At 70.4% G+C, this 115,343-nt stretch carries 86 protein-coding genes, 2 tRNA genes and 1 pseudogene (2 of these 89 only partly in view); 33 read left to right on the forward strand and 56 right to left on the reverse strand.

Annotated features, from left to right (window positions below; translation table 11 throughout):
- Window positions 1-353: the 5' portion of a hypothetical protein gene (locus tag RBJ65_RS07410; protein WP_306316457.1), read on the reverse strand. The gene continues 295 nt to the left of window position 1, outside the view; the window shows 353 of its 648 coding nt (coding positions 1-353); its start codon is at window positions 351-353; its stop codon lies off the left edge, out of view.
- A gap of 180 nt (window positions 354-533) precedes the next feature.
- Here RBJ65_RS07410 and RBJ65_RS07415 point away from each other — a divergent pair, with 180 nt between their 5' ends.
- Both RBJ65_RS07415 and RBJ65_RS07420 read left to right on the forward strand, forming a co-directional pair.
- The gene (locus RBJ65_RS07415; protein WP_306316456.1) at window positions 534-2,372 is read left to right on the forward strand and encodes a DUF4357 domain-containing protein; all 1,839 of its coding nucleotides are present in this window, start codon (window positions 534-536) and stop codon (window positions 2,370-2,372) included.
- Window positions 2,369-3,655, forward strand: a complete 1,287-nt coding sequence (locus RBJ65_RS07420; RefSeq protein ID WP_306316455.1) for an McrC family protein — start codon at window positions 2,369-2,371, stop codon at window positions 3,653-3,655. Before RBJ65_RS07415 ends, RBJ65_RS07420 begins: the two co-directional genes overlap by 4 nt.
- Here RBJ65_RS07420 and RBJ65_RS07425 read toward each other — a convergent pair.
- The 5 genes from RBJ65_RS07425 to oxc all read right to left on the reverse strand — a co-directional run bounded on the left by RBJ65_RS07425 (window position 3,620) and on the right by oxc (window position 9,616).
- Window positions 3,620-3,704, reverse strand: a tRNA-Leu gene (locus tag RBJ65_RS07425). The genes RBJ65_RS07420 and RBJ65_RS07425 overlap by 36 nt on opposite strands.
- A gap of 81 nt (window positions 3,705-3,785) precedes the next feature.
- Complete coding sequence (locus RBJ65_RS07430) at window positions 3,786-6,401, reverse strand: ABC transporter permease/substrate binding protein (RefSeq protein ID WP_306316454.1); 2,616 nt, start codon at window positions 6,399-6,401, stop codon at window positions 3,786-3,788.
- Window positions 6,394-7,509 carry a glycine betaine/L-proline ABC transporter ATP-binding protein gene (locus RBJ65_RS07435; protein WP_306316453.1) on the reverse strand — a complete coding sequence of 372 codons (1,116 nt, stop codon included), beginning with the start codon at window positions 7,507-7,509 and terminating at the stop codon, window positions 6,394-6,396. Before RBJ65_RS07435 ends, RBJ65_RS07430 begins: the two co-directional genes overlap by 8 nt.
- Before the next feature lie 147 nt (window positions 7,510-7,656).
- A tRNA-Leu gene (locus tag RBJ65_RS07440) sits at window positions 7,657-7,741 on the reverse strand.
- A 123-nt stretch (window positions 7,742-7,864) separates the two neighbouring features.
- On the reverse strand, window positions 7,865-9,616 hold the full coding sequence (gene oxc, locus RBJ65_RS07445; RefSeq protein ID WP_306316452.1) for an oxalyl-CoA decarboxylase: 1,752 nt from the start codon (window positions 9,614-9,616) through the stop codon (window positions 7,865-7,867).
- A gap of 242 nt (window positions 9,617-9,858) precedes the next feature.
- Here oxc and RBJ65_RS07450 point away from each other — a divergent pair, with 242 nt between their 5' ends.
- The gene (locus tag RBJ65_RS07450; protein ID WP_306316451.1) at window positions 9,859-11,265 is read left to right on the forward strand and encodes an AMP-binding protein; all 1,407 of its coding nucleotides are present in this window, start codon (window positions 9,859-9,861) and stop codon (window positions 11,263-11,265) included.
- Window positions 11,266-11,653: 388 nt separating this feature from the next.
- Here RBJ65_RS07450 and RBJ65_RS07455 read toward each other — a convergent pair whose 3' ends face one another.
- From RBJ65_RS07455 to sucC, 12 genes are all read right to left on the reverse strand, one after another.
- Window positions 11,654-12,595, reverse strand: coding sequence for a LysR family transcriptional regulator (locus tag RBJ65_RS07455; RefSeq protein WP_306316450.1), 942 nt, complete (start codon window positions 12,593-12,595; stop codon window positions 11,654-11,656).
- Between the two features lie 46 nt (window positions 12,596-12,641).
- Window positions 12,642-13,613: a 2-dehydropantoate 2-reductase gene (locus RBJ65_RS07460; protein WP_306316449.1), complete on the reverse strand. Its 972-nt coding sequence runs from the start codon at window positions 13,611-13,613 to the stop codon at window positions 12,642-12,644.
- A 147-nt stretch (window positions 13,614-13,760) separates the two neighbouring features.
- A complete protein-coding gene (locus tag RBJ65_RS07465; RefSeq protein ID WP_306316448.1) occupies window positions 13,761-13,985 on the reverse strand; it encodes a formate dehydrogenase subunit delta in 225 nt (74 codons plus the stop codon).
- 10 nt (window positions 13,986-13,995) lie between these two features.
- Complete coding sequence (gene fdhF, locus RBJ65_RS07470; RefSeq protein ID WP_306316447.1) at window positions 13,996-16,815, reverse strand: formate dehydrogenase subunit alpha; 2,820 nt, start codon at window positions 16,813-16,815, stop codon at window positions 13,996-13,998.
- Window positions 16,812-18,428, reverse strand: coding sequence for a formate dehydrogenase beta subunit (locus RBJ65_RS07475; RefSeq protein WP_372341180.1), 1,617 nt, complete (start codon window positions 18,426-18,428; stop codon window positions 16,812-16,814). The genes fdhF and RBJ65_RS07475 overlap by 4 nt, the downstream gene beginning before the upstream one ends.
- A gap of 42 nt (window positions 18,429-18,470) precedes the next feature.
- Window positions 18,471-18,944, reverse strand: coding sequence for an NAD(P)H-dependent oxidoreductase subunit E (locus RBJ65_RS07480; RefSeq protein ID WP_306316445.1), 474 nt, complete (start codon window positions 18,942-18,944; stop codon window positions 18,471-18,473).
- Between the two features lie 155 nt (window positions 18,945-19,099).
- Window positions 19,100-19,846: an acyl-CoA dehydrogenase family protein gene (locus RBJ65_RS07485; protein WP_306316444.1), complete on the reverse strand. Its 747-nt coding sequence runs from the start codon at window positions 19,844-19,846 to the stop codon at window positions 19,100-19,102.
- On the reverse strand, window positions 19,847-21,076 hold the full coding sequence (frc, locus tag RBJ65_RS07490; protein WP_306316443.1) for a formyl-CoA transferase: 1,230 nt from the start codon (window positions 21,074-21,076) through the stop codon (window positions 19,847-19,849).
- 101 nt (window positions 21,077-21,177) lie between these two features.
- Window positions 21,178-21,852: a GntR family transcriptional regulator gene (locus tag RBJ65_RS07495; protein WP_372341179.1), complete on the reverse strand. Its 675-nt coding sequence runs from the start codon at window positions 21,850-21,852 to the stop codon at window positions 21,178-21,180.
- Window positions 21,853-22,079: 227 nt separating this feature from the next.
- Window positions 22,080-23,666 carry an aldehyde dehydrogenase family protein gene (locus RBJ65_RS07500; protein WP_306316441.1) on the reverse strand — a complete coding sequence of 529 codons (1,587 nt, stop codon included), beginning with the start codon at window positions 23,664-23,666 and terminating at the stop codon, window positions 22,080-22,082.
- Between the two features lie 90 nt (window positions 23,667-23,756).
- Window positions 23,757-24,647, reverse strand: a complete 891-nt coding sequence (sucD, locus tag RBJ65_RS07505) for a succinate--CoA ligase subunit alpha (RefSeq protein WP_306316440.1) — start codon at window positions 24,645-24,647, stop codon at window positions 23,757-23,759.
- An 11-nt stretch (window positions 24,648-24,658) separates the two neighbouring features.
- Window positions 24,659-25,807, reverse strand: coding sequence for an ADP-forming succinate--CoA ligase subunit beta (sucC, locus tag RBJ65_RS07510; RefSeq protein WP_306316439.1), 1,149 nt, complete (start codon window positions 25,805-25,807; stop codon window positions 24,659-24,661).
- Window positions 25,808-25,991: 184 nt separating this feature from the next.
- Here sucC and frc (RBJ65_RS07515) point away from each other — a divergent pair, with 184 nt between their 5' ends.
- The 4 genes from frc (RBJ65_RS07515) to RBJ65_RS07530 all read left to right on the forward strand — a co-directional run bounded on the left by frc (RBJ65_RS07515) (window position 25,992) and on the right by RBJ65_RS07530 (window position 32,269).
- Window positions 25,992-27,221 (forward strand): formyl-CoA transferase, encoded by a 1,230-nt coding sequence (gene frc / locus RBJ65_RS07515; RefSeq protein WP_306316438.1) that lies wholly within the window; start codon window positions 25,992-25,994, stop codon window positions 27,219-27,221.
- A gap of 3 nt (window positions 27,222-27,224) precedes the next feature.
- The gene (locus RBJ65_RS07520) at window positions 27,225-29,384 is read left to right on the forward strand and encodes an acetate--CoA ligase family protein (RefSeq protein ID WP_306316437.1); all 2,160 of its coding nucleotides are present in this window, start codon (window positions 27,225-27,227) and stop codon (window positions 29,382-29,384) included.
- 118 nt (window positions 29,385-29,502) lie between these two features.
- Window positions 29,503-30,888: an OFA family MFS transporter gene (locus RBJ65_RS07525; protein WP_306316436.1), complete on the forward strand. Its 1,386-nt coding sequence runs from the start codon at window positions 29,503-29,505 to the stop codon at window positions 30,886-30,888.
- 1 nt (window position 30,889) lies between these two features.
- A complete protein-coding gene (locus RBJ65_RS07530; RefSeq protein ID WP_306316435.1) occupies window positions 30,890-32,269 on the forward strand; it encodes an OFA family MFS transporter in 1,380 nt (459 codons plus the stop codon).
- Between the two features lie 88 nt (window positions 32,270-32,357).
- Here RBJ65_RS07530 and RBJ65_RS07535 read toward each other — a convergent pair whose 3' ends face one another.
- From RBJ65_RS07535 to RBJ65_RS07610, 16 genes and pseudogenes are all read right to left on the reverse strand, one after another.
- Window positions 32,358-33,485, reverse strand: coding sequence for a sugar phosphate isomerase/epimerase (locus RBJ65_RS07535; RefSeq protein WP_306316712.1), 1,128 nt, complete (start codon window positions 33,483-33,485; stop codon window positions 32,358-32,360).
- A gap of 245 nt (window positions 33,486-33,730) precedes the next feature.
- Window positions 33,731-35,131: pseudogene (locus RBJ65_RS07540) on the reverse strand (alkaline phosphatase family protein); the annotation flags it as partial.
- A 386-nt stretch (window positions 35,132-35,517) separates the two neighbouring features.
- Window positions 35,518-36,696 carry a metabolite traffic protein EboE gene (gene eboE, locus RBJ65_RS07545; RefSeq protein ID WP_306316434.1) on the reverse strand — a complete coding sequence of 393 codons (1,179 nt, stop codon included), beginning with the start codon at window positions 36,694-36,696 and terminating at the stop codon, window positions 35,518-35,520.
- 3 nt (window positions 36,697-36,699) lie between these two features.
- On the reverse strand, window positions 36,700-37,551 hold the full coding sequence (locus RBJ65_RS07550; RefSeq protein ID WP_306316433.1) for a TatD family hydrolase: 852 nt from the start codon (window positions 37,549-37,551) through the stop codon (window positions 36,700-36,702).
- Window positions 37,551-38,243 carry an EboA domain-containing protein gene (locus RBJ65_RS07555; RefSeq protein WP_306316432.1) on the reverse strand — a complete coding sequence of 231 codons (693 nt, stop codon included), beginning with the start codon at window positions 38,241-38,243 and terminating at the stop codon, window positions 37,551-37,553. Before RBJ65_RS07555 ends, RBJ65_RS07550 begins: the two co-directional genes overlap by 1 nt.
- Window positions 38,240-39,151 (reverse strand): sugar phosphate isomerase/epimerase, encoded by a 912-nt coding sequence (locus RBJ65_RS07560; protein ID WP_306316431.1) that lies wholly within the window; start codon window positions 39,149-39,151, stop codon window positions 38,240-38,242. The genes RBJ65_RS07555 and RBJ65_RS07560 overlap by 4 nt, the downstream gene beginning before the upstream one ends.
- On the reverse strand, window positions 39,148-40,221 hold the full coding sequence (locus RBJ65_RS07565; protein ID WP_372341165.1) for an SCO3242 family prenyltransferase: 1,074 nt from the start codon (window positions 40,219-40,221) through the stop codon (window positions 39,148-39,150). Before RBJ65_RS07565 ends, RBJ65_RS07560 begins: the two co-directional genes overlap by 4 nt.
- The gene (locus tag RBJ65_RS07570) at window positions 40,218-41,369 is read right to left on the reverse strand and encodes an inositol-3-phosphate synthase (RefSeq protein ID WP_306316430.1); all 1,152 of its coding nucleotides are present in this window, start codon (window positions 41,367-41,369) and stop codon (window positions 40,218-40,220) included. The genes RBJ65_RS07565 and RBJ65_RS07570 overlap by 4 nt, the downstream gene beginning before the upstream one ends.
- A 172-nt stretch (window positions 41,370-41,541) precedes the next feature.
- A complete protein-coding gene (locus tag RBJ65_RS07575; protein WP_306316429.1) occupies window positions 41,542-42,915 on the reverse strand; it encodes a ThuA domain-containing protein in 1,374 nt (457 codons plus the stop codon).
- Window positions 42,916-42,930: 15 nt separating this feature from the next.
- The gene (locus RBJ65_RS07580) at window positions 42,931-45,375 is read right to left on the reverse strand and encodes a PQQ-dependent sugar dehydrogenase (RefSeq protein ID WP_306316428.1); all 2,445 of its coding nucleotides are present in this window, start codon (window positions 45,373-45,375) and stop codon (window positions 42,931-42,933) included.
- Window positions 45,376-45,501: 126 nt separating this feature from the next.
- A complete protein-coding gene (locus RBJ65_RS07585; RefSeq protein ID WP_306316427.1) occupies window positions 45,502-46,500 on the reverse strand; it encodes a sugar phosphate isomerase/epimerase in 999 nt (332 codons plus the stop codon).
- Between the two features lie 3 nt (window positions 46,501-46,503).
- Complete coding sequence (locus RBJ65_RS07590; RefSeq protein ID WP_306316426.1) at window positions 46,504-47,760, reverse strand: Gfo/Idh/MocA family protein; 1,257 nt, start codon at window positions 47,758-47,760, stop codon at window positions 46,504-46,506.
- A 58-nt stretch (window positions 47,761-47,818) separates the two neighbouring features.
- Entirely contained in the window at window positions 47,819-48,886 is a 1,068-nt protein-coding gene (locus RBJ65_RS07595) for a substrate-binding domain-containing protein (RefSeq protein WP_306316425.1), read from the reverse strand.
- Window positions 48,887-48,907: 21 nt separating this feature from the next.
- Window positions 48,908-49,891: an ABC transporter permease gene (locus RBJ65_RS07600; protein WP_306316710.1), complete on the reverse strand. Its 984-nt coding sequence runs from the start codon at window positions 49,889-49,891 to the stop codon at window positions 48,908-48,910.
- 149 nt (window positions 49,892-50,040) lie between these two features.
- Complete coding sequence (locus RBJ65_RS07605; protein ID WP_306316424.1) at window positions 50,041-51,579, reverse strand: sugar ABC transporter ATP-binding protein; 1,539 nt, start codon at window positions 51,577-51,579, stop codon at window positions 50,041-50,043.
- An 87-nt stretch (window positions 51,580-51,666) separates the two neighbouring features.
- Window positions 51,667-52,848: an ROK family transcriptional regulator gene (locus RBJ65_RS07610; protein WP_306316423.1), complete on the reverse strand. Its 1,182-nt coding sequence runs from the start codon at window positions 52,846-52,848 to the stop codon at window positions 51,667-51,669.
- Window positions 52,849-53,086: 238 nt separating this feature from the next.
- Here RBJ65_RS07610 and RBJ65_RS07615 point away from each other — a divergent pair, with 238 nt between their 5' ends.
- Window positions 53,087-54,253, forward strand: a complete 1,167-nt coding sequence (locus RBJ65_RS07615; RefSeq protein WP_306316422.1) for a low temperature requirement protein A — start codon at window positions 53,087-53,089, stop codon at window positions 54,251-54,253.
- A gap of 10 nt (window positions 54,254-54,263) precedes the next feature.
- Here RBJ65_RS07615 and RBJ65_RS07620 read toward each other — a convergent pair whose 3' ends face one another.
- The 4 genes from RBJ65_RS07620 to RBJ65_RS07635 form a co-directional block, all read right to left on the reverse strand.
- Window positions 54,264-54,947, reverse strand: coding sequence for a GntR family transcriptional regulator (locus RBJ65_RS07620; RefSeq protein WP_306316421.1), 684 nt, complete (start codon window positions 54,945-54,947; stop codon window positions 54,264-54,266).
- 162 nt (window positions 54,948-55,109) lie between these two features.
- Window positions 55,110-56,069: a beta-ketoacyl-ACP synthase III gene (locus RBJ65_RS07625; RefSeq protein ID WP_306316420.1), complete on the reverse strand. Its 960-nt coding sequence runs from the start codon at window positions 56,067-56,069 to the stop codon at window positions 55,110-55,112.
- Between the two features lie 120 nt (window positions 56,070-56,189).
- Window positions 56,190-56,339 carry a hypothetical protein gene (locus RBJ65_RS07630; RefSeq protein WP_306332116.1) on the reverse strand — a complete coding sequence of 50 codons (150 nt, stop codon included), beginning with the start codon at window positions 56,337-56,339 and terminating at the stop codon, window positions 56,190-56,192.
- Complete coding sequence (locus RBJ65_RS07635) at window positions 56,293-57,657, reverse strand: OFA family MFS transporter (RefSeq protein ID WP_306316419.1); 1,365 nt, start codon at window positions 57,655-57,657, stop codon at window positions 56,293-56,295. The genes RBJ65_RS07630 and RBJ65_RS07635 overlap by 47 nt, the downstream gene beginning before the upstream one ends.
- 155 nt (window positions 57,658-57,812) lie before the next feature.
- Between RBJ65_RS07635 and fdhD the strand changes: the two genes are divergently transcribed.
- On the forward strand, window positions 57,813-58,661 hold the full coding sequence (gene fdhD / locus RBJ65_RS07640; RefSeq protein ID WP_306316418.1) for a formate dehydrogenase accessory sulfurtransferase FdhD: 849 nt from the start codon (window positions 57,813-57,815) through the stop codon (window positions 58,659-58,661).
- Here fdhD and RBJ65_RS07645 read toward each other — a convergent pair.
- Window positions 58,644-59,132, reverse strand: a complete 489-nt coding sequence (locus RBJ65_RS07645) for a MarR family winged helix-turn-helix transcriptional regulator (protein WP_306316417.1) — start codon at window positions 59,130-59,132, stop codon at window positions 58,644-58,646. The two genes, fdhD and RBJ65_RS07645, sit on opposite strands and share 18 nt — an antisense overlap.
- 142 nt (window positions 59,133-59,274) lie before the next feature.
- On the opposite strand from RBJ65_RS07645, the gene RBJ65_RS07650 reads away from it, so the two are divergent.
- Together RBJ65_RS07650 and RBJ65_RS07655 are read left to right on the forward strand one after the other, a co-directional pair.
- Complete coding sequence (locus RBJ65_RS07650) at window positions 59,275-60,198, forward strand: zinc-binding dehydrogenase (RefSeq protein WP_306316709.1); 924 nt, start codon at window positions 59,275-59,277, stop codon at window positions 60,196-60,198.
- Window positions 60,199-60,303: 105 nt separating this feature from the next.
- Complete coding sequence (locus RBJ65_RS07655) at window positions 60,304-62,127, forward strand: sialidase family protein (protein WP_306316416.1); 1,824 nt, start codon at window positions 60,304-60,306, stop codon at window positions 62,125-62,127.
- Window positions 62,128-62,158: 31 nt separating this feature from the next.
- Here RBJ65_RS07655 and RBJ65_RS07660 read toward each other — a convergent pair whose 3' ends face one another.
- On the reverse strand, window positions 62,159-63,094 hold the full coding sequence (locus RBJ65_RS07660; protein WP_306316415.1) for a LysR family transcriptional regulator: 936 nt from the start codon (window positions 63,092-63,094) through the stop codon (window positions 62,159-62,161).
- Window positions 63,095-63,178: 84 nt separating this feature from the next.
- On the opposite strand from RBJ65_RS07660, the gene RBJ65_RS07665 reads away from it, so the two are divergent.
- The 3 genes from RBJ65_RS07665 to RBJ65_RS07675 all read left to right on the forward strand — a co-directional run bounded on the left by RBJ65_RS07665 (window position 63,179) and on the right by RBJ65_RS07675 (window position 67,581).
- Complete coding sequence (locus RBJ65_RS07665) at window positions 63,179-64,669, forward strand: aminotransferase class I/II-fold pyridoxal phosphate-dependent enzyme (protein ID WP_306316414.1); 1,491 nt, start codon at window positions 63,179-63,181, stop codon at window positions 64,667-64,669.
- Window positions 64,670-64,755: 86 nt separating this feature from the next.
- Window positions 64,756-66,285, forward strand: a complete 1,530-nt coding sequence (locus RBJ65_RS07670; protein WP_306316413.1) for an APC family permease — start codon at window positions 64,756-64,758, stop codon at window positions 66,283-66,285.
- A 66-nt stretch (window positions 66,286-66,351) separates the two neighbouring features.
- Window positions 66,352-67,581, forward strand: coding sequence for a DUF4185 domain-containing protein (locus tag RBJ65_RS07675; RefSeq protein WP_306316412.1), 1,230 nt, complete (start codon window positions 66,352-66,354; stop codon window positions 67,579-67,581).
- Here the strand turns inward: RBJ65_RS07675 and RBJ65_RS07680 are convergent.
- Window positions 67,511-68,569: a bile acid:sodium symporter family protein gene (locus RBJ65_RS07680; protein WP_306316411.1), complete on the reverse strand. Its 1,059-nt coding sequence runs from the start codon at window positions 68,567-68,569 to the stop codon at window positions 67,511-67,513. The genes RBJ65_RS07675 and RBJ65_RS07680 overlap by 71 nt on opposite strands.
- Window positions 68,570-68,694: 125 nt before the next feature.
- On the opposite strand from RBJ65_RS07680, the gene RBJ65_RS07685 reads away from it, so the two are divergent.
- From RBJ65_RS07685 to RBJ65_RS07715, 7 genes are all read left to right on the forward strand, one after another.
- The gene (locus tag RBJ65_RS07685; protein WP_306316410.1) at window positions 68,695-69,558 is read left to right on the forward strand and encodes a LysR substrate-binding domain-containing protein; all 864 of its coding nucleotides are present in this window, start codon (window positions 68,695-68,697) and stop codon (window positions 69,556-69,558) included.
- A gap of 305 nt (window positions 69,559-69,863) precedes the next feature.
- Entirely contained in the window at window positions 69,864-71,693 is a 1,830-nt protein-coding gene (locus RBJ65_RS07690; RefSeq protein WP_306316409.1) for a long-chain fatty acid--CoA ligase, read from the forward strand.
- A gap of 90 nt (window positions 71,694-71,783) precedes the next feature.
- Complete coding sequence (locus tag RBJ65_RS07695; RefSeq protein WP_306316408.1) at window positions 71,784-73,550, forward strand: DUF2207 domain-containing protein; 1,767 nt, start codon at window positions 71,784-71,786, stop codon at window positions 73,548-73,550.
- A 132-nt stretch (window positions 73,551-73,682) separates the two neighbouring features.
- Window positions 73,683-74,945: an ABC transporter substrate-binding protein gene (locus RBJ65_RS07700; RefSeq protein ID WP_306316407.1), complete on the forward strand. Its 1,263-nt coding sequence runs from the start codon at window positions 73,683-73,685 to the stop codon at window positions 74,943-74,945.
- A gap of 22 nt (window positions 74,946-74,967) precedes the next feature.
- Window positions 74,968-77,637 carry an ATP-binding cassette domain-containing protein gene (locus RBJ65_RS07705; RefSeq protein ID WP_306316406.1) on the forward strand — a complete coding sequence of 890 codons (2,670 nt, stop codon included), beginning with the start codon at window positions 74,968-74,970 and terminating at the stop codon, window positions 77,635-77,637.
- Entirely contained in the window at window positions 77,634-78,368 is a 735-nt protein-coding gene (locus tag RBJ65_RS07710; protein WP_306316405.1) for an ABC transporter ATP-binding protein, read from the forward strand. The genes RBJ65_RS07705 and RBJ65_RS07710 overlap by 4 nt, the downstream gene beginning before the upstream one ends.
- Before the next feature lie 162 nt (window positions 78,369-78,530).
- A complete protein-coding gene (locus RBJ65_RS07715; RefSeq protein ID WP_306316708.1) occupies window positions 78,531-79,322 on the forward strand; it encodes an aldo/keto reductase in 792 nt (263 codons plus the stop codon).
- Between the two features lie 61 nt (window positions 79,323-79,383).
- Here the strand turns inward: RBJ65_RS07715 and RBJ65_RS07720 are convergent, their stop codons facing one another.
- The 3 genes from RBJ65_RS07720 to RBJ65_RS07730 all read right to left on the reverse strand — a co-directional run bounded on the left by RBJ65_RS07720 (window position 79,384) and on the right by RBJ65_RS07730 (window position 83,699).
- Complete coding sequence (locus RBJ65_RS07720; RefSeq protein ID WP_306316404.1) at window positions 79,384-80,319, reverse strand: trans-aconitate 2-methyltransferase; 936 nt, start codon at window positions 80,317-80,319, stop codon at window positions 79,384-79,386.
- 118 nt (window positions 80,320-80,437) lie between these two features.
- Window positions 80,438-82,189: a glycoside hydrolase family 6 protein gene (locus tag RBJ65_RS07725; protein WP_306316403.1), complete on the reverse strand. Its 1,752-nt coding sequence runs from the start codon at window positions 82,187-82,189 to the stop codon at window positions 80,438-80,440.
- 28 nt (window positions 82,190-82,217) lie between these two features.
- A complete protein-coding gene (locus RBJ65_RS07730; protein WP_306316402.1) occupies window positions 82,218-83,699 on the reverse strand; it encodes a cellulase family glycosylhydrolase in 1,482 nt (493 codons plus the stop codon).
- Window positions 83,700-83,942: 243 nt separating this feature from the next.
- Between RBJ65_RS07730 and RBJ65_RS07735 the strand changes: the two genes are divergently transcribed.
- Window positions 83,943-86,843, forward strand: a complete 2,901-nt coding sequence (locus RBJ65_RS07735) for a glycoside hydrolase family 48 protein (RefSeq protein ID WP_306316401.1) — start codon at window positions 83,943-83,945, stop codon at window positions 86,841-86,843.
- Between the two features lie 114 nt (window positions 86,844-86,957).
- The gene (locus RBJ65_RS07740) at window positions 86,958-89,609 is read left to right on the forward strand and encodes a cellulose binding domain-containing protein (RefSeq protein ID WP_306316400.1); all 2,652 of its coding nucleotides are present in this window, start codon (window positions 86,958-86,960) and stop codon (window positions 89,607-89,609) included.
- A 10-nt stretch (window positions 89,610-89,619) separates the two neighbouring features.
- On the opposite strand, the gene RBJ65_RS07745 is transcribed toward RBJ65_RS07740, so the two are convergent.
- Genes RBJ65_RS07745 through RBJ65_RS07755 form a run of 3 tightly spaced genes read right to left on the reverse strand, consistent with a single transcriptional unit; the run spans window position 89,620 to window position 92,936 of the window.
- The gene (locus RBJ65_RS07745; protein WP_306316399.1) at window positions 89,620-89,937 is read right to left on the reverse strand and encodes a hypothetical protein; all 318 of its coding nucleotides are present in this window, start codon (window positions 89,935-89,937) and stop codon (window positions 89,620-89,622) included.
- Between the two features lie 39 nt (window positions 89,938-89,976).
- Window positions 89,977-91,869, reverse strand: coding sequence for a rhamnogalacturonan lyase (locus RBJ65_RS07750; protein WP_306316398.1), 1,893 nt, complete (start codon window positions 91,867-91,869; stop codon window positions 89,977-89,979).
- A 47-nt stretch (window positions 91,870-91,916) separates the two neighbouring features.
- Window positions 91,917-92,936 (reverse strand): YafY family protein, encoded by a 1,020-nt coding sequence (locus RBJ65_RS07755; RefSeq protein ID WP_306316397.1) that lies wholly within the window; start codon window positions 92,934-92,936, stop codon window positions 91,917-91,919.
- Window positions 92,937-93,004: 68 nt separating this feature from the next.
- On the opposite strand from RBJ65_RS07755, the gene RBJ65_RS07760 reads away from it, so the two are divergent.
- A complete protein-coding gene (locus tag RBJ65_RS07760; RefSeq protein ID WP_306316396.1) occupies window positions 93,005-93,529 on the forward strand; it encodes a hypothetical protein in 525 nt (174 codons plus the stop codon).
- Between the two features lie 49 nt (window positions 93,530-93,578).
- Here the strand turns inward: RBJ65_RS07760 and RBJ65_RS07765 are convergent, their stop codons facing one another.
- Window positions 93,579-93,884: a 4a-hydroxytetrahydrobiopterin dehydratase gene (locus RBJ65_RS07765; protein WP_306316395.1), complete on the reverse strand. Its 306-nt coding sequence runs from the start codon at window positions 93,882-93,884 to the stop codon at window positions 93,579-93,581.
- A gap of 39 nt (window positions 93,885-93,923) precedes the next feature.
- Between RBJ65_RS07765 and RBJ65_RS07770 the strand changes: the two genes are divergently transcribed.
- Window positions 93,924-94,739: a helix-turn-helix domain-containing protein gene (locus RBJ65_RS07770; RefSeq protein ID WP_306316394.1), complete on the forward strand. Its 816-nt coding sequence runs from the start codon at window positions 93,924-93,926 to the stop codon at window positions 94,737-94,739.
- On the opposite strand, the gene RBJ65_RS07775 is transcribed toward RBJ65_RS07770, so the two are convergent.
- Window positions 94,729-95,148 (reverse strand): hypothetical protein, encoded by a 420-nt coding sequence (locus tag RBJ65_RS07775; RefSeq protein ID WP_306316393.1) that lies wholly within the window; start codon window positions 95,146-95,148, stop codon window positions 94,729-94,731. The two genes, RBJ65_RS07770 and RBJ65_RS07775, sit on opposite strands and share 11 nt — an antisense overlap.
- A 212-nt stretch (window positions 95,149-95,360) precedes the next feature.
- On the opposite strand from RBJ65_RS07775, the gene RBJ65_RS07780 reads away from it, so the two are divergent.
- The 5 genes from RBJ65_RS07780 to RBJ65_RS07800 are packed head-to-tail and all read left to right on the forward strand — an operon-like array spanning window position 95,361 to window position 102,871.
- Entirely contained in the window at window positions 95,361-99,047 is a 3,687-nt protein-coding gene (locus RBJ65_RS07780) for a nitrate reductase subunit alpha (protein WP_306316392.1), read from the forward strand.
- Window positions 99,047-100,678, forward strand: a complete 1,632-nt coding sequence (gene narH, locus RBJ65_RS07785; RefSeq protein WP_306316391.1) for a nitrate reductase subunit beta — start codon at window positions 99,047-99,049, stop codon at window positions 100,676-100,678. Before RBJ65_RS07780 ends, narH begins: the two co-directional genes overlap by 1 nt.
- On the forward strand, window positions 100,678-101,268 hold the full coding sequence (narJ, locus tag RBJ65_RS07790; protein WP_306316390.1) for a nitrate reductase molybdenum cofactor assembly chaperone: 591 nt from the start codon (window positions 100,678-100,680) through the stop codon (window positions 101,266-101,268). Before narH ends, narJ begins: the two co-directional genes overlap by 1 nt.
- A complete protein-coding gene (narI, locus tag RBJ65_RS07795) occupies window positions 101,265-101,987 on the forward strand; it encodes a respiratory nitrate reductase subunit gamma (RefSeq protein WP_306316389.1) in 723 nt (240 codons plus the stop codon). Before narJ ends, narI begins: the two co-directional genes overlap by 4 nt.
- Window positions 101,988-102,007: 20 nt before the next feature.
- Window positions 102,008-102,871, forward strand: a complete 864-nt coding sequence (locus tag RBJ65_RS07800) for a helix-turn-helix transcriptional regulator (RefSeq protein WP_306316388.1) — start codon at window positions 102,008-102,010, stop codon at window positions 102,869-102,871.
- Between the two features lie 29 nt (window positions 102,872-102,900).
- Here the strand turns inward: RBJ65_RS07800 and dnaK are convergent, their stop codons facing one another.
- Window positions 102,901-104,775 carry a molecular chaperone DnaK gene (gene dnaK / locus RBJ65_RS07805; RefSeq protein WP_306316387.1) on the reverse strand — a complete coding sequence of 625 codons (1,875 nt, stop codon included), beginning with the start codon at window positions 104,773-104,775 and terminating at the stop codon, window positions 102,901-102,903.
- Between the two features lie 106 nt (window positions 104,776-104,881).
- Window positions 104,882-105,310, reverse strand: coding sequence for an OsmC family protein (locus tag RBJ65_RS07810; RefSeq protein ID WP_306316386.1), 429 nt, complete (start codon window positions 105,308-105,310; stop codon window positions 104,882-104,884).
- A gap of 257 nt (window positions 105,311-105,567) precedes the next feature.
- On the opposite strand from RBJ65_RS07810, the gene RBJ65_RS07815 reads away from it, so the two are divergent.
- Window positions 105,568-107,199, forward strand: a complete 1,632-nt coding sequence (locus RBJ65_RS07815) for a DUF6345 domain-containing protein (RefSeq protein ID WP_306316385.1) — start codon at window positions 105,568-105,570, stop codon at window positions 107,197-107,199.
- A gap of 94 nt (window positions 107,200-107,293) precedes the next feature.
- Here the strand turns inward: RBJ65_RS07815 and RBJ65_RS07820 are convergent, their stop codons facing one another.
- From RBJ65_RS07820 to RBJ65_RS07830, 3 genes are all read right to left on the reverse strand, one after another.
- Window positions 107,294-108,688 (reverse strand): amino acid permease, encoded by a 1,395-nt coding sequence (locus tag RBJ65_RS07820; RefSeq protein WP_306316384.1) that lies wholly within the window; start codon window positions 108,686-108,688, stop codon window positions 107,294-107,296.
- Window positions 108,689-108,779: 91 nt separating this feature from the next.
- Window positions 108,780-110,951 (reverse strand): alkaline phosphatase family protein, encoded by a 2,172-nt coding sequence (locus RBJ65_RS07825; RefSeq protein WP_306316383.1) that lies wholly within the window; start codon window positions 110,949-110,951, stop codon window positions 108,780-108,782.
- Window positions 110,952-111,495: 544 nt separating this feature from the next.
- The gene (locus RBJ65_RS07830; protein ID WP_306316382.1) at window positions 111,496-111,921 is read right to left on the reverse strand and encodes a hypothetical protein; all 426 of its coding nucleotides are present in this window, start codon (window positions 111,919-111,921) and stop codon (window positions 111,496-111,498) included.
- A gap of 89 nt (window positions 111,922-112,010) precedes the next feature.
- On the opposite strand from RBJ65_RS07830, the gene RBJ65_RS07835 reads away from it, so the two are divergent.
- Window positions 112,011-112,784 (forward strand): MBL fold metallo-hydrolase, encoded by a 774-nt coding sequence (locus RBJ65_RS07835; protein WP_306316381.1) that lies wholly within the window; start codon window positions 112,011-112,013, stop codon window positions 112,782-112,784.
- A 37-nt stretch (window positions 112,785-112,821) separates the two neighbouring features.
- Window positions 112,822-113,448, forward strand: a complete 627-nt coding sequence (locus RBJ65_RS07840) for a DedA family protein (protein WP_306316707.1) — start codon at window positions 112,822-112,824, stop codon at window positions 113,446-113,448.
- A gap of 71 nt (window positions 113,449-113,519) precedes the next feature.
- On the opposite strand, the gene RBJ65_RS07845 is transcribed toward RBJ65_RS07840, so the two are convergent.
- Both RBJ65_RS07845 and RBJ65_RS07850 read right to left on the reverse strand, forming a co-directional pair.
- Entirely contained in the window at window positions 113,520-114,587 is a 1,068-nt protein-coding gene (locus RBJ65_RS07845; protein ID WP_306316380.1) for an MBL fold metallo-hydrolase, read from the reverse strand.
- A protein-coding gene (locus tag RBJ65_RS07850) for an aminotransferase class I/II-fold pyridoxal phosphate-dependent enzyme (RefSeq protein WP_306316379.1) crosses the window boundary here: on the reverse strand, window positions 114,584-115,343 show its 3' portion. 536 nt of this gene lie beyond the right edge of the window; the window shows 760 of its 1,296 coding nt (coding positions 537-1,296); the start codon falls outside the window, past its right edge; the stop codon is at window positions 114,584-114,586. Before RBJ65_RS07850 ends, RBJ65_RS07845 begins: the two co-directional genes overlap by 4 nt.

A 115,343-nucleotide genomic window follows, 5' to 3' on the forward strand; every position in this document is an offset into this window, starting at 1 on the left:
ACGGGCGCGTGAGGGCGGGCCGCGGTCTCGGCACGACCGAGCGCCTTGTTCATCAGCCGCCGCGGCTCATCGAAACGGCGCACCTCCGCTACCAACAGGTCGAGCTTCGATATCTCGACAGCAACCGAATCCGAGTCCTCAGCGGCGAGGGCTGCCCGCAGCCGGTCCGCCACCTCCCCCGCACGCTCGGCCGCGCTGTCGATCGCTGCATCACACGCGTCGAGTTCAGTGAATACCCGTCCCGCGGTGTCCACAGACAAACGCACCATGCTCAACGCATCACCTTTGAACCCACCTACCACCTTGGTCAGTTGGGAGGTAGTGAGAGATGCGGCCCTCAGAAGATCCTCCACGCTCTCCCCCTTGCCCGTTGAAGGCACCACGCCTGGCCAGAACTCTACGATGCGTCACGCCGACAGTCCTAGTTGCCTCACAATGCCGTTATGACCTCACACGACGCAGATCTCCCGAACATAGTGTGAGAACTGAGACGCCCAGGCGGCGCCCGGATCGCGTACCGAAAGAGGAGAGCAATGGCCGGCGAGTACCCCGAATTCCGTCTGCGGCTCCCCAACAACGGACCCACGGCCGTCGGCCAACTCCTCAAGGAGAAGGGCACGAACGGTAGCCAGAAGTTTGTCGTGTCAGCCGGGTCACCGGTCCGGCCCGAGGTGGTCCCATCGTTCCCCGTGCGCGTGCCGTCCTCGCACAAGCTGCGGAAACAGAAGATCACCGAAAGAGCCATCCGGGAGTCCAAGTCCTGGCCCGGCTGGCTGGAGACCTTCGAGGACATCGAATGCAACTCGCCGTCCGCCGCCGCGGAGATCCTCACGGGACGCGCCTCCAACGGCTGGCTCGCCTGGCGGACCGAGGACGGACACCCCCTCTCCGACTACATCGAGAACGTGTGGCTCGGGCCGAGCCGGGCATGGCTGGTCCGCGGCTCGAACGTCGCCGGGCTCGACCTCGTCGAGCGTATGTGGCTCCCCGAAGAGCGCGTCACGCTCGCCGCGAAGCATCTGCGGCAGGAGTTCGGGCGGACCGCGAGTGTGGACCAAGTGCGGGCCGCCGTCGAGGAGGACTACGAGTCCACGGCGACGTACAACCAGAAGAAGCAGCTCACGGAGGAGTTCCACTCGTTCATCTCCCGGATGCGGCCCGGCGACACTGTGTGCACGCTCTCCAGCGGCCTGCTGTACATAGGGGAGATCACGGGGCCTGTGGAGCAGACAGAATCCGATGACGGGCGGTCGAACCTGCGGCGCGCTGTGCAGTGGCAGAGCGAGGGGTACGCCTATGACGAGCTGCCCGAGGAGCTCCAGCAGCGACTCGAAGCCCAGCACGACGTCGTCGACCTGACCACCGTGAAGGACTTGCTCAACGGTCTGGGCATGAGCGACGCCGAACTGATCGAGGAGGCCGAGGCCGCCGACCTGGATCCGAGCCTCGAGCTGCCGACCCTCACCGCTCGGCGTGACCTCGAACTCCCCATCCCAGACGAAGAGTTGGGTCAAGCGTTGCTCGTCCATGACGTGGGCTGGCTGCGAGAAGTACGGGATCTCCTCTGGGACGACAGGCAGCTCGTGCTGTACGGACCGCCCGGCACCGGCAAGACGTATCTGGCCCTGAAGCTCGCCGAGTTCCTCGGCGGCGGGCCCGAGCAGGTCAAGCTGGTCCAGTTCCATCCCTCGTATTCGTACGAGGACTTCTTCGAGGGGTTCCGGCCGCAGGAAGATCCCGAAACCCACGAGGTCGCCTTCCGGCTCACCGCCGGGCCCCTGCGGGAGCTGGCCGACCTGGCAGCACGCGAAGGCAACCGGCACATCCCGTACTTCCTGGTCATCGACGAGATCAACCGGGCCAACCTCGCGAAGGTCTTCGGCGAGCTGTACTTCCTCCTCGAGTACCGCCGGAAGACGGTACGGCTCACCTATTCCGGGGACGACTTCGCGCTGCCACCCAACCTGTTCATCATCGGCACCATGAACACCGCCGACCGCTCCATCGCGCTCGTCGACGCGGCGATGCGACGACGGTTCGCGTTCGTCGAACTCTCGCCGCGCACCGAACCGACCAAGGGGCTACTGCGGCGGTGGCTGGCCTCGCAGCAGAAGGATTCCGAGCCTGCCGATCTGCTGGAGGCGCTCAACTCCCGTATCGACGACGCCGACTTCTGGATCGGTCCTTCGTATCTGATGAAACCCGGCGTGTACCGGGACGGCGGGCTCGAGCGGACCTGGCGGACCAAGATCCTCCCCCTGCTGGAGGAACACCACTACGGGGAGGGCGTGGACATCACGAGGCGGTACGGGCTCGACGCGCTGCGCGCGGCGCTCCCTGGCCCGGCCACGGACGACGAGACCGACGCATGAGCGACGACACGGTTGTCGAACTCGTCGAGCACGCACGGCCGGTCCGCCGCGCGCTGCCCGACGCTGTCGGCCGCACGCTCGCCGCCTCACGGATCGTCGAGGCCACGCCCGATCCGTACGTGCCCGGGTGGTGGACGCTCAAGGCCAACAGCAAGGTCGGGGCCGTACGCCTGGAAGTGGACGGCGAGGCCGTGTACACATTGCGGATCACTCCGAAGGTCGCCATCGGTCGGCTGTTCTTCCTCCTCGGCTACAGCCTCGACCCGCGAGGCTGGCGCGACAGCGAAGTCGACGTGGCCGAGCATCGGGAGCTGCTGCCCGCCCTCGCGTACGCCTTCGAGCGGCAGGTCGAACAGGCAGTGGGGCGCGGGTTGTTGCAGGGGTATCGCCCCACCGAGGAGTCGTCCCTCGTCGTACGGGGACGGATCCGCGAGGCCGAGCAGATCCGGCGGCGGTTCGGCGCCGCACTGCCCGTCGAGATCGCTTACGACGAATTCACCACCGACATCGCCGAGAACCGGCTGCTGCGCGCTGCCGTCGAACGGCTGCTGCGGATTCCGGACGTGCCCCGGGACGTACGCTCCCGGCTGCTGCACCAGCGAGCTCGCCTCGCGGACGTCACACCGCTGGTCCGCGGCCAGGAACCGCCCCGCTGGCAGGCAACCCGGCTGAACTCCCGCTACCGGCACGCCCTTCACCTCGCACGGGCCATCCTCGAGGGGGCGTCCGCGGAGCACCGGACCGGCGAGCTGCGCATCAATGGGTTCCTCTTCGACATGAACAAGCTCTTCGAAGATTTCGTGTGTGTCGCCCTGCGCGAGGCGCTCCTGCCGTACGGGGGCCACAGCAGCCTTCAGGCCAAGGGCATCCACTTCGACGAGGACGCCGCGATCCGGATGAAGCCCGACTTCGTCTGGTACGGGGACGGCGGGCAGCCTCTGCTCGTCGCCGACGCCAAGTACAAGGCCGGAAAGCCGGACGGGTATCCGAACGCCGACCTGTACCAGATGCTCGCGTACTGCAGCGCTCTCGGCCTCGGCGCCGGGCACCTCGTGTACGCGCAGGGGAACGCCCCGCACAACCGGCACCAGGTGCGGCAGGCCGGAACCGTACTGCACCAGCACGCCCTCGACCTCAACCAAGAACCTGCACGGCTTCTGGCCGAGGTGTCGATGCTTGTGCAGGCCATGGTGCACGAAAAAGTGCCGACCGAGATCTCTCTCGACCGGCACTCCGCGCGTTGCGAGTGTCCGAGGGGGGACTTGAACCCCCACGCCCGATAAAGGGCACTAGCACCTCAAGCTAGCGCGTCTGCCATTCCGCCACCCGGACAAGGTGTGCGCCGCCCGCAGGGCGTTCCCTGCGGCGACGGACACCACCTTATCAAGGTCTCGGACCCCCTTTGACCAGCGCCTATGGCGACGTCATCCGCCGCTCGACCTCCGGGTGCTTCTTCACCCACGCCGCGACGGCCTCGGCCTGATGCCCCTGGCCGTGCTTGTTGATCTCGATCTCCAGGGTGCCGAGCTCGTCCTCGGTCATCCTGAAGTTCTTGAACCACTTCGTCAGCTGCGGGTACTGCTTGGTGAAGGGCTTGCTGGTGACGGTGCGGATGGTGTCGCCCTTGCCGAAGAGGCCCTTGGGGTCCTTCAGCTTGGTCAGGTCGTACTTGCTGTACGCCCAGTGCGGGGTCCACAGGAGCACCGCGATCGGCTTCTTCTTGGCGTACGCGCGCTTCAGCTCGGCGAGCATCGCGGGCGTGGAGCCGTCGACGACCTTGTACTCCTTGTCGAGGCCGTAGCCGGGCACGACGTCCTTCCTGAGGATGTCCATCGTGCCGGTGCCGCCCTCGATGCCGACGATCTTGCCGTCGAACTTCTTGGCCTTGCCCTTGAGGTCCTCGACCGACTTGATGCCCTTCACGTACGACGGGACGGCGATCTCCAGCGAGGTGGGGCCGTACCAGGAGCCGAGGGTCGTGACCTTGTTCTTGTACTTGTCCCAGTAGCTCTTCTGCGTGTAGGGCAGCCAGGCGTCGAAGTTCACGTCGAGGTCGCCGGTGGACAGTCCGGTGTAGACCGGGCCGACGTCCATCTGCTTCAGGTTGAGCTTGTAGCCGCGCTTCTCCAGAACGTTCTTCCAGAGATACGTGACGGCGATGTCCTCGTCCCAGGGGAACCACGCGACGTTCACCGGGCGCTTGGCCTCGGCGGGGGTCGACTCCTTCTTGACCGGGGCCATCTTGTCGACGAGGCCCGCCGGCTGCTGCTTCAGCCACGACTTCACCGCGGCCTGCTGCTCGCCCTTTCCGGCCTTGTTGATCTCCGCCTCAAGGCTCGTGAGCTGCTTCTCGCTCATCTTGAAGTCCTTGAGCCACTTGCCGACCTCGGGGAAGTCGGTGCTGAAGCCCTTGCGGCCGATGGAGTGGATGCCGTCGCCCTTGCCCCAGGCGCCCTTCGGATCCTTGAGCTTGGTGAGCTTGTAGTCGTTGTACGCCCAGTGCGGCGACCAGAGCGTCGTGACGATCGGCTTCTTCGCGGCGTAGGCCTTCTTCAGCTGCGCCAGCATCGCCGGCGTCGAGCTGTCGACGACCTTGTACTCCTTGTCGAGCCCGTACTCCTTGAGCACCTTGCTCTTCAGCAGCTGCATCTCACCGGCGCTCGGCTCAATGCCCGTGATCTTGCCGTCGAACTTGTCGGCCTGTCCCTTCAAGTCCTCCATCGACTTGATGTCCTTCATGTAGGACGGGACGGCCAGCTCCAGGGACGTCGGGCCGTACCAGGAACCCAGGTCCTCCAGGTCCTTGCCGTACTTCTTCCAGTACGGGGCGTGCGTCACCGGCAGCCAGGAGTCCGTCTGGAAGTCGACCGAGCCCTCGGCCAGCGAGGTGTAGAGCGGGCCCGCGTCGAGCTGCTTCATCTCCACCTCGAAGCCGCGCTGCTCCAGGATCTCCTTCCACAGGAATCCGGACGCCACCGCGTCGTCCCACGGCACATAGCCAACGGTGATCTTCTTGCCCTGGCCGACGTTGGTGGACGAGGCGGCCGGGGAGGTGGCTGCGTCGTTCTGGCCGAACATGCCCATGCCGCCCGCGACGAGCGCGAGGACGACGACACCGACCACGGCGACGGCCGGGCGGGGACGGTACGACCAGATCTTCAGGCCGTGCGCGGCACGCAGCTTGGCGAGCGCGCGGCGGCCCAGCGGCGAGACCTGCTGGCCGAGCGAGCTGGTCATGCGGTCGAGGTAGATGGCCAGGATCACGATCGAGATACCGGCCTCGGCGCCGAGGCCGACGTTCAGCTGGCCGATCGCCTCGTTCACCGCGCCACCGAGACCACCCGTACCGACCATGCCCGCGATGGCGGCCATGGACAGGCCCAGCATGATGACCTGGTTCACGCCGGCCATGATGGTCGGCAGGGCCAGCGGCAGCTGCACGCGCCACAGGGTGTTGCGCGGCGTCGTACCGAACGCGTCGGCGGCCTCCACCAGCTCCTTGTCGACCTGCCGGATGCCCAGCTCGGTCATGCGCACGCCGGGCGGCACCGCGAAGATCAGCGTCGCGACGATGCCCGCGGGAGCACCGGAACCGAAGAACAGGATGGCCGGGATCAGGTAGACCATCGCCGGCAGCGTCTGCATCAGGTCGAGGATCGGCCGGAACAGGCCGCTGACCCGGCTCGAACGCGCCGCCCAGATACCCAGCGGCACACCGATGATCAACGCGATCAGCGTCGACACGAGGACGAGCGACAGCGTCATCATCGCCTCGTCCCACAGCTCCAGGTTCTGCACGAACCAGAGCCCGACGAAGGCCAGTACGCCACCGAGCGTGCCACGCAGCCAGAAGGCGATGACGGCGAAGATGCCCGCGAGCAGCAGCGGTTCGGGGGCTTGGAGGAGGTCGGTCAGGCCGTTGTAGACGCCGTTGAAGATGTCCTCGAAGAAGCCGAACAGCCAGTCGAGGTGGGTCAGCATCCACTGGACGATGTCATTGACCCAGTCACCGAAGGGAATCCTAGGCACCGGCGCTCACCTTCTCCGCCGCCTCGCCCTCGACCGTCTCCGCCGCCTCGCCCTCGACCGTCTCCGTCGGCTCGACGTCGACCGTCTTCATCGGCTCACCGAGCACGGCGAGCAGCCGCTGGCGCGGCACCACACCCAGGAGCGCGTCGTCGTCGACGACGGCGACGGGTATCTCGCTCGTCGAGCACGGCGTGAACAGGTCGATGATCGGCGCGTCCTTGTGCACCTTCGCCGGAGCATCGGCCACCCGGTAACCGTCCTCGGGCTCGGCCATGATCGCGCTCGCGCTCAGCACGCGGGAGCGGTCCACGTCCTGCGTGAACGACGCGACGTAGTCATTGGCCGGCGTGACGAGGATGTCCTCGGCCGAACCGATCTGAACGATGCGGCCGTCGCGCATGACGGCGATGTGGTCGCCCAGGCGCATGGCCTCGTTCAGGTCGTGGGTGATGAAGACGATCGTCTTCTTCAGCGTCTTCTGCAGCTCCAGGAGCTGGTCCTGCATGTCGCGGCGGATCAGCGGGTCGAGCGCACTGAACGACTCGTCCATCAGCAGCAGGTCGGCGTCCGTGGCCAGCGCACGGGCCAGGCCCACACGCTGCTGCATACCGCCCGACAGCTCGTCCGGGAAGGACTTCTCCCACCCCTCCAGGCCGGCGAGGCGCAGCGACTCGATCGCCCGCTCCTCGCGCTCGGCGCGCGGCACACCCTGCACCTCCAGGCCGTACGCCGCGTTCTCCATCACGGAGCGGTGCGGGAACAGCGCGAAGTGCTGGAACACCATGCTGATCTTGTGCGAACGCACCTCGCGCAGCTCGCGCGGCGACAGCGTCGTCAGGTCCTGACCGTCGAAACGGACGTGACCCGCCGTGGGCTCCAACAGCCCGTTCAGCATGCGCAGGAGCGTGGACTTACCGGACCCGGACAGGCCCATGACCACGAAGATCTGGCCGGACTCGACCGTGAACGACGCGTCGATCACGGCGGCGGTGGTTCCTTCGGCGCGCAACTCCTCACGGCTCGCGCCGCCGCGGAGCTTCTCCACAGCCTCAGCGGGTCGTCTGCCGAACACCTTGTGCAGATGCTCGGCCACCAGTCTCGATGGCACACGGACCTCTATTCTCTTTGACCTGTGAAAGGTTGAAAAACCATTCACGTGACTTCAGAGCCCGCCTGCCCCCTCCGGACCAGCGCAAACACAAAAAAGTGCCGGTCGAGACGAATCTCGACCGGCACTCTCTGAGCCTCAGCTGAGTGTCCGAGGGGGGACTTGAACCCCCACGCCCGATAAAGGGCACTAGCACCTCAAGCTAGCGCGTCTGCCATTCCGCCACCCGGACAAGGTGTACGTCGCTCGGCGCGGGGCGTTCCCCGCGGCGACACCTCAACAATACCAAGGTTTCGGAGTGGCTTTCACCTGCGTATCGGTGCACTCGCGGACACGGAGGGTTACTACTTCGCGCTCACTTCTTGATGCCGATGCCCTTCGGGTTCAGATGGGCGATGTGGCCGCTCTCCGTGCCGGCCGACGGGTCGATGACGCAGTCGATGAGGGCGGGGCCGCCGGAGGCGATGGCCTCGGTGAGGGCGGCGGTGACCTCGGCGGGGGTGGTGGCGCGGTAGCCCTTGCCGCCGAAGGACTCGATCATGCGGTCGTGGCGGGCCGCGCTCATGAGGGTGGTGGGGGCGGGGGCGCCGCCTATCGTCTCGTCGCCCCGGTAGACGCCGCCGTTGTTCATGACGATCGTGACGACCGGTAGCTGGTAGCGGCAGATCGTCTCCAGTTCCATGCCGCTGAAGCCGAAGGCGCTGTCGCCCTCGATGGCGACGACGGGCGCTCCCCCGCTCTCGACCGCGGCCGCGATCGCGTAGCCCATGCCGATGCCCATGACGCCCCACGTGCCGGAGTCGAGGCGCCGGCGCGGGTGGTGCATGTCGATGACGTTGCGGGCGATGTCGAGGGTGTTGGCGCCCTCGTTCACGATGTACGTCTCCGGGTGCTGGTGGACGACGTCGCGGACCGCCTTGAGCGCGCCCATGAACTGCATGGGGTGCGGGTCGGCCTCCAGGCGCCCCGCCATCTTGGCGACGTTCTGCGCGGAGCGTTCGCCGAGCTCCTCGCGCCAGGCGGTCGGCGCCGTGATCTGGCCGGGCTTGGTGCGGTCGGCGAGCTGGTCGAGGACCGATTCGATGTCGCCGACGAGCGGGGCCGCGATGGGCTGGTTGGAGTCCAGTTCCCGCGACTCGATGTCGACCTGGATGAACTTCGCGTCGGGGTTCCAGCCGCGTTCGCCGTGGTTGAGGAGCCAGTTGAGGCGGGCGCCGACCAGCATGACGACGTCGGCCTTCTTCAGCGCGAGGGAGCGGGCGGTGGCCGCCGACTGCGGGTGGTCGTCGCGCAGCAGTCCCTTCGCCATCGACATCGGTACGTACGGGATGCCCGTGGACTCGACGAACGTACGGATCTTGTCGTCCGCCTGCGCGTAGGCGGCGCCCTTGCCGAGGACGATGAGGGGGCGTTCCGCGTTCTCCAGGAGGTCGATCGCGCGGTCCACGGCCTCGGGGGCCGGGAGCTGGCGCGGGGACGGGTCGACGAGGCGGGACAGGGTGCGCTCCCCGGCCTCCTTGTCCATGACCGCGCCGAGTACCGCCGCCGGGATGTCCAGGTAGACGCCGCCGGGGCGGCCGGAGATCGCGGTGCGCAGGGCGCGGGCGATGCCGCGGCCGATGTCCTCGACGCGGCTGACGCGGTAGGCGGCCTTCACGAAGGGCTGGGCGGCGGCGAGTTGGTCCATCTCCTCGTAGTCGCCCTGCTTGAGGTCGACGAGGTGGCGCTCGCTGGAGCCGGAGATCTGCACCATCGGGAAGCAGTTGGTGGTGGCGTTGGCGAGGGCGACCAGGCCGTTGAGGAAGCCGGGGGCGGAGACGGTCAGGCAGATGCCGGGCTTCTTGGTGAGGTAACCGGCGATCGCGGCGGCATGCCCTGCGTTCGACTCGTGGCGGAAGCCGATGTAGCGGATGCCCTCGGCCTGGGCGAGGCGGGCCAGGTCGGTCACCGGGATGCCCACGAGTCCGTAGACCGTGTCGACGTCGTTCTTCTTCAGGGCGTCGACGACGAGGTGGTAGCCGTCGGTGAGCTCGGAGGGCGCGTCGGCTCCTGCCGCGGCCTCGGCGGTTTGGTCGGCGGTCGAGGTCGACGTCGAGTCTGCGGTCATGATCCGGGTTCCTCCTTGGACGGGGCTCCTGCTCTCACCTTCGGCAGGGTGTGGCGGCTCGTCCAAGACCCATCGGCTTCCAAGCGATAAATGACGTCTATCGAGAGTCAAGGGCGCGCCAAGTCCCCTGGTGAGGCTGGGGTCTGGGGATCGATAAGCGGCCGCTATCGGGTGTTCGGGAGTGCGTATTGGACGTGTGCGGTGGCGGACCGCACGCTCGCTGGAGAGGGGAGGTGGAGGGTGTGGCCACGTCGGTAACGGCCGTCACGGGGCTCGCTGATCTCCTGGATCGGCAGGTGCGCACACGACCGCACGCTCCCGCGCTCACCTTCGGTGACGGGCAACTTCCGCTGTCGTACGAGGAGTTGGATGCGCTCGCGGAGCGGGAGGCGGAGCGGATCGCTGCCGCGGGGGTGCGGGCGGGTGAGGTGCTGGGGCTTGTGGCCGGCAACAGTGCGGAGTTCGTGGGGGCGTTGCTCGGGGCGGGGCGGGCGGGGGTCGTGCCCGCACCCTTGGACCCGGGGCTGTCGGAGTCCGAACTCCGCGCGCGGTGTGTGGTGTTGGGGGCGCGGGGGGTGCTGCACGGGGACATGATCGGCGTGGGGTCGATTCCGGTCCGTCCGCGGGTGCGGCCGGACGACGCGCTCGTGCTGTTCACCGCCGGGGCGACGGGGCGGGCCCGGATGGTGCCGCTCACGCATGGCAACGTCGTCGCGGCTGTCAACACCGTATGTGCCACTTACGCGTTGGGGCCGGAGGACGCGACGGTCGCCGTGATGCCGTTCTTCCATGGGCACGGGTTGTTCGCCTCGTTGTTGGCCACGCTGGCGAGTGGGGGGTGTGTGCTGTTGCCCTCGCGGCCGCCCGTGGGTGGCGGGTTCTCTGCGGAGGCGTTGTGGGGGGATTTGCGGGCGGTGGGGGCGAGTTGGTTCACGGCGGTGCCGGTGATTCACGAGGCTCTGCTCGAGCGGTCGGAGGCCGGCGACATTCCCGTGCCGCCGCCGCTGCGGTTCGTACGGAGTTGTGGGGCGCCGCTCAACGCGGCTACGCAGCGGGCGCTTGAGCGGATGTTCGGGGCGCCGGTGCTTTCGGCGTACGGGATGACGGAGGCCGCGCATCAGATCGCGAGCGAGCCGTTGCCGCGGGACGGGGCGCTGAAGCACGGGACGGTGGGGCGGGCGACGGGGGTGCGGGTGCGGGTGGTCGACCGGGAGGGGCGGGTGTGTGCGGCGGGGGTGCGGGGTGAGGTGTGGGTGCGGGGGCCGGCCGTGGCCGGGGTGGGGGGTGGGTGGTTGCGGACGGGTGATTTGGGGTGGCTGGACGAGGACGGGTATCTGTCGTTGGCGGGGCGTATCGAGAGCCTGATCGTGCGGCGGGGGCGGGTGATTTCGCCGGAGTACGTGGAGGATGTGCTGGCCGGGTGTCCGTCGGTGGTGGAGGCGGCGGTGTTCGCGGTGGGTGGGGAGGGGTTGGGGGCGGCGGTTGTGGTGCGCGGGGAGGAGTGTGTGGGGGTGGATGATGTGTTGCGGTACTGCCGGGGGCGGTTGGCCTCCGTCGCGGTGCCGGATCGGGTCGTGGTGGTGTCCGCCTTGCCGCGGACGGCGCAAGGTGGGTTGGATCGGTCGACCGTCGCGGCCCGGTACGCGTGAGCCAACGCCTCGGGGCTCCGCCCCGGACCCCGCTGCTCAATCGCCGCAGGGGCTGAAAAGACATGGGGCGCTGCCCCATACCCCGCTCCTCAAACGCCGGAGAGGCTTATAGGGCCCTGTCCCTCCCTGCTCACACGCCGAGCAATTTCGAACCCATGGCTCGCGCCTCTCGGACGCCGAACCCCCTCCAACCTCCGACCCGCGCCGATCGAGCGCCGGGCACCGCCCTCAAGCCCCCGCGGCAATTGAGCAGCAGGGTACGGGGCAGGGCCCCGGTCTTTTGAGCACGGGGGCCGCGGCTCTCCAGCGGCCGGCACCACTATCAAGCCCCTGCGGCGATTGAGCAGCGGGGTGCGGGGCGGAGCCCCGGGTTTTGGGGTGGGGGCGGTTACGTGGAGGGGGTGCGGGCAGGCGCCGGGGCCGGTACTCGCGCGAACGCCTCGTCCAGGTTCAAGGTTGTCGCCGCGTTCACGAACGCCCGCGCCGCGACCGACCCCGGCGTACCCGCGTGGATCGCGACGGAGACCTGCGCCCCGGCCTCCGGGTCCACCAGCGGCAGCGCCCTCGCGTGGCCGGCCACCGGCATCGCACGCAGCCAGGTGTGGGGGACGACGCTGGCCCATTCGCCGCCGCCCACATGTGCGTACAGGGAGGCGATGGAGTCGGTCTCGACCTGCGGGGTGACTTCGAGGCCCTGGTTCGCGAAGACCTTGTCGATGAGCTGGCGGATGCGCATGTCGGGGGTGAGGAGGGCGAGCGGAAGGGCGGCCGCGTCGGTCCATGTCACGCTGCCGGTGTGGCAGTTGAACTGGTCGTCCGGGACGAGGAGTACGTAGCGCTCCTGGTAGAGGGGGACGACCTGGAGGCCCTCCTGGTCGTCGGGGTCGAAGTGGGCGATGGCGACGTCGAGTTCGAAGTCGCGGAGCTGACGGTGGAGTTCCTTCGTGGAGAGGCGGGAGCGGACCTGGACCCTGGCCAGGGGGTGTGCGGAGCAGAACGCGCCCACGGGGAGGGCCAGGGTGGTGGAGGCCGTGGGGTCGGTGCCCAGGCGGAGGGTGCCGGTGATGCCGGACTGGACGGCCGCCACCTCCGCCTTGAACGCCTCCTGTTCGGCGAGGATCCGCTTCGCCCACACCACCAGGCGCTCACCCTCGGCGGTGAGGCCCTGGTAGTTGTGGCCGCGGTTGATGAGCGTGACGTTCAGTTCGCGTTCGAGCTTGGCGATCGCCGCGGAGAGCGCGGGCTGGGAGACGTAGCAGGATTCGGCGGCGCGCGCGAAGTGCCGCTCGCGGGCCACCGCCACGAAGTACTCCAACTGCCGGAACAGCATGTACGTCTCCTCTGCCGCGTGATCTTCGCCCGTAGCGTGCAGCGTGCTACGGCAGCACGGTGCGTGCCAATAGGTCGGTCGCCGCGTGGATCGCCCGCAGGGTCGGGGCTTCGGCGCCGGTGATGTCGGCCATTTCGACGACCGCGGTCACGATCGCGTCCAGCTCCAGTTGCTTGTCGGCTTCCAGGTCCTGGAGCATGGATGTCTTGTGGGCGCCCACGCCCTCGGCTCCGCGCAGGCGCTTGTCGATGGAGATGTCGGGGGTGGAGCCGACGCGGGCCGCGATGTCGAGGATCTCCTCCATCACGCGGGCCACCATCGCCCGGGTCAGCGGGTGCCGGCACATGTCGACCATGGTGGCTCGGGTCAGCGCGCTGATGGGGTTGAAGGCGGCGTTGCCCATGAGTTTGATCCAGATGTCGTCGCGCAGGTCGCGTTCGACGGGGCATTTGAGGCCGCCCGCGACCATGGCTTCGCTGAGGTCCGTACAGCGTCCCGAGACACTGCCGTCCGGTTCCCCGATGGAGAAGCGGGTGCCTTCCAAGTGGCGTATGACGCCCGGGGATTCGATGACCGTGGCGGGGTAGACGACGCAGCCGATGGCTCGCTGCGGCGGCAGTACCTTGCTGGTCGCGCCGCCCGGGTCGACGGCCTCGATGCGGCGGCCCTCGTAGGGTCCGGTGAGGCGGTGGAAGTACCACCACGGGATGCCGTTCTGGCCCGCGACCACCGCGGTGTGTTCGCCGAGGAGCGGGGTCACGAGTGACCCGCAGGACGGGTACGAGTGGGCCTTCAGGCCGAGGAACACGTAGTCGACGGGGCCGATCTCGGCCGGGTCGTCGGTGGCGTGCGGGTGGGCGGTGAAGTCGCCGCGCGGGCTGAGCACGCGGACGCCGTCCCGCTGGATCGCGCGCAAGTGGTCCCTGCGGGCGACGAGGTGCACGTCCGCGCCGCCGCGGTGCAGGGCCGCTCCCACGTATGCGCCGATGGCTCCGGCGCCGAGGACTGCGATCTTCATCGTGGTGCCTCCTGTTGTCGAGGGTGTGGAGGTACGCACATGCCACCCGCCGGGTGCCGCACAGCACACGGAGGGGTGGCATGGGACATGGGCGCGGCCGCCGCGCGTGCCCTGTCGCGCGGCGGCCGCCTGAGAGGTGGACCGGGTTCAGCGCATGAGCTTCACGGCCGCGACGACGAGCGGGTCGAGGCCGTCCGCTCCGTCGTCCACGAGCGCGTAGAGCCGCCGCTTCATCCGCGGGTCCCAGAACTTGGTGACATGCCCCGCGATGGCCTCGGCCGCGGCCGCACCCGGCAGGTGGCCCTGGTTCGCGGCGATGTCGTTCGCCATGCGGAGTTCGGAGGGGACGGTGTGCGGCTCCATATCGGCCATATCAGCCATGTCAGCCATGTCGGTCCACCACCGTGACGAGCTGTTCCGAATCCCGGTCCTCTGCACGGGACTTGGGGGCCAGGCCGACCTGCACCGCCGTCACCTTGTACTCCGGGCAGTTGGTCGCCCAGTCGGAGTTCTCGGTCGTCACCACGTTCGCGCCCGTCACCGGGTGGTGGAAGGTGGTGTAGACGACGCCGGGTGGCATCCGGTCGGAGATCTGCGCGTGCAGCGTCGTCGCGCCGACCCGGCTGGAGAGTGTGACCAGGTCGCCGTCGCTGATGCCGCGCTCCTCCGCGTCGTGCGGGTGCACTTCGAGGATGTCCTCGGGGTGCCAGGCGACGTTGCCGGTGCGGCGGGTCTGCGCGCCGACGTTGTACTGGCTGAGGATGCGGCCCGTGGTGAGGACGAGGGGGAAGCGGCGGGTGCTGCGTTCGTTGGTCGGTACGTAGGAGGTGACGACGAACTTGCCCTTGCCGCGGGTGAATTCGTCCACGTGCATGGTCGGGGTGCCCTCGGGAAACTCCTCATTGCACGGCCACTGGATGGAGCCGAGCTTGTCGATGAGGTCGAAGGAGACACCCGCGAAGGTCGGGGTGACGGAGGCGATCTCGTCCATGATCTGCGAGGGGTGGTCGTAGTCCATGGCGTAGCCCATGGCGGTGGCGATCTCGCACACGATCTGCCACTCGTGCCTGCCGGACTTCGGCGGCATGACCGCCCGCACGCGGTTGACGCGCCGCTCGGCGTTGGTGAACGTACCGTCCTTCTCCAGGAAGGAGGCGCCCGGCAGGAAGACGTGCGCGAACTTCGCCGTCTCGTTGAGGAACAGGTCCTGGACGACGACCAGGTCCATGGATTCGAGGGCCGCCGTGACGTGTTGCAGGTTGGGGTCGGACTGGGCGATGTCCTCGCCGTGCACGAACAGGCCGCGGAACTCGCCGTCGATCGCCGCGTCGAACATGTTGGGGATGCGCAGGCCCGGCTCGGGCAGCAGCGCGGAGCCCCACAGGTTCTCGAAGACACCACGTACCGCGTCGTCGGAGATGTGCCGGTAGCCGGGGAGTTCGTGCGGGAAGGAGCCCATGTCGCAGGAGCCCTGCACGTTGTTCTGGCCGCGCAGCGGGTTCACACCCACACCGTCGCGGCCGATGTTTCCGCAGGCCATCGCGAGGTTGGCCATTCCCATGACCATCGTCGAGCCCTGGCTGTGCTCGGTGACACCGAGGCCGTAGTAGATGGCTCCGTTGCCGGCGGTGGCGTACAGGCGTGCCGCGGCGCGCAGTTCGGACGCCGGTACGCCTGTGATGTCCTCGGTCGCCTCGGGGCTGTTCTCGGGGCGGGCCACGAACTCGGCCCACTCCTCGTAGCCCTCGCAGCGCGCCTCGACGAAGTTCTTGTCGGTGAGGCCCTCGGTGACGACGACGTGTGCCATGGCGTTGACGACGGCGACGTTCGTGCTGGGGCGGAGCTGGAGGTGGTGTTGCGCCTCGATGTGCGGGGAGCGGACGAGGTCGATGCGGCGCGGGTCGACGACGATCAGCTTGGCGCCCTCGCGAAGCCGCCGCTTCATCCGGGAGGCGAAGACGGGATGGCCGTCGGTGGGGTTGGCGCCGATGACCACGATGACGTCGGCCTCGGCGACGGAGCGGAAGTCCTGGGTGCCGGCCGATTCGCCGAAGGTCTGCTTCAGCCCGTAACCGGTGGGTGAGTGGCAGACGCGGGCGCAGGTGTCGACGTTGTTGTTGCCGAAGGCGGCGCGGACCATCTTCTGGACGACGTACACCTCTTCGTTCGTGCACCGGGAGGAGGAGATGGCGCCGATGGAGCCGGGGCCGTACGCGCCCTGGATCTCCCGCATCCGCCGGGCCACCGTGCCGATCGCCTCGTCCCACTCGACCTCGCGCCAGGGGTCGGTGATGGTGTCACGGACCATGGGCTTGAGCTTGCGGTCGGGGTGGGTGGCGTAGCCGAAGGCGAAGCGGCCCTTGACGCAGGAGTGGCCTTCGTTGGCGCCGCCGTCCTTGTACGGGACCATGCGGACGAGTTCGTCGCCACGCATCTCTGCCTTGAACGAGCAGCCGACACCGCAGTACGCACATGTCGTGACGACGGACCGGGTCGGCATCCCGAGATCAACTACCGACTTCTCCTGGAGAGTTGAGGTCGGGCACGCCTGTACGCACGCGCCGCAGGACACGCACTCGGAGTCCATGAACGACTCCCCCGCGCCCGCCGACACCTTCGACTCGAAGCCGCGGCCCTCGATGGTGAGCGCGAACGTGCCCTGTGTCTCGTCGCAGGCACGCACACACCGCGAGCAGGCGATGCACTTGGACGGGTCGAAGTCGAAGTAGGGGTTGGAGGTGTCCTTCTCGGCGTCGAGGTGGCCCGCGCCCTCGTAGCCGTAGCGGACCTGGCGCAGGCCCACGACCCCTGCCATGTCCTGGAGTTCGCAGTCTCCGTTGGCGGGGCAGGTGAGGCAGTCGAGGGGGTGGTCGGAGATGTACAGCTCCATGACGCCCTGCCGGAGCTTGGCGACCTTCGGGGTCTGCGTCTTCACCGACATGCCGTCCGTGCACGGTGTCGTACAGGAGGCGGGGGTGCCGCGGCGGCCGTCGATCTCGACGACGCACAGCCGGCAGGAGCCGAACGCCTCCAGGCTGTCGGTGGCGCACAGCTTCGGCACGTCGATGCCGGCTTCGGCGGCGGCCCGCATGACGGAGGTGCCCTCGGGGACCGTCACCGGTTGTCCGTCGATCTCCACCGAGACCGTGGCCGCTCCGGGCCGTGCCGGAGTGCCGAAGTCGGGTTCCTTCATGAGTGTCATGCCTGGCCCTCCGCTCGTGTCTGCCGGGTGCCGGCCGGTCGTACGGGGTGGATCTCCAGGAGCCGACGGTCGCCGCGGTCGACGAAGTCGTCGGCGAAGTGCGCGAGCGCGCTGCGTACGGGCATCGGGGTCAGGCCGCCCATGGCACACAGTGAACCATCGGTCATCAGCTCGCACAGGTCCTCTAGCAGCGCCAGATTCTCGTCGCGGTGCTCACCTGCCACGATCCGGTCGATGACCTCGACGCCACGCACCGAACCGACGCGGCAGGGTGTGCACTTGCCGCAGGACTCCTCGGCGCAGAACTCCATCGCGAAGCGGGCCTGCGCCGCCATGTCGACGGTGTCGTCGAAGACGACGACGCCGCCGTGCCCGAGCATCGCCCCGGCCTCGGCGAGCGCCTCGTAGTCCATTGGCACGTCGAAACCCGACTCCGGGAGGTACGCGCCGAGGGGCCCGCCCACCTGCACGGCGCGCGCGGGACGCCCGCTCAGGGTGCCGCCGCCGTAGTCCTCGATCAGTTCGCGCAGCGTGATGCCGAAGGCGGTCTCGACGATGCCGCCGCGCTTGATGTTCCCGGCGAGCTGGAAGACCTGGGTGCCGCGGGAGCGGCCGACGCCGAGGTCCTGGTAGGCCTTGGCGCCGTCGGCGAGCACGACGGGGACGGTGGTGAGGGTGAGGACGTTGTTGACGACGGTCGGCTTGCCGAAGAGGCCCTCGACTGCGGGGATGGGTGGCTTGGCACGCACCATGCCGCGCTTGCCCTCCAGGCTCTCCAGCATGGAGGTCTCCTCGCCGCAGATGTACGCGCCCGCGCCGACGCGGATGTGCAGGTCGAAGTCGAGGGTCGAGCCGAGGATGCCGGCGCCGAGCCAGCCGTGCGCTCGCGCGATGTCGATGGCGGCGGTCATGGTGGCGATGGCGTCGGGGTACTCGGAGCGGATGTAGAGGTAGCCCTCGCGGGCGCCGACGGCGTGGGCGGCGATCGTCATGCCCTCGATGAGCAGGAACGGGTCGCCCTCCATGACCATGCGGTCGGCGAAGGTGCCGCTGTCGCCCTCGTCGGCGTTGCAGCAGATGAACTTGAGGCCGTCGGGCCCGGGGTCGGTGTCGAGGACCGTCTTCCACTTGATGCCGGCCGGGAAGCCCGCGCCGCCGCGCCCGCGCAGGCCGGAGTCCGTGACCTCCGTGACGACGTCGGCGGGTGTCATCTCCAGGGCGGCGCGCAGCCCTTGGAGCCCGCCGTGCGCCTCGTAGTCCTCGGGCGAGAGCGGGTCGGTGACGCCGACGCGGGCGAAGGTGACGCGGTTCTGCCTGCGCAGCCATGGGAGTTCGTCGACGGGGCCGAGGCGCAGGGGGTGGTCGGCGCCGTCGAGCATGCCGGATGCGAGCAGGTCGGGTACGTCGTCGGGGGTGACGGGGCCGTAGCCGATGCGGCCCTCGGGGGTCACGACCTCGACGAGGGGTTCGAGCCAGAGCAGCCCGCGCGAGCCGTTGCGGACGATGTCGATGCCGATCTCGCTATCGATGGCGGCCAGTTGGATTCGCTGAGCGATCTCGTCGGCGCCGACGGAGCGGGCCGACGCGTCGCGCGGGACGTACACGGTCGTCATGGTCTGGGTCTGGGTCTGCGTCACTTTCGGGGAAGTCACCTCTCACACCGTCCCGTTGAGGATCGCGCCGAGCCGGGCCGGGGTCACGCGGCCGTGCAGCCGCCCGTCGGCCTCCACCGAGGGGCCGAGCGCGCAGTTGCCGAGGCAGAAGACCTGGTCGACGGTGACACCGCCGTCCGCACTGGTCTCGCCGAGCGTCAGGCCCGACTCCCTTACGTAGTTCAACAGGCCCTCGGCACCCAGGGCTTGGCAGGCTTCGGCGCGGCAGATGCGGACGGTGGAGCGGCCCGCGGGCTCGCGCCGGAAGTCGTGGTAGAAGGTCACCACCCCGTGCACATCGGCCCGCGAGAGGTTGAACTCGTCGGCGAGGACGGGGATCGCCTCCTGCGGTACGCACCCCAACTCGGCCTGTACGGCATGGAGTACGGGCAACAGGGCGCCGCGCTCGCCACGGCGCGCGGACGCCGCCCTCCTGACCACGCTCTCGACCGACACGTCCGTCCCGCTGGTCGTCATGATCGCTCCGCCTTCCCTCATGCGGGTCTCCGGCGCGGGTGCGGGAGACCCCAGCACTACCCCATACAGACTTCTGTATACGAAAGCCCGGTGTAAAGAAGCGGGACGAAATCGAGCGGGGTCGATCGCCCGACTTCCGTACACCGGGCGGTCCTTCACGAGGCCACGAGCACCGGCTCGGGCCCTCGTTCCAGCGCGTCCCCCAGTTCGGCCCACCACGGCAGCACGGTGTTCCGCAGCAGCTCATCGCCGCTCCCGTCCACCCCGAGCAGCGCCGACGCGGGTACGCGCACGGGGTCGGCGCAGACCGTCGAGGTGGCGCTGCCACTCGGGCCCGAGCCGGCCGTACGGGCCGGGACGTACAGGTCGGGGGCGTGTGCCGGGACGAGCCACAGGCTCCGCGCGTCGGGCCCGACCCCGGCCCCGCCTTCGTACGGGCGCGTCGACCACACATAGCTGTCGGCCTCCCCCGCCGAGACGACCTGTCGCTTGCGGCCGCGCAGGGCGACGACCTCGCCGGTGCGGCGCGCCGTGGACTCCGGCCCGCCGCCCTCCTCCAGGGCCAGCGAGCACAGGTGCCGCCCGGCGGCGATCTCGGCACGCACCCACGGTCCCCCGTACGCCTCGACGACGGCGACTGCCGCGTAGTGCGAGCGGAGCACGGCGGCGACGGCGGGGCAGACCCGTGCGACCCGCTCGACGACATCGGCGGCCTCGGACAACCCCCGTCCGCCACCGCCGAGTTCGGGCGCGCCGGTGAGCCCGAGCAGGCCCGCGCGGCCGAGCGCGGTGACGCCGGACCGGGGGAACTTCCCCTGCCGGTACGCCGGTTCACCGCCGCTCGCGACGGCGCCGGTCAGGACGTGGGCGAGTGCGGCGCGGTACGGCCCGGCGCCGCCCATTCAGATGACGCCCTGTTCGGCAAGCTGCGCCAACTCGGCTTTGTCCAGGCCGAGTTCATCGGCGTAGATGGCGGTGTTGTGTTCGCCGAGGAGTGGGGAGCCGGAGATGGTGGTCGGCGAGTCGGAGAGCTTGAGCGGGTTGCCGACCGTCGTGTACGAGCCCCGTCCGGGGTGCGGCACTTCGACGACCATGTCATTGGCCACCAGCGACGCGTCCTCGATGATCTCCTTGGTGGAGAGGATCGGGCCGCAGGGGATGTTGTGGGCGTTGAGCCTGTCCAGGACCTCCCACTTGGGGAGCGTCGACGACCACTCCTCGATGAGCTGGAACATCTTGTTCAGCTTCGGCAGGCGCGCCTCGGGTGTCGACCACTCCGGGTCGTCCGCCATCTCCGGCCGCCCGATCAGCTCGGCCAGCGGCTTCCAGCCGACCGGCTGCACGATGACGTACACGTAGTCGTTGGGCCCGCCGAGCGCGCACTTCACGGCCCAGCCGGGCTGGCCGCCGCCGGACGCGTTGCCGGAACGGGGCACCTCGTCGCCGAAGTCCTCGTTCGGATACTCGGCCAACGGGCCGTGGGTGAGGCGCTGTTGGTCGCGCAGCTTCACTCGGCAGAGGTTGAGCACGGCGTGCTGCATCGCCACATTCACGCGCTGCCCGCGCCCCGTCCGCTCACGCTGCAAGAGGGCGGCGAGGATGCCGGCGACGGTGTGGACGCCGGTGCCGGAGTCCCCGATCTGCGCGCCCGTGGCCGTCGGCGGGCCGTCCTCGAAGCCCGTGGTGGCCATCGAGCCGCCCATGGCCTGGGCCACCACCTCGTACGCCTTGAAGTTGGTGTACGGGCCGTCGCCGAAGCCCTTGATGGAGGCGTAGATGATGCGTGGGTTGATCTCCTGGATGCGCTCCCAGGTGAAGCCCATCCGGTCGACGGCGCCGGGGCCGAAGTTCTCGACCATGACGTCCGAGCGGCGGATCAGCTCCGTGAGGATCTCCTTGCCGCGCTCCGTCTTGGTGTTCAGGGTGATGCTCCGCTTGTTGGAGTTGAGCATCGTGAAGTAGAGGGAGTCGACGTCCGGGATGTCACGCAGCTGCTTGCGTGTGATGTCACCGGTCGGCGCCTCCAGTTTGACGACGTCCGCACCCAGCCACGCCAGCAACTGCGTAGCGGACGGACCCGACTGAACGTGTGTCATGTCGAGGACGCGTATGCCCTCAAGAGCCTTGGTCATGGTCAACACCCCACGTCTCGTTGGCTACTTCTTCATACAGTATTCGTCGACTGTATGCAATAACCGGCGAGACTCCGGCCATTGCTCGGCAACGGCCGGAGCTACTTCGCCTGTTGGTGGTACGACCTGCGCGTGTGCTCGGTGTGGGCGCGCATGACCGCGGCGGCCCGCACCTCGTCGTGGTCGGCGAGCGCGGCGATCAACTCCCGGTGCTCCGCCCAGGACTGGTGGCCGCGCTGGCGCGCCACGGGCGTGTAGTACCAACGCACCCGGCGGTCGACCTGCGCTGCCAGTTCGGCGAGTACCTCGTTGGCGGCCAACTCCATGACGGTGCCGTGCAGTTGCGCGTTGAGGGCCACGGCCGCCTCCACGTCGTCGGCCGCGACCGCCCGCTCCCCCGCCTCGCACAGCTCCTCAAGAGCCGCGACGGCCGCGGCGTTCGCGCGCGTGGCGGCGAGCCGCACCGCCTCGGTCTCCAGGAGTTGACGCACGGTCAGCAGCTGGTCCGCCTCGTCCTCGGTCGGCTCGTGCACGAACGCGCCCTGTGCGGGCCGCAGATCGACCCACCCCTCGGTGCTCAGCCGTTGCAGCGCCTCACGCACGGGCTGCCGTGAAACGCCCAACTGGGCGGCGAGTTCGGTCTCGACGAGGTGCGCGCCGGGCGGCAGGGTGCGGGTGATGATCAGGTCGAGCAGCGCTCCGTAGACCCGCTCGCGCAGCGGTCCCGGGCGGTCCAGCTTGGGCACAGTTCCCTGCGGCAGTCCTGCGGTCGGCAACATCCCGGCCCCTTCCCCCAGTACGTGCGGTAGGTGTTGTCCTAGTCCTTGCCGAGGCCAATTCCAGGCTGTACACAATATCCCGTCGACACATCGTGTGCGCGGGGCGGGCGGAAACTCGCCCCGCGGCACGGCGGCGGGGTCCACGAGCGGCGGGGAGCGCCCCCTGCGCCGCGAGGGACCCCGCCGCAGCTGCGTCAGCGGCCGGCCGGGGCGCGCGCCGGAGTTCAGGGCATGAGTTGGTACTCCGGGAAGTTGCCGGGCGGCCGCTCCCCCGCGGGGCCTTCGGTCACGGCGCGGACCAGCAGCTCCCCGCCGACGAACGCGCCGCGCCACGACGCCCCGAACCCGCCGAACAGCTCGTCCCGGTCGCCGCGCGAACGCGGCTTGCCGTGGCCGACCTTGAACGCCCGGATCTGCGGGGCGAGCCGCTCGTACGTTGCCTCGTCGTCGGTGGCGAGGGTGGCGACGAGGGCGCCGTTGGAGGCGTTCATCGCGGCGAGCAGCTCCGCTTCCGTGTCGACGAGCACGATGGTGTCGACCGGGCCGAACGGCTCGGCGTGGTGCAGCGGCGAGGACGGCGGCGGGGCGAGCAGTGTCACCGGGTGGACGTACGCGCTGGTGTCCTGGCCAGGCAGGAACAGCGCCGGGTCGGGCGCGGAGCGGTGCAGCGGGACGGCCCCTCGGTCGATCGCCTCGGCTACCTGGTCGGTCAGCTCCTTCGCCTTCGCCGCGTTGATGAGCGGGCCGAAGTCGAGGGCGGGGTACGGGTCTTCGGGCTGGGCGACGGCCAGCGGGTGACCGACGCGCAGGGTGCGTACGGCGGGCAGGTACGCGGCGAGGAAGTCGTCGAAGGCCTCGCGCTGGACGACGAACCGGGGGTAGGCGGTGCAGCGCTGCTTGCCGTAGTCGAAGAGCTTGGGGATCGCGGCCGTCAGCTTGTCCCAGTCGGTGAAGTTCCAGATGCCCCAGGTGTTGAGGCCCTCCTGTTCCAGGATGTGCCGCTTGCCGAGGTCGGCGACGTCCGTGGCGACCGCCGCCCCGGTGTCCCGGCCGCCGACGAAGGACACGCAGCCGATCTCCGGCGCCCGCACCAGCGCCTCGGAGAGCTGCCCGCCGCTGCCGCTGACGAGGGTCACGGGGATGCCCTCGCGGGCGGCGAGCGCGCAGGCCAGGGTGAGGCAGGAGACGCCGCCGTCGGTGGGCGTCTTGGCGATGACGGCGTTGCCCGCGAGCGCCTGGACGAGCAGCGCGTGCACGAGGACGCTCATCGGGTAGTTCCAGCTCGCGATGTTGGAGACCGGCCCGGCCAGCGGAGTGCGTTCGCCCAGCATGTCGTCGATGCCGTCGACGTACCAGCGCACGCCGTCGATGGCCCGGTCCACGTCGGCCTGCGCGAGCCGCCAGGGCTTGCCGATCTCCCAGACGAGGAGCAGAGCGAGCAGTTCGCGGTGCTGGGTGAGGGCGTCGAGGGTGGCTGCGACGCGGGCGCGCCGCTGCGGCAGCGGGATGTGGCGCCACGCGCGGTGCTGGTCGAGGGATGCGCGTACGGCCTGGTGGGCGGTGTCGGCGTCGAGGCGGGGCGGCCCGGCGATGGGGCTGCCGTCCACGGGTGTGGTGGCGGGGAGGGTGCGTCCTTCGGCCTGCCAGGCGCCGTTCCACAGGTTCAGTACGCGGTCGTCGCGGAAGGCCTCGGGGGCGACGGCGAGGCAGCGCTGCCAGGCGTCGGCCCAGGAGGTGCCGGCCTTGAGGGTGGGTGAGGGGGTGGGTGTGGGTGTGGGTGTGGGTGTGGGTGTGTTGAGGGTGGTTGCCATTTCTTGTTCTCCGCTCACGGTGCACAGTCGAGAACAGACGGGGCCCGCAGGGCCTTCCTTGCAAGGGCGGTGGCGGGCGACGGGCGGGCACTACTCATGGCTGGTGGACGGGAGGCGGTCGAGGACGAGGCGCGCGGTCTCCGTCGGTGTCGAGCCGACGCGGACCCCGGCCGCCTCCAGTGCCTCCTTCTTGGCCTGCGCCGTTCCCGAGGAGCCGGACACGATGGCGCCCGCGTGGCCCATCGTCTTGCCCTCGGGCGCGGTGAATCCGGCGATGTAGCCGACGACGGGCTTGGTGACGTGCTCGCGGATGTGTGCCGCGGCCCGTTCCTCGGCGTCGCCGCCGATCTCCCCGATGAGGACGACCAGTTCGGTCTCGGGGTCTGCCTCGAAGGCTTCGAGGCAGTCGATGTGGGTGGTGCCGATGACGGGGTCGCCGCCGATGCCGACACACGTCGAGAAGCCGATGTCGCGCAGCTCGTACATGAGTTGGTACGTGAGGGTGCCGGACTTGGAGACGAGTCCGACGCGGCCCGGCTTGGTGATGTCGGCCGGGATGATGCCCGCGTTGGAGGCGCCGGGCGTGATGAGACCCGGGCAGTTGGGGCCGATGACGCGGGTGCCGCGCCGCTTCGCGTACGCCTGGAAGGTCACGGCGTCGTGCACCGGGATGCCCTCCGTGATGACGACCGCGAGCGGGATGCCCGCGTCGGCCGCCTCGATCACGGCGTCCTTGGCGAAGGCGGGCGGCACGAAGACGACGGTGACATCGGCGCCGGTGGCCGCCATGCCCTCGGCGACGCCGCCAAAGACGGGGATGTCGCACCCTTCGAGGTCGACGGTGCGCCCGGCCTTGCGGGGGTTGACGCCGCCGACGACGTTCGTGCCCGCCTGGAGCATGCGGCGGGTGTGCTTCGTGCCCTCGGCGCCGGTCATGCCCTGGACGAGGACCTTGCTCTCCTGCGTGAGGTAGATGGCCATGTCCCGGCTCCTTAAAGGGGGTTGGGGGCGAGGGCGAGGTCGGCTGCCTGGCGCGCGGCGCCGTCCATCGTGGCCGCCTGCTCCACGAGGGGGTGCGCGCGCTCTTCGAGGATCGCCCGGCCGCGCGCGGCGTTGTTGCCGTCGAGCCGGACGACCAGCGGTTTGGTCAACTGGACGCGGTCCAGGGCCCGCACGATGCCGTCGGCGACCGCGTCGCAGGCGGTGATGCCGCCGAAGACGTTGACGAAGACGGACTTCACGGCCGGGTCGGAGAGGATGACGTCGAGGCCGTCCGCCATGATCTGGGCGGAGGCGCCGCCGCCGATGTCGAGGAAGTTGGCGGGGCGTGCGCCGCAGCCGGCGACGACGTCGAGCGTCGACATGACGAGCCCGGCGCCGTTGCCGATGACGCCGACCTGGCCGTCCAGCTTCACGTAGTTGAGTCCCTTCGCCGCCGCTCGCGCTTCCAGGGGGTCGTCGTGAACGGATTCCGGGGATGCGCCCCAACGGGCGTTGCGGTAGCGGGCGTTGTCGTCGAGGGTCACCTTGCCGTCGAGCGCGAGGATCTGCCCTTGCGTGGTGCGCACGAGCGGGTTCACCTCGACGAGCAGCGCGTCCTCGCGGGTGAGGACGTCCCACAGGCGTACGAGGACGTCGACGGTCTGCGGTGGCAGGCCCGCCGCCTCCGCGATGCGGGCCGCGACGGCCGAAGTGACGCCGACCGCCGGGTCGATGGGGATGCGGGCCACGGCCTCGGGGCGGGTGGCGGCGACCTCCTCGATCTCCATGCCACCTTCGGCAGAGGCGATGGCGAGGAAGGTGCCGGCCGCGCGGTCGAGGACGTAGGAGACGTAGAACTCGGCGCCTCCGGCGATGTCGACGGGTTGGGCCAGCATCACCTTTCGTACGGTGTGGCCCTTGATGTCCATGCCGAGGATCTGGCGTGCCGTCAGTTCGGCGGCGGCCGGGTCCGCGGCGAGCTTGACGCCGCCCGCCTTGCCCCGGCCGCCGGTCTTCACCTGGGCCTTGACGACGACGCGACCGCCGAGGCGGCGCGCCAACTCGCGTGCCTCCTTGGCGGATTCGGTGACTTCGGCGCGCGGGACGGGGATGCCGTGCTCCGCGAACAGATCCCTCGCTTGGTGTTCGTACAGGTCCATTGTCGGCTCCTGTTTTGGTTCCGGAAAGGAAAAGTGCTGCACGCCCCCTGGACACCATCCACGCAATGCGGGATACCAGTTTTCATACAGTATTCGGCGACTGTATGCAATGTACGAGCCGACCGTGGGCCCGCCATGGTCCGGCTGTGGACCGACCGTGGATCAGTAGCGAGGTGAGTCGTTCGTGACCAAGGCACTCGAGGGTGTGCGCGTCCTGGACATGACCCATGTCCAGTCAGGCCCATCCGCCACGCAGATGCTGGCGTGGCTGGGTGCGGACGTCGTCAAACTGGAGGCACCGACCGGTGACATCACACGCAAGCAGCTGCGTGACATCCCGGACGTCGACTCCCTCTACTTCACGATGCTCAACTGCAACAAGCGGAGCATCACCCTGAACACCAAGACGGAGCGCGGCAAGGAGCTGCTGACCGAACTCATCCGCCGCAGCGATGTGTTGGTGGAGAACTTCGGCCCCGGCGCCGTCGACCGGATGGGCTTCACCTGGGACCGCATCCAGGAGATCAACCCACGCATCGTCTACGCCTCCATCAAGGGCTTCGGCGACGGCCCGTACACCAACTTCAAGGCGTACGAGGTGGTGGCCCAGGCCATGGGCGGCTCCATGTCGACGACCGGATTCGAGGACGGTCCGCCGCTCGCGACCGGCGCGCAGATCGGCGACTCCGGCACCGGCATCCACACCGTCGCCGGCATCCTCGCCGCCCTGTTCCAGCGCGAGAACACCGGGCGCGGGCAGCGCGTGAACGTCGCGATGCAGCACGCCGTGCTCAACCTCTGCCGCGTCAAGCTGCGCGACCAACAGCGCCTCACCCACGGCCCGTTGGCCGAGTACCCGAACGAGGACTTCGGCGACGAGGTGCCGCGCTCCGGCAACGCCTCGGGCGGCGGGCAGCCCGGCTGGGCGGTGAAGTGCGCACCCGGCGGGCCCAACGACTACGTGTACGTCATCGTGCAGCCGGTCGGCTGGAAGCCGCTCACCGAGCTGATCGGCAGGCCCGAGCTCGCCGAGGACGCCGACTGGGCGACACCCGAAGCACGCCTGCCGAAGCTCAACAAGATGTTCCAGCTCATCGAGGAATGGTCGGCCACCCTCCCCAAGTGGGAGGTCCTGGACAAGCTCAACGCCCACAACATCCCCTGCGGCCCGATCCTCTCCACCAAGGAGATCATCGAGGACGCGTCGCTGGTCGCCAACGAGATGGTCGTGGATGTGCCGCACTCGGGACGCGGCTCCTTCAAGACCGTCGGTTCCCCTCTCAAGCTCTCCGACTCCCCCGTCGACGTCACCGCCTCTCCGCTCCTCGGCGAGCACAACGAAGAGGTCTTCATCGGTGAACTCGGCCTCGGGGACGAGGAGTTGCGCCTGCTCAAGACGGACGGAGTGATCTGATTGATGGCCGAGGAACGTGCGCTCAAGGTACGGGCGCTGCTCGATGCCGTACGGGCCGAGGGACGTACGGCGCTCACCGCGCCCGAGGGAAAGGTGATCGCCGACGCGTACGGGATCGCCGTCCCCGGTGAGGAGCTCGCGACCGATGCCGACCAGGCGGTGGCGGCCGCGGACCGCTTCGGCGGGCCCGTGGTCCTGAAGATCGTGTCACCGGACATCCTCCACAAGACCGACGCCGGTGGTGTCGTGGTGGGTGTCGAGGGCGGGGCCGCCGTGCGGGACGCCTACCGGCGGATCGTCGACAACGCGCGCGCGTACGCGCCCGATGCCCGCATCACCGGCATCCAGGTCCAGGAACTGCTGCCCACCGGTCCGGACACCCAGGAGGTCATCGTCGGGTCCGTCACCGACCCGACCTTCGGCAAGGTCGTCGCCTTCGGCCTCGGCGGCGTACTGGTCGAGGTGTTGAAGGATGTCACCTTCCGCCTCGCGCCGGTGTCGGCGGACGAGTCGCTCGACATGCTCGACTCCATCAAGGCGGCCGAGGTGCTGCGCGGAGTGCGCGGCGCCCAGGGTGTCGACCGCGAGGCACTGGCCGAACAGATCCGCCGCGTGTCCCAACTGGTCACGGACTTCCCGGAGATAGCCGAGGTCGACCTCAACCCGGTGATCGCGACACCGCGTGGCGCGCTCGCGGCCGACATCCGTGTCATCCTCGCCGAGGGCGAGCCGAAGCAGCGGCGTACGTACACCCGTGACGAGATCCTGACCTCCATGCGGCGGCTGATGCAGCCGCAGTCCATCACCGTGATCGGCGCCTCCAACGAGCAGGGCAAGATCGGCAATTCGGTGATGCGCAACCTCATCGACGGCGGCTTCTCCGGCGAGATCCACCCGGTGAACCCGAAGGCCGACGACATCCTGGGCCGCAAGGCGTACAAGAGTGTCACGGACGTGCCCGGCGATGTGGACGTGGCGGTCTTCGCGATCCCCGCGAAGTTCGTGGCATCGGCCCTGGAGGAGGTGGGCCGCAAGGGCATCCCGAACGCGGTCCTCATCCCCTCCGGGTTCGCGGAGACCGGCGAGCACGAGCTCCAGGAGGAGATCGTGCGGATCGCCGAGCGCAACGGCACCCGCCTCCTCGGCCCGAACATCTACGGCTACTACTCGACGTGGCAGGACCTGTGCGCCACGTTCTGCACGCCGTACGACGTGAAGGGCGGCGTCGCCCTCACCTCGCAGTCCGGTGGCATCGGCATGGCCATCCTGGGCTTCGCCCGCACCACGAAGACAGGTGTCTCGGCGATCGTCGGGCTCGGCAACAAGTCGGACCTCGACGAGGACGACCTGCTGACCTGGTTCGGCGAGGACCCCAACACCGACTGCATCGCGATGCACTTGGAGGACCTCAAGGACGGCCGTGCCTTCGTGGAGGCCGCGCGCGCGACCGTGCCGAAGAAGCCGGTCGTGGTCCTCAAGGCGGGGCGCACTGCCGCGGGCGCCAAGGCCGCCGGTTCGCACACGGGCGCGCTCGCGGGCGACGACGCCGTGTACGACGACATCCTCAAGCAGGCCGGTGTCATCAGGGCGCCGGGCCTCAACGACATGCTGGAGTACGCGCGGGCACTGCCGGTGCTTCCGGCACCCCAGGGCGACAACGTCGTCATCATCACGGGGGCCGGTGGCTCGGGTGTGCTGCTGTCGGACGCCGTGATGGACAACGGGCTCGAACTCATGGAGATCCCGGCCGACTTGGACGCCGCGTTCCGCGAGTTCATCCCGCCGTTCGGGGCCGCGGGCAACCCCGTCGACATCACGGGCGGCGAGCCTCCGTCGACGTACGAGGCGACGATCAGGCTCGGTCTTGAGGACGAGCGCATCCACTCCCTCGTACTCGGCTACTGGCACACCATCGTCACCCCGCCCATGGTGTTCGCGGAGGTGACGGCGCGCGTCGTCCAGGAGTTCCGGGAGCGCGGCATCGAGAAGCCCGTGGTGGCCTCGCTGGCCGGGGACGTCGAGGTCGAGGAGGCGTGTCAGTACCTCTTCGACCGGGGTGTGGTCGCGTACCCGTACACGACCGAGAAGCCTGTCGCGGTGCTCGGGGCCAAGTACAAGTGGGCCCGCGCGGCAGGGAAGTTGGGGGGGCGGTCGATGAGGTGAGCGAGTGACGGGTCCGGTCGGCGGTGTGCGCCGGCCGGACCCGGGACCCGTGCGCACACGAAAGACATGTGGACAGGGGGCGCTGCCCAGATCTTTCGACGCAAGGGGAACAACCGACATGACCACAACCGATCTGCCAAGTTCCGTCCCCTACAGGGAGGTGACGGACGCCAACGGCCGGATGTACCGGGTTGGCGAGAGTGACATCGACATCATGGGCCGCAGGCGCAGGTGGATGGTCATCCTGCCCTGGGTGGGCATGATGGGCATCTCGTCCGCGGAGTACGCGTTCGCGTCCGCCGAGGACACCTTGCACACCGCACACCATTGGAACAGCGGACACATCTTCTGGATGATGACCGTCTGGATCTTCTTCCAGGCCGCCGTGGCCATGCCCGCGGGACGGCTGCGGGAGAGCGGCAAACTCCCCGCTCGCTGGGCGATGATGCTCGGCGCGCTGGGAACGCTGCTCGGCTACCTCTCGCTGGCGTACGCGCCGCATGTCGTCGTCGCCTACATCGGCTTCGGCATGTTCAGCGGTATGGGCGCCGGCATGGTGTACGCGACCTGCGTCAACATGGTCGGCAAGTGGTACCCGGAGCGCAGGGGCGGCAAGACCGGATTCGTCAACGGCGGCTTCGCCTACGGATCCGTGCCGTTCGTGTTCCTGTTCACCGGGTTCATGGACCTGAGCAACTTCCGCTGGGTGCTGGTCTCGGTGGGTGTCTTCCTCGCCGCGGTGGTCGCCGTGGCCGGGTACTTCTTCAAGGACCCGCCGAAGAACTGGTGGCCGGCGAGCGTCGACCCGCTCAACCCGCCGGCGGACCCGCGTGCGCGCAGGTCCCTGGAGAAGAACCCGCCGGCCGTCCAGCAGTACAGCCCGATGCAGGCATGGAAGACCGGCCGGGTGGCGCTGATGTGGTTCTGCCTGGCGTGTACGTCGGGTGTGAACATCTTCGGCATCGCCTTCCAGGTCGACATCGGCAAGGAGGCGGGATTCGCGGGCGGCATCGTGGCAACCGCCATGTCGCTCAAGGCAGTTGTCAACGGCACCGGGCGCGGTGTCATCGGCTGGCTGTCCGACCTGTACGGCCGCAAGCAGTGTCTCCTCGCGGTCTGCGTCATCCTGGGCCTCGCCCAGTTCGGCATCATCTGGTCGGCTTCGGAGAAGATCCTCGCGCTGTTCCTGATCTTCTCCGCGATCTCCGGTTTCGGTGGTGGAGCGATCTTCCCGATGTTCGCGGCCCTGACCGCGGACTACTTCGGCGAGAACAACAACGCCACCAACTACGGCATGGTCTACAGCTCCAAGCTCGTCTCGGGGCTCGGCGCGGGCATGGGGTCCGTCGTCGTCGGCGCCTGGGGACACTCCGGGGCCTTCATCCTGGCCGGCTGCATCTCGTTCTTCGCCGGCTTCGTGGCTCTGTTCCTGTCTCCGCCCGGTAGGCCCAAGAAGCGTGGGATCCACCCCAACCCACACCCCCTTGGTGAGGAGATGGCTTGACATGACGGCGGAACCTGTCTCCGCTAGCAATACGGCACCGGCTACGGGGAGCCGGTACCGGGAAATAACCGACGAGCACGGCCGGATCTATCGCGTGGGCGAGACCGACCGCGACATCCTCGGCCACTCGCGCAAGTTCATGGTGTACCTGCCGTGGGTGGCCATGATGGCCATCAGCGTCTTCGAGTACGCCTATGGCTCGGCCGAGGACACACTGTCGTCGGCGCACGGCTGGACGCAGTCCAACACCTTCTGGATCCTGAGTGTCTGGGTGTTCTTCCAGGCGGGTGTCGCGTTCCCGGCAGGCTGGCTGCGGGAGAAAGGCATCATGCCGGCCCGCCGAGCCATGTACGTGGGCGCCTTCATGTGCCTGATCGGATTCCTGGCCCTGTCGCACCTGCACAACGTGTGGCTGGCCATCATCGGATTCGGCGTGATCGGCGGACTCGGCTCCGGGTTCGTGTACGCGACCTGCATCAACATGGTCGGCAAGTGGTACCCCGAACGCAAAGGCGGCAGGACAGGTTTCGTCAACGGAGGCTTCGCCTACGGCTCGCTTCCGTTCATCTTCATCTTCAACTACGCCTTCGACACCTCGAACTACCACCGGGTGCTCGACATGATCGGCGTGTACGTCCTGATCGTGGTGTTGGTGTGCGCGTTCTTCTTCCGTGACCCGCCGAAGAACTGGTGGCCGTCGGACGTCGACCCGCTCGCGAAGTCGGGCACGGGCAAGAGCCAGGCGGCGCTCGCCAAGAACCCGCCCGCGGTACGCCAGTACACCCCCATGGAAGCCATCAAGACGGGCCAACTGCCGCTGATGTGGCTGAGTCTGGTCCTGACGGCGGGTGTGTCGATCTTCGGCATCTCCTTCCAGGTCGACTTCGCTAAGGAGGTGGGCTTCGGCCCGCTGGTCGCCGCGTCCTCGATGGGTGTCATGGCGGTCATCAACGGTGTCGGCCGAGCCGTGGTCGGCTGGATGTCGGACATCTGGGGCCGCAAGGCGAGCCTGATCCTCGTGATCGTCGTCCTGGGTCTCGCGCAGTTCGGCATCATCTGGGCCGGCGACATACGCAGTGAATGGCTGTTCCTGGTCTTCGCGTTCCTGTCCGGATTCGGCGGTGGCGCGTTCTACCCGATGTTCGCGGCGCTGACCCCGGACTACTTCGGCGAGAACTACAACGCGACCAACTACGGCCTGGTGTACAGCGGCAAGCTCATCAGCGGCCTCTTCGGCGGCGGCCTCGGCTCGATGGTGGTCGGCGCGTGGGGCTACAACGGGGCGTATGCCCTGGCCGGGGGGATCTCGATGCTGTCGGCGCTGGTGGCGTTGCTGCTGCGGCAGCCGGGGCGGAACGAGAAGGCGGTGTCGTTGACATGATCACGTAAGTTACAAGGCGCGCCATGCGCTTCGGCAACAGTTGAGTGGGGCCCGGCCGGGTGGCCGGGCCCCACTCATGCGGTGTGCGTTATTTCCTGAGTGCGGCCAGGTTGTCGTAGCCGATGCGGGCGTGGGTCAGGGACTGGGCGGGGTCGGTGGCGCTGGGCGCGTTGTCCTGCTCGACCATCGGGTTGTGGTAGTTGCGGGCGCCGACCCGCTTGAAGAACGTCCGGTAGTCGATGACACCTTCGCCGAAGGGCACCATGTCGTAGCCCATGCCGTTGGTGTCGTTGCGGGTGCCGTCCTTGGCGTGGAACAGCGGGTAGCGCGCGTTGTGGGCGACGACGAGGGCGGCCGGATCGAAGACGTTCTCGCGCGTGGAGCCGTCGTGCGCGGTGTAGGTGTGGAACTTGTACTGCGCGACGTGCGCCCAGAAGATGTCCATCTCCAGCCAGACGGTCTTCGGGTCGCTGACCTTGAGGAAGTACTCCAGCTTGCGGATGCCGGAGCTTCGGGTGGGCCGGCCTTGTTCGTCCAGCGGCCCGCCGTCGACGAGGAAGCCGTACGCGGCGTCGTGGTTGTGGGTGTAGAGCTTGAGACCGGCGCGGTGCGCGATCCGGCCGAGCGCGTTCCACTTGTCGGCGGCGACGTCCCAGTCCGCCTTGTACGAGCTGCCGGTGGGGTCGCCGCCGGTGCCCATGTGGTCCATGCCGAGGATGTTCGCGATCTCCAGGTGCTTCTTGAACTGGTCCGTGTCGGCCTGCGTGAGCGGCCAGGACGACGGGATGAACCCGTGGTTGCCCTGGGCGCGCAGCCCGTACTCGTCGAGCCACGAGCGCAGCAGTTTCGCGCCCGCGACGGATTCGAGGTTGGCGCCGCCGGGGGCGTTGGCGTGCTGCCCGTACCCGGCGAACTCGACCTGCTTGTACCCGAATCGGGCCAGCTCCTTGAACACTTCGCGGAAGCCGGAGGGGAGGTCGGAGGCGAGTGGGTCGCGGCCGATGGCGTCGCGGACGGTGTAGAGGATGATGCCGCGCTTGTCGGCGGGGACGAGTCTGGTGCCGAGGCCTCCGGCGGAGGTGCCGGTTGTGGTGCCCGTGGCGGTGGCGGTGGCGGGTTGGGCGAGGGCCGGGGTGGCGCCGAAGACGGGGGCGGCGATGGCGGCGCCGGCGGTCGCGGCGGCGGTGCAGGTGCTGAGGAAGCGGCGGCGGCTGATGCCGAGGCGGGATCTGAGGGCGTCGTCGGGACTTGGCGCTTCGGCGGGACTTGGTGCCTCGGTGGGGCTTGGCGCCTCGGCGGAGCTTGGTGCCTCGGCGGGACTTGGCGCCTCGGTGGGGCCGTGGGTGCGGTGGAGTTCGGTCACGGTGCCTTCCTTCGATCCGGTGAATCCGGGCGCAGGGCCCGGGCATTGTCAGTGGGGTGTGCTTCACTCTCTGTAACTGGATGACTGCTTCTCGTCTTGGCGAGATCGAGCAGCAGGGCTTTCACTTCGGTGGCCGCGACGCGGCCGGGAAGGACGTGGGGGGTGGAGCACAGGATGAGCGGACCTTCTTCCTCGCTCGCCGGGAGCCGGCCGTGGCTGCCGCGAATAGGCGAGGCGTCCAGCGGGACGACGGCCATGCGGTAGCGCATGCCGAGCTTCTTGCGGGCGAGGGCGGCGGCCGCCTTGAGCTTTACGTAGGGGTCGATGGGGTCCATGAAGAGTTCGACCGGGTCGTAGCCGGGTTTGCGGTGGATCTCGACGAGCTGCGCGAAGTCGGGCGCGCGGGCGTCGTCGAGCCAGTAGTAGTACGTGAACCAGGCGCCGGCCTCGGCGACGGCGACGAGTTCGCCGGAGCGCGGATGATCGAGCTGATGCGCCTTCTTTCCCTCGTCGTCGAGAAGCTGCTCGATGCCGGGTACGTCGACGAGCGCGGCCCGCGTGGCATCGAGGTCCTCCGGTCGTCGTACGTAGATGTGCGCGATCTGGTGGTCCGCGACGGCGAAGGCGCGGGAGGCCATCGGGTCGAGGTACTCCATGCCGTCCTGCGTGTGCACCTCGAGCAGGCCGGCGCGGCGCAGTGCCCGGTTGATGTGCACGGGGCGGTCGGCGCGGGTGATGCCGTACTCGGAGAGGGCGACGACGGTGCGGCCTTCGGCGCGGGCGTCGTCCAGGAGCGGGGCGAGGGCGGCGTCGAGTTCGGCGGCCGCCTGATGTGAGCGCGGATCGTCGGGTCCGTAGCGCTGCAGGTCGTAATCGAGATGAGGGAGGTAACTCAGGATCAGATCAGGATGGCGCGTGGCCAGGACGTGGCGGGTGGCGTCGATGATCCACCGGCTGGAGACCAGGTCGGCGCCGGGCCCCCAGAAGTGGAACAGGGGGAACGTGCCGAGCCTGGCGGTGAGTTCGTCGTGCAGGGCCGGGGGCCGGGTGTAGCAGTCGGGTTCCTTGCGGCCGTCGGCGTAGTAGACGGGACGGGGAGTGATGGTGATGTCGGTGTCGGCGCCCATGGCGTACCACCAGCAGATATTGGCGACCGTGTAGCCCGGGTGAGCGCGACGGGCGGCGTCCCAGAGCTTGTCCCCGGCGACGAGCCCGTTGTGCTGCCGCCACAGCAGCACGTCACCGAGCTCACGGAAGTACCACCCGTTCCCGACGATGCCGTGCTCGGCAGGCATGACGCCGGTAAGGAACGTCGACTGGGCAGCACAGGTGACAGCGGGCAGCACCGTGCCCAGCGGCGCGCGGGAGCCGCGGTCGGCGAGCCGTCGCAGGCGCGGCATGTGGTCGAGGAGGCGGGGGGTGAGGCCGACGATGTCGAGGACGAGGAGGGGGGTGACGGAGGAATCGGGGGGCGTGGCGGCAGCCTGCCGAGCGAGCACCTCCGACGGCGCCGGCGCTGCCGACGTCTCTGGCGGCTTTGGCGGTTCCGGCCGCTCTGGCGACTCTGGCGTTTCCAGCGGCTCTCGTGGTTCCGGCGGTTCCGGCCGCTCCGACGGCTGAGGCGTGTCGATGGGCGGGTGACCGGGCCAATTCAGCCCCTCCGGCGGCTGACCGTGCCCATCAAGCCCCTCCGGCGATTGAGGAGCGGGGTCCGGGGCAGAGCCCCGCGGCGTGGGGGCGGCGGCGCGGCTGACGCTCTCCGGGACACCTACGGGCGCGCGCCCGGCCATCTCCAGCCCCTCCGGCGATTGAGGAGCGGGGTCCGGGGCGGAGCCCCGCGGCGTGGGGGCGGCGGCGCGGCCGGCATCCAGCGGCCGACCGGAGGTCACGGCAGCTCCTTGAGGCCAAGATCGGTCAACAGGTCACGGGCGAGCGCGAGTTCGGCCGCGATGCCATCGGCCAACTGCTGACGGCCCCGCGGCCGCAACCGCGAGGGCAGCGCCTGCCACGTGTAGGTCTCGACCTCCAGGTGCCGCGTCAGCGGACGCGCCCCACCGACGAGCCGGGTCAACGTGTCCTTGAGGACACCGAGCGTGGAGGTAAGAGGCGCGGCGGGAGCCGCGTGCAACGGAACGTGGAAGTGGGCGCGCCAGGGCACGCCCTGCGGCAGCGCACACCCACCCGCCGCAAGGGCTTCGCCCAGGTCGTCGACGGCATGCAACACACCATCCGCACACGCGCGGGTCTGGTGCAGGAAGCGGGGTTCGTCGAACGCGGCGAGCGCCGCGCGGACTTCTGGGAGACGGGGGTGTTCGGCATGGAGGGCGGCGGAGAGCTGCGCCTTCACGACGGGGATGCGCGCGGCGGCGAGGGCGTCGAGCGCGGCATCGGGCCGCTCGAAGGAGGTGGCGAGGTGACAGGTGTCCAGGCACAGGCCGACACGGTCGACGCGGGCGATGTCCGTGAGCGGCCCGATGGCATCACCGGTGGTCTCGACGGCGCACCCGGGTTCGGGTTCGAGGCCGACCCGGATCGACCGCCCGGTCAACTCCTCGACGGTGTCGAGACGTTCGGCGAGGGCACGCAGCGCGGTGCGGGCCCGTTCGGCGCGTCGCGGATCGTAGGCGGTACGCCAGGCGAGCGGCAGCGTGGAGACGGTGCCTTCGACGGCGTCGGCGGGCAGCAGCGCGGCGAGCAGCCGGGCCAGGTCCACGGTGTGGGTGAGGCGCGCCTCGTCGGCCCAATCCGGCTTGTAGACCCGGTATTTGACCTCGGCGGCGCCGAACCCTTCGTACGGGAACCCGTTGAGGGTGACGACTTCGAGGCCACGCCGGTCGAGTTCGGAACGCAGTCCGCGCAGGGCGACGGGGTCGGCGACGAGGGCGCGGGCGGCGTCCCTGGCGAGCCAGAGGCCGATGCCGAGCCTGTCCCTGCCGAGGCGTTTGCGCACGGGTTCGCAGTGGTCGCGGAGTTGGGCGAGGACGCCGTCGAGGGTTTCGGCGGGGTGCACGTTGGTGCAGTACGCGAGGTGGACGGTGGAGCCGTCGGGGTGCCGGAAGCGCACGGGTCACTCACCTCCGCGCAGGATCGAGTTGCCTTCGTGGGTGGCGGACTCCGGTGCGTGGGTGTCGAGCCGGAGCCGCCCGCTGAGTCCGTAGAAGGCGACCGGGTTGCGCCACAGCACCTGGTCGACGTCGTCGTCGGTGAACCCGGAGGCGAGCATGAGGTCGGCGACCCTGCGGGTCTTGAGGGGGTCGCTGTTGCCCCAGTCGGCGGCGGAGTTGACGAGGACCTTCTCCGGGCCGTGGGCGCGCAGGACCTCCACCATGCGGGCCTCGTCCATCTTCGTGTCGGGGTAGACGGAGAAGCCGAGCCAGGCCCCGGAGTCCTTGGCCTCTTTGACGGTGGTCTCGTTGAGGTGGTCGATGAGGACGCGCTCGACGGGCAGCGCGGACTCGCGGACGACGTCGAGGGTGCGCCGCAGGCCCGCGAGCTTGTCGCGGTGCGGGGTGTGCACCAGGGCGGGGAGTTCATGGTCGGCGGCGAGTTGGAGCTGGGCCGCGAGCGCGGTGTCCTCGGCGGCGGTCATGGAGTCGTAGCCGATCTCGCCGACGGCTACGACACCGTCCTTCACGAGGTAGCGGGGCAGCGCGCCCAGGACGGGCATGCAGCGCGGGTCGTTCGCCTCCTTCGGGTTGAGGGCGAGCGTGCAGTGGTGGGCGATCCCGTACTGCGCGGCGCGGAACGGCTCCCAGCCCAGCAGCGAGTCGAAGTAGTCGAAGAAGGAGGCGGGCGAGGTGCGGGGCTGGCCGAGCCAGAAGGCGGGCTCGACGAGGGCGCGCACCCCGGCGGCGTGCATGGCCTTGTAGTCGTCGGTGGTGCGCGAGGTCATGTGGATGTGGGGGTCGAAGATGCGCATCAGGACTCCTTGCCGTGGGGTTCGCCCCGGCCGCCCGACGGGGGCTCGGACCCGGGTGCGGTCAGGGAGAGGACAAGGTGCAGGTCGTCGGGTACGGGGCGCCCCGCGGCGCGGCGTTCGTCGGCGAAGTCACACACCATGCGCGCGAGTTCGCGGTCACCGCGAGCGCGCTCGGCGAGGCCCGCCACGGCGTCCACCGGCACCCCGGTGAACAGGCACTTGAGGACGGCGTGCCGCCACGCGTGGGCGGGCAGGTGCGTGGCCGCGTACGGGCCGACGGCGGCGGCCACGAGGCGGGTGTCGTTGGCGCGCAGCGCGTCCTCGACTAGGGGGCGGGCGTCGGGCCCTTCGACCAGGTGGGGCAGGGCGAGCAGTACGGCGCGGCGCTCGGCGGCGGAGCCCTGCGTGTACAGGGCGGCGAGGGTGGGGGTGTCGGCGCGGGCGGCGTGCAGCAGCAGAACGCGGACGGTGTCGGCGTGCTCGTCACTCGTGCGCCGACCGGCTTCGGCGAACCGCAACTCCCATGGGGAGGCGGCGAGTTCATGTATGCCTGCCTCGACCTCGGCATCGGCATCGGCATCGGCATCGGCATCAGCGAGTGCCGCGTCCAGCCAGGCCCGGGCGGCCGGCTCCAGGGTCGCGTCGAGGCGCTCGCGGAGGGTGTCGAGGGCCGGGTGGGTGCCATGCGTCACGGTGTGCCTCCTTGCGGTACGGCGGCCTGGGCCGCGGTGCGCAGGAAGTCGAGGGACCGGGCCGCCAGTTGGGGTCCGGTGTGGGAGTGGCGGGGCAGTTCGACGACGGTCAGGCCCCCGTAGCCGGTGGCGGCGAGGGCGTCGAGCACGGGCGGAAAGTCGATCTCCCCTTCGCCGAACGGGAGATGTTCGTGGACGCCCCGCCGCATGTCCTCGATCTGCACGTGCCGCAGCCAGGGCGCCGCCGCTCGCACACAGTCGGCGGGTGGCAGCGGCTCAAGGCACTGGCAGTGCCCGATGTCGAGGGTGAGACCGAGGACGTCGGGGCCACCCAGGTCGCGGCGCAGCCGGTGGAAGTCGGCGAGCGTGGCGAGGAGATGACCGGGCTCGGGCTCGACGGCGAGCGGAACACCGGCGGCCTCGGCCGCTTCCATTACGGGGGTGAGGGCGTCGGCGAGGCGCTTCCAGGCGAGGTCGCGGTCGGGGTCGGAGTCGGGGTCTGTGTCGTCGGGCGCGCTGCCGCTGAAGCAGTGCACCGCGTGGGCACCCAGGTCGACGGCGACCCGCACGGCGCGGATGAGCAGTCGTGTGCGGGCGGCCCTGGCGTCGGGGTCCGGGTCGAGAAGGGAGGGGCCGTGTTTGCGACGCGGATCGAGCACGTACCGGCCGCCGGTCTCCACGGTGGCCGTGAGCCGGTGCCGTGCGAGGACGCGGGCGGCGTGGCGGGTACGGGCCGCGAGGTCCGGGGCGAGGGGGTCGAGATGCATGTGGTCGAGGGTGAGCCCGACGCCGTCGTACCCGAGGTCGCCGAGGAGGGCGAGGGCGTCGGACAGGCGCAGGTCGGTGAGGCCGTTGGTGCCGTAGCCCCAGCGTGGTGGGGCGGGTTCGGTGCGGCCGTGCGCGCTCATGTGACGCTCACCTTCTTCGCGAAGCGACGGGCGGGCGGGACGAGGGCGAGGGTCGCGAGCGCGGTCGCCGGGGCGCCGGAGCGGGCGGCGAGCGCGGCCTGGAGGGGGACGAGTCCACGGATTCCGGCGCCGACGGCGCGTTGGGTGAGCGGGGGCGAAGGGTTGAGGGCGGCGTGCAGAAGGGGGCGTAGGACGGTGGTGGCGTATGCGGTGGCGGGGAGGAGGACGGCGAGCGGGGCGGCGCGCTCGGCTGGGCGCCGCGCGGGCCGTGGGCGCGAGCCGTGCGGTGGCAGGGCCGGGAGGACCCCGGTCCGCTCCGGAGGCGGTCCCCACGCGCGGGTGGTGCGGACCGGCTCGGGAAACGGTCCCCTCGCGCGGGTGGCGAGGAGGCTCGCCGCGATGGCGGCTCCCGTGGCCAGGGCCGTCAACGGGGCGGCGGTGGAGCCGCCTTGGGTCTCGGTTCGGGAGACCGTGGTGATCGCGGTGGTGTGGGTGGCGAGGGTGGTGGCGGCCGTGAGGGCCGGGCCCAGGGCGCCCATCCGGGTCGAGGCGGGCGTCGGGGTCGAGGCGGACGCGCCCATCAGGAGGTCGAGGCCGCGGGCCGCGCCCATCGCCGCCGGCCCGGCCACCGTACTCTTCAGCCGCAGGTCGTACGCCCACACCGTCGCGGCGAGAGCCGTGGCCAGCGCTCCCGTCCTGCGGTCGGCACGGAAAGCGAGGGCGAGGCCCGAGGCGGTCAGCGCTCCCGCCGCCGCCAGGGCGTGGGCGGGGCGGACGCGGCCGGAGGGCAGGGGGCGGTGCGGGCGGTCGCGGGCGTCCTCGTGGCGGTCGGCCCAGTCGTTGAGGGCCATGCCCGCCGCGTACAGGCTGAGGGAGGCGCCGACGGCCAGGAGGGTGCCGCGGGTCGGGCGGGACCCGGTCGACGCGGCCCCGGCCAGGGCGTCCCCCGGCACGGTCAACAGGGCGGGCAGGCGCAGGAGTTCGGCCCACGCCCGACCGTGGCCCCGCAGCCCCGCGCCCGGCCCCGGACCCACACCCGCTCCCCCGCCCGCGCCCCGTCCCGCGCTCACGCGGCACCGTCGCGCAGCCGGGCCGCGAAGGCGAGCAGTGCCTCGTACTGCCGGTCGAGGTCGGACGTGGCGCCGGGGTCGGGGTCCTTGAAGTAGAAGGCCAGCTCGGGGCGGGGGCCGGTGAGTCCGGCGTCGGCGGCGCGGAGCAGGAGGCGGGCCAGGTCGAGGACGAGGGGCGCGGCGAGCGCCGAGTCGCAGCCCTGCCACGTGGTCTGCAGGGTCATCCGCGCGCCGAGGAAGCCGTCGAAGGCGATGTGGTCCCACGCCGTCTTCCAGTCGCCGAGCGCCGGGACCTCGTCGATGTGCACCTCGCCCTCGGGGACGGCGCCGAGGGTGTCGGCGAGGACGCGTTCCTTGCCGGCGTTCTTGGCGGCGGCCGCGGCCGGGTCGGCGAGGGCCGCGCCGTCGCCGCCGCCGAGCAGGTTGGTGCCCGACCAGGCGCGCACGTCGAGCGCGCGCCTGCGGAACATCGGGCCGAGCACGGACCGCAGCAGCGTCTGCCCGGTCTTGCCGTCGCGGCCCGCGAACGGGACGCCCGCGGTGTGTGCCGCGTGCCGGAGCGAAGGGTGGTGAAGTCCCATGGAGGGGGTGAAGTTGATGTACGGGCAACCGGCGCGCAGGGCCGCCGCCGCGTACAGGGAGCTGGCCGGGAGGTGGCGGTCGTCGGGTGGCGGCGGCTCGGTGGAGGCGACGTTGACGACGACGGCTTTGGCGAGGGCGTGGCGTCGTACGAAGGTGAGGATGTCGGCGGTGAAGGCGGCGATCAGCTCGTCCTGGGTGCGGCCGTCGCCGGGGAGCGGGCCGCCGGGCCTGATCTCCCGGTCGGCGGCGGCGAGTTCGCCGTGCACCGCGCCCGGCAGGTCGTGCGGCAGCACTCCCCCGGCGGCGAGGTGTTCGGCGCGCTTGGGCAGCGGGCAGTCGAGGGTGTCGTGGCCGCCGAAGACCAGCGAGGCGAGGGGCGGCAGGCCCGCCCCGGCCAACGGCCCGGTCTCCGTGACCATGCCGGACGGCGGATGCAGCCCGGCGGAGACGGCGGCGCAGCCCGCGATCGCCGTGGTGGCGACGGAGCCGCGCGCCCCGACCAGCCACACGCCGAAGCGCCGGCGGGAGGGGGACAGGGACGGGGAGGGGATCGGTCCGACGGACATGGGCAGCCTCCTGGTCGAACGTGAAGTGGTGCGCGGTGTCGCGCGCGGAGCCGCACCCGGGGTCGGGCCGGGCCACGCGCGCGACACGGCACACGAACCCGATGCACGCCGCACCGAGCCCCGCGGGGCAAGGCGGCGGGCGAGGATCCGGCGTACCTCGCCCGCCGCCGTCCTAATCGCCCGCGGCGGACACCGCACTCGCGTCGGACGTGGCCGCGAGTTCCTTCAGGCGGATCTTGCGGAAGGACACCTGGTCGGAGTCGCCGTGGTTCTGCAGGCCGATGTGGCCGGAGGCCAGGCTCCGTTCGGGGTCCTTGTTGACGAAGTCGTTGATCTTGACTCCGTTGAGGAACACCTGGAGGCGTTCCCCGCGCACCGTGATCTCGTAGGAGTTCCACTCCCCCGGCGGCTTCAGGGCCTTGTCGCGGGCCGCGAGGTCGGCGGACTGGAAGGAGTAGATCGCGCCGGTGGTGCGGTCGGGTGCGTCGGTGGCGTCGATCTGGATCTCGTAGCCCTTGTCGACGGCGGACCAGGGGTCGTCGGAGGCCGGGAAGCCCACGAAGACACCGGAGTTGTCGTCGCCGTCGGCGCTCGCCATCTTCCAGTCGAGCTTGAGGGAGTACGAGGTGAGCTCCTTGGCGTGGTACCAGAGCAGGCCCATGCCGCCTTGGGAGGTGAGGGTGCCGTCGCGGACCGCGAAGCTTCCCGGCCCGGCCTGTTTCCAGCCGTCGAGGGTCTCGCCGTTGAAGATGTTCCGGTAGCCGGTGTTGGGGCGGCAGTTGGCCGCCACGCGACCGGTGACGTACTGGAGGCCGCCGCGCAGGTGCGAGCGGAAGGCCGGGTCGGCGTAGGACTCCTTGGTATGGCCGCCGCCTGTATAGAAGGAGCGGCCGCCGCCGTAGGACTGGCACCAGGCGATAGGATGATCGCCGTTCATGGTGCCGCCGGAGTACGTGGTCTCGTCGAGCGAGGCGAGCACGTGGACGTTCTCGCGCGGGTTGGAGCGGTAGTTGTACCACTCGTCGGTGCGCTGCCAGGCGGCCGGGAGTTCACGCGTGGCCGGGTGGCTGTGGTCCTCGACGCGGACCGTGGCCGGCTGGATCGCCGGATGCCCCTGGAACCAGGCGCCGACGAGGCCGCCGTAGTAGCTCCAGTCGTACTCGGTGTCGGCGGCGGCGTGCACGCCGAGGTAGCCGCCGCCCTGGGCGACGTACTCCTCGAACGCCTTCTGTTGGGCGGCGTCGAGGACGTCGCCTGTGGTGGAGAGGAAGACGACGGCCTTGTACCGGGCGAGGTTGCCGGGGGTGAACGCGGTCGCGTCCTCGGTGGTGTCGACGGCGAGCCGCTCGGCGGCGCCGAGTTCCTTCAGGGCGGCGATGCCCTCGGGGATGGAGTCGTGCCGGAATCCGGCGGTCTTGGAGAACACCAGGACCCGGTCCCGGGCCGCCCCGGCGCCCTGGGGCGCCGAGGAGGCCGGGGCCGTGAGCCCGCCGATGAGCAGGGCGGCGGCGGCCGTCGCGAAACCGACGCGTACGGAGGTGCGCATGCTGCCTCGCTCCTCTCAGCTCGTGGTGAAGGTGAAGTCGTCGACCTCGAAGAGGTTGTTGCCGCCCGAGCCCTTGAAGACCAGGTAGAGCGTGGTGCTCTTGGTGGGCGGCTTGTTGATCGCGGTGGTGACGTCGGTGTACGTCTCCCAGGAGCCGGTCGGCGCGACCTTCGCGCTGCCGACGAGTCGGCCGGTGGCGGAGCCGGTGCGGATCTCCAGGGTGCCGCCGGGGCCCGCGGAGGCGACGCGCGCCTTCAGGGACGTGGCGTTGCCGATCGCGTACGGCTTGAAGGAGATCCAGTCGCCGTTCTCGATGGTGCCGACCGCCTTGCCGCCGTTGGCCGCCTCGTGGCTGACGACGGAGACACCCCTGGAGTCGCCGTAGTGCTCGGCCTGGCGGTGCTTCTGCTGGGTGACGTGCTGGTCGTGCGTGGTCAGGGCCGGCTGACCGTTGGCGCCGTTGTCGGTGTACTCGGCGTCGAAGACACCGAAGACGTTGGCGTTCGGGTCGTGTTCACTGTCGGCGCTGGTCTGGATGGTGCCGGAGCAGCCGGTGGCCGAGGTGATCGGGTGGCCGTGGCTGTCGTGGCCGAGGATGTGGGTGACCTTGACCTTGGAGCAGTCGATCGTCCCGTCCTCCGGGTCGGTGACCGTCACCTTGAAGGGGACCTTGTCGCCGAAGGTGAACAGCTGGCCGTCGGCGGGCAGTTGCAGGGTCACCGTGGGCGCGGTGTTGCCGACGACGAGGTGCACGTCGGCGCTGCCGGTGCGGCCCGTGGAGTCCTTGACGGTCACGGTCGCGGTGTAGGTGCCGTTCTTCTTGTACGTGTGGGTGGGCGCGGCGCCGGTGCCGGTGGTGCCATCGCCGAAGTTCCAGGAGTAGGTGAGCGTGCCGCCGTCGGCGTCGGACGCCGTGGAGCTGAACTTCACCCTCAGGGGCGCCTGTCCGGACGTCTTGTCGGCCTTGGCGTCGACGGTCGGCGAGTGGCCGTCCGTGGCGTTCTCGATGCGGTACAGGGCGGAGTTCTCGTCGCCGCCGAACCAGGAGAGGCCGTAGTCGAGGACGTACAGCGCGCCGTCGGGGCCGAAGGCCATGTCCATGACCTGGGTGCCGGTCCACGGGAACGGGTTGATCGAGGTGACCTTGCCGTCGGCGTCCTGCTCGATCCGCTTGATCCACTGGCGGCCGAACTCTCCGGCGAAGAAGTCGCCGTCGTACGCCTCCGGGAACTTCACCGGGGAGGTGTTGGCGGCGTCGTAGCGGTAGACGGGTCCGCCCATCGGGGACTCGGAGCCGGAGCCGAATTCGGGGAGGGAGCCGCCGTCGTACGGGATCCAGGCGGCCTGCGCGGGCGGCAGGTCGGTGAGGCCCGTGTTGTGCGGCGAGGTGTTCTTCGGCGCCGCGCAGTCGAAGCTCGCGCCGGAGGTCTTCGTCGCGAAGTCGTAGTCCACGTAGGCGTCGTTGTCGCCGGTGCAGTACGGCCAGCCGAAGTTGCCGGCCTTCGTCACGCGCGCGAACTCGACCTGCCCTGCCGGTCCGCGCCCCGGGTCGGCGGTGCCCGCGTCGGGCCCGTAGTCACCCACGTAGACGATGCCGGTGGGCTTGTCGACGCTCATCCGGAACGGATTGCGGAAGCCCATCGCGTAGATCTCGGGGCGCGTCTTGTCGGTGCCGGGGGCGAAGAGGTTGCCGTCCGGGATGGTGTACGAGCCGTCCTCCGCGACCTTGACGCGGAGGATCTTGCCGCGCAGGTCGTTGGTGTTCCCGGAGGAACGCTGGGCGTCGTAGGCCGGGTTGCGGGTGCTCTGCTCGTCGATGGGCGTGTAGCCGTCGGAGGCGAAGGGGTTGGAGTCGTCGCCCGTCGACAGGTACAGGTTGCCGTCCTTGTCGAAGTCGATGTCGCCGCCGACGTGGCAGCAGATGCCGCGCGAGGTCTGGACGTCGAGGACCTTGGTCTCGGAGTCCTTGTTCAGCGTGCCGTCGGTGTTGAGTGTGAAGCGGGAGAGCCGGTTGTAGCCGTCGAAGGGGGCGAAGTCGGCGGCGGTACCGTCGTTGGGGGCGTCGCCGGCCGGAGTGTTCAGCGGGGGCGCGTAGTAGAGGTAGATCGCGCGGTTCTCGCTGAAGTTCGGGTCGACGCCGACGCCTTGGAGGCCCTCTTCGTCGTGGGTGTAGACGTCGAGTTTGCCGGCGACCTTGGTGGTGCCGTTCTCGTCGGTCAGGCGCAGGACACCGTCGCGGGAGGTGTGCAGGACCTTGCGGTCCGGCAGGACGGCGAGCGACATCGGCTCGCCGACCTCCTCCGCGCCCTTGGCGAGGGTGACCTGCTGGAAGTCCTCGGCCGCGGCAGCGGGCTCGGGGGCGGGGGCCGCTGCCGCCGAGAAGGTGAGCGAGGCGGCGGCGAGCAGGGTGCCGGTGAGCAGGGCGAGTGCGTTGCGGGTTCTCAGGCGTTTCCTGTGCACGGGTTCCTCCGGACAGAGACAGAGGGGCGGGTCGTGCGATACGCCGGGGTGCGCCGTCACCCCGGAAGGAACTGTGCCCCTCCCCGCATCAGGACGAGCCTGATGTGGGGAGGTTCAGACTCGGGCTCAGCTGTTGAACGCCGCGTCGAAGGACGCGGTGGGCGGCTCGTAGTCGAAGGCCTTGAGGCGGGTCAGGGCCTCCGGAGCGCCCTGGAGGCGGTCCATGCCCGCGTCCTCCCACTCGACCGAGATCGGCCCGGAGTAGTCGATCGAGCGCAGCATGCGGAACACGTCCTCCCACGGCACGTCGCCGTGGCCCGCCGAGACGAAGTCCCAGCCGCGCCGCGGGTCTCCCCAGGGGAGGTGGGAGCCGAGGCGGCCGTTGCGGCCGTCGAGGCGCTTGCGGGCCTCCTTGCAGTCCACGTGGTAGATCCGGTCCCGGAAGTCGTGGAGGAAGCCGACCGGGTCGAGGTCCTGCCACACGAAGTGGGAGGGGTCGAAGTTGAGGCCGAAGGCGGGGCGGTGGCCGACTGCCCTGAGTGCCTTGTGGGTGGTCCAGTAGTCGTAGGCGATCTCGCTGGGGTGCACCTCGTGGGCGAAGCGGACGCCCTCGGCGTCGAAGACGTCGAGGATCGGGTTCCAGCGGTCGGCGAAGTCCTCGTAGCCGCGCTCGATCATCGCCTCGGGAGCGGGCGGGAACATGGCGACCAGGTGCCAGATGGCCGAGCCCGTGAAGCCGATGACGGTGTCGACGCCGAGGGCGGCGGCCGCGCGGGCCGTGTCCTCGATCTCGGCCGCGGCCCGTCGCCGTACGCCCTCGGCCTCGCCGTCGCCCCAGATGCGGGCGGGCAGGATCGCCTCGTGGCGCTCGTCGATGATGGCGTCGCAGACGGCCTGCCCGACGAGGTGGTTGGAGATGGCCCAGCACTTGAGGCCGTACGTGTCGAGGAGGGCGTGGCGGCCCTTGACGTAGTCGGGGTCGGCGAGGGCCTTGTCGACCTCGAAGTGGTCGCCCCAGCAGGCGAGTTCGAGGCCGTCGTAGCCGAAGTCGCGGGCGAGTCGGCAGACTTCTTCGAGGGGCAGGTCGGCCCACTGGCCGGTGAAGAGGGTGAACGGGCGGGGCATGGTTCAGGCGCCTCCTGTCACGGGTCCGGACGGTACGGGCGTATAGACGGAGTTCTTGGCCGCGCTCTCCTCGACCGCGGCGAGGACGCGCTGCACCTGGAGCCCGTCGGTGAACGACGGCCGCGGCTGCGCCCCTTCGGCGATCGCGGTCACCAGGTCGCGGGCCTGGTGGGTGAAGGTGTGCTCGTAGCCGAGGCCGTGGCCGGGCGGCCACCACGCCTCCAGGTACGGGTGTCCGGGCTCGGTGGCGAGGATGCGGCGGAAGCCCGCGTGTTCGGCGGGTTCGGTGTGGTCGTGGAAGGACAGCTCGTTGAGGCGCTCCAGGTCGAAGGTCAACGAGCCGTGGGAGCCGTTGAGTTCGACGGTGAGGGCGTTCTTGCGGCCGGTCGCGAAGCGGGTGGCCTCGAAGGAGGCGAGGGCGCCGGAGGCGAAGCGGCCGGTGAACAGGGCGGCGTCGTCGACCGTGACGGGCCCGCTGCCGGTGTCGCCGCCCCCGGCCGCCGAGAGCCCGGAGGACGCGCCGTCCAGGAGCGGGCGTTCGCGCACGAACGTCTCGGTGAGTGCGGAGACCCCGGCCACGGGTTCGCCCGCGAGGTACTGGGCGAGGTCCACGGCGTGCGCGCCGAGGTCGCCGAGGGCGCCGGAGCCCGCGTGCGGCTTCTGCAGCCGCCAGGTCAGCGGGAAGTCCGGGTCGACGAGCCAGTCCTGGAGGTAGTGGGCGCGGACGTGGCGCAGGGTGCCGATGCGGCCCTCGGTGATCAGGCGGCGGGCGAGGGCGACGGCCGGTACGCGACGGTAGTTGAAGCCGACCATCGCCAACTGGCCGTTCATATACGCCCGTTCGGCCGCCGCGGCCATCGTCTCCGCCTCCTCCACGGAGTTGGCGAGCGGCTTCTCGCACAGCACGTGCTTGCCGGCCTCAAGGGCGGCGACGGCGATCTCCGCGTGGCTGTCGCCGGGGGTGCAGATGTCGACGAGGTCGACGTCGTCCCGGGCGATCAGGGCCCGCCAGTCGGTCTCGGTCGCGGCCCACCCGAGCCGGTCGGCCGCCGCCCGTACGCCCGAGGCGTCGCGGCCGCAGATCGCGGCGAGCCGGGGCGCGAGCGGCAGGTCGAAGACGCGGTCCACGGTGCGCCAGCCCTGTGAGTGGGCGGCGCCCATGAACGCGTATCCGACCATGCCGACGCCCAGGCCGGGCTTTGCGGCGCCGGGGGCCTCGGCACCGTCCCCCGGTTCCCCGTTCGTGCCCGTGCTTGCCATGTGGAAGTCCTCCTCGTGCGCGCGGTGTTCGTGGGGTGCGTCGTACGGGCGGGCTGCCTCACTTGAAGCCGGTCTGCATGTACTGGTCGACGTTGGTCTTGTCGACGACGGCGGAGTACAGGGTCACGTGGGCGGGGATCTCGTACTCGGCCATGCCGCTGATGCCCTTGCCCTGCCCGAGGGCGCGGGCGAGGTCGATCGCGGACGCGGCCATGGTCGGCGGGTACAGGACGGTGGCCTTCAGGACGCCCCGGTCCTGCTTGATCTTCTCGAACGCGGAGAGCGCGCCCGCGCCTCCGACCATCAGGAAGTCGTCGCGGCCCGCCTGCTCGATGGCGCGCAGGGCGCCGACGCCTTGGTCGTCGTCGTGGTTCCAGAGGGCGTCGAAGTCCTTCTGGGCCTGCAGGAGTTGGGACATCTTCTGCTGTCCCGACTCGACCGTGAACTCGGCGGCCTGCCGGGCCACCTTCTTGATGTTGGGGTAGTTCTTCAGGGCGGCGTCGAAGCCTTCGGTGCGCTGCTTGGTGAGTTCGAGGTTGTCGAGTCCGGCCAGCTCGACGACCTTGGCGTTCTTCTTCCCCTTGAGCTTCTCGCCGATGTAGTGACCGGCGTTGAGCCCCATCCCGTAGTTGTCGCCGCCGATCCAGCACCGGTACGCCTGCGGGGTGTTGAAGATCCGGTCCAGGTTCACGACGGGGATGCCCGCGCGCATCGCTTTGAGGCCCACCTGGGTCAGTGCCTTGCCGTCGGCGGGCAGCACGACGAGGACGTCGACCTTCTTGTTGATGAGCGTCTCGACCTGGCCGATCTGCGCGGCCGTGTCGTTCGAGCCCTCGGTGGTCTCCAGGGTGACGTCCGCGTACTTCTTCGCGCGTTCCTTGGCGTTGTCGTTGATGGCGTTGAGCCAGCCGTGGTCGGCCTGCGGTCCGGCGAAGCCGATGGTGACCTGCTTGCCCTTCTTGTCGTCCGCGACCGGCTGGTCGGCGGCCTTCTTGTCGTCGCCGTCGCTCTTGTCGCTGGGCTCGTTGCTGGTGCAGGCCGTGAGCAGGCCGCCCGCGGTGACGGCCGCGGCGGCGCCGAAGAGCAGTCCTCTGCGGCTCGTTGTCCCAGGCTGTGTCTCTGGCATGGCGTGTCCCTTTCCTGGGCGTCAGGTGGTGGTGTTGGCCGTGCGCCGCTGCACCAGGACCGCCACGACGATGATGGCGCCCTTGGCGATCTGCTGGACGTCGCTCTGCAGGTTGTTCAGCGCGAAGATGTTCTGGATCGTGATGAAGATCAGGACGCCGAGCACGGAGCCGACGATGGTGCCCCGGCCGCCCGTGAGCAGGGTGCCGCCGATGATGGCGGCGGCGATGGCGTCGAGTTCGTACAGGTTGCCGTTGGTGTTCTGGCCCGAGCCGGAGAGCACGATCAGCAGGAAGGCCGCGATGCCGCAGCACAGGCCGGAGAGCAGATACAGGTAGAGGCGCTGGCGGCGCACGTCGATACCGGCGAGGCGGGCGGCCTCCGCGTTGCCGCCGACGGCGACGGTGCGGCGGCCGAACGTGGTGCGGTTGAGGACGAGCCAGCCGATGACGGTGACCGCGGCGAAGACGAGGACGAGCGGCGGGATCCCGAGGACGTACGAGTCGCGCTCGCCGAGCCGCAGCACGCCCGGCACGGTGACCATCTGCGTCTTGCCGTCGGTGATCTGCAACGCGAGGCCGCGCCCCGAGGCGAGCATCGCGAGGGTGGCGATGAAGGGGACCATGCCGCCGTACGCGATCAGCACCCCGTTGACCAGGCCGCAGCCGACGCCGACGGCGATCGCCGTGAACAGGACGCCCACGAAGCCGTACTCCTGGGTGGCCACGGTGGTGGCCCACACTCCGGCGAGGGCGACGATCGCGCCGACGGACAGGTCGATGCCGCCGGAGATGATGACGAAGGTCATGCCGACGGTGACGACGCCGATGACGGAGGCCTGGGTGAGGACGAGTTGCAGGTTGTCCGTGTCCAGGAAGGAGTCGGGCTGGGTGACGCCGCCGATCACGACGAGGGCGGCGAGGACGCCGAGCAGGGTCAGCGTGCGGACGTCGGGACGGAAGACGCGGAGCCGCTTCGCGGCGGACTTCGACACGGCGTCCGCCACCGGACTCGCGCTGGACGAGGCGGACGCGGTGGGCGAGGCGGAGGCGGTAGACGGGGCGGAGGCGTCAGGTGGCGTGGATTCGGTGGACGCTGGCTGCGGCACGGCGCCCTCTCCCTTCGACGGTGCGGGCGGGGTCGGTTCGGCGGCGTTCATCGCGCCCCCTCCAGGACCAGGTCCAGAACCCCGTGTTCGTCGAGGTCGGCCGCCGGGGACTCGTGGACGACGTGGCCTTCGCGCAGGACCAGGACCCGGTCTGCGAGGCCGAGCACCTCCGGGACCTCGCTGGAGACGAGGAGGACGGCGAGGCCCTCGTCGGCGAGGCGGCGGATCACGGCGTACAGCTCGGCGCGGGCACCCACGTCGACGCCGCGCGTCGGCTCGTCGAGCAGCAGCACCCGGCAGCCGCGCAGCAGCCACCGCGCGAGCACGGCCTTCTGCTGGTTGCCGCCGGAGAGCGTACGCACCGGGACGGAGGGGTCCTCGGGGCGCAGGGACAGCTCGCGGGTGGCGCCGCGGGCGGCCTCGCGCTCACGGTGCCGGTCCAGCCAACCCCCGTACGAGAAGCGGGACATGGAGGAGACGGAGACGTTGCGGGTGACCGATTCCAGCATCAGCAGGGCCTGCGCCTTGCGTTCCTCCGGGGCGAGTCCGATCCCCGCGCGGACGGCGGCGCGCACACTGCCCGTACGCAACGGCCTGCCATCCACCCGGATCTGACCAGCCGTCGGCTTACGCGCGCCAAAGATCGTCTCCAGGATCTCGGAGCGCCCGGAACCGACGAGACCCGCCAGGCCGACGATCTCACCGGGGTGCAGCTCCAGGTCCAGCGGCGCGAACTCCCCTTTACGGGCGAGCGATTGCACCTCCAGGACCGGTTCCACACCCGGTTCCACACCCGGTTCCGTACGCGCCCCGGAGCCCGGCCGGTCCGGGAAGACGTACTCGACGTTGCGCCCCGTCATCAGGGAGATGATGTCCCGGGTCGGAGTGCGCTCGGCGGGCAGTCCGACCGCGACCGCGCGGCCGTCCTTGAGCACGGTGACACGGTCGCCGATGCGCCGGATCTCCTCCAGGCGGTGGGAGATGTAGACGACGGCGACACCCTCGGTGGTCAGGTCGCCGACGATGCGGAAGAGGTTCTCGACCTCGTCCGGGTCGAGCGCGGCGGACGGCTCGTCCATGACCATGAGGCGTACGTCGTGGGAGAGCGCGCGGGCCATGGACACGATCTGCTGGTGGGCGGCGGAGAGGTCACCGACGAGGCGTTCCGGCTCGATCTCCGGGTGCCCGAGGCGCCGCAGCAGCGCGGCCGTCGCCGCGCGGGCCGCGCGCCCGCGCACCACGAATCCGCCGGTGGTCGGCTCGTGTCCGAGGTACACGTTCTCGGCCACGGACAGGCCCTCCACCAGGTCGAGTTCCTGGTAGATGGTGGCGATGCCGAGGCGCATCGCGGCGATCGGCGAGCGCAGCGCGACCTGTTCGCCGCGCCAGGTGATGGTTCCGTCGTCGGGCTGGTGCGCGCCGGCGAGGACCTTGATGAGGGTGGACTTCCCGGCGCCGTTCTGGCCGAGCAGACAGTGCACCTCCCCGGCCTGGACCTCCAGGTCGACGCCGTCCAGGGCGCGCACGCCGGGGAACGACTTGGTGATGCCGGACATGGTGAGCAGGGGTGGTTGCTCAGGCGCCATGACGCTTCCCCTCAGAGCGGATGCGGACCGGTGGCACGTGCTCCGCGCGCCGCGCGGGTGAGCGCGCGGCACGTGGACGGGAGTGCGTTACGCGGGTGAGAACAGGTGGTCGCTGATCAGTCGGGCGCCGCCGATGACTCCGGCGGTGGGCCCCAACTCCCCGAGGACGATGGGGAGATTGCCGGTCGCCAGGGGGAGCGACTGGCGGTAGACCTGGGTGCGTACGGCGGCCAGCAGGGTGTGGCCGAGTCCGGTGACACCGCCGCCGATGACGACGAGCCCCGGGTTGAAGAAGCTGACGAGGGACGCGATGACCTGCCCGGTGCGGTTGCCGCCCTCGCGGATCAGATCGAGACACGTGGTGTCTCCGGCCGCGGCGGCCGCCGCGACGTCGGCGGCGCTGAGCCGGCCCGCGCCCTCCAGGCGTGCGGCGAGTTCCTCGGAGCTTCCGTCGCGTGCGGCGGCCTCCGCGTCCCGGGCGAGCGCCGCGCCGCTGAAGTGTGCTTCCAGGCAGCCCTTGTTGCCGCAGGCGCACTGTCGGCCGTCCTGCTCGACGCGGATGTGCCCGATGTCGCCCGCGGACCCGGTGGTGCCTCGGTGCACCTCGCCGCCGACGACGATGCCGCAGCCGATACCGGTGCCGATCTTGACGCAGAGGAAGTCGCGGGCCTGCCGGGCGACGCCCGCGTGCTGCTCGCCCATCGCCATGAGGTTCACGTCGTTGTCGACCATGACGGGGCAGCCCAGCTCCTGGCTGAGCGCCTCGCGGACCGGGAAGCCGTCCCAGCCGGGCATGATCGGCGGCGCGACCGGCACACCTTCGGGGAACCGCACGGGCCCGGGGACCCCGATGCCCGCGCCGTCGAAGCCCTCGGCGAGCCCGGAAGCCCTCAACTTGGCGGCCATGGCGAGGACTTGCTCGAAGACGGCGACCGGCCCCTCGCGTACGTCCATGGGCTGGGCGAGGTGCCCGAGGATCTCCAGCTCGGCATTGGTGACGGCGACGTCGACCGAGGTCGCGCCGATGTCGACGCCGAGGAAGCGGAGCGAGGGGGCGAGCCGGACGTTGTGGGAGCGGCGGCCGCCGCGCGATGCGGCGAGCCCGTCGGCGACCACGAGCCCGGTCTCCAGGAGGCGGTCCACCTCCACGGCGAGCCGCGAGCGCGACAGTGCCACCTGATCGCCCAGCTGGGCACGGGAGTTGGGGCCCCCGTCGCGCAACAGCCGCAGCAGCCGCGCCTGGTGGTCACTCGTAGGACGAGCCGTCATGCGTCTCACGTGCCCCTCCCCGCCACTTCTGGCCTCTTCGGGTGGTGGTGCCGTGCCGCTCGCGCTGACTTTCGATGGGGAACGTAGCAGCGGCTGCCGGGTCCGGGAAGAAGTGGTGCGCGAATTGCCGCGAACTTTCTCCGGCGACAGGACAAAGCCCCGCACCCGACCTCCGCGCGCGGGTGCGCGTAGTCTGTCGGCCGCCTCAACACGCCGCGCCACAGGGGGAATTCAGCGGATGGCGCCGGAACCGGCCGACGATTCCCAGCGGGTCACCACGCTGGAGCTCTTCTTCGACCTCGTCTTCGTCTACACGCTCACCCAGCTCACCCTCGTCATCGCGCACGATCTGTCGTGGGCGACGGCGGGCCGGGTGGCGATGCTGTTCATGGTCCTCTACTGGATGTACAGCGCGTACGCCTACCTCACCAACCAGGTGCCGCCCGACCGCCCTTCGCGCCGACTGCTGATGCTGTGCGGGATGGGGGCGTTCCTGATCTGCGCGCTGTCCATCCCGCACGTCTTCGACCCGGACTCGGACGCGGGAGTCGTCTTCGGCGTCGGCTTCCTGATGGTCGTCGTGGTGCACAGCGTGCTGTACACGCGCAGCCACGGCCGTGACGTGATCTGGTACGCGGTCCCCAACTCCCTTGCCGCGCTTGTCATTACGGGCGCTGGGCTGTGCTCCGGGCTCGCGGCCGACGGGCTTTGGGTGCTCGCGATCGTCGTGCAGTTCGTGACGCCCCGGCTTGCCGAGTTCGGGCCGACCCATCGCACCGGGCGGGCGTCCGACGCGGTGCGGGCGCAGCTGGGGACGCTGCATCCGGGGCACTTCGTGGAGCGGCACGGGCTGCTGCTGATCGTGTCGTTCGGCGAGTCCGTCATCGCGATCGGCGTCGGCGTCGGCCAACTGCCCTTTACGGCAGGTGTGTTCGCGGGTGTGTTCCTTGCGCTCGCCCTCGCCGGGGCGCTGTGGTGGACGTATTTCGTACGGGACGAGGGCGGCGCCGAGCGGGCGTTCGCGGCGACGCCGCCCGAGCGGCGCTGGCAGCTGGCCATGAACGCGTACTACTACGCGTTCTTGCCGATGCTGCTTGGCGTCGCGTTCCTCGCCGCCGGGATCAAGAAGTCGCTCGGGCACATCGGCGAGCACCTGCACACCGGTCCGGCGCTGGCGCTCGCGGGCGGCGTGGCGCTGTTCCTGACGGGGGACGTGGCGTTCCGCGCCGCGATGCGGCTGCTGCCGCCAGGTTACCGGGTGGGCGCGGTGCCGGTGGTGCTCGGCACGGCACTGCTCGGGGTGTACGTGTCGGCGCTGGCGCAGTTGCTCGCGCTGGTGGCGGCGCTGGTCGCGATGCTGGCCGCCGAGGCGCGGTGGTCCTCGTGCGCCACCGCGACCCGCTGAGGGCCGTGCCCTACGAGGCCTCTTCGTTGCGGTGGTGGTACGTCTCGCGGGTGTGCTCGGTGTGCGCCCGCATCACCGCCGTGGCGCGCGCCTCGTCCCGCGCGGAGATGGCCTCGATCAGCTCCCGGTGCTCGATCCAGGACTGCTTTCCGCGCTGCCGGGCGACGGGCTGGTAGTACCAGCGGACCCGGCGGTCGACCTGACCGGCGAGCTCGCCGAGGACGACGTTTCCGGCGAGCGTCATGACCTTGGCGTGGAACTCCGCGTTGGTGGCGACGACCAGGTCGACGTCCCCGTCGGCGACGGCCCGCTCACCCTTGGCGCACAGCGCTTCCAGTTCGGCGATGCCGGTCTTGCCCGCGTTGGCCGCCGCGAGCCGGGCGGCCTCGGCCTCCAACAGCGTACGGACGCTCAGGAGTTGGTCGGCCTCTTCCTCGGTCGGCTCGTGCACGAACGCGCCCTGGGCCGGGCGCAGGTCCACCCAGCCCTCGGTGTTCAGGCGCTGCAGGGCCTCGCGCACGGGCTGCCGGGAGACGCCGAGGTGGCCTGCGAGTTCGCTCTCGACCAGGTGCTGTCCGGGTTGCAGGGCCCGCGTCGTGATGAGTTCGAGGAGCGCCTCGTAGACGCGCTCGCGCAGCGGCCCGGGGCGTTCGAGCCTGGGCACCGCCCCCTGCGGCAGTCCTGTGGACAACATCGCGGTCCCCCTCCTGTGCTTCGGTGCGTCCGACGAGCCGGCTCCGGCCGAGGTGTTCCGCCGGATTGGCTTTGGAATACAGTTTACCGAGCACAATGGCCACGGCTAGAGCGAGTTGGCCTCATCACACTTCGGTTGACCTCGTCACACGTCGCCGGGTCACTACGGGCAGCGCACGACCTGCCCCGCGTACGAGAGGTTGCCGCCGAAGCCGAAGAGCAACGCGGGCGCCCCGCTGACCAGTTCGCCGCGCTCGATGAGCTTCGACAGGGCGATCGGCACGCTGGCGGCGGAGGTGTTGCCGGAGTCGACGACGTCCCTCGCGACCACGGCGTTCACGGCGCCGATCTTCTCGGCGAGCGGTTCGATGATGCGCAGGTTGGCCTGGTGGAGGACGACGGCGGCGAGCTCGGCCGGTTCCAGACCCGCCTTCTCGCAGGCCTCGCGGGCGAGCGGCGGCAGCGAGCGGGTGGCCCAGCGGTAGACGGACTGCCCTTCCTGGGCGAAGCGGGCGGGTTCGCCCTCGATGCGGACGGCGTCGCCCATCTCCGGCACCGAGCCCCACAGCACGGGCCCGATCCCCGGCTCCTCGCCCTGTGCGCACGGCTCTACGACGACGGCCCCCGCCCCGTCCCCGACCAGGACGCACGTGGAGCGGTCGGTCCAGTCGGCGACGGCGGACATCTCGTCGGCGCCGACGACGAGGGCGCGACTGGCGGCCCCGGCGCGCAGCGTGTGGTCGGCGGTGGCGAGGGCGTGCGTGAAGCCCGCGCAGACGACGTTCAGGTCGAGGGCGGCCGGGGACGGGATGCCGAGGCGGGCGGCGACGCGGGCCGCCATGTTCGGGGAGCGGTCCACGGCGGTGGAGGTGGCGACGACGACGAGGTCGATGTCCGTCGCCTGGAGCCCCGCGGAGGCGAGCGCCTTGGCGGCGGCGTGCGCGGCCAGCTCGTCGACGGGTTCGTCGGGGCCCGCGATGTGCCGGGTGCGGATGCCGACGCGGCTGCGGATCCACTCGTCGTTGGTGTCGACGATGCCCGCCAGGTCCTCATTGGTGAGGATCTTGGCGGGCTGGTGGTGTCCGATGCCGACAATGCGTGAACCAACGGTGTGGCCGACCATGTGACCCTCTCGTGAGCTGCGGATCTCCCGAACTGGTCTCCCAGTGTGGTCAGCGACTCACGAGTAGCGGGTGGCGGCCGGTGACAGGAAAGTGACCTCTGCCTTGGAGAGTTCCGACCGTCACCCGGTGAACAGCTGCGTGGCCTTTTGCACCAGTTCGTACAACCCGTAGGCGAGCGGGAGGCCCACCCACAGCCAGGCGACGGTGATCAGGCCGCGTCGCCTAGGCGGACTGTCGGGGGTCGTCGTGGGCTGCGGCGTCGGTGTCATCTGCGGGCTCCCTGGGTGCGGGGACTACGTGGTGGCGGGTGTGGACGGGGCGGACGAGTTCGTTGGCGACGAAGCCGACGACCAGCAGCCCGATCATGATCATGAGCGACAGGCCGTACAGGCCGGCGCCGTGCTTGCCCGCGCTCTCCTGGCTGTCGGCGACCCAGTTCACGATGAGCGGGCCGAGGACGCCCGCCGTGGACCAGGCGGTGAGCAGCCGGCCGTGGATGGCACCGACCTGGTATGTGCCGAAGAGGTCCTTCAGATACGCGGGGACGGTCGCGAAGCCGCCTCCGTAGAAGGAGAGGATCACGAGGGCGCAGAGCACGAACAGCGGCTTCGACGCGTCGCCCCAGAGGACGATGAGCAGGTACATCAGGGCGCCCACGCCGAGGTAGACGCGGTAGATGTTCTTGCGGCCGATCAGGTCGGAGGTCGAGGACCAGCCGATCCGGCCCGCCATGTTCGCGGCGGACAGCAGCGCGACGAAGCCCGCGGCGGCGGAGGCGGAGACCGGGGCGCTGCTGTCGGCGAAGAAGTCCGTGATCATCGGCGCGGCCTTCTCCAGGATGCCGATGCCGGCGGTCACGTTCATGGTGAGGACGACCCACAGGCACCAGAACTGGGGCGTACGGATCGCCTGCTTCGCGGAGACCTGCGGACCGCTGGCGGCGGCCACCGCCTTCCCCTCGGCCCCCTCCCCCTGCGGGGCGCGCGGCCTCGGCACCCGTACGAGCAGCACGCCGAGCGTCATGAACACCGCGTACACCACACCGTGCACCGCGAACGCGAGCGCGATGCCGCCGCTGCCCAGCGGGAACGACTCCAGCATCTGGGCGCTCCACGGGGACGCGATGAGCGCGCCGCCGCCGAAGCCCATGATGGCGATGCCGGTGGCCATGCCGGGCCGGTCGGGGAACCACTTGATCAGCGTCGAGACGGGCGAGATGTAGCCGATGCCGAGGCCGATGCCGCCGACGAACCCGTAGCCGAACACGATCAGCCAGAACTGCTCGGTGAGGGCGCCGAGCGAGGACAGCAGGAAGCCGGAGGAGAAGCAGACGAGCGCGACGGTCATCGCCCAGCGCGGCCCGTTGCGCTCGACGAGCGTCCCGCCGAAGGCGGCCGAGAGCCCGAGCATCACGATGCCGAGCTGGAACGGCAGCGCGCTCTGCGTGCCGCTCAGCCCGAGCGCCGACTCCAGGGGCGGCTTGAAGACGCTCCAGGCGTAGGCCTGGCCGATGGAGAGGTGTACGGCGAGTGCGGCCGGGGGGACGAGCCAGCGGCTCCAGCCGGGAGGTGCGACGGGTGGCCTCATGATCCCGAACGGTAGGCAGTGGCACGGGAGTTAGGGAAGCCCGTGGACAAACTCTTGTCGACGAACTCGGGGGCTCACATACTGTAGGCAGTATCCAGATGCGGACAGCGAGGTCGGCGGCGACCCGGCACCTCTGGTACAGGAGAATGGGACCCATGGGACGAGTCACGGAACGACGCAAGGTGATCCGAATACGGGACGGCCAGGTGTCCGCCCGGCCCGACACCCTCGTCGCCGAGGAACCCCTGGAGATCCGGCTCAACGGCAAGCCGCTCGCCATCACCATGCGCACCCCGGGCGACGACTTCCCGCTCGCGGCCGGCTTCCTGGTCAGCGAGGGCGTCCTCGGCTCCGCCGCCGACCTGCAGAACATCGTGTACTGCGCGGGGGCCACGGAGGACGGCAGTAATACGTACAACGTGGTGGACGTGCGGACGGCCCCCGGGGTCGAGCTGCCCGACATCACGCTGGAGCGGAACGTCTACACGACCTCGTCCTGCGGCCTGTGCGGAAAGGCGAGCCTCGACGCGGTGCGCACCACGGCCCGCTTCCCGATCGCCGACACGCCCCCGCTGCGGCTCGAACCGGAACTGCTCGCCTCGCTCCCCGACCGGCTGCGGGAGGCCCAGCGGGTCTTCGACAGGACCGGGGGGCTGCACGCGGCGGCGCTGTTCGACGAGGCGGGGCGGCTCGTCGACATCCGGGAGGACGTGGGCCGCCACAACGCGGTGGACAAGCTCGTCGGCCGGGCGCTGCAGAACGGGGAGCTGCCGCTGTCCCGCTCGGTCCTCATGGTGTCCGGCCGCGCCTCGTTCGAGCTGGCGCAGAAGGCCGTGATGGCGGGGATTCCGGTCCTCGCGGCGGTGTCAGCCCCCTCGTCCCTCGCGGTGGACCTCGCGGCCGAGACGGGCCTGACACTGGTCGGCTTCCTGCGGGGCAACTCCATGAACGTGTACGCGGGCGAGGACCGCATCGCACTGCACACGTCAGCCGTGACCGGCTGACCCCACTCCGGCCGCGCCGCCCCCGACCCCCGCGACGCGCCGCAGCATGTCCATGAACCGGTCCCGCTCCCCCGCCGTCAGCGGCGCGAGGAGTTCGTCGTTCGCGGCGCGCGCCGCCGTGGCGCAGGTGTCGACGAGGCGGGCGCCCTCGGCGGTGACGGTGACCGCGTTCTTGCGCCGGTCCTTGGGGTCGGGCGTCCGCTCGACGAGGCCCGCGGCCTGGAGGTCGTTGAGGACGCCGACCATGTCCTTGGGGTCGAGCCCCACACCGCGCACGAGGTCGGCCTGGGCGACCGGCTGCCGGTCCGCGACCGCGCTGAGCACCACGTAGTGCCACATCTTCAGCCCTTGCCCGGCGAGCGCTTCGGCGACGAGCCCACGCCCGCGCGCGGCGGCCCGCCCGAGCAGCCAACTGGGCAGATCGCGGATGGTGCTGGGGGCGGCTGGCGTCGGCGGGCTCGATGCGCTCATGCGGCAACCCTAGCGAATAACCGTTGGTGGCCCCAACGGAAGTCGCGTATCGTCCGTCGCATTCGTTGGGAGCTCCAACGGATATGGAGTGGCGGACGGCCTCGCCGTCCGGGCGAGCGGAGGTGGTGGTGGCGTGACATCCATGCGCCGGGTCCGGTACGAGCGCGGCGGCGGCCCCGAGGTGCTGTTCCTGGAGGAGGTGCCGGTTCCCGAGCCGGGGCCCGGTGAACTCCTCGTACGGAACGAGGTGGTTGGGGTGACGCTGCCCGTCGTCCGCAAGGTCCGCGAGGCGGCCGAGCCGATCGCGCTCGGCGGGGAGGTCGCGGGCGAGGTGGTCGCGCTCGGTGCGGGGGTGACCGGGTACGCGGCCGGGGACCGGGTCACCGGGCTTGTCTTCGGGCACGGCTACGCGGACTACGCGCTGCTGCACACCGCGATGGCCTCCCCCGTGCCGGACGCCGCGAGCGCGGTCGACGCGGTGGCGCTCGTGCGCAGCGGGCTCGTCGCGTACGGGGCGCTGCACGCGGCCCGGCCCGAGCCGGGCGAGGCGGCGCTGGTGACCGCGGCGGCGAGCGGGGTGGGGCATCTCGCCCTGCAACTGGCCGAGTTGAAGGGCGCCGGGCGGGTGGTGGCCGCGGTGTCCGACGTCCGGAAGGCCGAGTTCGTGCGCGCGCTCGGGGCCGACGAGGTGGTGACGTACGGCGCGGAGTCCTGGGGCGAGCCCGTGGACTACGTACTGGATGCCGTCGGCGGCGCGCTGCTGAAGCCCGCGGTGGCCGCGCTCGCGCCGCACGGCCGACTCGTGGCGTACAGCTCGGGCGGCGGGACGGTGGAGGCGTACGACCTTCTGGTGGGCGCGAAGTCGGTGATCGGTTTCCAGATGCGGCTCATCGCGCGCGGGCGGCCGGAGCTGTACGAGCGATGGCGCCGCGAGGTGTGGGAGCTGTATCTGACGGGCGCTCTGAAGCCCGCCGTGCATGGGGAGTTCGCGTTGGAGGACGCGGCGAAGGCGCATGCGGTGATCGAGGGGCGGGCCAATACCGGGAAGGTCGTCCTCGTTCCTTGACGCAAGGTTCTTGTGGGGTGCGGAGCGGCGCAAGTAACGTCCGCCGCGCATACGTTGGACGTCGGATGTCCGATTGTTCGGACGACCCGAAGGGTGGGCCACGCCATGCACGTCCGTCTGAGAACCCTGGTGGTGTCCGCGGTCGCGGCCACGGTCGCCGCCGCGCTCCCCGTCCCGGCCGCCGCGAGGCCGGCCACCGAAACCCAACCCGCCTTTGAGCAGCAGGTGTTGTTCAAGGCCTCACAGGATCCGGGGTACGCCTGCTACCGGATACCGTCCGTCGTGAAGACCGTGCGCGGCACGCTGCTGGCCTTTGCCGAGGGGCGTACGAACGACTGCTCCGACGCCGGTGACATCGACATCGTCGTCAAGCGCTCGCACGACGGCGGCCGCACCTGGTCGCCGCTCCAGGTCGTCAACGAGGGCGCCGGTGACACCCACGGGAACCCCTCGCCGATCGTGGACCGCAGGACGGGCCGCATCGTGCTGGCGGAGACGTACAACACGGGCCGTACGGACGGAAAGAACTGCGATGTGCCGTGCGACCGCACCCCGCATCTGCAGTACAGCGACGACGACGGCCAGAGCTGGTCGAAGCCGCGCGACCTGAGTGACGAGATCCTCCCCGACGACTTCAACTCCTGGTACGCGACCGGGCCTTCGCACGGCATTCAGCTGACCCACGGCCGCCACCGCGGCCGCCTCGTCTTCGCCGTCAACGCCGAGGCATGGAACGGCAGTCGGGTCACCGCGAACCACGCCGCCCTCATGGTCAGCGACGACGGCGGCGAGCACTGGCGGGTCGGCGCGAAGGACACGTGGCCGATCGCCGACGACGGCACGTTCCGGCAGAAGCCGTCCGAGATGGCGCTCGCCGAGCGGCCCGACGGCACGATCTACGTCAGCGGGCGCGAGCAGGACGGCACCGACCTCGGGCACCGGACGCACACCGTCAGCCGGGACGGCGGCGATTCGTTCGCCCGGCCCTTCTCGGCGATCCCGGATCTCTATACGCCGCAGGTGCAGGGGTCGGTGCTGGCGGTGGGCGAGGACGGGGACCGTTTGCTCCTCGCCTGTCCCGGTGACCCCGACCGGCGGCGCACCATGACCATCCGGTCCTCGTACGACGGCGGGCGGACCTGGGAGAGCTTCGACCGGGGCACCGTCGTGACCACGGACTGGTCGGGCTATTCGGACCTGGTGCAGGCCGACCGGGCGCATGTGGGGCTGCTGTACGAGGGCGGGGCCGTGGACGCCCGCGACGAGATCCGCTTCTCCCGGTTCACGCTCGACTGGCTCAAGGAGCGGCGCGGGCCCGACCCGACGACGGACGACCGGGCGCCGGGGGCGCGGGCGGCGGCCGTGCTCGGCGGGGCCCGGGAGACGGAGGGGCGGGCCGGCGGGGCGCTGGCCTTCGACGGGGTGGACGACGCGGTGCGGTTGCCGTTCAGCGGGCGGTTGCCGCTCGGGACGCGGGAGTTCAGCGCCTCCCTGTGGTTCCGGTACACGGCGACGAGTGGGGAGCAGCCGTTGTTGTGGATGGGAGGCATTGGGACGACGCAGCCGCAGGTGTGGTTGCGCGGCGAGCCGGCGTCGAATCGGATCACTGGGCTGATGACGGTGCGGGACGGCTCCGCCGCGCCTCGGTCCGTGTCGGTGCGGTCGGCGTCCGCGTACAACGATGGGGCGTGGCATCACGTCGAACTTCGGCGTGGAGGTGGGGAGTTGGTGATGTACGTCGACGGGGTGGAGGTCGGTTCCGCGGCCGATGTGCCGGGGTCCGTGAGTCGGAACTCGCCGTTCGGGGTGCATGTTGGGCAGCGGATGGACAGTCGGGCGTTCTTTACGGGGGCGATTGATGACGTTCGGGTTTCCTCGGGTGGGGAGGATGTCGTGCGGTTGCCTTTGGATCGGGTGAGGGGTGGGTGAGGTCTCGGGGCGCTGCCCCGGACCCCGCTGCTCAAGCGCCGCAGGGGCTTGATGTGGCCCGCCAGTCCGCCGAGATGCGGTCGGCCTGGGTGCGGACGGCGGCTACCAGGTCGTGGGCGCCGCGGCGGCGGGGTGGGCCGACCGTCGCCGCGGAGATGCGGCGGGCGAGGCGGGGGCCCTCGACGGGGCGGACGACGATGTCGGCGCGCGGGGAGTTGAGCGCGAGGCGAGGGACCAGGGCGACACCCGAGCCCGCCGCGACGTGGCCCTGGATGACGCCGTAGTCGTCGGAGCGCAGGGCGGTGAGGGGGCGGTAGCCCGCCTCCTCGCAGGCGCGGTCGAGCTGGCGGTCGCAGGGGTCCCAGGCGGTGGTGCCGACGATCCACGGCTCCTCGCGCAGGGCCTTCAGCGGCACCCGGTCGAGGCTCGCGCACGGGTGTTCCGGGGGCAGGACGAGGTCGAGCGGGTCGTCGAGGACGGGGTGCAGCGTGATGCCGTCGTCGAGGGTGAGCGGGTCGTCGGGCTGGGTGAAGACGAGGGCGACGTGGAGTTCGTCGCGGCGCAACAGGTCGAGCAGGGCGGGGAGTTCGCCCTCGGTCAGGTCGAAGGTGACGCCCTGCTCGGCGATCTGCCGCACCGCGCGCGGCAGCAGCAGCGCGCTCGCCGTCGGGAACGCGCCGACCCGCAGCACCGTCTCCGCGCCGCCGAGCAGCGTACGTATCTCGTCCTCCGCGCGGCCGAGCCTGCGCACCACGGCGTCCGCGTGCGGCAGCAGGGTCCGGCCGACGTCGGTGAGCGTGGCGCCGCGCGGCCCGCGCTCGACGAGCCGGGCCCCGAAGTGCCCCTCCAGCGTGGCCAGATGGTGGGTGACGGTGGGCTGGCTGTAGTGCAGCGAGCGCGCGGCGCCCGCGAGCGATCCTTCTTTGGCGATCGCTCGCAGGACGTACAAGTGACGAAGATCCAACACCGCAATAGGTTATTGATGAAACCTGCACCCCTACAAGAAATTCTTCTGTTCTCTTGATCGTTTCCGGCTGTCAGGGTCAGCGGCGTGACACGAGAACTGCCCCACACCACTCCCGCCCCCGGCGACCACGACCGGGCGCCCTACGCCGCCGCCGTACGCGAGAGCGCGGCCGACGACTGGCTGCGCCTGAACGTGCCGGGCCATTGCGCACAGCCCGACCGCTTCCCGCGGCTGGCCGACACCTTCGGCGCGGATGTGCTGCGGATGGACTTTCCGCCGCTGCTCGAAGGGCTCGACCTGGGCCCGGCGCCGACGCCCATGGACGAGGCGCTGGACCTCGCCGCCGACGCGTGGGGCGCCGCGCGCACCTGGTTCCTCACCAACGGCGCCTCGCAGGGCAACCGGATCGCGGGCCTCGTCGCGCGCTCCCTCGGCGAGACGCTGGTGGTGCAGCGCAGCGTGCACTCCAGCGTCGTCGACTCCCTCGTCCTGTCGGGGATGCGGGCCCACTTCGTGCAGCCGTCGGTCGACCACGGCCTGGGCATCGCGCACGGTGTCACGGCCGCCGACCTGGAGCGGGCGCTCGCCGACGCGCCGGACGCCGCGGCGGCGTACGTCGTGACACCCAGCTACTTCGGCGCGGTCGCCGACGTCCGGGCGCTCGCCGACGTGGCGCACGCCGCCGGGGTGCCGCTGATCGTGGACGAGGCGTGGGGCAGCCACTTCGGCTTCCACCCGTCCGTACCGGCGAACGCCCTGTCGCTCGGCGCCGACCTGGTGGTGTCCAGTACGCACAAGCTGGCGGGGAGTCTCACGCAGGCGGCGATGCTGCACCTGGGCGACGGGCCGTTCCGGGCGAGGCTGGAGCCGTTGGTGCAGCGGGTGTTCCATCTGACGCAGTCGACGAGTGCGTCCGCACTGCTGCTGGCCTCGCTCGATGTGGCGCGGCAGTCGCTCGCGGCCGATCCGGGGCGGGTGCTGGAGTCCGTGGAGTGCGCGGACAAGATCCGCGACCGGATCCGGGCGGAGGGGCGGTTCCCCGTCGTCAGCGACGAGTTCGCGGGCGCGTTCCCCGATGTGGTGGGTGTGGACCCGCTGCGCATCGCGATCGGGACGCGGGCCGGGGGCGTTCCCGGGCACGAGGCGCGGCTTCGGCTGCTGCGCGAGCACCGCGTGCACGTGGAGGTGGCCACGGCGTCGGCGATCGTCGCGGTCGTCGGCGCGGGCAGCGCGCCGGACGCGGAGCGGTTCGTGGACGCGTTGCACGCGCTTCCGCAACTCTGCGGCCCCGCAAGGGAGTTGAGCGCCTTGCGGCTGCCCGCCCCCGGGGCCGTCCGTACCACCGTGCGCGAGGCGTTCCTCGGGCCGAGCCGGCTCGTGCCCGCGGCCGAGGCCGTCGGACGTGTCTCGGCGGACACCCTCGCCGCGTACCCGCCGGGCATTCCGAACGTGCTGCCCGGCGAAGTCATCACCGCCGAACACGTCGCCTTCTTCCAAGAGACGGCGCGGGCCCCCGGCGGCCATGTGCGCGGGGCGCCGGATCCGGGCGTGAGCGCGCTGCGCGTCACCGACTGACCGGACTTCCCTCGTTCTGTTCCTGTTTCCTCACCACCGATTTCCTCACCACCGATTTCCTCACCACCGAGCCCAAGGATGTGCCCGTGGCCCCAGATCGACCAGCCCCGCTCTCCGTCGCCCTGCGCAAGAAGCCGGTCGCGACCCTGCTCGCCGAAAGCGGTGAGGGTGACGAAAGCGGTGAAGGCGGAGGGAGCGCCGAAGGCGGCGCCCGGCTCAACCGCTCCATCGGGCTGTGGCAGTTGGCCGCGCTCGGCATCAGTTGCACCATCGGCACCGGCATCTTCTTCGTGCTCACCACCTCGGTGCCGCAGGCGGGGCCCGGCGTGCTGCTGTCCTTCGTGGTCGTCGCGATCGCGGCGGGCCTGACGGCGCTGTGCTACTGCGAGTTGGCGTCCGCGATCCCGGTCTCGGGATCCTCGTACTCCTACGCGTACGCGACGCTCGGCGAGGGCATCGCCTTCGCCGTCGGGGCGTGTCTGCTCCTGGAGTACGGGGTGGCCGCCTCGGCGACGGCCGTCAGCTGGGGCGAGTACCTGAACCTCTTCACGGACCTGCTGTTCGGGTTCCGGCTGCCGCACGCCCTGTCGGCGGCGCCGGACAGCGGCGGCCTGATCAATCTGCCGGCCGTGGTCCTGGTCGGGCTCTGTTGTCTGCTCCTTGTGCGCGGGGCGCGTGAGTCGGCGGTCGTGAACGCGGTGATGGTGGCCGTGAAGGTGCTCGTGCTGCTGCTGTTCGTGGCGGTGGCGTTGACCGGGTTCGAGGCGGACCGGCTGCATCCGTTCCTGCCGCTGGGGGTGGCCGGGGTCGGCACGGCGGCGTCCGGGATCTTCTTCTCGTTCATCGGACTCGACGCGATCTCGACGGCGGGCGAGGAGGTGCGCAATCCGCGGCGCACGGTGCCGCTGGCGCTGCTGCTCTCGCTCGGCGTGGTGACGGCGCTGTATCTGGCGGTCGCGTTCGCGGCGCTCGGGGCGCAGTCGTGGGGGTCGTTCAGCGGGCAGGAGGCCGGGCTCGCGCAGATCCTTGAGCAGGTCACGGGGGCGCACTGGCCGGCGCTCGTGTTCGCGGGCGGTGCGGTCGTGTCCATCTTCAGCGTCACGCTCGTGTCGATCTACGGGCAGACCCGCATCCTGTACTCGATGGGGCGGGACGGGTTGCTGCCGCCGTTGTTCGCGAAGGTGTCGGCGCGGACGCGGACGCCGGTGCGGAACACGGTCGTGGTGTGTGTGGGCATTACCGCGCTCGCCGCGTTCGTGCCGCTCGACGTGCTGGCGGATCTCACGAGCATGGGCACGCTTGTGGCGTTCGCCGTGGTGTCGGTGGGGGTGATGGTGTTGCGGCGTACGCAGCCGGCGCTGCCGCGGGGGTTTCGGGTGCCGGGGTATCCGGTGACGCCGGTGTTGAGTCTGGCGGCGATCGCGTATCTGTTGTACGGGTTGCATGTGTCGACGTATGTGTTGTTCGCGGTGTGGTTGGTGGGGGCCGCGGTGTTGTATCTCGGGTATGGGCGGCATCATTCGCGGCTGGGCCGTGAGCCGGTTGCCTCGTCGTTGCCCACGCCTCGGGGCGCTGCCCCGGACCCCGCCGGCTCTCGTACGAAAGGCGGGGCTTGATCGGGACCGTGTGACACACCTGCACAGCGTGGACCAGACGTCGTCCGACCGTTAACGTCGCGTCGCGTGCGGGAGCGTAAGCGGGGGTCCAGGGCGGCGGTGGGCGCGCTGTTGGGTGCGCTCCTGCTCGTACTCGTCGTGATCGTCGCCCTCCCCGAGCGGGAGGGCGGCGCGCGTTGTGCGGGGCGGGGGGTGGTCTCGTGGGCGGCGGATGACGCGCTCACCGGCGAGTTCGCCCGCTACGGCGACGACGCCACGCGGCTCGACGACTGGACCGGCGGCGACGGTACGCATTCGGTGCGGTTGCCGGACGGGCGGTTGCTGTGGCTGTTCTCCGATACGTACTTGGGTGCGGTGAACCGGCCGCCCAACCCTGCCGGGCAGTCGCACGCGTGGCGGACCGCGGACGCGCCGTTCGTGCGGAACTCCGGTGTGGTGACGGATCGTTCGGGGCGGCTGGAGCGCACGCTGCCCACTCCCCTGTTTCCGGACACGGGCGCGGGCGAGTGGCGTTGGCCGGTCGAGGCGCGGGTCGAGGAGAGCGGCGGCGAGCAGGTCGTACGGGTGTTGCTGTGGACGCGTGCGAAGGGCACGGGGCCGTACGTCTACGGGGTGCCGAACGCGACCGAGGTGGCCACGCTGTCGCTGCCCGATCTGCGGCTCCGGGGCATCACGCAGGTCCTCGACCAGCGGCAGGTGCGGGATCCGGCGCGGCGCGTCCTGTACGGGACGTCGGCCGTCGACGCGGGCGGCTGGACGTATGTGTTCGGCGCGGACGACGGGGAGAAGGCGGTGCATCGGGCGTACGTGGCGCGGGTGCCGGCCGGCCGGTTCGGGGACGTGAAGGCGTGGCGGTACTGGGACGGGGAGGGGTGGGGCGCGCGGGCCGCCGACGCCGCACCGGCCCTCGGGGACGGGGAGCGGAGGGGCGTGGGCACCGCGTTCACGGTGGTGCGGGACGCGGGAACGTACGTTCTGCTCACGACGGCGGCGGGGGCGGAGGGGCTGAAGAAGGTCACCTCCTACTGGGCCTGTTCGCCGACCGGGCCCTGGCACGGGCCCGCGCACGCCTTCACGCCGCCCCTCCCCCACGACGGGGCGACGCCCTCGCGCACGGCGGCGTACAACCCGCAGGCGCACCCGGAGTTGAGCGGCGACGGGCGGCTCGTCGTGAGCTACGACGTCAACTGGCTGGACACCGCGCCCGCCGCCGCGGAGGCGCAGCTCAGGAGGAACGTGTCCCTGTACCGACCGCGGTTCGTGTCACTTCGCCTGGGCCCGCCGCCGACGCGGTGACGGTGGCCTCTTCCGGCTCCCGCGGGTCCTTGGAGCGGCGCTTGGCGATGACCGCGCACACCATCAACTGCATCTGGTGGAAGAGCATCAGCGGCAGCACGGCGAGCGAGGCGTGCGCGCCGAACAGGACGCTCGCCATGGGCAGTCCGGAGGCCAGGGACTTCTTCGAGCCCGCGAACTGGATGGCGATCCGGTCGGCGCGGTCGAAGCCGAGCGCCTTGGCGCCGTACCAGGTCACCAGGAGCATGATCGCGAGCAGTACCGCCTCCACCACCAGGAGTCCCGCGAGCCGGACCGCGCTGACCTGGTGCCAGATGCCCTGCACCATGCCCTCGCTGAACGCGGTGTAGACGACGAGCAGGATCGAGCCGCGGTCGACGTAGCCGAGGATCTTCTTGTGGCGGGCGATGAAGCCGCCGACCCAGCGGCGCAGCAACTGGCCCGCGAGGAACGGCACGAGCAGCTGCAGCACGATCTTGACGAGGGAGTCGGCGGAGAAGCCGCCGCCGCTGTTGCCGAGCAGCGCCGCCGCGAGCAGCGGAGTCAGCACGATGCCGGCGAGCGAGGAGAAGGAGCCCGCGCAGATCGCCGCCGGGACGTTGCCGCGCGCGATGGAGGTGAAGGCGATCGACGACTGGATCGTCGACGGTACGAGCGTGAGGAAGAGCAGGCCCTCGAAGAGGTTCTGCGGCAGCAGTACGGGGACCAGGCCGCGGGCCGCGAGGCCGAGCAGCGGGAACACGACGAACGTGCAGGCGAGGACCGTGACGTGGAGCCGCCAGTGGCGCAGTCCGTCCATCGCCTCACGGGTCGAGAGGCGTGCCCCGTAGAGGAAGAAGAGGAAGGCGACGGCGGCGGTCGAGGCCCCCGATGCGACGTCGGCGGCGGCCCCTCGGGCCGGGAGCAGTGCGGCGAGGCCCACTGTCGCGATCAACGCCAGGATGTACGGGTCGATCGGCATCCAGCTCGGCCAGGTCAGGCGTTTCATTGGTTCCTTGCTCTCGGTACGTGTCGTGCCCTCTCCATCGTCCTCCTCAAGGTCGTGATCGGGAATCCTGCATACCGTTCTGACTGTGATCGCGGTGCGTGATGAGCGGGGGTAGCGTGCCTGGCATGTACGAACCCGGGCAGCTCAGGACCTTTCTCGCCGTCGCGCAGACGCTGAGCTTCACGCAGGCCGCGCGGCGGCTCGGCCTGCGGCAGTCCACCGTGAGCCAGCATGTGCGGCGCCTGGAGGACGCGACGGGGCGCACCCTGTTCACGCGGGACACGCACTCCGTGGAACTGACGGAGGACGGGGAGGCGATGCTCGGGTTCGCGCGGCGGATTCTGGAGGTGCACGAGCAGGCGGCGTCGTTCTTCACAGGGACGCGGCTGCGGGGGCGGCTGAGGTTCGGGGCGTCGGAGGACTTCGTGGTGACACGGCTGCCGGAGATCCTGGAGTCGTTCCGGGCCGAACACCCGGAGGTGGACCTGGAGTTGACGGTCGAGCTGTCGGGGACGCTGCACGAGCAGTTGGATGCCGGGAAGCTCGATCTCGTGCTCGCGAAGCGGCGGCCGGAGGATCCGCGGGGGGAGTCGGTGTGGCACGACCGGCTGGTGTGGATCGGCTCGGAGCGGCTGCGCATCGACCAGGAGCGGCCCGTGCCGCTGATCGTCTATCCGCCGCCGGGGATCTCGCGCGCCCTGGCCCTTGAGGCGCTTGAGCGGCACGGGCGGGCGTGGCGGATCGCGTGCACGAGCGGTTCGCTGAACGGGCTCGTGGCGGCGGCGCGGGCGGGGCTCGGCGTGATGGCGCACTCGCGCGGGCTCATCCCGCCGGGGCTCGTACGCGTCCCGGAGCGGGCGGGGCTTCCGGAGCTGGGCGAGGTGGACTTCGTGGTGCGCAGCGCGGCGCGGGACGAGAGCGAGCCGGCGCGGGCGCTCGCGCAGGCGATCCTGGCGGGCGGGGACCGGCTGCACCGCGCCGCCCGCTAGCGGCAGCGCTGACAGCGGTGGTGGTACCGTCCCCGGAACCGACTACTCCGTCTAAAAACTCCGCAGACGGATCGCGGTGACCTCTTTGCATGGATCCGATGGAGAACCGTGAAGGAGGCCGGGAGATTACGGTCCCGAAACTTACTCTTCCGTAAGTAGTCTGCCCCGCTCCATCCGTTGTGGTCCGTTATAAACCTCTGACCTGTGCAAATTCCGCGCTCCTTCTGCGCACTTAAGGCACTCCCGCGGGCGCTTGCGGTCCGGTACCGTCACCGACGCTGTGCGGAGCGCCACAAGGAGCAACTTTGCGTGAGTTCACCAACCCCCCTGTGGCGTCGGCGCCGCTCGTCGGCGGCCTCGCCGACGCCGTGTTCGACCATGCCCTGGACACCCCGGGTCATATCGCCCTGGCCCGCAAGGACCAGCACGGAAAGTGGCACGACGTCACGTCGGCCCAGTTCTGCGACGAGATAATGGCCCTGGCCAAGGGGCTGCTCGCGCAGGGCATCCGGTTCGGCGACCGGGTCGCCATCATGTCGCGGACGCGTTACGAGTGGACGCTGTTCGACTTCGCGCTGTGGACCATCGGCGCGCAGGTCGTCCCGGTCTACCCGACGTCCTCGGCCGAGCAGGTCTTCTGGATGCTGTACGACTCCGAGGTGTCGGCGGCGATCGTGGAGCACGAGGACCACGCGATGACGGTCGCCACGGTCATCGGCCGGCTGCCGCATCTGCACCGCCTGTGGCAGCTCGACGGCGGCGCCGTCGACGAGATCACGGCGTCCGGCACCCACCTCGACGACGAGACGGTGCACCGGCACCGCCGCGCGATCACCCCGGACTCCCCCGCCACGATCATCTACACGTCCGGCACCACGGGCCGCCCCAAGGGCTGTGTGATCACGCACGGGAACTTCATGTACGAGGCCGACACCGTGGTCGGGTACTGGGAGCCGGTGTTCTCCTCGAAACGGGAGCGCACCCCGTCGACGCTGCTCTTCCTGCCGCTCGCCCATGTCTTCGGGCGGATGGTGGAGGTCGCGGCGGTGCGCGGCGGCGTGAAGCTGGCCCACCAGCCGGAGCTGCGGGCGTCCGCGCTGCTGCCCGACCTTCAGTCGTTCAAGCCGACGTTCATCCTCGCCGTGCCGTACATCTTCGAGAAGGTGTTCAGCGCGGCCCGCAGGAAGGCCGAGAGCGAGGGCAAGTCGGGGCCCTTCGAGAAGGCCATCGAGTGCGCCGTGAAGTACGCGGACGCGCAGGAGGCGAAGGCGTTCGGCACCGGCCCCGGGCCCTCGGCCTCCCTCCGTATGCAGCACTCGGTCTTCGACAAGCTCGTGTACTCCAAGGTGCGCGCTGCGATGGGCGGCCGGGTGCGGCACGCGTTCTCCGGCGGCTCCGGCATGGACCGGCGGCTCGGTCTGTTCTTCGACGGCGCCGGCGTCCGGATCTTCGAGGGCTACGGCCTCACCGAGTCGACGGCCGCCGCGACCGCGAACCCGCCGGAGCAGACCCGCTTCGGCACCGTGGGACAGGCGATCCCCGGTTCCAGCGTGCACATCGCGGACGACGGCGAGGTGTGGGTCTACGGCGGCAACATCTTCCAGGGCTACCTCAACGACCCGAAGGCCACCGACTCCTCCCTGTACGACGGTTGGCTCGCGACGGGTGACCTGGGCGCCCTCGACGAGGACGGCTATCTGACCATCACGGGCCGCAAGAAGGAGATCCTGGTGACCTCCGGCGGCAAGAGCGTGTCGCCGCAGCAGTTGGAGGAGCGGGTGCGCGACCACCCGCTGATCGCCCAGTGCCTCGTCGTCGGCAACGACCGCCCGTACATCGCGGCGCTCGTCACCCTCGACACCGAGTCCGTCGAGCACTGGCTCGGCATGCGCGGCAAGCAGACGATGTCGCCCGCGGACCTGGTGCGCGACCCGGACCTGGAGACGGAGGTGCGGCGCGCGGTCGTCGCCGCCAACACCCTGGTCTCGCAGGCCGAGTCGATCCGTACGTTCCGCATCCTCGCCCACCAGTTCACCGAGGAGCACGGCCTGCTCACGCCGTCCCTGAAGCTGAAGCGCAAGGCGATCGAGCAGGCGTACGCGGCGGAGGTCGACGCGCTGTACGGGACGCTGTGACCGCTGATTCGCCGCTTCTGGCCTGCGGTTAGTGTGGCGCGTCGCGAACCGTCCGGCTCGCGACCGGCGACGTGGGAAAGAGGCGTTTCAGTGAGTGGCGGCACGATCCGGCGGCGCAGGAGGCTTGACTCGGTCCTGCTGCTCTGCGCGGTCGTCCTGACCGGCCTGGCGGCCCTGGTGACGGCCGCGGTCGGCAGGCCGGCCGAGCGCGTCGACTCCCTGTGGGCGAACGCCGTGGTCCGGGCGGACGGCGGGCTGCGCGTGACGGAGACGATCGACTACGACTTCGCGGACGGGTCGGACCGGCACGGCATCTACCGCCGCATCCCCGGCACCCCGTCCGGCACCGCCACCGCCTTGCGGGTCGCCATGGACGGCCACCCGGTCCCGGTCGACGTCGAGCGGTCCGCCGACTCGGTCGACTACACCATCGGCGACCCCGACCACACGGTCACCGGCCGCCACCGCTACCGGATCGCGTACACCCTGCCGGGCGTCGTGACCGGCGACGGGCTCGACTGGAACGCCGTCGGCACCGGCTGGGACGTGCCGGTCGCGCACGCCGAGGCGCACATCACCGCGCCCCGCGAACTCCCGCACCTGCGCTGCGTGTCCGGCGACCAGGGCTCCAAGGACCCGTGCGGCAAGGCCGGTTCCCCCGCCGCGGGCCGCATCGACGTGTCGGCGGACGGGCTCGCGGCGGGGCAGGGCATGACCGTGTACTCGGATCAGGGCGCGCCCCTCGCGAACCCCGTCCCGGCCGCCCTGCCGCAGCCGCCGAAGGCGTTCATGTCGGCGCCGGAGGGAACCTCGCCGCTCGTGATGTGGGCGGCGGCCACCGGCGCCGCACTCGCCGCCGCGCTGCTCGCCACGCTGGTGATCCGCCGGGCGGGCCGCGCGCGGGTCCGAACGCCGCAGGGGGTGCGCCGCCGTGACCGGCAGCGCCTCGCCGACGAGTTCACGCCCTCGCCGACCCCGCCGGAGGAGCTGAGCCCGGCGCAGGCGGGCGTGCTGCTCGCGGGCCGGGCCCGCAGGCACCACCGCACGGCGGCCCTGCTGGACGCGGCGGCGCACGGGCATCTCATCCTGCGCGGGCAGCCCAAGACCCCGCAGCTGTCCCGCCCCGTGAAGGTGCCGGACGCGCCCGCCGACCCGATGACCGCGCGGGCCCTGGACAAGATCTTCGCCCACGGCCGCAACGTCCGGCTCGGCACGTACCACGAGAACTTCGCCCTCGGCTGGCGGCAGTTGGGCAGCGATCTGCACGAGTGGCACCGCTCGGGCGGCAAGGGGCTCTGGGAGCCCGGCGGGCAGGGCCGGTGGCTGGCGGCGGTGATCGTCGGCGGTCTCGCGGCGGCCGTGGGCCTGCGCCTGGTGTTCCCCGCCGCGTGGCAGCAGACCGATCCGAGCGACGCCTGGGCGGTGCCGCTCGTGCTCGGCGCCGCGCTCGTGGGCGCCGGGGCCACGCTGCTCCTGCGCGCCTGGGAGCTGCGCCGCCACACGGAGCTGGGCACGCAGATGTGGTGCCGGACGGAGGCGTTCCGCCGCTATCTCGCCGCTCCCCCGGCGGACCGGCACCCCGCCGAGGCGGAGGCGCTCGCGGGCTGGGCAGTGGCGCTCGGTGAGGCCGAGTCGTGGACGGCCGCCGCGGGCACCACCGCCGCCGTGCCGCACCAGGCGTCGCCGTCCGGCAACGACCGCGTCCTCGTGTACTCGCCGACCCTGACCTCGGTGGCGAGCAGCACGGCGACCGCGCCCTCGTCCTCTGGAGGCGGGGGCGGCGGCTCCTCCAGCGGTGGCGGAGGCGGCGGTGGAGTCGGTGGCGGCAGCGGCGGCGGGGGTGGCGGCGGCTGGTGACGGCGGCGGCCGGACGCTCTCCGAGGTAAACCGTGGGTAACTGACGCGTCATCAATTGGCGATGCGTCAGTTATTGACGGTTCATCAGCTCGCACACAGAATCACCCTCACTCCGACGGAGGGGGACCGACCGTGTCGCGACCGATCCGCGTCATCACCGCCACCGTGGCGGCACTCCTGCTCGCCACCGCCTGCAACTCCACCGCCAACAGCGGAACCAACTCCGCGGGCGCGGGAGGAGGTTCGGTCCGCGGCGTGACCGAGGACAGCGTCAAGGTGGGCGGCATCGTCTCCATGACGACGTCGAGCGGCTACAGCAAGAAGGACACCGACCTCGGCGCGAAGGCCCGCTTCGACCGGGCCAATGCCGAGGGCGGGATCAACGGCCGCACGATCGACTACCTGGGCGCGGAGGACGACGGCCAGGACCCGGCGAAGAACCTCGCGGCGGCCCGCAAACTCGTCCAGCAGGACAAGGTGTTCGCGATCTCGCCGATGAGTTCGGTGACGTTCTCCGGCGCCGACTTCCTGCAGAAGCAGAAGGTGCCGACGTTCGGCTGGGGCACGCTGCCGTCGTTCTGCGGGCCGACGTACATCTACGGCTTCGGCGGCTGCATGGTGCCGATGCCGGGCGGCACCATCTCGCAGACCTGGCCGGAAGGGCTCAAGGACGTCACGGGCGGGGCGAAGGGCAAGTCCGTCGCGATCCTCGCCAACGACAACGACGCGGGCACCTTCGCCATCCGCACGTACAAGCAGTCCTTCAAGTCGGCCGGGTACAAAGTCAGTTACGCGAAGGCGACCGTCCCGGCGACCGCGGTGCCGAGCGACTGGTCGGCCTACACCAAGGAGCTGCTGCGCAGCGACGGCGGCAAGGCGCCGGACGTGGTCGTCTCCGTGATGCAGACGCCGTACAACATCGGCCTGTTCACGGCGGTCAAGCGCACCGGCTACAAGGGGATCATCACCGACCCGACGGACTACGATCCCGGGCTGCTCGCCAAGAAGGCGACGAAGCAGGCGCTCGACGGGGTGCACGTGCTGCTGTCCTTCGAGCCGTTCGAGGCGAAGACGCCCGGCATGAAGCAGTTCAAGGCCGACATCAAGAAGGCGTCCGGCGGCAAGGAACTCCCGCTCAATATGCACATGATGACGGGCTACATGAGCGCCGACCTGTTCCTGTCCATCGCGAAGAAGGCGGGCAAGGACCTTGACGTCGAGTCGTTCCAGAAGGCGGCGAGCGGGTTCCACGACACCGGGACCCTCGTCGGCGACCGGGCGCTGCCGCGCGGGCGCACCGAGTCGTTCGGCTGCGGGGCGCTCGCGCAGCTGAAGGACGGGGCGTACCGGGTGTCGTCGCCGTTCAAGTGCTATCCGCCGATCCCCTTCAAGTAGCCGCAAGGGAAGGGGTGTTGACGTGTCGGATCTTCTCGCTTTCGTACTGAGCGGGCTCGTGTCGGGGGCGCTGTACGCGCTGCTCGCCACGGGGCTCGTGCTCTCCTACTCGGCCTCCGGGCTCTTCAACTTCGCGCACGGCGCGACCGCTTACCTGTGCGCGCTCGCCTTCTACGAGCTGCACTCCGGCTTCGGCTGGCCCGCCGTGCCGACGGCGCTGCTGCTCGTCCTCGTCGTAGCTCCCCTGCTGGGGTGGGGACTTGACCGGATGATGTTCAGGAAACTGGCGAAGGTCGGCGAGACCGCGCAGATCGTGGCGACGATCGGGCTGCTCGTGGCGCTGCCCGCGCTCGGCCTGTGGATCGTCGAGCTACTGGAAGACGCGGGCGCGCCGGTGAAGCCCGCGGAGAACCAGTTCGGGCTGCCGGGCGTCGGGCCGAGTCCGGCGAAGAACTGGCAGTTGATGGACGGCGTCGGCATCGACTCCGATCAGCTCATCACGTGGGTGACGACCGCCGTCGTCGCGCTCGCGCTGTGGATCGTGCTGCGGCACACGGCACTTGGGCTCAAACTCCGGGCGGCCGTCGACAACCGTTCGCTCGTCGAGCTGCGCGGCATCAGCGCCGACCGGCTTTCGTCGGTGGCGTGGATGCTGTCGTCCGTGCTCGCGGGCCTCGCCGGGGTGCTCGCCACTCCCCTCCTCGGGCTCTCCTCGCACGACTTCACGCTGTTCCTGTTCGTGTCGGCGACGGCGGCCGTGCTCGGCCGGTTCATGTCGATTCCGCTGGCGTTCGCGGGCGGGCTCGGGCTCGGGGTGCTGCAGAACCTGGTCGCGGGGTACGCCACGTTCGCGGAGAAGATCACCGGCTTCCGTACCGCCGTGCCGTTCCTGATCCTGTTCGCCGGTCTGCTGCTGCTCACGCGGCGGCAGCGCACGGCGGGCACCGTGGCGAGCGACGCGCCGCCCGTGGACTATCTGGCGGGCCGTTCGTGGGCCCGCAGATGGGGGCCGTGGGCAATAGCGGCGGTGCTGATGGCGGTCGCGTTCTACACGGTCACCACGCCGTTCTGGAGCGGGATCCTCGCCCAGGGGCTCGCGATCTCGCTGGTGTTCCTGTCGTTCACCGTCGTCACCGGGCTCGGCGCGATGGTGTCGCTTGCGCAGGCCGCGTTCGTGACGGGTGCGGCGCTCGTCGCGGGTCTCTTGATGAGCCACGGGGTGCCGTTCATCTGGGCGGCGCTCGCGGGGACGTGTGCGGCGGCGGTGCTGGGCGCGCTCGTGGCGCTGCCCGCGCTGCGGCTCGGCGGCCGCTCGCTTGCCCTCGCCACGCTCGCGCTCGCCTTCCTCGCGGACCAAGTCCTGTTCCAGTTGGGCTGGTTGCGGAACGGCGACACCGGGTGGGAGATCCCGCGGGCCGTGGCCGGGCCCATCGACCTCGGCGACGACCGGGCGATGGGCGTCGCCATGGTCGTGCTGTGCACGGCGGCCGTCGCGGGCCTGAGCGCGCTGCGGAACTCGCGGGCGGGCCGGGCCATGCTCGCCGTGCGCTCCGCACCCGCCGCCGCGATGGCGTCCGGGGTCTCCGTCATCCGCACGAAGCTGCTGCTGTTCACGGTCTCGGCGGGCCTCGCCGGATTCGGCGGCGTGATGTACGCCTCGTACAACACCCGCATCACCGCGACCGACTTCACGGCGATGACGGGCCTGATCTGGCTCGCCGTCGTGGTCGCGGCGGGTGTGCGGCGGCCGCAGTTCGCGGTGATCGCGGGGCTCAGCTTCGCCGTCGTACCGCATCTCATCAGCGACTACCTGACCGAGTCGGTCCAGCTCCCGGTGATCCTCTTCGGCCTCGCGGGACTCGCGCTCGCCAACGACCCGGACGGCTACTGCGCGGCGATCCCCGCCCGCCGCCACCAACGCAGGACCGCGAAGGCGGACACCGTCGACGACACACCACCGGTGACACCTCCCGAGCCGGACGCCGTGCTCCAACTCGCGGGCGTCCAGGCCGGATACGACGGCGCGCGCGTCCTGACGGGCGTCGACCTCACCGTCCACCCCGGCGAGATCGTGGCACTCCTCGGCCCCAACGGCGCCGGGAAGTCCACCACGTGCAAGGTCGCGGCGGGCCTCATGACACCTCAGCAGGGCCAGGTGTACGTCGCCGGGGAGGCGGCCACCGGCAAGGGCGCGGTGCGCCGGGCGCGGGCCGGGGTGGTGCTCGCGCCGGAGGGGCGCGGCATCTTCCCTTCCCTCACCGTCGAGGAGAACCTCTCCCTCCAACTCCCGGATCAGGCCGACCGGTTGGCGGTGTACGAGCGGTTCTCCGGGCTCGCCGACCGGCGCGACGTCACCGCGGGCTCGCTCTCCGGCGGCGAGCAGCAGCTCCTCGCGCTCGCCGCGCTGCTGCACCGCCCGCCCCGCGTCCTCATCGCCGACGAGCCCTCGCTCGGCCTCGCGCCACGCGTCGCCGACGAGGTGTACCGGCTGCTCGCCGAACTCCGCGACGCCGGAACGGGGTTGCTGCTCGTCGAGGAGAAGGCGTCGGAGATCCTCGGCGTCGCGGACACCGTGGCGTACCTCGCACAAGGCCGTGTCACGTGGTGCGGGCCGCGCGAGAAGGTGGAGGCCGAACGGCTCACGGAGGCGTACCTCGGCATCGCGGCGACCAAGGAGGCCGAGCACTCATGAGGCACGTACTGGAGGCCGAGGACATCGGCGTGCGCTTCGGCGGCATCCGGGCCCTCGACGGGGTCGGGCTGCGGCTCGCGGCCGGCGAGGTGTGCGGGCTCATCGGGCCGAACGGCGCGGGCAAGACGACGTTCTTCGACGTCGTCTCCGGCATCCGCAGGCCGGACGCGGGCCGGGTGCTGCTCGACGGCGCGGACATCACCCGGCGCTCCCCGGTGTGGCGGGCGCGGCACAGGATGCGTCGCACGTTCCAGCGGCAGCAGCTGTTCGGGCAGCTCACCGTCGCCGACAACCTGCTGGTCGCGCAGGAGTGGCGGCGCGGCGGGGCCGACCAGGACCGGTCGGCGAAGCTCCTCGCCGACTGCGGTCTCGACGCGCTCTCCGACACGTACGCGGGGACGCTGCCGGTCGGCCGGGCCCGGATGCTGGAGCTGGCGCGGGCCGCAGCCGACCGGCCGCGCGTGCTGCTGCTCGACGAGCCCGCGTCCGGCATGACGGCCGACGAGCGCGAACTGCTGGCGGCGACGGTGCGGCGGCTCGCCGACGACGGCTGCGCGGTGCTGCTCGTCGAGCACAACGTGGCCTTCGTGATGGAGCTGTGCTCGCGGGTCGTGGTGCTGGATCTGGGCTCGGTGCTCGCCGAGGGGACTCCTGAGGTGATCCGGGCGGATGCGCGGGTACGCGAGGCGTACCTGGGGTCACACACCCCGGCGCAAAGTTCACATACCTGACTGTCATGCTGGTGTCACCCACAGGAATGCACGTACGCCCGTGATCGTTGACCATGGGAGCAACGGCATACCGAATGTGCAGTGCCACCCAATCACCGGACGAAAAAGGATCGACACCTCGTGAGCAAGGTTCCCCCGATCATCCTGAACAACGGCGTCGAGATGCCCCAGCTCGGCTTCGGCGTGTGGCAGGTGCCGGACGACGAGGCGGAGACGGCCGTCGCGACGGCGCTTCAGGCCGGGTACCGCAGCATCGACACCGCCGCGATCTACGGCAACGAGGAGGGCACCGGCAAGGCCATCGCCGCGTCCGGTGTGCCCCGCGACGAGCTGTTCGTCACGACGAAGCTGTGGAACGCCGACCAGGGCTACGACTCCACGCTGCGCGCCTTCGACGCCTCGCTGGAGAAGCTGGGTCTCGACCACGTCGACCTGTACCTGATCCACTGGCCGCTGCCGTCCAAGGGCCTGGCCGTGGACACGTACAAGGCCTTCGAGAAGATCCAGGCGGACGGGCGCGCCAAGTCCATCGGCGTCTCGAACTTCCTGCCCGAGCACCTCGACCGGCTGACCGCCGAGACCTCCGTGATCCCGGCCGTCAACCAGATCGAGCTGCACCCGCACCTCCAGCAGCGCGCCTCCCGCGAGAAGCACGCGGAGCTGGGCATCGCGACCGAGGCCTGGTCGCCGCTCGGCCAGGGCAAGGGCCTCCTGGAGGTCCCGGCCATCGTCGCGATCGCGCAGAAGCACGGCCGCACCCCGGCGCAGGTCGTGCTGCGCTGGCACGTCCAGCTGGGCAATGTGGTGATCCCGAAGTCCGTGACGCCGTCGCGGATCAAGGAGAACATCGACGTGTTCGGCTTCGAGCTCGACACCGAGGACCTCGGCGCGATCTCCGCGCTCAACGAGGACCGGCGCCTGGGCCCGGACCCGGCGACGTTCGACGTGGCGTAACGCGTACGCATACGTGAAGGGGGCCCCGGTCGGGGCCCCCTTTTCGCGTGCCCGGACGGGCTCAGGCCTCCTTGACCGCCAGGTGCACGGTGTGCGCGGTCAGCAGGAACACGTCGTCGCGGCGGTACAGGCTCTGCGGGTCGTCGGGGTCCATCAGGCGCCCGATCGTCGCCATGTCCTCCGGCGACAGGGCCTCGGCGAAGACCTCCAGGCGGCGCTTCCACAGGTCGACGACCGTCTCGCGGGCCTCGCCGGTGAGCGGGGCGGGCAGGTCGAGCAGGAAGCTGCGGCTGGTGGCACCCGACAGGCCGGCGTCCGTCAGGAGCTCCGCCCAGTTCTCGGTGTCCTGCTTGGCACCCGGCAGGTTCGCGCGCATGTCGCCGAACCACTCCTCCTCGATGGCGTCCGCCCGCGCCTGGAGTCCTGGCTTGCCGAGGCCGAAGTCGCGCGGCAGGCAGCGCTGCGGAAGGCCGCCCTCGACGAGCGCGAGGGTGCCGCCGGGCGCGAGCCGCCCCGCGAGCGCGGCGACCGCGGCGCGCTGGTCGCCCACATGGTGCAGGGAGCGGGCCGCCCAGATGAGGTCGGCGTGCGGCAACTCGTCGATGGCGTCGGGGAGTTCGACGCGCAGCGTGCCGGTGCGCTCGGCGAGTCCGTGCTCCGCGAACCGCTCCGTGGCGCGCGCGAGGAGCTTCTCCTCCGGGTCGGCCGCGACGACACGTGCCTCGGGGAAGGCCTCGGCGAGGTGCAGGGACACGGCGCCGGGTCCCGCGCCCGCGTCGACGATCAGGCCGGTGCCGGCGGCGGGGCGGGTGTCGCGGAGCCAGGCGAGGGCCTGGGTGTAGAGGGGCTCGTACACGGAGGCGTTGCGTTCGAGCATGGGGATCATGTCGGCCCAGTCGATGTCGGTGTGGTCGTGCCCACCGTGCTGACCGTGCCCGCCGCCGTGCTGCCCCTGCTGACCGTGCTGTTGTCCGTGCTGGTGGTGACCGTGCGCCATGTCGGTGTCGCCGCCCTTCGTGCCCGTATGTCGTCCGTCGACCCTCAGAGTGCGCGGACGACATACGGGCGGGCAAGCTACCTTGCCGGGTCGGCAAATTCCGACCGGGGCGGCAGGGCTACAGCGCCGGGTAGGCGTTCTTCATGAGCTCCTGGAACTGGGCGGAGAACCACTTCCCGGACAGCGGGGCGTTCGGCAGCGCCCCGGACATGTTGTTGTTGTTCCGCGGGTTGCCGGTGTACGTCGGGTCGCACATGCGGTCGAAGCCCTTGCCCTCGTCGTTGTCGATGGCGGTGCTCGACCCGTCCGACTCGCCCGGCGGCTTCATCCACACGTAGGCGTCGATCCCGGTCGCCGGGTTGGCCTGCGGCCGCTCACCGAGGCCCGCCCCGGACTGGTTGCACCAGTTGCCGAGGTGGATGCGGCGGTCGTAGCGGCCGCCGTCCACGTACGTGTCGACCGTGGTCTTGGCGCCGGGACCGGTCGGCCGCGCCGCGCCGCCCCAGCCGTTGCGGGAGGTGTCGATCAGCATGCCGAGGTTCTGGTCGAAGCCGAGCGAGACCAGCTTGGTCCGCATGGCCTGCGCGTACGACAGCTCGTCGGTGTAGCGGTTCCAGTCGACCCACTTGGACTGGCGCACGGAGGTCCCGTTGACCGAGTCCTCGATCTTGAAGTTGTCCTCCTTCAGGGCGCTGTAGTTGGCGGTGTTCACGATGAAGCCGGTGACGTCGGAGAGCTTGGCGCCGTTGCTGGACGCGGTGGACTTGAAGAGTTCGGCGGAGGCGCCGAAGTTGTCGTCCCAGCCGAGCCAGCCGTGGTGGCCGGCGTCGATGTAGTTGTAGACGTTGGCGATGTCACCGAGCTTGTCGAGGGCGTAGCCGACGCCCTTCTGGTAGTTGCCGTTCGCCTTCATGGTGTCGCAGTTGGGCGTGGCGGTCGGGCGTCCGGAGACGTTGGTGACGAGGTTGGGCAGCGAGTCGATCTCGATCGTGGTGGCGATGCGCAGGCCCGCGTACTTGGGGTCGGCGAGGATCTTCGCGATCGGGTCGATGAACTGCGTCTTGTACTTGTCGATCTCCGTCGGGCCGAGCTCGCCGTTGGAGGCGAGGGCGGCGCAGTCACGGCCCGGCAGGTCGTAGATGACGAGCTGGACGACCTCTTCGCCGCTGCCCTTCTGGGCGAGCGCCGCGTCGAGGTGGTCGCGCAGGCCCATGCCGTCGCCGACACCCTCGATGGCCGCGATCCGGTCGAGCCACACACCGGTGGGCTGGTTGGCGATCCGGCTGCCGCCGGTCTCCGCCTTGGCCTTCGCGGACCACTCCGGGTTCACGTACACCTTGGCGCCGGCGTACGGGTTGTCGACGCGGGTGCCGGGGTCGGTCGGCGGGTCGGTCGGGTCCGTGGGCGGGTCGGTCGGGTCCGTGGAGCCCTCGTTGCAGGTGACGCCGTTCAGCTTGAACGTGGTGGGCGCGGCGTTGCTGCCGCTGTACGTGGCGTTGAAGCCGAAGGAGGTGGAGGCGCCGGTGCCGAGGCTGCCGTTGTACGAGAGGCTCTTGGCGGTGACGGCGGCCCCGGACTGGGTGATCGTGGCGTTCCAGCCGGAACTGACCTTCTGGTTGCCCGCGTAGGACCAGGTGACGTCCCAACTGTTCACGGCAGCGCCGTTGTTGGTGACGGTGACGTTGGTGGTGAAGCCGCTGCCCCAGTCGTTCTGCACCTTGTAGTCGACGCTGCACGCGGGGGCGGCGGCAGCGGCGGGCAGGGCGACGGCGGCGCCGGCCAGACAGCCGGCCCCGGTGAGGGCGAGGGCGGCGAGCGCGGCGGTGCCGGCTCTGGATCTCGATCTGATGCGGCTACTGGTATTGCTCATGGTGTGCGGTGTCCCTTTCAACCGTTGTTCAACTGTTGAGTGATTTCAGGTGGTCACGGAGCCCGACCCCGAAGTTGGTCGGCGTGCCGTCGTAGTTGCTGATCAGGGAGGGACCGGAGGAGCAGTCCCAGGTGTTCCAGGTCCAGCCGAGGTAGGAGAGCTTGCGGTCGTCGAACCACTTCATGACCCGGTCGATGAACGCGTGGGAGCAGGTGTTCTCCCCGATCTCCCCCGCCACCAGCGGCACCTGCTGGGCCACCGGCGCGAGCTGCTCGTCCCAGCAGGCCTCGCTGGAACAGGTGTTGAAGTTGTAGACGTGCCAGGCCGCGGCGACATTGCCCGCCGGGTCCGACGGCTTGTGGGCGAGCCACTGCCGCAGGTCGTTGGAGTACGCGAGGCCGCCCGCCAGGATCAGGTTCTGGGCACCCGCCGCGCGTACGGCGTCCACGAGGTCCTGCATGCCGGCGACCTCGTAGCCGATACCGGGGCACGTACCGCCGTCCTTCCAGCAGGCCCAGGCCTCGGACAGGGTGGAGGTGGCGCGGTCCGGGTACGGCTCGTTGAACAGGTCGAGGACGACCTCCGGTTGACTCTTGAAGGTGCTGGCGACCGACGACCAGAAGCTGGGCGCGTACTTGGCGTCCGGCATCGGCTTCTGGCAGCTGGCGTGCACGTCGGAGCAGCCCGCCGAGTTCCCGGTGTACTGGCCGTACGACCAGTGCATCTCCAGGATCGGCGTCATGCCGTGTGCCTTGACGCGGTCGACCAACTGCTTGATGGCGGACTGGTAGTTGGCGCCTCCGTACTCGGGTTTGATGTTGTCGAGGCCGAGCCAGCACTCCTCGTTGAGCGGGATGCGGACGGCGTTGGACTTCCAGTCGGCGATCGCCTTGATCGCCGCGTCGTCGACGGGGCCGTCGAAGATTCCATAGCCCTGTACGCACATGAACTCGGCGCCGGAGCGGTTCACGCCGAGGATGCGCCGGGTGGCGCCGGCGGAGTCGACGAGCTTGTTTCCGGACACCTTCAGGGCGGGGGCGCCGGTGTCGGGCGGATCGGTGGGATCGGTCGGGTCGGTGGGGTCGGTCGGGTCCGTGTCCTCGTTGCAGGTGACGCCGTTCAGCTTGAACGCCGTGGGCACGGTGTTGGCGCCCGACCAGGAGCCGATGAACCCTGCGGACACGGACGCGCCCGCGCCGAGCGCACCGTTCCAGGCCTCATTGTTCGCGGTCACGGTCTTTCCGGACTGGGACCACTTGGCGCTCCAGCCCTGGGTGACCTTCTGGCCGTCGGCGAAGTCGAAGGACAGGCTCCAACTGTCCTTCGCCGCGCCGTTGTTGGTGACCTTGACGGCGCCCTGGAAGCCGCCGCTCCACTGCCCGGTCACGGAGTACTCGACCGTGCAGGCGGGCGTGGCGGCGGCCGCGGGCGCGGCGGCGGTCAGGGGGATCAGCGTGGCCGCCGAGACGGCGCACGCCACGAGTAACGCACTGTGCGGGGGGTGTCGCATGAGCGAGTCCTTGCAGCTCGGGCACGCACGGCCGGGGCCGGCGCGTCGACTGATGGAATCGCTCCCACTGGTTGCTGGTGGACTGTAGAGAAGGAACGGCCGTCAAGCAACAGAGGCGTTCCGAATTTCTACTGTCGAAATAATTCGACTCTTCAAGCCTCTTGACCCCCTTTCCCCCCAGCCTCATCTTGGGAGCGCTCCCACTGGTTCACAGGTTGTCCGTGCCACAAGGAGGAACCCCCCATGCCCAAGAGACCGGCCCGGCGGTTGTGGACCGCTGTTGCGGCCGCCCTGGCACTACCGCTCGCCACCCTCGCCGCACTCCCAACGACCGCTCAGGCGGCCGGAGTTGAGTGCACTGTCGACTACAAGACGAACGACTGGGGCTCCGGCTTCACGGCCGACCTGACGATCACCAACCGCGGCTCCGCGGCGATCGACGGCTGGACCCTGACCTACGCGTACGCCGGTGACCAGAAACTGTCCAACGGCTGGAACGGCGTCTGGTCGCAGTCCGGAAAGAACATCACCGTGAAGGACGCCGGTTACAACGGAAAGATCGCGGCCGGCGCCGCGACGTCCACCGGCGCGCAATTCTCTTACAGTGGCTCGAATTCGGCGCCCACCAATTTCGCGATCAACGGCACTTCGTGCGTGGGCGCGCATCAGCCCCCGATCACGGTGCTCACCAGCCCGAAGGCGGGCGCGGTCTACTCGGCGGGCGACGCGGTCCCGCTGGCGGCGACCGCAGCCGCGGCCGACGGCGCGAGCGTCGACAAGGTCGAGTTCTACGACGACACGACGCTGCTCGGCACGGACACGACGGCGCCGTACTCCCTGAGCACGGACTCCCTCAAGGCGGGCGCCCACTCGTTGTACGCGAAGGCGACCGACAGCAAGGGCGCCACCGGCGAGTCGACGCCGGTCGGCATCACGGTCGCGGCGGGCGCCGCCGTCGTCGCGAGCCCGAGCCAACTCGGCGTCCAGCAGGGCAAGTCGGGCACGTTCGACGTGAAGCTGTCGACGCAGCCGAGCGCGAACGTCACCGTCTCCGTGGCCCGCACGAGCGGAAACACGGGCCTGTCGATCTCGTCCGGCGCGAGCCTGACCTTCACCCCGTCGAACTGGAACACGGCGCAGAAGGTGACGGTGGCCGCCGACTCCTCCGGCACCGGCGCCGCCACGTTCACGGCCTCCGCGGCCGGACACACCAAGGCCGAGGTCACGGTCACACAGCTGGCCGCGTCCAAGGAGTACGACGCCCGCTTCCTCGACCTCTACGGCAAGATCACCAACCCGGCGAACGGCTACTTCTCGCCGGAGGGCATCCCGTACCACTCGGTCGAGACACTGATCGTCGAGGCCCCCGACCACGGCCACGAGACGACGTCGGAGGCGTACTCGTACCTGCTGTGGCTTCAGGCCATGTACGGGAAGGTGAGCGGCGACTGGTCCAAGTTCAACGGCGCGTGGGAGATCATGGAGAAGTACATGATCCCGACGCACGCGGACCAGCCCACGAACTCCGCGTACAACGCGTCGAAGCCGGCCACGTACGCCCCCGAGCACGACCTGCCGTCCCAGTACCCGGCCAAGCTCGACTCGACGGTCTCCGTCGGCTCCGACCCGATCGCGGGCGAGCTGAAGTCCGCGTACGGCACGGACGACATCTACGGCATGCACTGGCTCCAGGACGTCGACAACGTCTACGGCTACGGCAACGAGCCGGGCAAGTGCGAGGCCGGCCCGACGGCGACGGGCCCGTCCTACATCAACACGTTCCAGCGCGGCGCGCAGGAGTCGGTGTGGGAGACGGTGCCGCAGCCGACCTGCGACGCCTTCAAGTACGGCGGAAAGAACGGGTACTTGGACCTGTTCACGGGTGACTCGTCCTACGCCAAGCAGTGGAAGTTCACCAACGCGCCGGACGCCGACGCGCGGGCCGTGCAGGCCGCGTACTGGGCGGACGTGTGGGCCAAGGAACAGGGCAAGGGCTCGCAGGTGTCGGCGACGGTCGGCAAGGCCGCGAAGATGGGCGACTATCTGCGGTACTCGATGTACGACAAGTACTTCAAGAAAATCGGCAACTGCACCTCGACGAGCTGCCCCGCCGGTTCCGGCAAGGACTCCTCGCACTACCTGATGTCCTGGTACTACGCGTGGGGCGGCGCCGCCGACACCTCGGCGGGCTGGGCCTGGCGCATCGGTTCGAGCCACACGCACGGCGGCTACCAGAACCCGCTCGCCGCGTACGCGCTCTCCTCGTACGCCGACCTGAAGCCCAAGTCGGCTACAGGACAAGCGGATTGGGCCAAGTCGCTGGACCGGCAGCTGGAGTTCTACCGCTGGCTGCAGTCCGACGAAGGCGCCATCGCGGGCGGCGCGACGAACAGCTGGGGCGGCAGCTACGGCACCCCACCGTCCGGCACACCCACCTTCTACGGCATGGCGTACGACGAGAAGCCGGTCTACCACGACCCGCCGTCCAACCAGTGGTTCGGCTTCCAGGCGTGGTCGATGGAGCGCGTCGCCGAGTACTACCAGCAGACGGGTGACGCCGACGCCAAGGCGGTCCTGGACAAGTGGGTCGACTGGGCCCTGTCCAAGACGACCGTCAACCCCGACGGCACGTTCCGGATCCCCTCCACCCTCCAGTGGTCGGGCAAGCCGGACACCTGGAACGCCTCAAGTCCCGGCGCCAACACGGGACTTCACGTCACGGTCGCCGACTACACGAACGACGTGGGTGTGGCAGCGGCGTACGCCAAGACCCTGACGTACTACGCCGACAAGTCCGGCGACGCGCAGGCCAAGTCGACGGCGAAGGCGCTCCTCGACGGCATGTGGAAGAACAACCAGGACGCGCTGGGCATCGCGGTGCCCGAGACCCGCGCCGACTACAGCCGCTTCAAGGACTCGGTGTACGTGCCGAGCGGCTGGACCGGCACCATGCCGAACGGCGACAAGATCGACTCCTCGTCCACCTTCACCTCGCTCCGCTCCTTCTACAAGAACGACCCCAACTGGTCGAAGATCGAGGCCTATTTGGCGGGCGGCGCGGCGCCCACCTTCACGTACCACCGGTTCTGGGCCCAGGCGGACATCGCGCTCGCCATGGGTTCGTACGCGGAGCTGCTCGAATAACGCCCCGCTGACAGCGGCTCCGCGTGACACCGGGCCGGGTGGGCCTCTCCTCTCCGAGGGCCGCCCGGCCCGTACCCCTGTCCACACCCCACCCCCGACCCCTGGGAACGACACATGCGCTTACGAAGACCACGTACGCGGCTGCTCGCGGCGGCCGTACTCGCCCTGGCCGCGGGCCTGTTGACGCCCGCCAACGCGCACGCCGCGCCGGCCGTGACCGCCGACACGTACACCTGGAAGAACGCCCGGATCGACGGCGGCGGGTTCGTCCCCGGCATCGTCTTCAACCGCTCGGAGAAGAACCTCGCGTACGCGCGCACCGACATCGGCGGCGCCTACCGCTGGGAGCAGGGCACCAAGTCCTGGACGCCGCTCCTCGACTCGGTCGGCTGGGACGACTGGGGGCACACGGGCGTCGCCTCGCTCGCCACGGACTCCGTCGACCCGGACAGGGTGTACGCGGCCGTCGGCACGTACACGAACGACTGGGACCCCGGAAAGGGCGCCGTCCTGCGCTCGTCGGACCGGGGCGCGACGTGGAAGAAGACCGACCTGCCCTTCAAGCTCGGCGGCAACATGCCGGGCCGCGGCATGGGCGAGCGCCTCGCCATCGATCCGCACGACAACAAGGTCCTCTACTTCGGCGCCCCCAGCGGCAAGGGCCTGTGGCGCTCGACCGACTCGGGCGCGACATGGTCCGAGGTGACCTCCTTCCCGAACGCCGGCACCTACGTGCCCGACCCGTCCGACACCTCCGGCTACTCCTCCGACAAGGCGGGCGTGGTGTGGGTGACGTTCGACGAGTCGACGGCCACCGGCACCGACCGTACGAAGAGCATCTACGTCGGGGTGGCCGACAAGGAGAACTCCATCTACCGCTCGACGGACGCGGGCGCGACATGGGAGCGGGTCGCGGGCGGCCAGCCCACCGGCTTCGTCCCGCACAAGGGTGTCCTGGACGCGGAGAACGGCTATCTGTACGTGGCGTACAGCGACACCGGCGGCCCGTACGACGGCGGCAAGGGCCAGGTATGGCGGTACGCGACGAAGACGGGCGAGTGGAAGAACATCAGCCCGGCGACCGACGCGGACACCTACTTCGGCTACAGCGGACTCACCCTCGACCGCCAGCACCCCGGCACGGTCATGGTGTCCGGCTACAGCTCCTGGTGGCCCGACACACTGATCTTCCGCTCGAAGGACAGCGGCGGCACGTGGACGAAGGCGTGGGACTACTCCTCGTACCCGAACCGCGAGAACCGCTACACCATGGATGTCTCGTCGTCGCCCTGGCTGACCTGGGGCGGAAACCCGACACCTCCCGAGCAGGCGCCAAAGCTGGGCTGGATGACGGAGGCGCTGGAGATCGACCCGTTCGACTCGAACCGGATGATGTACGGGACGGGCGCGACGATCTACGGAACGGAGGACCTGGGCAAGTGGGACACGGGCGAGAAGTTCACGATCACCCCCATGGTGAAGGGACTTGAGGAGACGGCCGTCAACGACCTCGCCTCCCCTCCGACCGGCGCCCCGCTGCTGAGCGCGCTCGGCGATGTCGGCGGCTTCCGCCACACGGACCTCACCAAGGTCCCGTCGATGATGTTCACCTCCCCCAACTTCACGACCTCCACCAGCCTCGACTTCGCCGAGTCCAAGCCGGACGTGGTGGTTCGCTCCGGCAACATCGACTCGGGCGCCCACGTCGCCCTCTCCAACGACAACGGCGCCAACTGGCATGCGGCGGGCGCCGATCCGTCCGGTGTCACGGGCGGTGGCACGGTGGCGGTGTCGGCGGACGGCGGCCGGGTGGTGTGGAGCCCGGAGGGCGGCGCGGACGTGCAGACCGGGACGGGCGGGGCCTGGACGGCGTCGAAGGGTGTCCCGGCGGGCGCGGTCGTGGAGTCCGACCGCAAGGACCCGTCGGTGTTCTACGCCTTCAAGTCCGGGACTTTCTACGTCAGTTCGGACGGCGGCGCCACCTTCACGGCGAAGGCGTCCACCGGCCTCCCGACGGACGGCCCCGTCCGCTTCAAGGCGGTGCCCGGCGCCAAGGGTGACATCTGGCTCGCGGGTGGCTCGACGCAGGGCGCGTACGGCCTGTGGCACTCGAAGGACGGCGGCGCCACGTTCACGAAGGTGCCGGGGGTGGACCAGGCGGACACCATCGGCTTCGGCAAGGCGGCGCCCGACGCCACGTACCAGACCCTCTTCACGAGCGCGAAGATCGGCGGTGTGCGAGGCATCTTCCGCTCGACGGACGCGGGTGTGTCGTGGACCCGCGTCAACGACGATGCCCACCAGTGGGGTTGGACGGGCGCGGCGATCACGGGTGACCCGAGGGTGTACGGGCGGGTGTACGTGTCGACGAACGGGCGTGGTGTCATCTACGGCGACACGGCGGGCGGCGGCACGGACCCGGGACCGGACCCTGAGCCGGTGGGTGGCTGCGCCGTCACGTACAAAGTCACCAACGAGTGGCCGGACGGCTTCCAGGCGGACGTGACACTGAAGAACACGGGTACGTCGGCGTGGACCGGCTGGTCGCTGGGCTGGTCCTTCGGGGACGGCCAGAAGGTGTCCCAGGCGTGGAACGCGCAGGTGTCCCAGTCGGGCACGTCGGTGACGGCGAAGAACGTCGACTGGAACGGGAAGGTGGCATCCGGCGGTTCGGTGTCGTTCGGCTTCACGGGTTCGCGGGAGGGAACCACGAATGCGAAACCGACGGCGTTCAAGCTGGGTGACCAGAGCTGCGCGTTGAACTGACCGCTCTCGGTCAGGACGGGCGCTGAGCGGACTTGTAGGCGGCGATGAGTTCCGCCAGTTCCTCGCGCAACGCCGCCAGGATCCCGGGCTGTTCGGGGCCCGCCGGGTCGAGCAGGTGGATGTCGGTGCCGGGGTGCCGACGGAAGCCGGCGTGCTCCCACATCGCCGCGATCCTGGCGGTCGCGTCCTCCCACTGCTCGGGGCCGACCCGGGCGTTCCCCTCGGGCCGCTCCGTCATCGCGGGCCTGTCCGAGGCGGTGGCCCACTTGTGCCGCCGCTGCCGCTCCGCCACCGAGACCGTCCACTCGAATTGGCGCCTACCGGCCACGGCGCGAACGCCCCGTGGCCGGCGGCCCGTCCCGGAGACCTACGGAGTGGTGATGGTCGGCCGCGGCGCCGTCGCCATCTTGTTGCCGATGAAGAAGCTGGGGTGCGGCGGCTGGTTGTACGCGGTGTTCTGCCAGGCCAGACCCGTGCGGTACATGGTGTCGTGCAGGAGTGTGGTGATGCGGGTCGACGTCTGGACGGGCGTCGAGTAGATCCGCAGGGCTGTGTTGTTGGTGGTCGGCCAGACGACCTCCTCGCGCCAGTCACCGAGGATGTCTCCGGAGAGGGACGGTGTGGCCTTGGTGCCGTTGTTGGAGTGGACGCCGGACCCGGTCAGGAGGCGGGTGTCGGAGGACGTGCCGTACTTGTCGATGTGGGTGCCGTCGAGGAGTTCACGGGTGGTGTCTCCGTCCCACCAGGACAGGAAGTTGGTGGAGGACGGCTTGCGGCCCTTCGTCGCGCCCGCCTCGTCGCGGATCGAGGAGTCGGAGGACGACCATGCCTCGGCGCCGTCGTTGCCCGAGTAGATGTCCCCGGCGACGCCGCGGCCGTTGTCGCAGCAGGCGGCGAGCTTCCACTTCACGGCGCCGTTGGCGGGGTTGATGTAGAGCGCGGCGGGCTGCGACGTGGACTCGGAGACCTTGTAGTACTCCAGGCCGGAGGAGGACGGGTCGAGGTCGCCGAGGTGCTGCGCGTCACCGTGCCCGGTCTTCGTCGTCCACAGCCCGTTGCCGTTGTCGTCGACGGCCATCGCGCCGTAGACGATCTCGTCCTTGCCGTCGTTGTCGACGTCTCCGACGGAGAGGCTGTGCGAGCCCTGACCGTCGTACCCCTTACCGGAGTTGGTGGAGGAGTTGGTGTCGAAGGTCCAACGGCGCGTGAACTTGCCGTCGCGCCAGTCCCAGGCGGCGATGACGCTGCGCGTGTAGTAGCCGCGCGCCATGATGAGCGAGGGCCGGGCGCCGTCGAGGTACGCCGTGCCCGCGAGGAAGCGATCGACCCTGTTCCCGTACGAGTCTCCCCACGACGACACCGTGCCGCGCCCGGGAACGTAGTCGACGGAGCTCATGGCGGCGCCGGTCTGCCCGTTGAACATGGTGAGGTACTCGGGCCCGGAGAGTACGTATCCGCTCGAATTCCGGTAATCGGCCGACGAGTTGCCGATGACGGTTCCCTTACCGTCCTTCGTCCCGTCGGAGGTCTTCATGGCGACCTCGGCCTTGCCGTCGCCGTCGTAGTCGTACGCCTGGAACTGGGTGTAGTGGGCGCCCGAGCGGATGTTGCGGCCGAGGTCGATCCGCCACATCCGCGTCCCGTCGAGCTTGACGGCGTCGACGTACGTGTTGCCGGTGTAGCCGGACTGCGAGTTGTCCTTGGCGTTGGTGGGCTGCCACTTGAGGACGAATTCGAGGACGCCGTCGCCGTCGAGGTCCGCCACGGAGGCGTCGTTGGCCTCGTAGGTGTAGGCGACGCCGTCCGGTGTCGTGCCGCCCGCGGGCGGGGAGATCGGTACGTCCTTGTAACCGGACCGGAACTGGATGGCGTGCGGCGAGTCGGCCTGCTCGACGCCGTTCACGACGGCGCGGACCGTGTAGTCGGCGGAGTTGGGCGCGCCCTCGTGGAAGTAGTTCGTGGAGCCGGTGATGGGCGTCGAGTTGACCTTCGTGCCGGCGCGGTAGACGTTGAACGCCACGTTGTCCGGGTCGGTGCCGAGCCACCGCCAGCTGACCAGGTTCCCCGTGCCGGTGTAGACGCTGACAAGGCCGCGGTCGAGGGCTTCGGCCTGGCGGGCGGTGGCGGCGGAGGCGTTGTCGGAGGGCAGGAACGTGAGCGCGGTTCCGGCGAGGGCGGCGGCCGTGGCGGCGGCGAGCAGCAGACTGCGGCGTCTGCGGTGGGGTCTTTGGTACGGCGGGCGGGGGCGGGACCGGGACATCGGCGCTCCTGGGGGTGTGGGTCGGCGGGTGCGGTCGTGTGCGTTCCTCAGTTGCCGCCGTGGGGTGAAGGGTTGCCGGTCGCGGGGCGGCCGCCCGCGTAGGTGTGCGCCAGCACGCGCACCGTGGCCGCGATCCGCTCGCGCAGCTCCACCGGTTCCAGCACCTCGATGTCCGCGCCGAGGCGCAGGAACTCGTCGTGGGCGTGGCCCACCGACTCGATGGGCAGCCGGGCGCGCAGCCTGCCGTCGGCTCCGGTACGGCCGGTGGCACGCGCGGCCCGCGCCGCGGCCCCGCCGAGCCGGTCGACGGCGCCGGGAGCGAGGAGTACGACGGCCTCGCCGGTGTGCAGACGCCGATGGAACTCCGCCTGATGCGCCGCCCAGAACACGGCCAGATCGAACCCGTCCGGCGCACTGAACTCCTCTTCTGTGGCCCGAAGTTCCAGAATCTGATCGACGCGGTACACCCGGGGACCACCCGCCCCACCCGTCCCGGCCGACGCCACGACGTACCAGCGGCCGGCCTTGAGCACGAGCCCGTACGGCTCCAACCGCCGCTCCACGTCGGTCGGTTCGCGCCAGCGGCGGTACGTGACGTGCAGGGCCCTCCGGTTCCACACGGCGTCCGCGACGGCGGGCAGATACGCGGCGGCGCCGTCGTCCTCCTCCGCGTACCAGCCGGGCGCGTCGAGGTGGAAGCGGGCGCTGACGCGGTCGGCGTGCGCGCGCAGTTCGGCGGGGAGCGCGGCCCGCACCTTCAACTGGGCGGCGGCCAGCACCGGCCCGAGCCCCAGGTCCGCGGCGGGCCCCGGCACCCCGGCGAGGAACAGCGCCTCCGCCTCGTCGGCGGTGAGGCCGGTGAGCCGGGTGCGGTAGCCGTCGACGAGCCGGTAGCCACCCGCGTGCCCGGCGTCGCCGTACAGCGGGATCCCGGCGGCGTGCAGCGCGTCGACGTCCCGGTACACGGTGCGGACGGACACCTCCAGCTCGGCGGCGAGTTGGGCGGCGGTCATCAGCCCCCTGGTCTGCAGCAGAAGCAGAATCGAGACGAGCCTCCGCGCCTTCATGAGCACTTCACCGACTTCCCTGACTTCACTGACACAGGATGTCAGTGAAGCGGCCCTACTGTCCCGGCATGACATTCCAGGAGACGAAGACCACCGCACACGCCGACACCTCTCACGACAGCACCCCGCACGGCAGCACCCCGCACGACTTCGACTTCCTCTTCGGCGAGTGGGACGTCGCGCATCGCCGCCGCCTCGACTTCCTCGCCCCGGACAGCGGTTGGGAGGAGTTCACGGCGACGAACCGCTGCTGGAGCCTGTTCGGCGGCGCCGCGAACATCGACGAGATGCCGGTGCCCACGCAGGGCTGGACCGGCCTCACCCTCCGCCTCTTCGACCCGGCGACCCGCACCTGGTCCCTGAACTGGTCCACCGACCGCACGGGCCGCCTCTTCCCTCCGGTGATCGGGGAGTTCGCGGACGGACGCGGCGCGTTCTACGGAGACGACACCCACGACGGGCGGGACGTACGGGTGCGGTTCACGTGGTCCGGAATCAGCGCGACGACCGCACGCTGGGAGCAGTCGTTCTCCGTCGACGAGGGCCGGACATGGCTGCTGAACTGGACGATGGCGTTCACGCGACGCGGGTGAACGTGCGTCACGAACACCCCGCCGGGCGGGCTGTGCCCCGGCCCCCGCGTCAACTCACCCCGTGCGCCACCGCCAACGCCTCCACCTTCTCCGCCAGCCCGAAGTCCTTCGCCGTCACCACCCCACCCGCATCGTGTGTGTTCACGGTGAGGGTGACCGTGTTGTAGCCGAGGACGAGGTTCGAGTGGTGGTTCAGGTCCTCCTGGGCCTGGGCGATGTGCACGACCAGTGCCGCCGCCGCGAAGTGCGAGGCCAGGCGGTACGTACGTGTGATGGCGTCGCCGTCTAGGGACCAGCCGGGCAGTTCGGCGAGGCGGTCCTCGATGTCCTTCTGGGAGAGCGGTTCCGTAGCCATGCCTCCAGCGTGCCACCGGAACCGGGTTACGGTCTTCCCATGACGTCACAAGTGGGCGCGCTGCTGCGCGACTGGCGGGAACGGCGGCGGATCAGCCAGCTGGAGCTCGCGTTGCGCTCCGACTCCTCGGCCCGGCACATCAGCTTCGTGGAGACGGGCCGCTCCCGCCCCAGCGAGGACCTGGTGCTGCGGCTCGCCGAACACCTCGACGTACCGATGCGCGAGCGCAACGCCCTGCTCCTCGCGGCGGGCTACGCCCCACGCTTCACGCAGACCCCGCTCGACGACCCCGCGCTCGACGTGCTGCGCGAGGGGCTCGACACCCTGCTGCGCGGCTACGAGCCCTATCCGGCGTTCGTCGTCGACGGGACGTACAACGTGATCGCCGCGAACAACGGCCTCGCGATGCTCATGTCCGAACTGCCCGAGCACCTGCTCACCACCCCGCTCAACGCGATGCGCCTCGCCCTGCACCCGGAGGGCCTCGCCCCGCGGATCCGGAACCTGGGCGCGTGGCGGGGGCACCTGCTGGAGCAGATGACGCGGCAGATCGCGCTGACCAGGTCCGACGCGCTGCGGGAGCTGTACGAGGAGGTGGCCGGGTATCCGATGCCGGAGACCGACGACGACGGGGACGCCGGGGACGCCGGGGACGCCCACCCCGAAAGCGCCGACCCCCTGCCGTTCTTCGCCCTCCCCATGGTCATCGAGCACGAAGGGCACGTGCTGTCGTTCGTATCGTCCATCTCGACCTTCAACACCCCGATGGACGTGACCGTCGCCGAGCTGGCCGTGGAGACGCTCCTCCCGGCCGACCCGGCGACCGTCAAGTACCTTCAGTCCACTATGAGTTGACCCGCGTCGAGCGCAGCGCCACGTGCTGGAGCCCCGCCAGCGCGCCCACCACCACGGCCTGCGCCGGCACCCACACCGCCCCGGCCGTGCTCGGCTCCAGCCACGCGAAGAGCGCGATGAAGCTGAGTACCGTCCACGCGAGGTTCGCCTCGATCACGGTGCGTACGCCGAGCGCGGGCGGGTTGCCGCCTGCGGCCAGGGCCCCGACGGCGGCACCGTACGCGATGAGCCCGATGCCGAGGCCGAGCATCAGCCCCGGGTCGATACCGAGGAACCGGCCGATCGGGCCGGACGCGACGGCGTAGGCGATGCCGTTGAGAACGGTGCCGGCGGCGTCGAAGGCGAGGACGCGGCGCAGCCAGGAGGTAACGGACCGGGGCGGGGCCGTGGTGAGCGTAGTGGCGGACATCAGGATCACCCTCCGTCGTCGAATCGGTCACCGGCACTCCCGTACCGGTTCCACCACCCTGCCCGCGCCCCACTGGCGGGTCGATTACTCCCGGGGTAATGAGGCCTCACCAGCCTCATCCACCTCCACTCACCTCATACGGACTCCGCCGAGATGTGCCCGCGCCGCACGGCCATTAGCGTGCCCAGAACGGGACATCGAGGGAGCTAACGGTGACGGATACGACACGCACCCCGACCGAGCCGGACGCCGCGCTGTTGCGCGCGGGCCGGTTCTTCCGGAGGGGGACCGCCTCCGCGGACCTGCACAGCGTGCAGATCAAGGGCGGTCGGGACGGGGACGTCTTCTATCGGGACCGCTGGAGCCACGACAAGGTCGTGAACTCCACGCACGGAGTGAACTGCACCGGCTCGTGCCGGTGGAAGGTGTACGTCAAGGACGGCATCATCACCTGGGAGACCCAGCAGACCGACTATCCGAGCGTGGGGCCCGACCGCCCCGAGTACGAGCCACGCGGCTGCCCACGCGGCGCCGCGTTCTCCTGGTACACGTACTCGCCGACCCGCGTCCGCTACCCGTACATCCGCGGCGTGCTCGTGGAGATGTACCGGGAGGCGAAGGCGCGGCTGCACGACCCGGTCCTTGCGTGGGCCGACATCCAGGCCGATCCCGAGCGCCGCCGGAGGTATCAGCAGGCGCGCGGCAAGGGCGGCTTGGTGCGTGCCACGTGGGACGAGGCCGTGGAGATCGTCGCCGCGGCGCACGTGCACACCATCAAGACGTACGGGCCCGACCGCGTCGCCGGGTTCTCGCCCATCCCCGCCATGTCGATGGTGTCCCATGCCGCCGGGGCCCGGTTCATGTCGCTCATCGGCGCGCCGATGCTGTCGTTCTACGACTGGTACGCGGACCTGCCCGTCGCCTCTCCGCAGGTGTTCGGCGACCAGACCGACGTGCCGGAGTCGGGTGACTGGTGGGACGCCGCGTATCTGATGATGTGGGGCTCGAACGTCCCCGTGACCAGGACGCCCGACGCGCACTGGATGGCCGAGGCCCGGTACCGGGGCCAGAAGGTCGTCGTCGTCGCGCCCGACTACGCGGACAACGCGAAGTTCGCCGACGAGTGGCTGCACCCGCATCCGGGGACCGACGGGGCGCTCGCGCTCGCCATGGGGCACGTGATCCTGAAGGAATTCTTCGTCGACCGTGACACCCCCTTCTTCTCGGACTACGTCAAGAAGTTCACCGACCTGCCGTTCCTCGTCACGCTCGACGAGAAGGACGGCGCGTACGTCCCTTCGAAGTTCCTGCGCGCCTCCGACCTCGGTCAGGGCGGCGAGGGCGCCGAGTGGAAGACGGCCGTGCTCGACGAGGCGACCGGGCAGCCGGTCGTGCCGAACGGTTCGCTCGGCTTCCGCTGGACCGAGTCGGGCAAGGGCAAGTGGAATCTCGAACTGGGCAATATCCAGCCGAAGTTGAGCCTGCACGACTCGGATGTCGCCGGTGGCGTAGAGGTGCTGCTGCCGCGATTCGACACCGACGGCGGCACCCACGGCCAAGGCCGTGGCGAGGTCGTCCGGCGCGGTGTGCCCGCCACGCGGCTCGGCGGGCAGGGCGGGCCGCTGGTGACGACCGTGTTCGACCTGCTGCTCGCGCAGTACGGCGTCGGGCGCGACGGGCTCCCCGGCGAGTGGCCCTCCTCGTACGACGACGCGGACAGCCCCGGCACCCCGGCCTGGCAGGAGATCCACACGTCCGTACCGGCCACCAAGTGCGTAAAGATCGCGCGGGAGTTCGCGGGCACGGCGGAGAAGTCGCGCGGGCGTTGCATGATTCTCATGGGCGCCGGGACGAATCACTGGTTCCACTCCGAGACGATCTACCGGGGTTTCCTGTCCCTGCTCCAGCTCACCGGGTGTCAGGGCCGCAATGGTGGTGGCTGGGCGCACTACGTCGGGCAGGAGAAGTGCCGGCCCGTCACCGGGTGGGCCTCCCTCGCGTCCGCCAACGACTGGTCGCGGCCGCCGCGGCAGATGATCGGCGCGGCGTACTGGTTCACCAATACCGACCAGTGGCGCTACGACAAGTTCGGCGCGGACGTACTCGCCTCGCCGCTCGGCAAGGGTGCCTTCGAGGGCATGACCGGCGCGGATGTGCTGGCCCTGTCGGCGCGGTCCGGGTGGATGCCCTCGTACCCGACCTTCGACCGCAGTTCGCTCGCGCTCGGTGAGCAGTCCGTGGAGGACACCGTCGCCGAACTGAAGGCGGGGTCCCTGAAGTTCGCCTGTGAGGATCCGGACGCGCCCGAGAACTGGCCGCGCGTCCTCACCCTCTGGCGGGCGAATCTGCTCGGCTCGTCCGCGAAGGGCGCCGAGTACTTCACCAAGCATCTGCTGGGCACGCACTCCTCGCTGCGCGCCGAAGAGGCCTCCCCCGACGAGCGGCCCACGACCGTGACATGGCGGGACGAGGCCCCCGAGGGGAAGCTCGACCTGCTGCTCTCCCTCGACTTCCGGCAGACCTCGTCGACGCTGCTCTCCGATGTCGTGCTGCCCGCCGCCACCTGGTACGAGAAGCACGACCTGTCCTCCACGGACATGCACCCCTACGTCCACTCGTTCACCCCGGCCGTGGACCCGCCGTGGCAGGCGCGCAGCGACTTCGACACGTTCAAGGCGCTCGCCTTCAAACTCAGCGAGCTGTCGGCCCAACACCTGGGCGTACGGAAGGACTTGGTGGCCGCGCCGCTTCAGCACGACACCCCGGGTGAGATCGCACAGCCGGGCGGCGTCGTCCTGGACTGGCGCAAGGGCGAGTGCGAGCCGGTGCCGGGGAAGACGATGCCGAACCTCGTCCACGTGGAGCGGGACTACACCGCGATCGGCGCCAAGTTCACCGCACTCGGCCCGCTCGTCGAGCAGCTCGGCCTGCCCGCCAAGGGCATCGCCCTCAAGCCCGACCAGGAGGTCACGGAGCTGCGCGAGCGCAACGGCACGGTGCGCGGCGGCCCCGCCGACGGCCGGCCCGCCCTCGACACGGCGGTCAAGGCGGCGAACACCATCCTCGCCCTGTCCGGCACCACCAACGGCCGCCTCGCCACCCAGGGCTTCCACACCCTTGAGGCTCGTACGGGGCAGGAGATGGCGCACCTGTCAGCCGAGCACGAGGGCAAGCGCATCACGTACGCGGACACGCAGGCCGCGCCCGTGCCGGTGATCACCTCGCCGGAGTGGTCGGGCAGCGAGTCCGGCGGGCGCCGCTACACGGCGTTCACCCTCAACACCGAACACCTCAAGCCCTGGCACACCTTGACGGGGCGTCAGCACTTCTTCATCGACCACGACTGGATGCACGAGCTGGGTGAGGCGCTGCCGGTGTACCGGCCGCCGCTGGACATGAACCGGCTGTTCGGCGAGCCACGGCTCGGGCCCGACGGCGAGAAGGAGGTCACGGTCCGGTACCTCACTCCGCACAACAAGTGGTCCATCCACTCCGAGTACCAGGACAACCTGTTCATGCTGGCACTGTCCCGAGGCGGCCAGTCCATCTGGATGTCCCCGGAGGACGCCGAGTCGGTCGGCGTGAAGGACAACGACTGGATCGAGGCGGTGAACCGGAACGGTGTCGTCGTCGCGCGCGCCATCGTCTCCCACCGCATGCCCGCCGGCACGGTCTACATGCACCACGCGCAGGAGCGCACCGTCAACGTCCCTAAGGCGGAGACGACAGGAAAGCGCGGCGGCATCCACAACTCGCTCACCCGGCTGATCCTCAAGCCGTCCCATCTCATCGGCGGCTACGCCCAGTTGAGCTGGGCGTTCAACTACCTCGGCCCGACGGGCAACCAGCGCGACGAGGTCACGGTCATCCGCCGCCGCTCCCAGGAGGTCCAGTACTGATGCGCATCATGGCTCAGGTCGCGATGGTCATGAACCTCGACAAGTGCATCGGCTGCCACACCTGCTCGGTCACCTGCAAGCAGGCGTGGACCAACCGCAACGGCATGGAGTACGTCTGGTTCAACAACGTCGAGACCCGCCCCGGGCAGGGGTATCCGCGGCGCTACGAGGACCAGGAGAAGTGGCGCGGCGGCTGGGAGCTGAACAAGAAGGGCGCCCTGAAGCTGAAGGCGGGCGGCCGTTTCAAGAAGCTCGCGGGCATCTTCTCCAACCCCAAGCTGCCCGAGATCAAGGACTACTACGAGCCCTGGACGTACGACTACAAGAACCTCACCGACGCCCCGCTCGGCGACGACTACCCGGTGGCGGAGCCGCGCTCGCTCATCACCGGCAAGCCGATGAAGATCGAGTGGTCGTCCAACTGGGACGACAACCTCGGCGGTTCGACCGAGTACGGGGATCTCGACCCGATGGTGGAGAAGACCCGCGAACAGGCCGCGGAGAAGGTCAAGTTCCAGTTCGAGCAGACCTTCATGTTCTATCTGCCGCGGATCTGCGAGCACTGCCTCAACCCGTCGTGCGTGTCCTCGTGCCCCTCGGGCGCCATGTACAAGCGGGTCGAGGACGGCATCGTCCTCGTCGACCAGGACTCCTGCCGCGGCTGGCGGATGTGCGTGACCGGCTGCCCGTACAAGAAGGTGTACTTCAACCACCGCACCGGCAAGGCCGAGAAGTGCACGCTCTGCTATCCGCGGCTCGAAGTGGGCCTTCCGACCGTCTGCTCCGAGACATGTGTCGGGCGGCTCAGGTATCTCGGTGTCATGCTCTACGACGCCGACAAGGTTACGGAGGCCGCCTCCTCGCCGAACGAACACGACCTGTACGAGGAGCAGTTGGGCGTCTTCCTCGACCCGGAGGACCCCGCCGTGCAGCGGGCCGCCGAGGAGGCCGGCATCCCGTGGGACTGGATGGAGGCGGCGCGGCGCTCGCCCGTGCACGCGCTCATCAGCAAGTACAAGGTGGCGCTTCCGCTGCACCCGGAGTACCGGACGATGCCGATGGTCTGGTACATCCCGCCGCTCTCCCCCGTCGTCGACGCGCTCACCGAGACCGGGCACGACGGCGAGGACCACGGCAACCTGTTCGGCGCGATCGACGCGCTGCGCATCCCCCTCGAATACCTGGCGGAGATCTTCACGGCGGGAGACACCAAGCCCGTACGCGCCTCGCTGGAGAAGCTCGCGGCGATGCGCTCGCACATGCGGTCCATCAACCTCGGTGACCTGCCGGACAGTTCGATCGCCGAGTCGATCGGCATGTCCCCCGAGGAGATCGAGGACATGTACAAGCTGCTCGCCATCGCCAAGTACGAGGACCGGTACGTGATCCCGACCGCGGCGGTCGGCGACGCGGAGCGCCTGGAGGAGTCGGCGCTGCCGTCGGACACCTGCTCGCTCGACCACGAGGGCGGGCCCGGCATGGGCGGCGAAGGGCCCTTCGGCGGCGACTCAGGGACGACCGTCGCCGACGGCCGCAAGCTGCTGCCCGTGGTCTCCGTCGAGAACTTCGAACTCAGCAAGGAACGCCAGACCGCCGACAGCACGGACAGCGTCGCCAAGGAGGACAGCTGATGACCGACCGGACCTCTCTGCTCTTCCAGGCGTCCGCGCTCTGCCTCACGTACCCCGACGAGGAGTTCTACGAGCGGCTTCCGCTGGTCCGCGCGGCCGCCCCGCAGCTCGCCCCCTTCGTCGAGCACGCCGAGGCCACGCCCATGCAGGAGCTGGCGGCGCACTACGTGCAGGTCTTCGACTTCAAGAACCGGCACAGCCTGTACCTGACGTGGTGGCGCGACGGCGACACCCGGCGCCGGGGCATGTCGCTGGTGCGGATGAAGGAGATCTACCGGGAGCACGGCATGGAGTTCACCGGGGAGGAACTCCCGGACTTCCTGCCCGCCGTCCTCGAATTCTCCGCGCAGGCCGGCCCGTTCCTCCTGGAGGAGAACCGGCCGGGCATCGAACTGCTGCGGTTCGCCCTCACCGACCACGGCACCCCGTACGGAGTCGTCCTCAACGCCGTGTGCGCCGCGCTGCCAGGACCCTCCCCCAAGGACAAGGCGGAGGCGCAGGCCCTCGCCCGCTCCGGGCCGCCCCGCGAGGACGTCGGCCTCGAACCCTTCGGACTCCTCCCCCTCCTCGAAACGGAGCACGCCAGGTGAATACGGCGATCTGGGGCGTCCTGCCCTACGTAGCGTTCGTCCTGCTGGTCGCGGGCACCGTCTGGCGCTACCGCTACGACAAGTTCGGCTGGACGACCCGCTCGTCGCAGGTCTACGAGTCGAAGCTGCTCAACATCGCGTCGCCGGTGTTCCACTACGGGATCCTGTTCGTCCTCGTGGGCCACATCGTCGGCCTGTTCATCCCGGAGTCGTGGACCGAGGCCGTCGGCGTCAGCGAGCACACGTACCACATGTTCTCGCTGATCGGCGGCACCTTCGCGGGCGTGCTCGCGCTCGCCGGGATCGCGATGCTCGTCTACCGGCGGCGCACCAAGGCGCCGGTACTGCGCGCCACGACGCGCAACGACAAGGCCATGTACGTGTTCCTGCTCGGCGCCCTCGTCCTCGGCATGGTCGCCAAGCTCACGCACTCCGGCGGCAGCGGCTACGACTACCGGCAGACCATCGCCCCGTGGTCGCGCAGCCTGTTCACGCTGAGCCCCGACGTGGCGCTCATGGACGGGGTGCCTACGCTCTATCAGATTCACGCAGTAGTGGGCATGCTACTGATTGCACTGGTACCGTTCACCCGGCTCGTGCATATGTTCAGCGCGCCGGTGCAGTACCTGTTCCGCCCGTACGTCGTCTACCGCAGCCGCGACCCGCGGCGCCTCGGCGCACGGCCGGACCGTCGGGGGTGGGAGCGCACCGGCTCCTAACCCTGGGGGGACGGACAAAGGTGAGTGAAAGACGGCCCGCCCCCACCGTGGGCCAGGTCGTACTCGGCCGGCGCCTGCGCGACCTCCGGGAGGCCGCGGGGCTCAAGCGCGAGGAGGCGGCACGGCCGCTGCGCGTGGCGGGGGCGACGATCCGGAGGATGGAGACGGCCGAGGTCGCGCTCAAGATCCCGTACGTACAGATGCTGTTGGAGCTGTACGAGGTTCCCGAGCGCGAGATCGAGGCGTTCGTGGCGCTCGCCGAGGACGCGAACCTGCCCGGCTGGTGGCAGCGGTTCCACGACGTGCTGCCCGACTGGTTCAGCCTGTACGTCAGCCTGGAGGGCGCGGCCTCGATGATCCGCGCCTACGAACCGCACTTCGTGCCCGGCCTGTTGCAGACGGAGGCGTACGCGCGGGCCGTCTTCGACGCCGGCACGGTGGGCCGCTCCCGGCCCGACGAGGTCGACCGGCACATCGATCTGCGGATGGCGCGGCAGTCGCTGCTCGACCGGGAGGACTCGCCGCATCTGTGGGTCGTCATGGACGAGACGGTGCTGCGCCGCGCGCCCGGCGGCCCCGACGTGCTGCGCGGACAGCTCGACCGGCTCGTCGAGGCGACGCGGCGCCCCAACGTGACACTCCAGATAGCCGAGTTCGCGACGGGGCCGCACCCCGGCACGTTCGGCCCGTTCACGCTGTTCCGGTTCCCCGTCAGGGAGCTGCCGGACATGGTCTACAGCGAGTACGTGACCGGGGCCCTGTACCTGGACGCGCGGGACGAGGTGGGCATGCACCTGGAGGTGCTCGACCACCTCGTGACGCAGGCCGCCGGGGCGGAGCGGACGGTGGAGCTGCTGCGGGAGGCGCGGGACCGGCTCGGCTGAACTCCCTTATGAGGAGCTGCCGTTGCCCTTCATGAGGAGCTGCCCTTGTCCTTGTCGTCGTCGACGATCTCGGCGTCGACGACGTCCTCGCCCTTCGACGGGGGCGCGTCCTCCTGCGTGGCCTGGGAGTCCTGCGACTGCGCGGCCGCCGCCTGGTACATCGCCTGGCCCATCCGCTGGCTGACCTCGGCCAGCTTCCTGGCACCCTCGCGCAGCTCCTGCGTGGAGGCTTCCTTCGATTCGAGTACGGTCTTCAACTCCCGTACGGCATCCTCCACTTCGGTCCTGGTGTCGGCCGGTACCCGCTCTTCGTTCTCGCGCAGGAAGCGCTCCGTCTGGTAGACGAGCTGCTCCGCCTCGTTGCGGACCTCCGCCGCCTCGCGGCGCGTGCGGTCCTCCTCGGCGTGCGCCTCGGCCTCCCGCATCATCCGGTCGATCTCGTCCTTCGGCAGCGCCGAGCCGCCCGTCACCGTCATCTTCTGCTCGCGCCCCGTGGCGAGGTCCTTGGCGGCGACGTGCATGATCCCGTTGGCGTCGATGTCGAAGGTGACCTCGATCTGCGGGACGCCGCGCGGGGCGGGCGGCAGGCCCGTGAGGTCGAAGACGCCCAACTTCTTGTTGTAGGCGGCGATTTCGCGTTCGCCCTGGAAGACCTGGATGCCGACGGAGGGCTGGTTGTCGGCGGCGGTGGTGAAGATCTCCGAACGGCGGGTGGGGATGGTGGTGTTGCGCTCGATGAGCTTGGTCATCACGCCGCCCTTGGTCTCGATGCCGAGGGAGAGCGGGGTGACGTCGAGCAGCAGCACGTCCTTCACGTCGCCGCGGATCACACCGGCCTGGTACGTCGCGCCGACGGCGACGACCTCGTCCGGGTTCACGCCCTTGTGCGGGTCCTTGCCGGTGAGTTCCTTGACGAGTTCGGTGACGGCGGGCATGCGCGTGGAGCCGCCGACCAGGATCACGTGGTCGACGTCCTTCAGCTCGACGCCCGCGTCCTGCACGGCCTGGTGGAACGGCTTCTTGCAGCGGTCCAGCAAGTCCCCCGTCAGCTCTTGGAATTGGGCGCGCGTCAGCTTCTCGTCGAGGTGCAGCGGCCCGGCGGCGGAGGCGGTGATGTAGGGCAGGTTCACATTCGTCTCGGTCGACGAGGACAGCTCGATCTTCGCCTTCTCGGCGCCCTCGCGCAGCCGCTGCACGGCCATCTTGTCGCCGGCGAGATCGACTCCGTGACCGTTCTTGAACTGCCGTACGAGATGGTCGACGATCCGCTGGTCCCAGTCGTCGCCGCCGAGTTGGGTGTCGCCGTTGGTGGCCTTCACCTCGATGACGCCCTCGCCCATCTCCAGGAGCGAGACGTCGAAGGTGCCGCCGCCGAGGTCGAAGACGAGGACCGTCTGCTCGTCGCCCTTGTCGAGCCCGTAAGCGAGGGCCGCGGCGGTCGGTTCGTTGACGATGCGCAGCACCTTCAGGCCCGCGATCTCGCCGGCCTCCTTGGTGGCCTGGCGCTGCGCGTCGTCGAAGTAGGCGGGCACGGTGACGACGGCGTCGGTGACGTCCTCGCCGAGATACGACTCGGCGTCGCGCTTCAGCTTCTGCAGGACGCGGGCGGAGAGTTCCTGCGCGCTGTACCGGTGGCCGTCGATGTCGCCGGTGTCCGGGAAGCGCCAACTCCCGTCGCCCATATGCCGTTTGACGGAGCGCGCGGTGCGCTCGACGTTCGTGACGGCCTGCCGCTTCGCGACCTCGCCGACCAGCACCTCGGCGGCGGACGTCCTGGCGAAGGCGACGATGGAGGGGGTGGTGCGGGCGCCCTCCGCGTTGGCGATGACGGTGGGTTCACCACCCTCCAGTACGGCCACCACCGAGTTCGTCGTACCGAGATCGATACCGACCGCACGCCCCATGACGTGTCCCCTTTTCCTGGCGAAGGCCCGCTCACGTCGTCGTCCTGGGATCCAGGACAGGGCGTGAGCGGGCCTACGTCAAGAGCGCGGACCTTCAGGGCGGGCCTCAGCCGCCGAGCTTGGCCGTGAGGGTGATCGTCGTGCCGGTCAGCGCCTGGCTCACCGGGCAGTTCTTCTTGGCGTCCTCGGCGGCCGCCTGGAAGCCCTGCTCGTCGAGGCCGGGCACGGAGCCCTCGACCGTGAGGTGGATGCCGGTGATGCCCTCGCCCGGCTGGAACGTCACGTCCGCGGACGTGACCAGCTTGGTGGGCGGGGTGCCGGCGCCGCTGAGGCCGTTGGACAGGGCCATCGAGAAGCACGAGGAGTGCGCGGCGGCGATCAGCTCCTCCGGGCTGGTCCTGCCGTTCGCCTCCTCCGCGCGGGACGGCCAGGACACGGGCTGCTGGCCGATGCCGGACGAGTCGAAGGTGACGGTGCCGGTGCCCTCGAACAGGGTGCCTTCCCACACGGTGTGGGCGGAGCGGGTCGTTGCCACGGGGGTCCTTTCCGGGGTTGTGGGTGTGCGTGTGCGTGTGCCGTTCCATCCGACCACATCCGGGGGTGCGGGGGCTTGTTTGCGGGAGGCGTGGTCGCGGTCGCGGGGCTCTGCCCCGGACCCCGCGCCTCAATCGCCGGCGGGGCTTGATTGGGCTTGGTATGTGGCTGGAAAGCGCGCTGGGCAAGGGGGCGGGGCGGTGACATTTTGGGGCCTCCCGCACGGGGGGTCCACGGGGATTCGCAGGGGGTTTGACCATGCGCATGATCTACGCGGACCGCGGTCCGTCACCACTGGAGACCGGCAAGCCGGGCGCCGCCGCCGACAGGGACTCGACGTTCGGCTGGTGGGGCGCGTTCAGCATTCAGAAGTTCGTCAACCAGAATCCGCTGTCGCACACGCACGACGACGCGAAGGGGTGGCTCGCGTATCTGCAGCAGTCCTACGACCGCAACTTCTGGTTCGCGGACGCGGGCGTCCAGGTGTGGGCGTACGAGGAGACGTACGACAACTGGCAGGACCGGTACGGCATGGACGCCGTGGTCGCCGTGTACCACTCGGGGCACGGCGGCATGGACGGCAACGGGGTGTTCTTCGCGCCGCTCGGCGGGGTGTGGGACGGGCGCTCGGACGCGATCTCCAACCGGATGGCGTTCGGCAACGAGAAGGTGAACTACGTCTTCTGGTCGACGTGCAACTCGCTGCGCGTCCTCGACGGGCACTCACCGGTGCGGACGTGGGCGGGGCCGAACCTCGGCTCGCGCATGATCTTCGGGTTCGAGACGACGAGCATCGACAGCCCGGACTACGGCTCGAAGTTCTGGGAGAAGTGGCGGGCCGGGCAGACGTTCTGCGACGCGTGGCTCAACGCGAGCTGGGACATCTACCACGGTCAGGCGCCCTCGGTGGCCGCCACGGGCGCGACCCAGGCCGAGGCGCAGAACCGGCTCAACGGTGAGCGGTTCTTCTACCGTGACCACGTCTCCGACAGCTGGTACGCGTGGCGCTGGTACTACGCGCGCCAGGGCCTGCGCGACCCGCTGACGCAGGCGCCCCAGACCCCGCAGATCGTGCAGCTCGCGCCGCGCGACCCGAGCGAGGAAATCGCCAGGATGGGCGAGCTGGCGCACTTCCCGGCGGCGGCGCTGCAAGAGGTGCAGGTCGAGCGGCAGGGCGTGCTCAGCGCCAGTTCCGGCGACCGGTTCGTGTCGACGGCTCCGCAGGCCGTGCGGTGGGTGAAGCTCGCCGAGGCCAACCACCGCAACACGCGGCAGCTGCCCACCGAGCGGGCCGTGGAGATCGCGCGGCAGTTCGCGCAGGAGCATGCGGAGGGCGTCGAGCTGGTCGTGGACGGCGTGCACGACCTGATGCAGAACAGCGGCAGGAAGGACGGCTCGCAGATCGGTGAGCCCGTCTCGCTGCAGACGCACGTCACGTTCCGGCAGGCCTTCGACGGCGTACCGGTGATCACGCCGGGGCGCGGTGAGTTCCGGGTCGCGCTCGACAACGACGGCACCGTCGTCCAGGCGACCGTGTCGACGCGCAGGCCCACCGGTGACACGCGCACGCCCGCCTCCGCGGTGGCGCCGCCGGCCGGCCGGGGCACGGAGGCGATGGCCTCGCCCGGGTCGCGGGATCCGCGGCAGGCGCTCGACGAGGCGCAGCAGCGGCGGATCTCCCATCTGTCGGCGATGGCCGCGGACAGTGAGCGCTCGGCCGCGGACATCGAGGCGCGGCTGGAGGTACGGGATGTGCCCGGGTCGTTGGAGGTCGGGTACGAGGTCGAGGGGAACGAGGCGTATCCCGCGGCGCGGAAGCTGATCGAGATCGGGCAGCGGGACAGCATGTACAAGAAGTTGCGGTGGGTGAGTGCGCCGATCGCGAGGTGAGGCCGACGGGGGTCGGGGCAGGGTCGGCCGGTCCGTACGTTGTGTGCGGGTCGGCCGATCCTGCGTCTCGGGGCTCCGCCCCGGACCCCGCGCCTCAATCGCCGGCGGGGCTCCCGGCTGCGCGCTTCTTGCGGGCGGACATCCAGGCGTAGACGAGGACGCCCACGAAGAGGAAGAGGACGCCCTGGTAGACGGCCGCGTAGCCGGCGCCGCCGACGAGCCACATGGAGAAGCCGAAGGCGGCGAGCGCGAGGGTCATGTCGCGGGCGAGGCGGCCCTTGTTGACGCGGTCGGACTGGCCGGACAGGAGGAAGTAGATCTGCGCGCCGGTGGCGAGGAGGTAGGGGACCGTCGCCGTGAAGGTGGTGATGAGGACGAGGCTTTCGAAGACGCCGCCGGAACCCGCCGTGTAGTTGTAGATCGTCAGGAGCGAGGCGAGGGAGACGCCGACGATCACGCCGAACGTCGGGACGCCGCGCTTCTTGCGGGCGAACGCCGCCGGGAACAGGCCGTCCTTCGCGGGCGCGTACGGCGCCTGCGCGGCGAGCAGCGTCCAGCCGTTGAGCGCGCCGACCATGGAGACGAGCGCGGCGATCGCGACGGCCGTACCGCCCCACGTACCGCCGAACATGGCGTTGACGGCGTCGGTGAAGGGGGCCGTGGAGTCGACGAGCTTGTCGTGGGCGACCGTGCCGAAGACGGAGACCGTGCAGAGGAGATATACGAGGGCGGCGAGGCCGGTGCCGAGGACGGTGGCGCGGCCGACGTTGCGCTCCGGGTCGCGGACCTCGCCCGCGCTCATGGAGGCGGACTCGACGCCCAGGTAGCTGAAGAGCAGGATCGCGGCGGAGGCCGAGATCGCGCCGACCGGGGAGTCGCCGCCGCCCTGGAACGGGCCGAGGTTGTCGGCGTCGAAGAAGAACAGGCCGCCGATCGCGACGAGCAGCAGCGGCGCGAACTTCAGGACGGTGGAGACGAGTTGGACGGCGCCGACGTAGCGGGTGCCGCCGAGGTTGGCGAGGGCCGGGAGCCACTGGCAGGCCAGGGCCGCGACGATCGTCCAGAGCGTGGAGCCGTGGATGGGGAGGAGGACGTCCAGGTAGCCGACGGCCGCGACGGCGAGCGCCGCGTTCGACACCCACGTGGTGATCCAGTACGACCAGGCGGCGAGGAACCCGGCGAAGTCGCCGAAGGCCTCGCGGGCGTACACGTAGGGGCCGCCGGTCTGCGGGTGCCGCTTCGCGAGGCGTCCGAAGACGAGCGCGAGGGCGATGGCGCCGACCGTCAGGACTCCGAAGGCGACGAGCGAGATCGTGCCGTACGGGGCGACGGACGCGGGCAGCAGGAAGATGCCGCCGCCGATGATGTTGCCCATGACGAGGGCCGTGGCGATGGGGAGACCGAACCGGCGGGCGTGCCGGCTCTCGTGGTTCTGGTGGTCTTCCGGTGCCGGAGCCGTCGGAGCGGGGGCGGTCCCGGTGTCGTGCATGGGGGGATGGGCCTCTCGACTGGTGCTGGTGCCGCCGCGGGATCGCCGGGTGGCCGCCCCATGGTCCGGTGGGCTCCCGCCCCGCTCCAAATCAGGCGGAATTGTCCTGCGGCTCCGGGGGCGTGGCCGCAAATGATCCACCGCCGGGCTCCCGTCGGAGGGAATTCTCCACGGCGCTGACCTGGGGCTCCGTCGAGTGCGCCGCCGCCAGGGGCAGCGGGGTGACCGCCATCGGGACCTGCGGGCCGTGCCCCTCGCTCAGCCAGCGGCGCAGCACGTGGTGCACCTGCTCGGCGCCGACCAGCGTCCCGCCTTCCGGGACCGGTGCGGACAGCTCGGCCGGGGAGAGCAGGAACGGCCGGCTCTGCGCGCCGCCGAGGCCGCCGTGCGAGCCGATCTGCTCCTCGAACGCGAGGACTTCGCCGTCCACGGGGTCGTACATGGAGTTGACCATGATGTCGGCGGTGTGCGGGAAGGAGTCGGTGCGGCGCACGGCGTCGGCGGCGCCGGGCCCGAAGTCGGCGAGCGGGCCCTCGCCGTCGGCCAGTTCGGCGATCGGTACTTCGGCGCCCTGCGCGCCGAGCACGACGGATCCGTGTTCTTCGCTGCGTACGAGGAGGAAGCCGATGCCGGGGTGGTTGGCGAGGGTCGGCAGGAGGGCGGGGTTGCGGGCGTCGATCTCCTCGCGGGTCATGCGGTGCGGGACGTCGGGGAAGGAGACGAGGCCGAGGTTTCCGGAGGCGAGGACGACGGGTTCGCTGCGGCGCCCCGTCTTGTGCGTGGGTTCCTCGACGGGGCGGTGCAGGGCGGCTCGTACGGCGGCGCGGGCCTCGGCGCCGCTGCGGGTGCGGCCCGCCTTGCGGGACACGGGAAGCCCGCAGCCCGCGCGGACGAGGTCCTGGAGGGTGAGGCCGTAGCGGCCGCGGAAGGTCTCGCCGGGGCTCTGTCCGTGGTCGGAGAGGACGACGATGCGGTACGGGCGGGGCGCGTGCTCGGCGACCTTCACGAGGAGTGCGAGCGAGCGGTCGAGGCGTTCGAGGACCTGCTCCGCGTCGCGGCCGAACGGGCCCGAGTGGTGGGCCACCTCGTCGTACGCGACGAGGTCGGCGTAGACGGCGCTGCGGCCCGCGAGCATGTCGCCGATGACGGCGGCGACGACGACGTCCCGTTCGACGACGGTCGCGAAGGCGCGGATGAACGGGTACAGGCCACCGCGGCCGATCCGGGGCCGCTGCTTGCAGACGCGGGCACGCGTGGACTGGCCGATCTCGCGGCCGACCTCGGCGAAGAAGGAGAGGGCGGTGCGGACGGCGTTCGCGGGGTCGGAGAAGTACGCGAAGTATCCGGCGCGCGAGCGGTTCTCCTTGCCGCGGCGCGCGGCGACGGACAGTACGAGCGCGACCTGCTCCGCTCCCCCGCTGAACAGGTTGCCGCGGCTGGCCCCGTCGACGGTGAGCAGTCCGCCGTCGCCGGTGTGCGCGACGGCGCGGCGCTGGAGTTCGGCAGCGCTGGTGGGGCGGTTGGAGACCTGGGTCTCGCCGGTGTCCTTCTCGTACCAGCGGAAGGCAGGGACGTCGTGGTTGGAGCCGTGCAGGATGCCGAGCTGGCTGGCGCCGGTCTGGCTCGACCAGTCGGTGCGCCACGGGGTGAGGCGGTGGCTGCCGTCGCGCAGCCATCCGCTGATGGTCGGCATGACGTCGTCGCGGGCGACGCGGCGCAGCGCTTCGTGGCCGACGCCGTCGAGCTGGATGAAGACGGTGCCGGGGGTGGGCGGGCAGGCGGTGGGGTCGTCCTGGCCCTTGCGGCGGCGTCGGTCGGCGAGGCGGTACAGGCGCCTGCGGTACGCCTCGTCGTCGCGGACGGCGAGCGCGCCGCCCGCGGCCGATGCCACGGCGGACATCACCGCGGCGACGACGACCGCGGTCTCGAGTCCTGCCTCGCCTCTGCCGTCGGGGATGAGGTGCAGGGCGATCAGCAGGAGCGCGCCGTTGAGGAAGAAGACGACGAGGCCGAGGACGAGCGCCGGTACGAGGAGCAGGGCGCGGACGAGGAGGGGCCAGACGATGGCCGAGAGGAGGGCGAAGGCGGCGGCGCCGAGGGCGGCGGTGATGGCTACGCGGGTCATGCTGTCGCCGTCGTCGGACTTCAGCTGGAAGTCCGGGAGGAGGCCGGCGAGGATCATCATGGTCAGGGTGCAGGCGACCCAGACCGCGACCGATCGCCAGGCTGTGCTTCCGGCCCTCCGCCAACGGCCTCCGGCCACTTCCGGGCTCCCTTCGTCGCGGTGCGCGTCCGCTTTGGTCTCTTGGGGTCAGCGTTTCACACCTTTTGCGGCCACCCGTGGTTGCGGACTCGGGGCGCTGCCCCGGACCCCGCTGCTCAATCGCCGCAGGGGCTTGATCGGCGCCCCCCGCCGGTCTCGATGCTCCAGCCCCGCCCGGCAGTGGCCGCACCCCTTCCCGCCCATCGTCGGTGATCCCAACAGATCAAGCCCCCATCAACGATGATCTCGACACTTCACGCCCCATCGACGATGGTCCCCACGCATCAAGCCCCCATCAACGATGGTCCCGACACTTCACGCCCCATCGACGATGGTCCCCACGCATCAAGCCCCCATCAACGATGGTCCCGACACTTCACGCCCCATCGACGATGGTCCCCACGCATCAAGCCCCCATCAACGATGGTCCCGACGCATCAAGCCTCATCGGCGGTGGTCTCCACAAATCAAGCCCCGCCGGCGATTGAGGCGCGGGGTCCGGGGCGGAGCCCCGAGGGCGTAACCGCGGGTGGGTGGAAGAAGGTCAGCAGCCGTCGTAGCCCGCCGTCGGCATCGAGAGGCGACGGTGGACGCGGGCCTTCATCTGGGCGTCGTAGGCGGGTTCCGCGAGGCCCGCCGTTTCGAGGCGGATGCCGCGCCGCGCGCACTCCGCGGAGAACGCGTCGACCGATCGGAGGGCGGCGCGCAGAACCCGCTCGCAGGGGGCGACGAAGACGTCCACGAGGCCCGCGTCGACGTCGGCCCACAGGACCTCGTGGTCGGGCCGGACGGCGTGCACCAACAACTCACGGGTGATGACATAGCCGCGCTCCGCGGCCCAGCGCGCGCACATCGCGTGCTGGCTGCGCGAGTCCACCAGGAAGGGGTCCTCGTCCAGCTCCTCCAGCGGGACCAGGCTGGCGATCGCCGCGACCCGCACGGCGTCGCCGCTCCCGTCGGATGCCCCCATGCGTCCCCCCTCACCACAGCATTCGGCGTCGACCCTACTCCTGCACGTAGGCTCAAGGCAGTCGCACGAAGGTGTCGAAGGGAGCAGGCGTGCCGGTGGAGATCACCTGGTGGGGTCATGCCACCTGCACGGTCGAGGACGCGGGCACGCGCGTGCTCACGGACCCGCTCTTCGCCCGGCGCCTGGCGCATCTGCGCCGCCGCCGGGGCGCGCCTCCGCCGCCGCGCGCCGCCGAGGCGGATGTCGTGCTCGTCTCGCATCTGCACGCCGACCATCTGCACGTGCCCTCGCTGGCGCGCCTCGCGCCCGGTACGCGCGTGCTGGTGCCGAAGGGCGCCCCGCGCGCCGTGCCCGCGCTGCGCAAGCTCACCACGCTGAAGATCATCGAGGTGGAGGCGGGGTCACGGGTCGAGGTCGGGAACGTGGCGATAGAGGCCGTGCGCGCGGAGCACGACGGGCGGCGGTTGCCGGTCGGCCCGCACTCGGCTCCGGCGCTCGGGTATGTGGTGAGCGGTGCGGCGCGTACGTACTTCGCGGGTGACACCGGGCTCTTCGACGGCATGGCGGAGGCCGTGGGCGAGGTGGATGTGGCGTTGCTGCCGGTGGGCGGCTGGGGCCCCTACCTCGGGGCCGGGCATCTCGATGCCGGGCGGGCCGCCGAGGCGCTCGCCCGGATCGCGCCGCGCAGCGCGGTGCCGGTGCACTACGGCACGTACTGGCCGATCGGCATGGACGCGGTGCGGCCGCACGAGTTCCACGCGCCGGGCGACGAGTTCGTACGGCAGGCGGCGCTGAAGGCGCCGGGCGTGGCGGTGCACCGGCTGGAGCAGGGCGAGAGCGTGCGGCCGGAGGTGGCCGGATGAGACGGCCGCAGACGCCGCCCTCGGGGGCGTGCCGGTGATGCTGTCCGCCGCGGCCCAGGTGCCGCCCGAGTCGACGCAACAGGCCGTCGGCTACCCGTCGTTGTTCCTGCTCGTGTTCTTCGGGGCGCTCGTTCCGATCATTCCGACGGGCGCGTTGGTGAGTTCGGCGGCCGTCGTCGCGTTCCATCACAGCGCGCCGTTCTCGCTGGTGCTGGTCTTCGTGGTGGCGGCGCTCGCCGCGTTCCTCGGTGACATCGTCCTGTACTGGCTGGGGCGGCGCGGCATGCGGTCGAAGAACGGGTCGAAGTGGCTGGAGGCGATCCGTTCGCGGGCCCCGGAGGAGCGGCTCGCGCAGGCGCAGGACAAGCTCGGCGACCACGGGGTGATGGTGCTCGTGCTGTCGCGGCTGGTACCGGCGGGGCGGATCCCGGTGATGCTGGCCTGCCTGCTGGCGAAGATGCCGGTGCGGCAGTTCGGGCGCGGTGACATCCCGGCCTGCCTCGCGTGGGCGGCGACGTACCAGGTGATCGGGATTCTGGGCGGCTCGCTGTTCCCCGAGCCGTGGCAGGGGGTCGTCGCGGCGATCGCCCTGACGGTGCTGATCAGCGCGCTGCCGAGCCTGTGGCGCAGGCTGCGGCGGCGGGTGTCGGGCCAGCACGCGTAGCCGTCGTTGCGCTCCCGGGGCTCTGCCCCGGACCCCGCGCCTCAATCGCCGGCGAGGCTGATTCGGCGGGGTCAGGCAGTCAGCACGCGTGAGCCGCCCACCGGCAGGTCCCACAGCGCGGCGCGCGGCAGGCCCGCCGCGCTCCAGGCGGTACGGAGCCGGTTGAGGGGTTCGAGGACCGGTTCGGCGGAGAGCAGGAACGTCGCCCAGTGCATCGGCGCCATCCGGCGCGCGCCCACGTCCCGCGCCGCGCGGACCGCGTCCTCCGGGTCGCAGTGCACGTCTTTCAGCCACCAGCGCGGGTCGTACGCGCCGATGGGGAGCAGCGCGAGGTCGATGCCGGGGTAGCGGCGGCCGATCTGGGAGAACCAGTGGCCGTAGCCGGTGTCGCCCGCGAAGTAGAGGCGCTGCCCTTCGGGGTCGGTGAGGACCCAGCCGCCCCACAGGGTGCGGCAGGTGTCGACGAGGCTGCGCTTGGACCAGTGGTGGGCGGGCACGAAGTCGAAGCGGACGCCCTTCAGCTCGGCGGCCTCCCACCAGTCGAGCTCGGTGACGTGGGTGAAGCCGCGCCGGGTGAACCAGCGGGCGAGACCGGCGGGTACGAGGACCGGGGTGTCGCGCGGGAGTCTTTTTACGGTCGGCCAGTCCAGGTGGTCGTAGTGGTTGTGGCTGATGACGACCGCGTCGACGGGCGGCAGCGCGGTCCAGGCGACACCGGCGGGGGTGACCCTGGCCGGGGTGCCGAGGATCTTGCGGGACCAGACGGGGTCGGTGAGGACGGTGAGGCCGCCGATCCGGACGATCCAGCTGGCGTGGCCGACCCAGGTGACGGCGACGGTGCGGGCGTCGACGTCCGGGAGCGGTCCCGGGGCGAAGGGCAGCTTCGGGATGTCGGAGGTCAGGCTGTCGGCGGGCGGCCTGAGCGCGCCCTCGCGGGCGAAGCGGGCGAGGGCGCGCAGGCCCGGCAGGGGGGCGGTCAGGCGGTGGGCGAAGGATTTGGGCCAGCGGCGCGGCACGTCCCGGATTCCGGTGTCTCCCCCGTCGAGCGGCCGCGGCTCGACGAGGGGACGGAGGGACGCGGTGGCATCAGCCCGCTGCGCGGTCCCTTCGGCAGAGGGTGCTTCGGACGCCTGCGTCATCGCTCGGACTCCCATCCTTCGCCGGTCGCTCCCGCACCGTCGCCGATGGCGCGCAGCGTCGCTCCCACCATGGTCAACACCCTTGCCACGTGCGGCAATTCCAAGGGCTCCGGTGAGGTGAGAGACGCCCGGCGTTCCTCGGGGGTTGATCCGAGCAGCGGGCCCGTCGACAGGCGGGCGCGCAGCGCGCCCTGTTCGTCGCCGAAGCGGTGGCCGCCGGGGACCGGCATGCGGAGGCGTTCGCCGAGGAAGTCCTCCAGCTCCTGGGAGTCGGTGACGCCGAGGTCGGTGAGCCGGGGCCGCAGCTCCTCCAGGTCCATGTAGAGGTGCCGCCCGGCGCGGGGCGGTCTGGCGAGGCCGCCGGCCGCGAGCACGGCGTGGTGCAGGGCCCCGGCCACGCGCGCGTGCAGTGCGGCGCCGGTCCTGCGGCGTTCGGTGATCTCGTCCGGTTCGTTCAGGGCGTACGTCGCCGCGGCCGCGACCGGCGCCGGGAGCAGCGCGCCGGTCGCGGTGAGGAAGTCGAGGACGCGGGCGCGCAGCCGGGCGCCGCGCTCGGTGGCGGGGAACCGGGCGCAGGCCGCGGGCAGTGAGGGCGGCAGGAACGCGCCGGTCAGGTCGTTGAGGACGGTGACCTCGCGCGGGTACATCTCGGCGGGGCTGAACAGGACGGAGTCCGCGCCCGGGTGCACGGTGTCCCGCCAGGTCTCGTCGCTGATCACGTGGACGCCCTCGGCGGCGGCCGCCTCCACGGCCTCG

The sequence above is a fragment of the Streptomyces sp. KL109B genome, assembly GCF_030766935.1.
Taxonomy (GTDB): domain Bacteria; phylum Actinomycetota; class Actinomycetes; order Streptomycetales; family Streptomycetaceae; genus Streptomyces.

Excerpts from the sequence above, each read along its gene's own strand:
- RBJ65_RS07415 (WP_306316456.1), top strand. The coding sequence starts at position 534 with ATGGCCGGCGAGTACCCCGAATTCCGTCTGCGGCTCCCCAACAACGGA.
- RBJ65_RS07420 (WP_306316455.1), top strand. The coding sequence starts at position 2,369 with ATGAGCGACGACACGGTTGTCGAACTCGTCGAGCACGCACGGCCGGTC.
- oxc (WP_306316452.1), bottom strand. The coding sequence starts at position 9,616 with ATGACCGCAGACTCGACGTCGACCTCGACCGCCGACCAAACCGCCGAG.
- RBJ65_RS07455 (WP_306316450.1), bottom strand. The coding sequence starts at position 12,595 with ATGCTGTTCCGGCAGTTGGAGTACTTCGTGGCGGTGGCCCGCGAGCGG.
- RBJ65_RS07460 (WP_306316449.1), bottom strand. The coding sequence starts at position 13,613 with ATGAAGATCGCAGTCCTCGGCGCCGGAGCCATCGGCGCATACGTGGGA.
- RBJ65_RS07465 (WP_306316448.1), bottom strand. The coding sequence starts at position 13,985 with ATGGCCGATATGGAGCCGCACACCGTCCCCTCCGAACTCCGCATGGCG.
- fdhF (WP_306316447.1), bottom strand. The coding sequence starts at position 16,815 with ATGACACTCATGAAGGAACCCGACTTCGGCACTCCGGCACGGCCCGGA.
- RBJ65_RS07475 (WP_372341180.1), bottom strand. The coding sequence starts at position 18,428 with ATGACGACCGTGTACGTCCCGCGCGACGCGTCGGCCCGCTCCGTCGGC.
- RBJ65_RS07480 (WP_306316445.1), bottom strand. The coding sequence starts at position 18,944 with ATGACGACCAGCGGGACGGACGTGTCGGTCGAGAGCGTGGTCAGGAGG.
- RBJ65_RS07485 (WP_306316444.1), bottom strand. The coding sequence starts at position 19,846 with ATGGGCGGCGCCGGGCCGTACCGCGCCGCACTCGCCCACGTCCTGACC.
- frc (WP_306316443.1), bottom strand. The coding sequence starts at position 21,076 with ATGACCAAGGCTCTTGAGGGCATACGCGTCCTCGACATGACACACGTT.
- RBJ65_RS07500 (WP_306316441.1), bottom strand. The coding sequence starts at position 23,666 with ATGGCAACCACCCTCAACACACCCACACCCACACCCACACCCACACCC.
- sucD (WP_306316440.1), bottom strand. The coding sequence starts at position 24,647 with ATGGCCATCTACCTCACGCAGGAGAGCAAGGTCCTCGTCCAGGGCATG.
- sucC (WP_306316439.1), bottom strand. The coding sequence starts at position 25,807 with ATGGACCTGTACGAACACCAAGCGAGGGATCTGTTCGCGGAGCACGGC.
- RBJ65_RS07520 (WP_306316437.1), top strand. The coding sequence starts at position 27,225 with ATGGCCGAGGAACGTGCGCTCAAGGTACGGGCGCTGCTCGATGCCGTA.
- RBJ65_RS07525 (WP_306316436.1), top strand. The coding sequence starts at position 29,503 with ATGACCACAACCGATCTGCCAAGTTCCGTCCCCTACAGGGAGGTGACG.
- RBJ65_RS07530 (WP_306316435.1), top strand. The coding sequence starts at position 30,890 with ATGACGGCGGAACCTGTCTCCGCTAGCAATACGGCACCGGCTACGGGG.
- RBJ65_RS07550 (WP_306316433.1), bottom strand. The coding sequence starts at position 37,551 with ATGCGCATCTTCGACCCCCACATCCACATGACCTCGCGCACCACCGAC.
- RBJ65_RS07560 (WP_306316431.1), bottom strand. The coding sequence starts at position 39,151 with ATGAGCGCGCACGGCCGCACCGAACCCGCCCCACCACGCTGGGGCTAC.
- RBJ65_RS07570 (WP_306316430.1), bottom strand. The coding sequence starts at position 41,369 with ATGTCCGTCGGACCGATCCCCTCCCCGTCCCTGTCCCCCTCCCGCCGG.
- RBJ65_RS07575 (WP_306316429.1), bottom strand. The coding sequence starts at position 42,915 with ATGCGCACCTCCGTACGCGTCGGTTTCGCGACGGCCGCCGCCGCCCTG.
- RBJ65_RS07585 (WP_306316427.1), bottom strand. The coding sequence starts at position 46,500 with ATGCCCCGCCCGTTCACCCTCTTCACCGGCCAGTGGGCCGACCTGCCC.
- RBJ65_RS07590 (WP_306316426.1), bottom strand. The coding sequence starts at position 47,760 with ATGGCAAGCACGGGCACGAACGGGGAACCGGGGGACGGTGCCGAGGCC.
- RBJ65_RS07595 (WP_306316425.1), bottom strand. The coding sequence starts at position 48,886 with ATGCCAGAGACACAGCCTGGGACAACGAGCCGCAGAGGACTGCTCTTC.
- RBJ65_RS07605 (WP_306316424.1), bottom strand. The coding sequence starts at position 51,579 with ATGGCGCCTGAGCAACCACCCCTGCTCACCATGTCCGGCATCACCAAG.
- RBJ65_RS07610 (WP_306316423.1), bottom strand. The coding sequence starts at position 52,848 with ATGACGGCTCGTCCTACGAGTGACCACCAGGCGCGGCTGCTGCGGCTG.
- RBJ65_RS07615 (WP_306316422.1), top strand. The coding sequence starts at position 53,087 with ATGGCGCCGGAACCGGCCGACGATTCCCAGCGGGTCACCACGCTGGAG.
- RBJ65_RS07620 (WP_306316421.1), bottom strand. The coding sequence starts at position 54,947 with ATGTTGTCCACAGGACTGCCGCAGGGGGCGGTGCCCAGGCTCGAACGC.
- RBJ65_RS07625 (WP_306316420.1), bottom strand. The coding sequence starts at position 56,069 with ATGGTCGGCCACACCGTTGGTTCACGCATTGTCGGCATCGGACACCAC.
- RBJ65_RS07630 (WP_306332116.1), bottom strand. The coding sequence starts at position 56,339 with ATGACACCGACGCCGCAGCCCACGACGACCCCCGACAGTCCGCCTAGG.
- RBJ65_RS07635 (WP_306316419.1), bottom strand. The coding sequence starts at position 57,657 with ATGAGGCCACCCGTCGCACCTCCCGGCTGGAGCCGCTGGCTCGTCCCC.
- fdhD (WP_306316418.1), top strand. The coding sequence starts at position 57,813 with ATGGGACGAGTCACGGAACGACGCAAGGTGATCCGAATACGGGACGGC.
- RBJ65_RS07645 (WP_306316417.1), bottom strand. The coding sequence starts at position 59,132 with ATGAGCGCATCGAGCCCGCCGACGCCAGCCGCCCCCAGCACCATCCGC.
- RBJ65_RS07650 (WP_306316709.1), top strand. The coding sequence starts at position 59,275 with ATGCGCCGGGTCCGGTACGAGCGCGGCGGCGGCCCCGAGGTGCTGTTC.
- RBJ65_RS07655 (WP_306316416.1), top strand. The coding sequence starts at position 60,304 with ATGCACGTCCGTCTGAGAACCCTGGTGGTGTCCGCGGTCGCGGCCACG.
- RBJ65_RS07680 (WP_306316411.1), bottom strand. The coding sequence starts at position 68,569 with ATGAAACGCCTGACCTGGCCGAGCTGGATGCCGATCGACCCGTACATC.
- RBJ65_RS07685 (WP_306316410.1), top strand. The coding sequence starts at position 68,695 with ATGTACGAACCCGGGCAGCTCAGGACCTTTCTCGCCGTCGCGCAGACG.
- RBJ65_RS07710 (WP_306316405.1), top strand. The coding sequence starts at position 77,634 with ATGAGGCACGTACTGGAGGCCGAGGACATCGGCGTGCGCTTCGGCGGC.
- RBJ65_RS07715 (WP_306316708.1), top strand. The coding sequence starts at position 78,531 with ATGCCCCAGCTCGGCTTCGGCGTGTGGCAGGTGCCGGACGACGAGGCG.
- RBJ65_RS07720 (WP_306316404.1), bottom strand. The coding sequence starts at position 80,319 with ATGGCGCACGGTCACCACCAGCACGGACAACAGCACGGTCAGCAGGGG.
- RBJ65_RS07725 (WP_306316403.1), bottom strand. The coding sequence starts at position 82,189 with ATGAGCAATACCAGTAGCCGCATCAGATCGAGATCCAGAGCCGGCACC.
- RBJ65_RS07730 (WP_306316402.1), bottom strand. The coding sequence starts at position 83,699 with ATGCGACACCCCCCGCACAGTGCGTTACTCGTGGCGTGCGCCGTCTCG.
- RBJ65_RS07735 (WP_306316401.1), top strand. The coding sequence starts at position 83,943 with ATGCCCAAGAGACCGGCCCGGCGGTTGTGGACCGCTGTTGCGGCCGCC.
- RBJ65_RS07740 (WP_306316400.1), top strand. The coding sequence starts at position 86,958 with ATGCGCTTACGAAGACCACGTACGCGGCTGCTCGCGGCGGCCGTACTC.
- RBJ65_RS07750 (WP_306316398.1), bottom strand. The coding sequence starts at position 91,869 with ATGTCCCGGTCCCGCCCCCGCCCGCCGTACCAAAGACCCCACCGCAGA.
- RBJ65_RS07755 (WP_306316397.1), bottom strand. The coding sequence starts at position 92,936 with ATGAAGGCGCGGAGGCTCGTCTCGATTCTGCTTCTGCTGCAGACCAGG.
- RBJ65_RS07760 (WP_306316396.1), top strand. The coding sequence starts at position 93,005 with ATGACATTCCAGGAGACGAAGACCACCGCACACGCCGACACCTCTCAC.
- RBJ65_RS07765 (WP_306316395.1), bottom strand. The coding sequence starts at position 93,884 with ATGGCTACGGAACCGCTCTCCCAGAAGGACATCGAGGACCGCCTCGCC.
- RBJ65_RS07770 (WP_306316394.1), top strand. The coding sequence starts at position 93,924 with ATGACGTCACAAGTGGGCGCGCTGCTGCGCGACTGGCGGGAACGGCGG.
- RBJ65_RS07775 (WP_306316393.1), bottom strand. The coding sequence starts at position 95,148 with ATGTCCGCCACTACGCTCACCACGGCCCCGCCCCGGTCCGTTACCTCC.
- narH (WP_306316391.1), top strand. The coding sequence starts at position 99,047 with ATGCGCATCATGGCTCAGGTCGCGATGGTCATGAACCTCGACAAGTGC.
- narJ (WP_306316390.1), top strand. The coding sequence starts at position 100,678 with ATGACCGACCGGACCTCTCTGCTCTTCCAGGCGTCCGCGCTCTGCCTC.
- dnaK (WP_306316387.1), bottom strand. The coding sequence starts at position 104,775 with ATGGGGCGTGCGGTCGGTATCGATCTCGGTACGACGAACTCGGTGGTG.
- RBJ65_RS07815 (WP_306316385.1), top strand. The coding sequence starts at position 105,568 with ATGCGCATGATCTACGCGGACCGCGGTCCGTCACCACTGGAGACCGGC.
- RBJ65_RS07820 (WP_306316384.1), bottom strand. The coding sequence starts at position 108,688 with ATGCACGACACCGGGACCGCCCCCGCTCCGACGGCTCCGGCACCGGAA.
- RBJ65_RS07830 (WP_306316382.1), bottom strand. The coding sequence starts at position 111,921 with ATGGGGGCATCCGACGGGAGCGGCGACGCCGTGCGGGTCGCGGCGATC.
- RBJ65_RS07840 (WP_306316707.1), top strand. The coding sequence starts at position 112,822 with ATGCTGTCCGCCGCGGCCCAGGTGCCGCCCGAGTCGACGCAACAGGCC.
- RBJ65_RS07845 (WP_306316380.1), bottom strand. The coding sequence starts at position 114,587 with ATGACGCAGGCGTCCGAAGCACCCTCTGCCGAAGGGACCGCGCAGCGG.